The 94,370-nt window shown below is 34.5% G+C and carries 91 protein-coding genes and 1 tRNA gene; 54 read left to right on the top strand and 38 right to left on the bottom strand.

All coding sequences use genetic code 11. The features are described 5' to 3' along the window. The first annotated feature begins 3 nt into the window (after positions 1 to 3). Entirely contained in the window at positions 4 to 597 is a 594-nt protein-coding gene (gene ruvA / locus NZ853_10935; protein MCS7206201.1) for a Holliday junction branch migration protein RuvA, read from the top strand. On the opposite strand, the gene NZ853_10930 is transcribed toward ruvA, so the two are convergent. After that, positions 546 to 2,408: a DUF115 domain-containing protein gene (locus NZ853_10930; GenBank protein MCS7206200.1), complete on the bottom strand. Its 1,863-nt coding sequence runs from the start codon at positions 2,406 to 2,408 to the stop codon at positions 546 to 548. The two genes, ruvA and NZ853_10930, sit on opposite strands and share 52 nt — an antisense overlap. A 96-nt stretch (positions 2,409 to 2,504) precedes the next feature. Here NZ853_10930 and NZ853_10925 point away from each other — a divergent pair, with 96 nt between their 5' ends. From NZ853_10925 to NZ853_10850, 16 genes are all read left to right on the top strand, one after another. Then, positions 2,505 to 2,894 (top strand): hypothetical protein, encoded by a 390-nt coding sequence (locus NZ853_10925; GenBank protein ID MCS7206199.1) that lies wholly within the window; start codon positions 2,505 to 2,507, stop codon positions 2,892 to 2,894. Next, a complete protein-coding gene (locus tag NZ853_10920; protein MCS7206198.1) occupies positions 2,894 to 3,271 on the top strand; it encodes a hypothetical protein in 378 nt (125 codons plus the stop codon). The genes NZ853_10925 and NZ853_10920 overlap by 1 nt, the downstream gene beginning before the upstream one ends. Continuing rightward, positions 3,268 to 4,332 carry a F0F1 ATP synthase subunit A gene (atpB, locus tag NZ853_10915; GenBank protein ID MCS7206197.1) on the top strand — a complete coding sequence of 355 codons (1,065 nt, stop codon included), beginning with the start codon at positions 3,268 to 3,270 and terminating at the stop codon, positions 4,330 to 4,332. The genes NZ853_10920 and atpB overlap by 4 nt, the downstream gene beginning before the upstream one ends. Before the next feature lie 23 nt (positions 4,333 to 4,355). Beyond that, on the top strand, positions 4,356 to 4,643 hold the full coding sequence (gene atpE / locus NZ853_10910; protein MCS7206196.1) for an ATP synthase F0 subunit C: 288 nt from the start codon (positions 4,356 to 4,358) through the stop codon (positions 4,641 to 4,643). A gap of 40 nt (positions 4,644 to 4,683) precedes the next feature. Continuing rightward, entirely contained in the window at positions 4,684 to 5,205 is a 522-nt protein-coding gene (gene atpF / locus NZ853_10905; GenBank protein MCS7206195.1) for a F0F1 ATP synthase subunit B, read from the top strand. 12 nt (positions 5,206 to 5,217) lie between these two features. Further along, complete coding sequence (atpH, locus tag NZ853_10900; protein ID MCS7206194.1) at positions 5,218 to 5,778, top strand: ATP synthase F1 subunit delta; 561 nt, start codon at positions 5,218 to 5,220, stop codon at positions 5,776 to 5,778. Beyond that, a complete protein-coding gene (gene atpA / locus NZ853_10895; GenBank protein ID MCS7206193.1) occupies positions 5,768 to 7,309 on the top strand; it encodes a F0F1 ATP synthase subunit alpha in 1,542 nt (513 codons plus the stop codon). The genes atpH and atpA overlap by 11 nt, the downstream gene beginning before the upstream one ends. An 11-nt stretch (positions 7,310 to 7,320) precedes the next feature. Continuing rightward, complete coding sequence (gene atpG / locus NZ853_10890) at positions 7,321 to 8,184, top strand: ATP synthase F1 subunit gamma (protein MCS7206192.1); 864 nt, start codon at positions 7,321 to 7,323, stop codon at positions 8,182 to 8,184. Between the two features lie 15 nt (positions 8,185 to 8,199). Then, positions 8,200 to 9,627 carry a F0F1 ATP synthase subunit beta gene (gene atpD / locus NZ853_10885; GenBank protein ID MCS7206191.1) on the top strand — a complete coding sequence of 476 codons (1,428 nt, stop codon included), beginning with the start codon at positions 8,200 to 8,202 and terminating at the stop codon, positions 9,625 to 9,627. Between the two features lie 43 nt (positions 9,628 to 9,670). Then, positions 9,671 to 10,072 (top strand): ATP synthase F1 subunit epsilon, encoded by a 402-nt coding sequence (gene atpC / locus NZ853_10880; protein MCS7206190.1) that lies wholly within the window; start codon positions 9,671 to 9,673, stop codon positions 10,070 to 10,072. Between the two features lie 88 nt (positions 10,073 to 10,160). Beyond that, entirely contained in the window at positions 10,161 to 11,435 is a 1,275-nt protein-coding gene (locus NZ853_10875) for a hypothetical protein (GenBank protein ID MCS7206189.1), read from the top strand. A 7-nt stretch (positions 11,436 to 11,442) separates the two neighbouring features. Then, positions 11,443 to 13,296 (top strand): GAF domain-containing protein, encoded by a 1,854-nt coding sequence (locus NZ853_10870; GenBank protein MCS7206188.1) that lies wholly within the window; start codon positions 11,443 to 11,445, stop codon positions 13,294 to 13,296. A 14-nt stretch (positions 13,297 to 13,310) separates the two neighbouring features. Next, complete coding sequence (locus tag NZ853_10865; GenBank protein ID MCS7206187.1) at positions 13,311 to 13,916, top strand: hypothetical protein; 606 nt, start codon at positions 13,311 to 13,313, stop codon at positions 13,914 to 13,916. Beyond that, positions 13,913 to 14,554, top strand: a complete 642-nt coding sequence (locus NZ853_10860; protein ID MCS7206186.1) for a hypothetical protein — start codon at positions 13,913 to 13,915, stop codon at positions 14,552 to 14,554. Before NZ853_10865 ends, NZ853_10860 begins: the two co-directional genes overlap by 4 nt. A 13-nt stretch (positions 14,555 to 14,567) precedes the next feature. Continuing rightward, a complete protein-coding gene (gene thrC, locus NZ853_10855) occupies positions 14,568 to 15,914 on the top strand; it encodes a threonine synthase (protein MCS7206185.1) in 1,347 nt (448 codons plus the stop codon). Beyond that, positions 15,911 to 16,672 (top strand): hypothetical protein, encoded by a 762-nt coding sequence (locus NZ853_10850; GenBank protein ID MCS7206184.1) that lies wholly within the window; start codon positions 15,911 to 15,913, stop codon positions 16,670 to 16,672. Before thrC ends, NZ853_10850 begins: the two co-directional genes overlap by 4 nt. A gap of 8 nt (positions 16,673 to 16,680) precedes the next feature. On the opposite strand, the gene trxB is transcribed toward NZ853_10850, so the two are convergent. Next, positions 16,681 to 17,652, bottom strand: a complete 972-nt coding sequence (gene trxB / locus NZ853_10845) for a thioredoxin-disulfide reductase (protein MCS7206183.1) — start codon at positions 17,650 to 17,652, stop codon at positions 16,681 to 16,683. A gap of 77 nt (positions 17,653 to 17,729) precedes the next feature. Here trxB and NZ853_10840 point away from each other — a divergent pair, with 77 nt between their 5' ends. From NZ853_10840 to NZ853_10830, 3 genes are read left to right on the top strand one after another with little or no spacing between them, the layout of a single operon-like run. Further along, entirely contained in the window at positions 17,730 to 18,080 is a 351-nt protein-coding gene (locus NZ853_10840) for a DUF2203 domain-containing protein (GenBank protein MCS7206182.1), read from the top strand. A 5-nt stretch (positions 18,081 to 18,085) separates the two neighbouring features. Then, positions 18,086 to 18,562 (top strand): thioredoxin-dependent thiol peroxidase, encoded by a 477-nt coding sequence (bcp, locus tag NZ853_10835; protein ID MCS7206181.1) that lies wholly within the window; start codon positions 18,086 to 18,088, stop codon positions 18,560 to 18,562. A gap of 9 nt (positions 18,563 to 18,571) precedes the next feature. Beyond that, entirely contained in the window at positions 18,572 to 20,197 is a 1,626-nt protein-coding gene (locus NZ853_10830; GenBank protein MCS7206180.1) for a leucyl aminopeptidase family protein, read from the top strand. On the opposite strand, the gene NZ853_10825 is transcribed toward NZ853_10830, so the two are convergent. The 3 genes from NZ853_10825 to pyrB all read right to left on the bottom strand — a co-directional run bounded on the left by NZ853_10825 (position 20,194) and on the right by pyrB (position 22,543). Beyond that, positions 20,194 to 20,667: a hypothetical protein gene (locus tag NZ853_10825; protein MCS7206179.1), complete on the bottom strand. Its 474-nt coding sequence runs from the start codon at positions 20,665 to 20,667 to the stop codon at positions 20,194 to 20,196. The two genes, NZ853_10830 and NZ853_10825, sit on opposite strands and share 4 nt — an antisense overlap. Before the next feature lie 62 nt (positions 20,668 to 20,729). Then, a complete protein-coding gene (locus NZ853_10820) occupies positions 20,730 to 21,599 on the bottom strand; it encodes a lysophospholipase (protein MCS7206178.1) in 870 nt (289 codons plus the stop codon). After that, complete coding sequence (gene pyrB / locus NZ853_10815; protein MCS7206177.1) at positions 21,599 to 22,543, bottom strand: aspartate carbamoyltransferase; 945 nt, start codon at positions 22,541 to 22,543, stop codon at positions 21,599 to 21,601. The genes NZ853_10820 and pyrB overlap by 1 nt, the downstream gene beginning before the upstream one ends. On the opposite strand from pyrB, the gene NZ853_10810 reads away from it, so the two are divergent. Then, the gene (locus NZ853_10810) at positions 22,523 to 22,843 is read left to right on the top strand and encodes a hypothetical protein (GenBank protein ID MCS7206176.1); all 321 of its coding nucleotides are present in this window, start codon (positions 22,523 to 22,525) and stop codon (positions 22,841 to 22,843) included. The genes pyrB and NZ853_10810 overlap by 21 nt on opposite strands. Here NZ853_10810 and NZ853_10805 read toward each other — a convergent pair. The 4 genes from NZ853_10805 to cysS all read right to left on the bottom strand — a co-directional run bounded on the left by NZ853_10805 (position 22,840) and on the right by cysS (position 27,648). Continuing rightward, the gene (locus tag NZ853_10805; protein ID MCS7206175.1) at positions 22,840 to 23,820 is read right to left on the bottom strand and encodes a hypothetical protein; all 981 of its coding nucleotides are present in this window, start codon (positions 23,818 to 23,820) and stop codon (positions 22,840 to 22,842) included. The genes NZ853_10810 and NZ853_10805 overlap by 4 nt on opposite strands. Beyond that, positions 23,789 to 25,201 carry an NAD(P)-binding domain-containing protein gene (locus tag NZ853_10800; protein MCS7206174.1) on the bottom strand — a complete coding sequence of 471 codons (1,413 nt, stop codon included), beginning with the start codon at positions 25,199 to 25,201 and terminating at the stop codon, positions 23,789 to 23,791. Before NZ853_10800 ends, NZ853_10805 begins: the two co-directional genes overlap by 32 nt. Before the next feature lie 63 nt (positions 25,202 to 25,264). Continuing rightward, entirely contained in the window at positions 25,265 to 26,068 is an 804-nt protein-coding gene (locus tag NZ853_10795) for an RNA methyltransferase (GenBank protein MCS7206173.1), read from the bottom strand. Next, positions 26,041 to 27,648 (bottom strand): cysteine--tRNA ligase, encoded by a 1,608-nt coding sequence (gene cysS, locus NZ853_10790; GenBank protein ID MCS7206172.1) that lies wholly within the window; start codon positions 27,646 to 27,648, stop codon positions 26,041 to 26,043. The genes NZ853_10795 and cysS overlap by 28 nt, the downstream gene beginning before the upstream one ends. A 194-nt stretch (positions 27,649 to 27,842) precedes the next feature. Between cysS and NZ853_10785 the strand changes: the two genes are divergently transcribed. Genes NZ853_10785 through NZ853_10770 form a run of 4 tightly spaced genes read left to right on the top strand, consistent with a single transcriptional unit; the run spans position 27,843 to position 30,758 of the window. Beyond that, complete coding sequence (locus NZ853_10785; protein MCS7206171.1) at positions 27,843 to 28,637, top strand: hypothetical protein; 795 nt, start codon at positions 27,843 to 27,845, stop codon at positions 28,635 to 28,637. Between the two features lie 10 nt (positions 28,638 to 28,647). After that, positions 28,648 to 30,108 (top strand): aldo/keto reductase, encoded by a 1,461-nt coding sequence (locus NZ853_10780; protein MCS7206170.1) that lies wholly within the window; start codon positions 28,648 to 28,650, stop codon positions 30,106 to 30,108. 13 nt (positions 30,109 to 30,121) lie between these two features. Continuing rightward, positions 30,122 to 30,340 (top strand): tetratricopeptide repeat protein, encoded by a 219-nt coding sequence (locus NZ853_10775; GenBank protein ID MCS7206169.1) that lies wholly within the window; start codon positions 30,122 to 30,124, stop codon positions 30,338 to 30,340. 37 nt (positions 30,341 to 30,377) lie between these two features. After that, positions 30,378 to 30,758: a polymer-forming cytoskeletal protein gene (locus NZ853_10770; GenBank protein ID MCS7206168.1), complete on the top strand. Its 381-nt coding sequence runs from the start codon at positions 30,378 to 30,380 to the stop codon at positions 30,756 to 30,758. Here the strand turns inward: NZ853_10770 and NZ853_10765 are convergent. The 6 genes from NZ853_10765 to NZ853_10740 are packed head-to-tail and all read right to left on the bottom strand — an operon-like array spanning position 30,728 to position 36,363. Continuing rightward, positions 30,728 to 31,831, bottom strand: coding sequence for a glycosyltransferase family 4 protein (locus tag NZ853_10765; GenBank protein MCS7206167.1), 1,104 nt, complete (start codon positions 31,829 to 31,831; stop codon positions 30,728 to 30,730). The two genes, NZ853_10770 and NZ853_10765, sit on opposite strands and share 31 nt — an antisense overlap. Before the next feature lie 2 nt (positions 31,832 to 31,833). Beyond that, complete coding sequence (locus NZ853_10760; GenBank protein MCS7206166.1) at positions 31,834 to 32,196, bottom strand: RNA chaperone Hfq; 363 nt, start codon at positions 32,194 to 32,196, stop codon at positions 31,834 to 31,836. Between the two features lie 45 nt (positions 32,197 to 32,241). Then, positions 32,242 to 33,996, bottom strand: coding sequence for a hypothetical protein (locus tag NZ853_10755; protein ID MCS7206165.1), 1,755 nt, complete (start codon positions 33,994 to 33,996; stop codon positions 32,242 to 32,244). A 42-nt stretch (positions 33,997 to 34,038) separates the two neighbouring features. Next, on the bottom strand, positions 34,039 to 34,635 hold the full coding sequence (locus tag NZ853_10750) for a hypothetical protein (protein ID MCS7206164.1): 597 nt from the start codon (positions 34,633 to 34,635) through the stop codon (positions 34,039 to 34,041). Further along, positions 34,622 to 35,569: an electron transfer flavoprotein subunit alpha/FixB family protein gene (locus NZ853_10745; protein MCS7206163.1), complete on the bottom strand. Its 948-nt coding sequence runs from the start codon at positions 35,567 to 35,569 to the stop codon at positions 34,622 to 34,624. The genes NZ853_10750 and NZ853_10745 overlap by 14 nt, the downstream gene beginning before the upstream one ends. Positions 35,570 to 35,595: 26 nt before the next feature. After that, a complete protein-coding gene (locus tag NZ853_10740) occupies positions 35,596 to 36,363 on the bottom strand; it encodes an electron transfer flavoprotein subunit beta/FixA family protein (GenBank protein ID MCS7206162.1) in 768 nt (255 codons plus the stop codon). Between the two features lie 259 nt (positions 36,364 to 36,622). Here NZ853_10740 and NZ853_10735 point away from each other — a divergent pair, with 259 nt between their 5' ends. Together NZ853_10735 and dtd are read left to right on the top strand one after the other, a co-directional pair. After that, entirely contained in the window at positions 36,623 to 37,807 is a 1,185-nt protein-coding gene (locus tag NZ853_10735; GenBank protein MCS7206161.1) for a hypothetical protein, read from the top strand. Between the two features lie 15 nt (positions 37,808 to 37,822). After that, positions 37,823 to 38,329: a D-aminoacyl-tRNA deacylase gene (gene dtd / locus NZ853_10730; GenBank protein ID MCS7206160.1), complete on the top strand. Its 507-nt coding sequence runs from the start codon at positions 37,823 to 37,825 to the stop codon at positions 38,327 to 38,329. On the opposite strand, the gene lpdA is transcribed toward dtd, so the two are convergent. Genes lpdA through rpsR form a run of 4 tightly spaced genes read right to left on the bottom strand, consistent with a single transcriptional unit; the run spans position 38,330 to position 44,112 of the window. Further along, complete coding sequence (lpdA, locus tag NZ853_10725; GenBank protein MCS7206159.1) at positions 38,330 to 39,754, bottom strand: dihydrolipoyl dehydrogenase; 1,425 nt, start codon at positions 39,752 to 39,754, stop codon at positions 38,330 to 38,332. A gap of 46 nt (positions 39,755 to 39,800) precedes the next feature. After that, positions 39,801 to 41,033 carry a 2-oxoglutarate dehydrogenase complex dihydrolipoyllysine-residue succinyltransferase gene (gene odhB, locus NZ853_10720; protein MCS7206158.1) on the bottom strand — a complete coding sequence of 411 codons (1,233 nt, stop codon included), beginning with the start codon at positions 41,031 to 41,033 and terminating at the stop codon, positions 39,801 to 39,803. A gap of 8 nt (positions 41,034 to 41,041) precedes the next feature. Continuing rightward, entirely contained in the window at positions 41,042 to 43,816 is a 2,775-nt protein-coding gene (locus NZ853_10715) for a 2-oxoglutarate dehydrogenase E1 component (GenBank protein ID MCS7206157.1), read from the bottom strand. 20 nt (positions 43,817 to 43,836) lie between these two features. Next, a complete protein-coding gene (gene rpsR / locus NZ853_10710; protein ID MCS7206156.1) occupies positions 43,837 to 44,112 on the bottom strand; it encodes a 30S ribosomal protein S18 in 276 nt (91 codons plus the stop codon). Between the two features lie 241 nt (positions 44,113 to 44,353). Here rpsR and ilvC point away from each other — a divergent pair, with 241 nt between their 5' ends. The 3 genes from ilvC to NZ853_10695 are packed head-to-tail and all read left to right on the top strand — an operon-like array spanning position 44,354 to position 46,081. Continuing rightward, entirely contained in the window at positions 44,354 to 45,355 is a 1,002-nt protein-coding gene (gene ilvC / locus NZ853_10705) for a ketol-acid reductoisomerase (GenBank protein ID MCS7206155.1), read from the top strand. 46 nt (positions 45,356 to 45,401) lie between these two features. After that, the gene (gene nikR, locus NZ853_10700) at positions 45,402 to 45,827 is read left to right on the top strand and encodes a nickel-responsive transcriptional regulator NikR (protein MCS7206154.1); all 426 of its coding nucleotides are present in this window, start codon (positions 45,402 to 45,404) and stop codon (positions 45,825 to 45,827) included. Further along, on the top strand, positions 45,827 to 46,081 hold the full coding sequence (locus NZ853_10695) for a hypothetical protein (protein MCS7206153.1): 255 nt from the start codon (positions 45,827 to 45,829) through the stop codon (positions 46,079 to 46,081). Before nikR ends, NZ853_10695 begins: the two co-directional genes overlap by 1 nt. 38 nt (positions 46,082 to 46,119) lie before the next feature. Here the strand turns inward: NZ853_10695 and NZ853_10690 are convergent, their stop codons facing one another. After that, positions 46,120 to 47,286, bottom strand: a complete 1,167-nt coding sequence (locus NZ853_10690) for a hypothetical protein (protein ID MCS7206152.1) — start codon at positions 47,284 to 47,286, stop codon at positions 46,120 to 46,122. A 309-nt stretch (positions 47,287 to 47,595) separates the two neighbouring features. Between NZ853_10690 and NZ853_10685 the strand changes: the two genes are divergently transcribed. From NZ853_10685 to NZ853_10670, 4 genes are read left to right on the top strand one after another with little or no spacing between them, the layout of a single operon-like run. Next, on the top strand, positions 47,596 to 48,279 hold the full coding sequence (locus tag NZ853_10685) for a Maf family protein (GenBank protein ID MCS7206151.1): 684 nt from the start codon (positions 47,596 to 47,598) through the stop codon (positions 48,277 to 48,279). Positions 48,280 to 48,295: 16 nt separating this feature from the next. Further along, a complete protein-coding gene (locus NZ853_10680; GenBank protein ID MCS7206150.1) occupies positions 48,296 to 48,754 on the top strand; it encodes a gamma-glutamylcyclotransferase in 459 nt (152 codons plus the stop codon). Positions 48,755 to 48,767: 13 nt separating this feature from the next. Continuing rightward, complete coding sequence (mazG, locus tag NZ853_10675) at positions 48,768 to 49,625, top strand: nucleoside triphosphate pyrophosphohydrolase (protein MCS7206149.1); 858 nt, start codon at positions 48,768 to 48,770, stop codon at positions 49,623 to 49,625. After that, the gene (locus tag NZ853_10670; GenBank protein ID MCS7206148.1) at positions 49,609 to 50,856 is read left to right on the top strand and encodes a hypothetical protein; all 1,248 of its coding nucleotides are present in this window, start codon (positions 49,609 to 49,611) and stop codon (positions 50,854 to 50,856) included. The genes mazG and NZ853_10670 overlap by 17 nt, the downstream gene beginning before the upstream one ends. Here the strand turns inward: NZ853_10670 and NZ853_10665 are convergent. From NZ853_10665 to nhaA, 3 genes are read right to left on the bottom strand one after another with little or no spacing between them, the layout of a single operon-like run. Then, positions 50,829 to 51,608: a DUF3108 domain-containing protein gene (locus tag NZ853_10665; GenBank protein ID MCS7206147.1), complete on the bottom strand. Its 780-nt coding sequence runs from the start codon at positions 51,606 to 51,608 to the stop codon at positions 50,829 to 50,831. The genes NZ853_10670 and NZ853_10665 overlap by 28 nt on opposite strands. 37 nt (positions 51,609 to 51,645) lie before the next feature. Then, positions 51,646 to 52,821: a hypothetical protein gene (locus tag NZ853_10660; protein MCS7206146.1), complete on the bottom strand. Its 1,176-nt coding sequence runs from the start codon at positions 52,819 to 52,821 to the stop codon at positions 51,646 to 51,648. Between the two features lie 33 nt (positions 52,822 to 52,854). Beyond that, complete coding sequence (nhaA, locus tag NZ853_10655) at positions 52,855 to 54,165, bottom strand: Na+/H+ antiporter NhaA (GenBank protein MCS7206145.1); 1,311 nt, start codon at positions 54,163 to 54,165, stop codon at positions 52,855 to 52,857. A gap of 234 nt (positions 54,166 to 54,399) precedes the next feature. Here nhaA and recA point away from each other — a divergent pair, with 234 nt between their 5' ends. The 8 genes from recA to NZ853_10615 all read left to right on the top strand — a co-directional run bounded on the left by recA (position 54,400) and on the right by NZ853_10615 (position 63,728). Then, complete coding sequence (gene recA / locus NZ853_10650) at positions 54,400 to 55,557, top strand: recombinase RecA (GenBank protein ID MCS7206144.1); 1,158 nt, start codon at positions 54,400 to 54,402, stop codon at positions 55,555 to 55,557. Positions 55,558 to 55,642: 85 nt separating this feature from the next. After that, positions 55,643 to 56,701 (top strand): hypothetical protein, encoded by a 1,059-nt coding sequence (locus tag NZ853_10645; GenBank protein ID MCS7206143.1) that lies wholly within the window; start codon positions 55,643 to 55,645, stop codon positions 56,699 to 56,701. Between the two features lie 114 nt (positions 56,702 to 56,815). Continuing rightward, complete coding sequence (locus tag NZ853_10640) at positions 56,816 to 57,853, top strand: rod shape-determining protein (GenBank protein ID MCS7206142.1); 1,038 nt, start codon at positions 56,816 to 56,818, stop codon at positions 57,851 to 57,853. A gap of 3 nt (positions 57,854 to 57,856) precedes the next feature. Further along, the gene (gene mreC / locus NZ853_10635; protein MCS7206141.1) at positions 57,857 to 58,963 is read left to right on the top strand and encodes a rod shape-determining protein MreC; all 1,107 of its coding nucleotides are present in this window, start codon (positions 57,857 to 57,859) and stop codon (positions 58,961 to 58,963) included. Position 58,964: 1 nt separating this feature from the next. After that, complete coding sequence (gene mreD, locus NZ853_10630; protein MCS7206140.1) at positions 58,965 to 59,474, top strand: rod shape-determining protein MreD; 510 nt, start codon at positions 58,965 to 58,967, stop codon at positions 59,472 to 59,474. Positions 59,475 to 59,488: 14 nt separating this feature from the next. Then, a complete protein-coding gene (gene mrdA / locus NZ853_10625) occupies positions 59,489 to 61,393 on the top strand; it encodes a penicillin-binding protein 2 (GenBank protein ID MCS7206139.1) in 1,905 nt (634 codons plus the stop codon). Between the two features lie 3 nt (positions 61,394 to 61,396). After that, positions 61,397 to 62,926 (top strand): FtsW/RodA/SpoVE family cell cycle protein, encoded by a 1,530-nt coding sequence (locus NZ853_10620; protein MCS7206138.1) that lies wholly within the window; start codon positions 61,397 to 61,399, stop codon positions 62,924 to 62,926. Between the two features lie 40 nt (positions 62,927 to 62,966). Further along, entirely contained in the window at positions 62,967 to 63,728 is a 762-nt protein-coding gene (locus tag NZ853_10615; GenBank protein ID MCS7206137.1) for a hypothetical protein, read from the top strand. On the opposite strand, the gene NZ853_10610 is transcribed toward NZ853_10615, so the two are convergent. The 6 genes from NZ853_10610 to NZ853_10585 all read right to left on the bottom strand — a co-directional run bounded on the left by NZ853_10610 (position 63,729) and on the right by NZ853_10585 (position 68,768). Further along, a complete protein-coding gene (locus tag NZ853_10610) occupies positions 63,729 to 64,169 on the bottom strand; it encodes a MarR family transcriptional regulator (protein ID MCS7206136.1) in 441 nt (146 codons plus the stop codon). It lies immediately after the preceding gene. A gap of 169 nt (positions 64,170 to 64,338) precedes the next feature. After that, on the bottom strand, positions 64,339 to 65,352 hold the full coding sequence (locus tag NZ853_10605; GenBank protein MCS7206135.1) for an aminopeptidase: 1,014 nt from the start codon (positions 65,350 to 65,352) through the stop codon (positions 64,339 to 64,341). Beyond that, the gene (locus NZ853_10600; GenBank protein ID MCS7206134.1) at positions 65,349 to 66,842 is read right to left on the bottom strand and encodes an NNMT/PNMT/TEMT family class I SAM-dependent methyltransferase; all 1,494 of its coding nucleotides are present in this window, start codon (positions 66,840 to 66,842) and stop codon (positions 65,349 to 65,351) included. Before NZ853_10600 ends, NZ853_10605 begins: the two co-directional genes overlap by 4 nt. Beyond that, positions 66,842 to 67,600, bottom strand: a complete 759-nt coding sequence (locus NZ853_10595) for a M48 family metallopeptidase (GenBank protein ID MCS7206133.1) — start codon at positions 67,598 to 67,600, stop codon at positions 66,842 to 66,844. Before NZ853_10595 ends, NZ853_10600 begins: the two co-directional genes overlap by 1 nt. Before the next feature lie 71 nt (positions 67,601 to 67,671). Beyond that, complete coding sequence (locus tag NZ853_10590) at positions 67,672 to 68,604, bottom strand: hypothetical protein (GenBank protein MCS7206132.1); 933 nt, start codon at positions 68,602 to 68,604, stop codon at positions 67,672 to 67,674. After that, on the bottom strand, positions 68,604 to 68,768 hold the full coding sequence (locus NZ853_10585; protein ID MCS7206131.1) for a hypothetical protein: 165 nt from the start codon (positions 68,766 to 68,768) through the stop codon (positions 68,604 to 68,606). The genes NZ853_10590 and NZ853_10585 overlap by 1 nt, the downstream gene beginning before the upstream one ends. An 87-nt stretch (positions 68,769 to 68,855) precedes the next feature. On the opposite strand from NZ853_10585, the gene argC reads away from it, so the two are divergent. Next, positions 68,856 to 69,875, top strand: a complete 1,020-nt coding sequence (argC, locus tag NZ853_10580; protein MCS7206130.1) for an N-acetyl-gamma-glutamyl-phosphate reductase — start codon at positions 68,856 to 68,858, stop codon at positions 69,873 to 69,875. On the opposite strand, the gene NZ853_10575 is transcribed toward argC, so the two are convergent. Both NZ853_10575 and NZ853_10570 read right to left on the bottom strand, forming a co-directional pair. Further along, entirely contained in the window at positions 69,876 to 70,553 is a 678-nt protein-coding gene (locus NZ853_10575) for a TrkA family potassium uptake protein (protein ID MCS7206129.1), read from the bottom strand. Positions 70,554 to 70,565: 12 nt separating this feature from the next. Further along, positions 70,566 to 72,371, bottom strand: coding sequence for a portal protein (locus NZ853_10570; protein ID MCS7206128.1), 1,806 nt, complete (start codon positions 72,369 to 72,371; stop codon positions 70,566 to 70,568). A 36-nt stretch (positions 72,372 to 72,407) separates the two neighbouring features. Here NZ853_10570 and NZ853_10565 point away from each other — a divergent pair, with 36 nt between their 5' ends. Further along, entirely contained in the window at positions 72,408 to 74,462 is a 2,055-nt protein-coding gene (locus NZ853_10565) for a bifunctional (p)ppGpp synthetase/guanosine-3',5'-bis(diphosphate) 3'-pyrophosphohydrolase (protein MCS7206127.1), read from the top strand. Positions 74,463 to 74,511: 49 nt separating this feature from the next. On the opposite strand, the gene NZ853_10560 is transcribed toward NZ853_10565, so the two are convergent. Together NZ853_10560 and NZ853_10555 are read right to left on the bottom strand one after the other, a co-directional pair. Next, positions 74,512 to 75,768 (bottom strand): hypothetical protein, encoded by a 1,257-nt coding sequence (locus tag NZ853_10560; protein MCS7206126.1) that lies wholly within the window; start codon positions 75,766 to 75,768, stop codon positions 74,512 to 74,514. 6 nt (positions 75,769 to 75,774) lie between these two features. Then, a complete protein-coding gene (locus NZ853_10555; protein MCS7206125.1) occupies positions 75,775 to 76,233 on the bottom strand; it encodes a hypothetical protein in 459 nt (152 codons plus the stop codon). Positions 76,234 to 76,384: 151 nt separating this feature from the next. Between NZ853_10555 and NZ853_10550 the strand changes: the two genes are divergently transcribed. Then, a complete protein-coding gene (locus NZ853_10550) occupies positions 76,385 to 78,487 on the top strand; it encodes a transglycosylase domain-containing protein (protein MCS7206124.1) in 2,103 nt (700 codons plus the stop codon). Here the strand turns inward: NZ853_10550 and NZ853_10545 are convergent. Next, positions 78,484 to 79,221, bottom strand: a complete 738-nt coding sequence (locus NZ853_10545; protein ID MCS7206123.1) for a hypothetical protein — start codon at positions 79,219 to 79,221, stop codon at positions 78,484 to 78,486. The two genes, NZ853_10550 and NZ853_10545, sit on opposite strands and share 4 nt — an antisense overlap. Before the next feature lie 55 nt (positions 79,222 to 79,276). Between NZ853_10545 and NZ853_10540 the strand changes: the two genes are divergently transcribed. Both NZ853_10540 and NZ853_10535 read left to right on the top strand, forming a co-directional pair. Next, positions 79,277 to 80,443, top strand: coding sequence for a hypothetical protein (locus NZ853_10540; protein MCS7206122.1), 1,167 nt, complete (start codon positions 79,277 to 79,279; stop codon positions 80,441 to 80,443). 14 nt (positions 80,444 to 80,457) lie between these two features. Continuing rightward, positions 80,458 to 80,922, top strand: coding sequence for a chemotaxis protein CheX (locus NZ853_10535; GenBank protein MCS7206121.1), 465 nt, complete (start codon positions 80,458 to 80,460; stop codon positions 80,920 to 80,922). Between the two features lie 76 nt (positions 80,923 to 80,998). On the opposite strand, the gene NZ853_10530 is transcribed toward NZ853_10535, so the two are convergent. Together NZ853_10530 and NZ853_10525 are read right to left on the bottom strand one after the other, a co-directional pair. Continuing rightward, positions 80,999 to 82,312 carry a DUF1577 domain-containing protein gene (locus NZ853_10530; GenBank protein ID MCS7206120.1) on the bottom strand — a complete coding sequence of 438 codons (1,314 nt, stop codon included), beginning with the start codon at positions 82,310 to 82,312 and terminating at the stop codon, positions 80,999 to 81,001. 21 nt (positions 82,313 to 82,333) lie between these two features. Next, positions 82,334 to 82,690: an STAS domain-containing protein gene (locus tag NZ853_10525; protein ID MCS7206119.1), complete on the bottom strand. Its 357-nt coding sequence runs from the start codon at positions 82,688 to 82,690 to the stop codon at positions 82,334 to 82,336. Positions 82,691 to 82,903: 213 nt separating this feature from the next. On the opposite strand from NZ853_10525, the gene ppdK reads away from it, so the two are divergent. Further along, positions 82,904 to 85,594 (top strand): pyruvate, phosphate dikinase, encoded by a 2,691-nt coding sequence (gene ppdK / locus NZ853_10520; GenBank protein MCS7206118.1) that lies wholly within the window; start codon positions 82,904 to 82,906, stop codon positions 85,592 to 85,594. A gap of 61 nt (positions 85,595 to 85,655) precedes the next feature. Here the strand turns inward: ppdK and NZ853_10515 are convergent, their stop codons facing one another. Continuing rightward, entirely contained in the window at positions 85,656 to 86,042 is a 387-nt protein-coding gene (locus tag NZ853_10515) for a hypothetical protein (protein ID MCS7206117.1), read from the bottom strand. A gap of 181 nt (positions 86,043 to 86,223) precedes the next feature. Continuing rightward, positions 86,224 to 86,297: transfer RNA gene (locus NZ853_10510), tRNA-Asp, on the bottom strand. 123 nt (positions 86,298 to 86,420) lie between these two features. On the opposite strand from NZ853_10510, the gene NZ853_10505 reads away from it, so the two are divergent. The 6 genes from NZ853_10505 to NZ853_10480 all read left to right on the top strand — a co-directional run. After that, complete coding sequence (locus tag NZ853_10505; GenBank protein ID MCS7206116.1) at positions 86,421 to 88,397, top strand: methyl-accepting chemotaxis protein; 1,977 nt, start codon at positions 86,421 to 86,423, stop codon at positions 88,395 to 88,397. Between the two features lie 40 nt (positions 88,398 to 88,437). Further along, positions 88,438 to 89,883, top strand: coding sequence for an MBOAT family protein (locus tag NZ853_10500; GenBank protein MCS7206115.1), 1,446 nt, complete (start codon positions 88,438 to 88,440; stop codon positions 89,881 to 89,883). 8 nt (positions 89,884 to 89,891) lie between these two features. Then, a complete protein-coding gene (locus NZ853_10495) occupies positions 89,892 to 91,097 on the top strand; it encodes a hypothetical protein (GenBank protein ID MCS7206114.1) in 1,206 nt (401 codons plus the stop codon). 157 nt (positions 91,098 to 91,254) lie between these two features. Further along, on the top strand, positions 91,255 to 93,795 hold the full coding sequence (locus tag NZ853_10490) for an N-6 DNA methylase (protein ID MCS7206113.1): 2,541 nt from the start codon (positions 91,255 to 91,257) through the stop codon (positions 93,793 to 93,795). Beyond that, positions 93,786 to 94,007 (top strand): hypothetical protein, encoded by a 222-nt coding sequence (locus NZ853_10485; GenBank protein ID MCS7206112.1) that lies wholly within the window; start codon positions 93,786 to 93,788, stop codon positions 94,005 to 94,007. Before NZ853_10490 ends, NZ853_10485 begins: the two co-directional genes overlap by 10 nt. Positions 94,008 to 94,078: 71 nt before the next feature. After that, positions 94,079 to 94,370: hypothetical protein (locus tag NZ853_10480; protein ID MCS7206111.1), on the top strand; the 292-nt coding region annotated here is incomplete at its 3' end.

Genomic DNA, 94,370 nt, shown 5'->3' with positions numbered 1-94,370 from the left:
TAAATGATCTCCAAGCTCAAAGGAAAAGTTACTCGAGTTGATGTTCAAACCATTTACATCGATACTGGCACAGTTGAGTATGAGGTTCATGTCCCATTGAACGTCATCGAAGAAATCCAAAAAAACAAAAAAAAAGTCTGGGAGATTTATATTTACCACTACAACCAGGGGGAGCTCGAAAGGCTTTATGGGTTTTTGGAATTTACGCAGAGGGAGCTCTTCAAAATCATGATTTCATTAAAAGGCATTGGACCTTCTTTGGGCTTGAGTTTACTTTCTCATCTAAATGTAGATCAACTTTTGGATGCATGCGAAAAACACGATATCGAAACCTTAACCAGAATCCCACGAATTGGAATTTCGATTGCTGAGTCTCTGATTTTCGAGGTCAACCGAAAAAAAGCCGTCTTTCAAAAACTTCGTGATGGCTCAAAACCCATCTCTGTTCCTTTGGAAGATGTGATTTCGGGATTAAAAAACTTGGGCTACAAAGAAAAACAAATCCAAGAGGCAATCCGAAAAATCCAAGCAAGAAAGGAGCTTCCTCAAACCGCCTCAGACTGGATTCGAGAAACACTAAAAATCATCAAAGATTGAAGGAATTTACGAAGATTTTTGTGTAGGTTTTCATATCGCAGCTTGGTGATCTTTTCGTCTGTGAGTTTTTTTTGATTTCGTTGGATGTAGGTTTCCACTTTGTGGGTAAACACTTCTAAATCTTGATAGTTTTTTGCTAATTCTTGAAACCTCTGATAGAATTCTTTTTGTTGATCAAGACTCATTGAAGGTTTGTAGGGTTTTAATAGGTCATGGATTTCTTTTGCTAAAATTTCTATCTCTGGATGAAGTTTGGGCTTTATGGGATTTTTTTTAAAAAATTTATAAATCTCTTTTACTTTTGATTTGTCAATTTCGGGGAAGTTTTTCAATTCTTTTTCTGTTAACATGGGAATGTTTTGAATCTTTGATCCTCTTTTCGTGAGGTTGAAAATTTGAACTTGGTTTTGTAATTCTACGGCAGTTTCTTCGAACCAAAGTCGGTATAAATCCATCACCACATCTCCGTAGGTTTGTGGGGTACTAATTCCGGGGACCTTTGTTTTGATTCGTTTTTGAAAGAGAATTTCGTTTTGGTGTTCTAATGTGTGAGTGCGATGGATGAGGATTTGCCATTTTTCGTAGTGATGGGTTCCTACGCAGTGAAGTTGTCTATTGGTCCATGCTAAATCCTGTCCAATCAAAAAGATGGTTTTTGAACCAAAAAATCGAGCAATTTCAAAAGCATTCGTAGAAACCGAACCTCCTGATTGGATGCTTCCCACCTCCTCGGATAAAAGAGATTCAACGAATTGAATTCCTTTGGTTTTGAAAGAAATCGGTTTTCCATCAGGCTGAAACGCATATTGAATCGTAGAAGAAAAAATCCATCCCAGAGGACGAAGTTTTCTTAAAAGAAAAGGATGAACCACGAGGTCAGCAATAATCAAAGTATCATCGAGCTTCAGACCCCGAAAGTGAAAATAAGTGTGGATTTGCCCATCCAAAAGAACCACAAAATCAGGTTGGATGCCCATCTGATGAAGTGGCTTCAAAGAAGCATCTGTTGCCAGTAGTATGGCTTTATTTTGGAGGGATTCTAAGACGGATTTACTTTCTTTGAGGGAAGGACCCGCTCCAATGATCACAAAAGGAAATGGCAGAGCATTTTTGTAAAAAATTAAGCGATTGTGTTTTTGTTCTCGGGAAAGATACATGGCATTGTTGAGGATATTTTGAAACCAAAGGTTTTCGAACTCGAAAGTCGTAAGTAAACTCGATAACTGGCTTTTAAGTAAAACTGAAGTTTTCTGCATGATGTTTTGATAAAACAAACGATTGAGATTTACTGACGGAAGGTGCTGAAAAAACCGAAATCCCCGTATTTTCTCCGGTGATAATTGATATAAATACTCCCAAAGAAGTTGGAGGTTCTTTTCGGTGATGACATGACAATTCGGACTCAGCAAATACTCATGAAACCCCAAACTATAATTCCAATAAAAACCTAAAATTTCTTCGTTTTGTTCAATGATGATGGTGATTTGGTTGGGATTTCGATGTTTTAACAAGTAGTCAAAAAAATATAAGTTTCCCAGTCCCAGAAAAAACCAAATCCGATTTTCTTGGAACTTTAAAAGTTGTTTTGATAGTCTTTCCATTTCTTGAATGGGATTCTTGGTAGAGGAAAGGGGAACATTTTTATATAAAAGATAATAACCTTTTAGCTCAGCTTTGTGGAAAGAAAGATTGTTTTTTTGTTTTTCCCATTGGGGTAAGAGAACTCTAAGATAAGGTTTTCGTGCAAAAAGGACTTCTTTTTGATCTTCCAAGAAATCTTTTGGAAGTGGGCTTAAAATAAAATCATTCATATAAAACTCTCATAGTTTTTTGTAATTTTCATAAAGAAAATTAACTTGCAAAACTGATCCTACAAAAAATATCGATGGTTTAAGTTAACATCCAACATGCAAAACGAGAATCTTAAAGAAAAAGAAAATAAAGTTCATCTTCATCCCGTGCAGTTTATCGGAATCCTTTTTTCGATTGTGTTTGAGTTTCTTGGTTTTTTGATTTTGTTTTTTTTCTTTGGGTTTTTGCTTCAAAAGTATGTGTTTGATGGGAGTCCTTTTGTTTTGATTTTGTCGGTTCTTGTGGGGTTTTCTTTGGGGATGTATTTTTTATATCAACGTTCGAAAAGACTGAGCTCTGCATCCCTCAAGGATTTAAAAAAACAAGAAATCAGAGGATTTCTCTTCCGCAGAGAAAAAGACTACCAACAAAAAATGGAAGAACTCCAGAAGAAAATCCAAGAAACAGAAAATCATTTGGAAAAATTTATAAAAAAAAATAAATAATGAAACTTTGTCGGGTTCATACTATTTGGTTGAGTTTACCTGTTTTTTGGGTTTTGGTTTTTTTGATTTTTGGAAATGAAACAACTACTTTGGGGGTTTATCGGTTTTTGGTTTTGAATTTCGTTTATGTGATAGCAACAATTCCTTTTTTTTATTGGTTTTTTATTCGTCATTATCGAAAAAACGATCCCAAGAGTCTGATTCCCATTCAGGTAGAAATCTTTGTTCATTTTTTGTTCGCATTTTTGTTCATGATATATTCTCAAATCCTCAATACCTATTTGCCAATTTACTATTTTTTGATTTTTTTGATTGTCTACTTCCTTTTTAAGCTTGCAATTTTACTATGTAGTAAAAAAACATACTTAAATTTATGAAAATTAAAAAAATTATACTATTCTTTTTATTATTTTTTTTTAGTGTTTCTCTTTTCGGTGGCGAAGAGAAAGAAAGTCATTCCCATTGGCACCAACCTACGCTGGATGAAGTGATTACCCACCACTTGATGGATGAACCCCTGTTTGAATTTCAAATCGGTGGAAGAAAGGTTTATCAAGGTGAACCGGGTTTCGATAAGGACCCATATCGTAGATACATATTTCGTGATGAAAAAGGATTATACAAATACGAAGGTGGAATCCCCCTCCACATCACAAAGCGTGTGGTGATGATGTGGATTGTTGCCATTTTGCTTTTAGTGATTTTTATCACAGCAGCAAATAAAATTGCCAAAAATCCCTACAAAATTCAAGGACGTTTTGCAAATTTGGTTGAAGTTCTTTTTCAGTTTGTACGTCATGATATCGCTGAAGCTAATATGCATCATCCCAGCAATTTCTTTTTAGGATACATTCTCACAGCTTTTTTCTTTATTCTGTTTAGCAACTTGTTGGGGCTCTTCCCACCTTTTGGTGAGATTGCCGAAAAAATCTACTCTGCCATTACGGGGCATCATCATCCCCACGAGGTAGGTGTTTTGCCGTCTCCTATCCTTGCGATTTGGCCCGGAATTACTGTTACTGGTGATATTGCTGTCACTTTTACTTTAGCTGCCATGACCACAATTCTCACTTGGGTTGCCGGGTTTAAATATCAAGGAATACAATTCATTTGGCATGCAGTTCCTTCGGGAGTTCCCTTGTGGTTATATCCTTTGTTGTGGCCTATTGAGTTTTTGGTAGCACCTCTTGCTAGAGGTTTTGCTTTGATGATCCGGCTTTTAGCCAATATGACCGCTGGACACGTGGTGATTTTAGTGATTGCAAGTTTTATCTTTCAATTTTCAAAATGGACCCTTTTGGCGGTGTTTGTGGCTTTTCTTTCTGTTTTTGGTATGTCATTTATGTATGTTTTGGAATTCGTTGTAGCATTCCTACAAGCATTTATTTTTACTTTATTGTCTTCTATTTTCATCGGGTTAAGCATGCATAGGCATTAATGCACTTTTTTAAGGAGGAAACGATGATAAGTTTGGCATTCATTGGAGTGGGCCTAGGAATAGGCTTGGTGATAATTGGAGCTGGCTATGGAATCGGTAAAATTGGTTCCTCAGCAGCAGAAAGCATCAGTAGACAACCAGAAGCAGCGGGAGCAATCCAACTTGCTATGATTATCTCTGCTGCCTTAATTGAAGGTGCGACTCTCTTTGCTCTTGTGATTGCTTTTCAATTGGGTGGAAAGATCACCGACGAAATCATGCTAAAATACGCAGAAAAACCTGCAGTTGTTGAACAACAAACCGGAAAATAATCCGGTTTGTATATTTCTTTATTGAAAAAGGAGGATAATCATGAAGATTCTTTTAGCAGGTGGAATAGCTCTTTTGGAAATGAATCCCGGTTTAGTGATTTGGACAACCTTTACGTTTATTTTGGTAGCCGTTCTTTTATACATATTTGCTTGGAAAAAAATCATTGTTGCCTTAGATCAGCGAGCTGAATACATTGAAAATAACATCAAACAAGCAGAAAAGCTTCGGATTGAGGCTGAACAGAAATTCCAAGAATACGAAACTAAATTACTAGACCTCAAGCAAGAAGCTCAAGAAATCATCCAAGAAGCCAAAAAAGATGCAGAAAATCTCAAAAACGAAATCGTCCAAAAGGCAAAAGTGGAAGCCGAAGAATTACGAAGAAGAGCTCAAAAAGAAATCAACTTGGCTAAAGAATCAGCCATCCAAGAAATTCACAACTATGCCATAGAGTTATCTATGGAAATAGCAAGAAAAGCCATCCACAAAACGTTAACACCCGAAGAACATCGAAGGTTGCTGGAGGAAACTTTAAGAGAGTTAAAGTCATCGCAAAACTGATTGGGGTAGATTATGATATTCGAACAAATCCCAGATTCCTACGCAAAGGCTTTATTAGAACTCACTCAAGGGAAAGAACAAGAAACCATTGACTATTTATCCCAGGTTGTAGAAGTCATCAGAAAAGACCGAGAAATAGAAAATTTTTTTTACAATCCTGCCATTAGTAGAAATTGGAAAATTGATGTAATTAAAAAAACTTTTCAGGAACTCTTACCTGAGGTATTACTGAATTTTCTTTGTGTTTTGGCAAAAAACGATAGAATGATATTTCTTGAAGAAGTCCTAGATATCTATCGTCAATACTACGATCAAATGATGAACATCATTCCAGTGAAGGTAATCACAGCTATTCCATTGGATGAGTCGTTAAAAAAGAATATCATAGAAACACTCAGTCACTATTACAAAAAAAATGTGGATGTAGAATTTATTACCAAACCAGAAATCATTGGTGGTATAATTATACAGTCTCAAGGTTATGAAATTGATGACAGCATTAATACGAAATTGAAGGTCATTTATAAAAACTTAAAAAACACAAAACTTACTGGAGTTGTATATGAAGATTAAAGTCGATGAAGTAGTTAATTTATTGAAAAAAGAAATTCAAAGCTTCGAAAAACAATTGGATTTAACAGAATACGGAGAAGTAATTTCAGTAGGTGATGGGATCGCAAGAATCTATGGTTTAGAAAATATAATGGCAAGCGAAATGGTGGAATTCGAAGACGGAACTATAGGTTTGGCTTTTAACTTAGAAGAATCCTCTGTTGGTGTAGTAGTATTAGGAGAGTATGAGCAACTTCGTGAAGGAATGAAGGTAAAACGAACTGGAAAAATTCTCCAAGTTCCTGTTGGAAATGCCCTTCTTGGTAGAGTGGTTGATCCTCTGGGACGACCCTTAGATGGTGGACCCGAAATCAAAGCAGACATGACCTATCCAGTAGAACGTATAGCTCCTGGGGTTGTAACGAGAGAACCCGTGAAAATTCCCTTACAAACCGGGATCAAAGCGATTGATTCCATGATACCCATTGGAAGAGGTCAAAGGGAATTGATCATTGGAGACCGAAATACAGGAAAAACCGCCATTGCTGTAGATACCATCATCAATCAAAAAGGACAAGATGTGATTTGTGTATATGTGGCTATCGGGCAAAAAGCCTCCAAAGTAGCAGCTGTTGTGGAAAAATTAAAACAATATGGTGCTATGGATTATACAATCGTTGTAAATGCTTCCGCTTCAGATCCTGCGCCACTGCAATACTTAGCACCTTATGCAGGTTGCGCAATGGCGGAGTACTTTATGTATGAACATGGAAGACATACGCTTGTAGTCTATGACGACTTATCGAAACAAGCGAATGCGTATCGACAAATGTCCTTGCTTTTACGTAGACCTCCAGGACGAGAAGCTTACCCAGGGGATATTTTTTATCTCCATAGCCGGTTGTTGGAGCGAGCAGCAAAAATGAACGATAAATACGGAGGAGGTTCGTTAACAGCTCTTCCTATCGTGGAAACTCAAGAAGGGGAAGTTTCAGCTTATATTCCAACGAATGTGATTTCGATTACAGATGGACAAATTTATCTACAACCAGGTTTATTTGCGGCAGGGCAACGACCAGCGGTTGATGTGGGGATTTCCGTGAGTCGTGTAGGTGGAAATGCTCAAATCAAAGCCATGAAGGCGGTGGCAGGTCGCCTTCGTCTGGATCAAGCCCAATTCAAAGCCTTGGAAGCCTTCGCTCAATTAGGAACAGAATTGGATCCAGCAACCCAAGCTCAGTTGGATCGAGGTTATCGAGTGATGGAAATCCTCAAGCAAGATGAGTCTGATCCCTACCCAGTTGAAGATCAAGTCGTTGTGATTTTTGCTGTGACACGTGGATTGTTCGATAAAGTACCTGTCCCAAAAATTCGTGAGTTAGAGAAACTCCTTCTTAAACACTTAAAAGAAGCCCATCCAGAAATCCTCAAGTCCATTGCAGAAAAGAAAATTATTGAAGATGAAAAACTGTTAGAAAACACCATCATGGATTTTGTGAATTCTTATTTGAGTGGAACAGCTGCTGATATTCGAACCAAAAAAGCTTCTTAAAGGGATAAACTATGGCAGGATTAAAAGAAATCAAAAAGCGAATCAACTCCGTAAAGAACATACGAAAAATCACCAAAACGATGGAGATGGTTTCAGCTGCTAAATCACGAAAGATGATGTTGCGCGTTCATGAGTCTCAACCCTATGGAAAGAAAATCTTCGAAATCATGGAAAACTTATCCCAGATGGTGGGGAATGTGGATAGTCCTTTTCTACAACCCAAAGAAGATCCCAAAACGTATTTACTCTTTATCATCACTGCTAATCGAGGATTATGTGGAGCTTACAATTCCAATGTTTTGAGATTAGCAAGACAAAGAATCAGAGAACTTCAAGAAAAAGAAAAAAATCTTCGGATTTACGTAATGGGCAAAAAAGGAGCTACCTACTTTAAATTTGTTCGTATCCCAGTGGATAAAGTATATCCAAACTATGAGGACAAAATACGTTTTGAGGATGCGAAAAATATCATGAATGAGTTGATGATGTCATTTCTTCAGGGTGAGTTTGATGTTTTGGAGGTGATTTCTACCCATTATTATTCTTCAACTTCCCAAAAACCTGATGTCAAGCAATTACTCCCCATGATTACAGCCGAGAAAAAAGAAAGGGTCGAACCGAACACTCTATTTCTTCCTTCGAAAGAACAAATCCTCAAAAAGATCATTCCTTATATGCTTGAGTATTCCTTATATAAGCTGATGTTAGAGGCAACAACATCCGAGCAAATTTATCGAAGGATTGCCATGAAATCCGCATCCGATGCAGCAGGAGATATGACTAAAATTTTAACAAGGATGTATAACCGAAAACGACAAGGAAAAATTACTCAAGAAATAGCAGAAATCGTAACCAGTGCTGATGCTATACAATAAAAGAAGAGGTGTAATATGAATGTGAAACATAAACCATCCTATGGAAAAATCACACAAGTTATTGGAACTGTTATTGACGTGGCTTTCGAGAATGATCGGATCCCAGAAATTTACGAAGCTTTGGAAATGGTTGTGGATCGTTTTGGTAAAAAGGAGCGATTAGTAGCAGAGGTTCAACAACAATTGGGAGGAAGACGTGTTCGGGCTGTAGCACTTTCATCAACTGATGGATTAGTTCGTGGACAAGAAGTAATTGCCACGGGTGCCCCTATTAGTGTTCCTGTGGGGGATGTGACGTTAGGAAGGATTTTTAATGTTTTAGGCGAAGTCGTAGATGACGGACCACCAGTTCAAGCAGATGAATATTGGCCAATCCATAGAGAAGCTCCAAAAATGATGGATCTTGAACCGAAGGTTGAAATTTTTGAAACTGGCATCAAGGTGATTGATTTACTTGCACCTTATACAAGAGGTGGTAAGACTGGACTTTTTGGTGGAGCTGGTGTAGGAAAAACCGTTATCATCATGGAGTTAATCCACAACCTTGCAAAAGAACATGGAGGATATTCTGTTTTCGCAGGTGTGGGAGAAAGAACCCGTGAGGGAAATGATCTTTGGTTGGAGATGAAAGAATCAGGCGTTATCAGTAAAACTGTTTTGTGCTATGGACAGATGAATGAACCGCCTGGTGCGAGATTACGTGTTGGTCTGAGTGCCCTGACAATGGCGGAATACTTACGTGATGTAAAAGGGGTAGATTGTTTACTCTTTATTGACAATATCTTCCGTTTTAGCCAAGCGGGTTCTGAAGTTTCTGCCTTGTTGGGTCGTATGCCCTCAGCTGTGGGTTATCAGCCAACCTTGGCAACGGAAATGGGGGAACTCCAAGAACGTATCACATCCACAAAAAGAGGTTCCATTACGTCAGTACAAGCGATTTACGTTCCAGCAGACGACTTAACGGATCCAGCGCCTGCAACAGCTTTTATCCATTTGGATGCTACAACTGTATTGAGTAGAGCCATTGCCGAAAAAGGAATTTACCCGGCTGTAGATCCTCTTGATTCTTCCTCCCGAGCTTTACAACCTCATATTGTAGGACAGGAACATTACCAAGTCGCAAGAGAGGTTCAAAGAATCTTACAAAGATATAAAGACCTACAAGATATTATTGCTATTTTAGGTATGGATGAACTTTCAGAAGATGATAAAATTTTAGTGGCAAGAGCAAGAAAGATTGAGAGGTTCTTATCACAACCATTCCATGTTGCTGAACAATTCACTGGTAGAAAAGGGATTTATGTGAAGTTGGAGGATACCATTCGATCCTTCAAAGAAGTTATCTCTGGTAAATACGACCACATCCCAGAACAAGCATTCTACATGACAGGAACAATTGATGATGTGATTGAAAATGCGAAAAAAATGGGAGTTCAAGTTTAATTAGCCGATGATCCGGCTTTTCTTTTTCTGAAAGGAACAGGATATGACACAAGAAGGATTATTTTTAAGTTTGGTTACACCATATCGACCCATATTCGAAGGAAGTGTTAAGAGTGTGATTATCCCTTTGTTTGATGGATTAGCTGGGATTTTAAAAAATCATGTTGATGTCATAGCTGAGTTAGGACCTGGTAAAGTTGTTATTACCACTGATGAAGAAAAGGTAGTATATTTTATTGATGGTGGTTTTCTCGAGGTAAGAAAAAATAAAGTCACTTTATTAGCCAACGAAGCATACAAAAAAGAAGAACTCAAAAAAGAACAGATTCAAAAAGAATTCCAAGAAGTTCAAAAACTCAAAGCTCACGGAAGCGAACTAATAGAATTAAAATTACAAAAGCTTGACGCTCTAAGAAAAAAATTATCTTTTATACAAGAAAATTAATCTTGACTATTTCTTCTCTTTTTTATTTTTTTCTATCAGGTAGAAAAGTCATTTTTCTTTCTAAGAAAACCGAAAATGTAAAAAATATATGAGTCAAAAAGAAAGTTCATCGCAATTTGAAGACATAGATTTTGATTTAGAAGCCCTTGATCTACCTGATTTTACTTTGGATGATGAACTAAATATAGATTTAGATGAATCTGTAAATAAGCTTCATGACTATGATTATGAAGTGAAATCTGACTCTGATGATGTTAATGCTAATCATGAACTTTTATTAGAACAAGAGAATCAAGAGGAATATGAAGATTTTGGTTCTGTAGCACTTACGAGTAACGAATTAGATGAGATTTTGGAACTTGAGTCGATAGATCAAGTTTCTGAGAAAGAAATAGGGTCTGAATTAGATAAAGACTCCCATGGAGATTACTCATCCGAATTAGAAATAAGTGATACATTAGAAAAAAAGGAGTCTGTGGAACTCCCAGAGCCTATTGAAATCGATTTAGAAGAAATGGATGAATCTAATTTAAAACCTCTAAAAACATCAAATGAAACAACAGAAATTGATGAAGTAGAGCAGCCTATTAGTCTAAGTGAAAATGAGTTGGATGATATTCTATCAGAAGTTCCAGAGGATTTTGAGATTGATGATATACAAGAAACGAATGAGGACCTCCCCTTGCTTGAAGTCCCTGAACCTGAAATTCCAGAAGAAGAATTAGTAAACAAAATAGTATTAGAGGATGAAGAAAAGCCCATCTATGAAAATCAGGGAGCCAATAATTTGGATGAGAAAGATTTTGAAATGCCTAAACTTTCAGACGTTTCTATTGATGATGATGAGTCTATTTCACTTACACCTGAAGAACTTGATCAAATTGTGTCAGGTGAAGAATTCCAGGATTTAGCTTTAGAACTTCATGAAGAAGTAGAACAACAAGAAAACGTTCAAGTTGATGAAATATATAAAGATGATTTAGAAACCATCGAAGTTCCGGAACCGATTGTAGAAGATGAAGAAAAAATAGCCCTTACAGACAATGAACTAACAGACATTATAGAAGAAATTAAAGGAGACTTGGATCAAGTAGTAGTACCAGAGCCAGAAATTTATGAAGTAAAATCAACACTTGATCAAGGAATTCAAGAAAAAGAAATAAAAGATAGAAGTTCCCTAGTAGACGAGATAGAAAGTGAAACTGGCATACGAAAAGAAGAACTAAAAAAGATCATTGCATACTTGGATACTCTATTTGATAAGCTGCCTGACGATGTAATCAAAGAGTTTAGCCGTTCCGAATATTTTAACTTATATAAAAAAGTGATTGAGACTTTAGGAATTTATCCACCCGAAAACTAAAACTAAAATGGGACTTTTCGAAAAAGCTTTAGCTTTTCAAAAAGAAAAGCGGGGCTTATACCACAAACTTATAGAATTTCGAAAAAAATTAGAAGAAGAACCTAAAAGCCTTTATTTAAAGGCAAAGAAATTTCGGGAACTATTCAATGAAAAAATTGATTTACCGAGATATAAAATCGACGATCAAAAAACCAAACAGGATCCAGAGCTATTAGAATTACAACCTCCCAAAGTTGATATATTTGAAGAATGGGAAAAAGAAATCCATCAAGAGCTATCTCAAAAATCCAAGGACGAAACATTACCCAGTCGAATTCTTGAAGAAGAGGAAGAAGTATTAACTCTTCCTGAAGAAATTCACATTGCTGGTCAGAAAAGAATCGATTACTACTTATCTCTTTTTGACTTTGCAGAAGAACTTCAAGAATTAGAAAATTATGAAGAAGTTTTGGAAATCATCTCTTTTAGTATTCAAGAACAGTTAGGAACTCGATCTATTTTAGTTTTTGGAAATCAAAATGTATTTAAAGAAAATCAACCATCTTTTTCTTCAATAATCCAAGTAGGTTATGAAGAAATCTCATTGGAGCTGAATTATGACGATGATTTTATCAAAGAATGTAAAAGTGTTCCACAAGCACAAGGTGAAATTTTCTATTTGAATTCGTTAAAAAAGAAACTTAATACCCTTCAAACGAAACTAAAGGACTTTCAAAATATCTTTAATGATTTTGTTATTTATTTTCCTTTGATGGATGTGATGGATGCAGAGAGACGTATCTTTGCTATTTTCTTTATATCAAATCCTTTAGATCGAAATGATTATATATTAGATGATCTGGAATTTCTGAGGATATTGATAAAGCTGAGTGTTTCCAAGTTAAAGCAACTTCAAAAGAACTTTGAATTCTATGAATATGTCCAAGAAACAAAAGCATTCAATGAATACACGAAAAACTTATTAGAATTTACAACAGAAATAACTTCATTTAAGAATTTAGATCAAGTTTTTGATGCAATTCAGTCATTTTTAGAAACGAATTTCTCTGTTTCCATGTTTTCATTCATTTTATTGGATACTGATCAAAACTCATATAAATTATTTTCTGGTAAGAACATTTCTCTAACTAGTTTGCAAAAATTTGATTTATCATTTCAAAGTGATTTAGTGAATTTGGTATCTAATTTGAATCAAGTATATGATTTGAAAGACTTTAAAAATCATCAAGATGTGATTGATAATTATTCTGAAGAAGATATTGCTCTAATGGAAAGTTTTCTTATTGTTCCTATAATTCATCAAAATTGGCTGATAGGAATGTTGATAATTCACAAGTTTTCCCGAACACAAAATCAGAATCAATTTTCATGGTTATTGTATTTTGCTACGTTTATCGCACCTGTTATTTCAAATCTTCTGTTTTTCAAAGAAAGGGATTTAGTTCTTAAAGATACATTTAGTCCTATAAAAAGTCTCTTGGAGAAAGAAATCCAAAAATCAGATGAACTACAAATTCCTATAACGATAGTGGATTTCAAAATCAAAAATATCAAACGATTAATGGCAGTAAATGAAGTCAAAAAATTGGAAGAAATCTTGAATAAATTCATAAACACTATCAGAAAAAGTTTAAATAAACAAAGTTTTTTTTCTAGATTATCTTCAAGTAGATTGATAATTCTATTAGAAAATCATACCCAAAAAGATGCACAAATGTTCCTAAGAAAATTGATTACAACAATCAAAGAAGAGAATGTTTTTTTAGAATCTCCCATTGAACCCATCTTTACTTATGAAATCTACACGTATCCAACGGATGTAGATAATATTAAAAAGATACTTGCTTTATTGGATATATAATTAATTCACGTAGTATGAAATGGAAAATAATAGGAATCATTATCTTTTTCAATGTGAGTATTTATTGTAAAACTACACAAAAAGATGAAACGTCTTTAGAAATTGCCTCCAAAATTGAAACAGAAACTTCGAAAAGTGAAATTTTCGAACACCCTTACTTTCTTGATTTAAGTAATAAACTTAAAGAGGAAGCGATAAGAGTTTTGATCATGAATGATAAATATACATATAAACAAATAGGATACATAGAAGAATTCGAAGTCATACCTGATCCTGTCGGAGATCAAGAACAATTAAAAAAATATCGTGAATATGATCAATTATTGAATTTCAAAGATTGGAATTTCGAAGGGGTTTTGAAGGTCAAGCTAAATCCTCATTCAGGAAGTATTGAAAAATTACATTATCACCCTAACTTCATTCCAAAGATGAAGCAAGCACTCCAGCTATTCATGGATGATGCCTCAAGATATCGATTTCGTTATCTCAATGATGAAAAAAAACAGATTGATGAATTTTACATTCGAATGCAGTGGATTATCCAAAAGGATCCCAACTTAACAGAAGAACAATCAAAACAGAAAGCTATTGAATACATCAAACGTTCTTTAAAGCAGTGATTATCCCTTTTTATATTGAATTGGTTTTTTATTCTATTCTTTTTGTGGCATTGGTTATTGTTGGTTATGGTTTTTATGTTTTTATTTATTCACCATCAAGAAAGCTATATTTGGATTTACAATCACCTCCGCCATTAGTTGGAGACGTCAAAGAGATTGTGATTGATAACAATACTCGAAGGAAAAGTGTTTTTATCGGTTTACTCCAATCGGATATATCTTTACGATTGAAGGGGATTGAAGAACCTCACTTAGAAATACATTTCCAAAAAGAAAAAGGACTGGAAGAATACCTACTAACTTTTAAACCTCATGCAAAAAATAAAGTGTTTTGGAAAGCTCCACACACAACAAACTACTCATTTTTAAATGAAGCTGTTACTGTTGAAAGTCGAGAATTCATTGGTCATCCCGCGTATATTCGGATAATTGCTTTTATTCAAAATAATCGACCTATACATTATGTGGAATTCGAACTATCGGTAAAATATTTCTATGATAGTTTTGGAGACGAGAAAATGAAATTCATTTTTAAAGTTATAAAAATCTATCCTGGCATAGACCTAAAGTCTCGCGATAAAAAAGGGATTTATTCCTTTGGAAAACCAAAAGCCGAAGAAGTAGAAGCACTTACTTGATTATGGGATACTTATGAAAACTTTAGAACTAAAAGCTTATTTGCAATGCATGGATTGTCATCAAGTTTACCCTATTGATGAAGTCATATTTCGCTGTCCTTCCTGTAATGGATTATTAGATGTTAAGCATGATATTGAAGCAATCAAACAACGATCTTCTATAGAATGGAAAAGCATATTTGATGAGCGTTTTCGCAAAGGAAATTATCCTTACAACTCGGGGGTTTGGGGGAAGAAAGAATGGGTTCTACCCTTCGTGAAAGAAGAAAATATTGTTTCTTTAGGAGAAGGTGCTACTCCCCTTATTCCATTAACTAAATATGCTCAGGAACTAGGCTTACAAGAACTTTGGATAAAACAAAGTGGAGTGTCTCATACAGGTTCTTTTAAAGATTTAGGAATGACGGTATTGGTGAGTCATGTAAAGCAATTGATTTTTGCGGGAAAACCAATTCGTGCAATTTCTTGTGCTTCAACTGGTGATACCAGTGCCGCACTCGCTTCTTATGGAGCTTATGCTGGAATCCCTGTGATTATCTTCCTTCCAAAAGATAAGGTTTCTTTGGCTCAACTAATACAGCCTATCTCTAATGGAGCTCTTGTGTTGAGCTTAGAAACAGATTTCGATGGTTGTATGAAATTAGTTCAGGAAATTACTATGGATAAGGACCTAGGGATTTATTTAGCAAATTCCCTGAATCCCTTACGAATTGAAGGACAAAAAACAGTGGGGATAGAAGTCATCCAACAATTACAGTGGGAAGCTCCTGATTGGTTTATAATACCAGGAGGAAATCTGGGGAATGTCTCTGCTTTAGTGGAAGGACTCCTTCTTTTAAAAGAAACCCAAATCATAAACCGATTGCCTCGTGTAGCCGTTGCGCAAAGTGCTAATGCAAATCCATTGTATAGGAGTTTTCTCAATCAATTCCAAACCTTTGAACCCATTAAGGCGAAAAATACCTTAGCATCCGCAATCCAAATTGGAAATCCCGTAAGCTTCAAACGAGCAAAAAGAGCTCTACTTCTTACGGATGGTGTGGTCGAGGAAGCTACGGAGGACGAATTGGCAAATATGGCAGGTTATATAGATCGATTTGGGATGTATTTAGACCCACACACTGCCGTAGCCTTTGTTGCATTAGATAAGCTTCGAAGAAAAAACATTATCTTACCAAAAGAACGAGTAGTGGTCATATCCACTGCTCATGGCTTGAAGTTTACTGAATTTAAGTTAAATTACCACAAAAAACAAATCCCCGATGTAAAATCAAGGTTTACTAATGAACCTTTAGTTTTAGAACCAAATTTAGACAAAATCAAACTTGTGATTGAAAAGAAACTCAATCAAATTTCATGAATTTTCTGGATTTATACCCTGATTTGAAGTTTTTTTTCAAAAATATTCATATCCAAGGTAAGGTTTTAACGCCTCAAATCGATCAGCAACTAAAAGAAATCTATGAAAATGAACTAAGTAAAAGAATCTCTGCAGCACAACTAATTTCGATTGATATGATGCTCAAAGAACTCATTCAGAATTCCATAAAAGCGAATATCAAAAAGTGGATAATCCAAAGATATAAACTAAATCCCAATGATAAAAATGACTACAAAAAGGCATTAAGAATTCTAAAACACATACTCTACTTTGTAAAAATAGAAGATTTTGAAACAAAAATTGATGATTTTGATAATTATTTTGAAGTTTTTCTTTCATTTGATGATAAAGTTCTGATTATCCATGTTTTAAATGAAGGTATCCTTCTACAAGAAGAAGAAAAAAGGATTAGAAGGAAGTTTCGAGAAAGCAAGCAAGATCTGAATATATATGACTATTATTTACAAAAGAGTGATACGGAAGAAGGCGCAGGTATGGGGATTTTGATTGTGATCATGATCCTAAAGCAATTAGGTTTTAGTGAGAGGCATTTTGCCATTTTTTGTGTCAAAGAGGGTGTTCATTTTGTAAAAACTGTCTCTCGATTGTATATCCCGTTTAAAAACAACTACTCCCTTCCACGTCAGCGATTTTCTGAATATTGTGAAAGGTTTTCCATCAAACCACATGTACTGAGAAAAAAGATACATTCAAAAAAAATATATCTAAGGTTTTAATAAAATTCTTAGTCGTTGATAGACTCTAAGTATTTTTCACACTCCAAAGCTGCCATACAACCTGATCCAGCAGCCGTAATGGCTTGACGATATTTTTTATCCTGAACATCACCAGCAGCGAAAACCCCAGGAATATTTGTTTGGGTAGTTCCCGGCTTAGTTATGATATAGCCGTCCTCATCAAGATCAAGAAAACCTCGAAATGGATCTGTGTTTGGTTTATGTCCAATGGCATAAAAAAGCCCATTTGCTTCTAAGTCATGAATTTCATTTGTAATGACGTTTTTGATTTTGACTTTTTCTAATACCTCATTACCCAAAGCCTCAATCACTACGGAATTCCAAATGATTTTGATTTTGGGGTTCTTGAAGACTCTTTCTTGCATGATTTTAGAAGCTCGCAGTTTATCCCTTCGATGAACCATATATACAATCGAACCGAACTTTGTTAAGAAAGTAGCTTCCTCACAAGCGGAGTCCCCACCACCAACCACTACTAAAGGTCGGTTTCGAAAAATCGGCAATGCGCCATCACAAACAGCACAGGCAGAAATCCCTTTCTGCCAATAGGTTTCCTCACCCTGGATACCTAATCTTTTTGCCGTAGCTCCCGTTGCAATAATCACAGACTGAGCTAAAACAGGTTCATCATCTTCTAAGCCTTCTCGCCATAGCTTGAAGGGACGTTCAGAGAAATCCACTTTTGTAATGGTTTCCGTGATTATGGTTGTTCCGAACTTGAGGGATTGCTTCCTCATTCTTTCCATGAGTTCTGGTCCAGAAATTCCTTCTGGAAACCCGGGAAAGTTTTCTACTTCGGTTGTTGTTGTGAGCTGTCCTCCAGCGGCAATACCGCCAGCCATGAAACCTTCAAACATAATAGGGGATAAGTTTGCTCTTGCCGTATAAATTGCAGCTGTATGAGCAGCAGGTCCACTTCCAATAATAACAACTTTATGAACCTTATTTGTAAGTTCCATAATATCCTGTGAAAATCTATGTTGCTTTTGTGTCATTCTTTTCTTGTTTTTTTTTCTTTTTTTTTTTAAGTGGTATTGTGGAACAAAAAAAGAAAATTTGGACCTTAGAAGAAGCAAGAGAAGTATTCCCTATCATTTATAAAATCACAGATGAATACTACCGTAAAGTCGAGAGTTTGCAACGAAAGATGGAAAATATCTTACCTGAGTTTGAGCAAGAACAAATAGAAGAGGAAATTCAAAATCTTATTCGAATTTGGATCATGAAGATGATCGATATGAAGGTAGAAGTAAAAGGCTTATGGCTGATTGACTTTGATCACGGGAAAGGGTATTATTGTTGGAAGTATAACGAACCAGATATTTTGTATGAACACGATTATGAATCTGGTTTTCGTGGAAGAAGACCCATAAAAGATGGAATTTAATGTCTATGAAGGAAATACTAAAAGAAAATACCATAATCAATGACTTTTCTGTAATCCTTGATGATGGAAAAAACGTCAAGTTATCCTCACTCATAGGGAAGAAAGGAATAATTCTTTATTTTTATCCTAAGGATTTAACCCCAGGTTGCACAAAAGAAGCTTGCGGTTTCCGTGATGCCATAAGCGAACTTCAAAACTTAGGTTACAACGTTGTTGGGGTTTCTGCTGATTCCGTGAGTTCCCATCAAAAGTTCAAAGAAAAATACCAATTGAATTTTCCTCTTATATCCGATGAACAAAAAGAATTAGCTGAGTACTTTGGAGTTTGGAAGGAGAAAAAAATGTATGGAAAGACAACTATGGGAATTCAAAGAACGACATTTATTATCGACAAGAATTTAAAAATCATCAAGGTTTATCCGAAAGTAAAGGTAGAAACCCACGCTTTAGATATCCTTGCAGACTTAAAGGGAAATACATGAGGTAATCATATGATTAAAAAAATACAAAACAAAAAGCAAGAAATTTTTGAAGTACCAAAATCTATCTTTCACTTCCATCCGAATGTTTTATCTAATGCTCCAACATTGATTCCAGTTTTTGTAGAAACTTCTGATGAGGTGTTGAAAAAAGCACTTCAAACAGAAGAAGAATTTTTACCTAAAGGAATCTTTTTCAATAAAAAAGTTGGAGAAGTTTATTCTCATAAAAATTGGATTTTCTTGGGTTTAGGAGAAAAGAAAAAATTTCATCCAGAGGTAATCCTTTCTTCCTTTCGAATTCTCGGATATCATCTGGCAAATTCAGGACCAGAAGAAATCAATATCTTTATCCCTTTTTATCTTGAAGAGGTTTTATTAGAATTCTCCTCTCTTGATAAAGACTCCCAAAATGATCCTTGGATATATGGAATTTCAAAAGAGCACGAAGCAAAAGATCGAATTTTTTTTGACTACGTTGTGAATTATTCAATTGAAGAATTAGTCAAAACCATCATTTATGCAATTGAATTGGGAGGATTTTCTTTAGGAATTTATAAAAAAAATCAAAAAAACCAAAAGAAAACCAAAGTAGATATTGGATTTCAGGTTTTGTATAATTCCAAGCAATTTGCAGATATCATAAAAGAAGCAAAAAATCTAAGTGATTTGACCAATACCTATCGATTTTTAACATCTCTTCCTGGGAATAAACTGAATCCGGAGACTTACGAACAATTTGTAAAAAACTATGTAGCCAAACTAAAAAATCAAAATCTCTCAGTTAAAGTAATTAAAGATAAACAATTAGAAAAAATGGGTTTTCAAGGGGTTTTAGCTGTTGGGAAAGGATCTTCTGTTTCACCAAGAATTGTGATAGTAGAGTATCAGGGAAAAAACAAAAAAAAGAGACCCTTACTTCTTGTCGGAAAGGGAATAACGTTTGATACAGGGGGAATTTCTTTAAAACCCCCTCAAGAAATGCATGAGATGAAATACGATATGGCAGGTAGTGCCCTCGTGTTATTTTCCGTCATCTTAGCAAGTTTTTTGAAAATTGAATACCCTGTGATCGGAATGTTAGGACTTGCTGAAAACATACCCGATGCAAATGCGTCTCGTCCCGGAGATGTCTATCGAGCTTGGAATGGCGTAACAGTAGAAATCCAAAATACAGATGCAGAAGGTCGTCTGGTGATGGGGGATATTCTATCTTATGGCATCAAAGTTTACCAACCTAGCGTTGTTTTAGATTTTGCTACATTGACAGGTGCTTGTATTATAGCCTTAGGGCATTTCGCAGCTGGTGTGATGACAGCTTCAGATACTTTATACCAAAAAATCGAATTGGCAAGTCGTCTTTCTTTGGAAAGAGTCTGGAGGTTGCCGCACTGGTCTATCTATGACGAACAATTAAAATCCGATATAGCAGATATACGAAACATTGGTGGAAAACCAGCAGGAACCATTACAGCTATGCGATTTTTATCTAAATTTGTTCCTAACTATGTACCATGGGCTCATTTTGACATCGCAGGAACCGCATGGCAAAATTTCGGTCCTGAAAATCAAAAGGGCGCAACTGGATGGGGATTAAAGTTCATGAATACTTTTATGAAAATTTTAGAGAAAGATTAAAGTTCTATTCCCTTGTTAAAGAGTTCTTTTGATAATTCTTCAACAAATTTACTTGATAATTTATCCATTTCTTTGGAAGTCTCTTTTAAAACATTTCCTAAAAATTCATAAACTCTCGTAGGATCATCATCAGAACCAATGATTTTCCCCGAAATTTCTTGAATTAGATGAAATTCTGTTTCGTTCAAAGCTTGTTTTAGTGTGATTTCAGGATGTTGGCTTTTGTATTCAATGATTCTTTGTGCCAACTCAGAAGGGGAAAGTAATTCCATGATCTTTTGTATATATACTTTTTTGCTTATTTTGTATTCCGGTAGAACTACCTGTAAGTTATACTGAAACATCAAATAATCATTTTTCTTACTCTGAGAATTCTTAACAGAAATTAAAAGTCTCTTTTCTGCATCATAAATGAACGTTGCTTTTTTAGAAATTTTGATGGTAGCTCTTTTGTAGTTTTTTTCTTTCATTATGTTTTAGCAAATATTACTTTTGTAAAATTTGTCAATTCAATTTTATTGAAATCTAAAACTTAAATTAGACTTTTGTTTTTTTCTAATTCTTGTATCCAATGTTTTAAATCTTCTAAGGGAACTGTTGAAACTTCATTGAAGAGTTCGTGGCGAAATCCTTTGTATAGCTTGATGGTTTTTTTCTCAGAAGAAATGAGGTTAAAGAGTTCTTTACTTCCAAGGTAATTCGTAATTTTATCCTCTGTGCTATGAGCAATCCAAACAGGGATTTTGATTTTCTTCAAACGATGTTTGATTTTTGAGAAAGTATGAATCATTTCAACTCCTAACCGAACACTCAAAAAAGAATGAACGAAAGCATCTTTTCGATATTCTTCGACGACCTTTCGATTGTGGGATAAATCCTCTGGTTTGAGGCTCGTTCTGAGGACAAGATCAGGCTTAATGAAATACAATACCTCTCCCGCAGCTACTTTGAGGGCTTGAATGATGTTAGTGTGGATTCTAAAAGCTGGAGAACTGAGGATCAATCCTTGTAGTTCCTCTTGATTGGAATGTTGTATGGTAAAAAGAGTAGCAATTAAGCCTCCGAAAGAATGTCCCAAAAGAAAAGGTTTAGAAATATTATATTTTCTTTTTATAAAATAAATATAATTTTCTAAATCAAACACAAAATCCATTATACTTTGAGAGTCTCCTCTCCTTCCAGTGGATCTGCCATGACCTCTTGCATCATAACTGAAAAATGAGTAATTCTGGTCCCGAAAAAAGTTTATGAGATTCTGATAACGATCACAGTGTTCTCCTAAACCGTGATGAAAAACTATGACTTTTTCAGGATCAAAATCAGGAGATTCCCAGCCCTTACAAAATAGTTTGATTCCATCTAAACCTTCTAAAGAAAATTCAACAATCTTATAAGTTTCCATCAATCAATTTCAGGTAAATCCGCATGAAGACACAAAACCAATAATGCCATCCGAATATCAACACCATACCTTGCTTGTTTGAAGTAAACTGCATTAGGTAGATCATCCACATCTGTGGATAATTCATTCACTCTTGGTAGAGGATGCATGATCATGGTATTTCTTTTCGATGCCAGTACCATGGATTTATTGACAACGTAAGTATTTTTCAGACGTTCATATTCGTCTTTGTCTACGAATCTTTCTTCTTGTATTCTCGTTACATATGCTACATCACAATCCCAGAAGGCTTTTAGGTCTTCGGTTTCTTCGAATTCAATCCCCTTTTTTCTCAAATCTTTTCGATAGGAATCAGGAATTGCTAAATCCACGGGAGAAATAAAAACCATTTCTACTGAATAATGAGTGAGGAGTTTAACGAGACTATGGATAGTTCTTCCAAATTTCAAATCACCAATAAAGGCAATCTTCAAACCATCAATCGTGTTTTTTTCTTTATAGATTGTGTAGAGATCCAGTAGGGCTTGAGTGGGATGATGCCCTGCCCCATCACCGGCATTAATGATTGGGATGGATACTGCACTTGCGGCGATTCGACTTGATCCCTCAACAGGATGACGGATGACAGCTATATCAGCATAAGCTTCAATCATCTTCATAGTGTCATAAAGCGTTTCTCCTTTGCTTATACTGGAGAATTGAAATCCCACTGTGCTTATGACTTTGCCACCTAATCTCAGCATGGCAGTTTCGAAGCTCAATCTTGTGCGTGTTGAAGACTCAAAAAATAACGATGCCATGATGTAATCGTTTAACACATTCAAGTTTTTTTTGAGCTTTCTTAACTTTACGATATAGTCTGTGACTTGAATGATGAGCTCTAAGTCTTTTTTGGAAAATTGATCAGGATCGATAATATCTTTATGTGGAAAATCCCATCTCATTTAGCCATGATCATAAATCTAAAAGCAAAATTTTTGAAAATCCTTTTTCTCTCTGCGATGATTTTGAATTTTGATGGGAATCAAAAAGCACCAAATGTATCAAAATCACAAAGAAAAGAAATTCTTTTCGTATATGAAATTTATGATTTGCGTTTATGCGAATTAATACCCGATGTGTTTAAATGCAGAGAATGTTTACTTAAAAATATGCAAGTGGCAAGAAAAATTGTGTTTCTTGAAGATGGTGGGATTCAAAGAGAAGTCGTTTGTCTACCATATAAGAAAAAGTATTTGTATTAAAAACGTATTTGTGTATAATGCAAATCAGGAAGTTTGTGTATTTTTGATTTTTTTTCACATTCAATCACTGTGTCGGCTAAAGAATACACAATCTCTGGATTGATACCAATAAGTTTCAGAAAATACCTCAAGATTAAAGAAACGTTTTGGAGAACTTCAAAAGAACCAATAGAAGTCAAGGATTGAAATTTCCATTCACAATCTTGGTTTTTAATAAAAAATCCATGGTGTTTCAAGATTTCTTGAGTTTTTGTTATCTCAAAATCATTTACTATACCACCAAAGAAAGTTTTTCCCTGAATTAAAGAATTATTCTTTTCAATCAAAAATAGAAAAGCTTGATTCTCTGGTTCCGGCAATAGGCTTCTTAAAAAGTGAATGGAATCAGCAATTTTTAAAGGATTGGATTTTGATAAAAGGCATTCGATACCCTGTTTCCCATAGAGACTAATTTTTTTTTCGTAATAATCAAAGCTGATCTTTTGAGGATTTAAAAACAAAATTTCGAAATCCACACTTTGATCGTTTATAGTTAGAGAATGTTTTTGATTGTGGATTCTGGCTAAAGGGATAGCAATATCAAATTGAAGTATGGGGTTATCTTCTCCTGAGTTAGCTTTGATATAAATTTCATGGTTTTTGAGAAAGAAGGCATTGTCCTTTTCTAAAGTGATTTCCCATTTTTTGGGTGTAGCTCTGAGGTTTTGATTTGTGAACTCCAGCGCTTTTAGGTATTTTTGATGGTTTCTTTTATCCACAAGAAAAAGAGTCACGCCATTGTTAAAATCACCATCCCCCAAATTACTAACCATAAAGGTTATGTAAATGTGAAACAAATCTGAATGATGATGGTAATTCCAAATCTGAACATAGCCTTCGTCGGAGTTTGGTTCGAAATTGCATTCAGCATATAAAGGAGGTGTCAAAATCAGGATAATTAAGAGTTCATACTTTCGAAACTGCTTGATCAAATTCATAAGATAAAGCTTTCACATTGATTTTTGGGTTTATTTTTGCTCTTTTTTCTCCTTTTTTAATTTCTTTTTTCATGTGCCATAGGAAAACATCAAAATCCACTTGCATGGTATGTCTTGGAGAAGCAACGTATCTTTTTTTAACATAATTTCTATAGTCTTCAATCCATTTCCACATTTTCTCTTTTTGAGGAAGTTGATATTGATTCATAAGATATTTACCAATCCATTTCCCTTGAAGTTCTGCGATTGGCATGATAGCTCCTAAAGGCTGAATGAGCCCAACGAAAAACAAGTTCTCAAAAATCGGAGTAAATAAACGATAGTATAAGGGTACATCATTCCCTTGGATTTGTAAAAGTTGTATCAACGAGTCGTCGAAAAATGGAAATTTCACATCATATCCAGTGCAATATATGACGGCATCTACGTCTTCTTCATATGTTCCATCAGCGAAGAAAACAGTTTTGCCTTCGTATTTAGTGATCATGGGTTTGTATAGGATATCCCCTCGTCCCATGCGAACAAGAAGATCCTGTGAAATCGTAGGATGAGCTTCTCCAATTTTGTGGTCTGGTTTTGGTAGGTTGTATTTTCTTAAATCTCCAATAGCGATCCTATACAACAAACTAAAAATGCTTCTTTGTATTTTATAGGGAACAAAAGGCGGCATCAATCCAGGAAATTTATCTGTAGGAAATCCAAACATGTAGTTGGGTATGATCCATGCACCTCTACGAGAAGATAAGATTACTTTTTTACTGATGGCTTTATTGGAAAGTTCACAAGCTATATCCATAGCGCTATTGCCCATCCCTAAGATCACTACTTTTTTGTTAATTAAGTTCACTGGGTTTTGTGGGTCCACGTATTTATGGCTATGAAAGATCACCCCTTTGAAGTTTTCTGTTCCAGGAATAGGAGGATTTGGCCAACGCTCAAACCAGTGATGTCCATTTGCCACCACAACTGCGTCGTAAAATCGGGTTTCGTTTTTATCAGTAGTAACTTTCCAAACAACAAAGTCTTCTTTCACAATTGGTTCAACCTTTTCGACTCCAGTTCGAAATATAATATGCTTTCTCAAATCAAAATGATCAACGTAGTCTTGAAAGTATTTTAGTATTAATTCGTGTCCTGGGAAGTCAGGATAACTTTTGGGCATGGGAAAATCTGCATACTGCATTCTGTCTCGATGTGTATTGATATGTAAAGATTTATAAATATTACTCATTCCGTTATCATTTCCAAATCTCCAATTTCCTCCAATATCACTCCCTTTTTCAAAGCAATCGAAAGGAATGTCTAGATCCTTCATGGCTTTTGCTACAGTAATTCCTGAAGCTCCGGCACCAATAATACACACTTTTATTTTGCCTTCCATAACTTTAAGATTATATAGATTTTGACTTTAGAGTCAATTTTTTTTCGATATTTTGATATGTTTTTAGGATAAATAGTATAAGTATTCTATTAATTTATATAGTGTGATGGATAAAGCTTGGTGGACGTTCAATGATTCGGTGTGACCAAGTTGAGGGATTTTTAACCAAAAGTCCGCTTCTTTTAATAAGATGTCTTTGATGCCATCGCCTTCAGAACCAACCATCAAAATGTATTTTTGATCTTTGGGTAGTTTATGCATCTCATAAAGAAAAATGGTTTTTTCTGATTCTTTGGGAGAGGTAGCTAATATCCAATAGGATTGCTTTTTTGCCTCAAGGATGAGGTTAAGAGCATTTGCATATTCAAATGCTGGAATGTAGATGAGAGAAGAGGTGGCCACTTTTTGGACTGTGTCATTTATGCGAGCTCCTTTCCCTGTGATAAAAATTCCCATCGCACCAAGAGCTTCTGAACTTCGAATAATACTTCCTAAGTTGTGGGGATCTTGAACATTGTCAGTAAGAACGTAAATTCCCGGATAATCTCGTAGAAGTTTTTTGATTGCTATGGTTTTTGGTGGTCTGGATTTTCCGTTTTTTAAAGAGATCAAAACTTCTTTTTTCTCATGAAAGTAAAGAATAATACCTTGATGATTTTCTTTTGTAATTTGATCCAGCTCATCAATGGATTTGTATTCGATTTTATTTTCTAATTTAAATTTACAAATTTCTTTTAAGATTTCTTTGGAAAAGTTGGGTTTTACAAAAATCTTTTCTACTTCGAAGTGTTCAGGATGTTTTGAATAAAGTTTGAGGAACTCCAAACATCCTTTTTTACCTAAGATTTGTTTTGGAGAATTTCCCATTTCGTTCCAGTGGGGGTATCGAGTAAGATGATCCCTTCTTTTTTGAGTTCTTCTCGGATTTGATCAGCTTTAGAAAAATCTTTTTGTTTTCTTGCCAAGTTTCGCTCTTGGATTTTGGACTCAATCCATTGGATTTTTTCTACACTCAGCTGTGAGGATAAAGAAATATCAAAATCAAATAATCCAAGAACCGTATTGATGGCGTAGAGAACTAAAAGATAATCCTTCAAGTGTTGTTGAAACTCAGGTTGTTGGATGTTTTGAAGTTCAATCTTATCAAGAAGTAAATTGACTTCATGAATCAAATCAAACAAAGCAGCTAAACCCTTCGAGATGTTCAAATCGTCATCCATTGCTTCGATAAAGTTCTTTAATGGATTATATGCTGGTGAATCAGAAGAAACTAATTGTTCGTTTTTTCTACCCGGAGGATGGGGATCTTGTTGTTTCTTGTTTTCGTAAACTTGAATCAACTTTTCGGTGTTCCATTCTTCTGAGTAAAGGTCCTTCAATACTTTGAGAATTCGATTAATGGTATTTTGTATTTTGGTGATATTCGTGTGGGCTTGTTCAACTTGATCAAAAGTGAAATTGAGTTTTTGTCGATAGTGGGTAGCTAAAAGGACATATCGTATTGCTTTTGCGATTGAACCGTTGTTGACTAAATCTAATAACCACTCAGGAGCTCGATTTTCTTCTAAAAGCTTTTGGACTCCTTCTTTTGTCACTAAATCCCGTAAAGTGTAAAAATTCCCCAGTGATTTGGACATCTTTTTCCCGTTTACAAGTAAGTGTTCGTTGTGCATCCAATACTTGACGAAGTTTTCATTTGGGTATGCACCTTCACTTTGGGCAATTTCGTTTTCGTGGTGAGGAAAGATCAAATCCACACCGCCAATATGAATATCAATCCCACCTTTGCCGTAGATACCCCGTATCATGGCTGAACATTCAATATGCCAACCTGGTCTTCCTTCTCCATAAGGCGAGTTCCACCTTGGCTCATTTTCCATCGTGGGTTTTTTCCACAGAGCAAAGTCTCGAACATCTTCTTTTGTGTATTCATCAACATCGAATCTTTGAGAAGCTCCTGCCATCAGACTTGCCTTATCAATTTTGGATAGCTTTCCGTAGTCAGGAAAAGAAGAGATCCGATAATAAACACTCCCATCGACTGTATATATGTGTCCATGACGTTCGAGTTCTTTTATGATTTCAATCATTTGAGGAATGTAGTCAGTAGCTCTGGGACGATGTTCCACTGGTTCAATATTCAATGTTTGTAAATCTTCTAAGAATGCTTGGGTATAAACACTCGTGAATTCATAAATACTTTTATTTTCTTTTATAGCATTTTGGATGATTTTATCATCGATGTCTGTTATATTGGAAGTATGATTCAACACATAACCTCGAAATTTTAGGTATCTTCTCAAAATGTCGACAAAAACATATGAACGAAAATTTCCGATATGGTTGTAGTTATAAACTGTCGGACCGCAGTTATAGATTTTGACATTATAAGGATCATGGGGTTCAAATTCTTCCTTTTGTTGAGTAAGAGTGTTGAATATCTTCATTAAAAGAAAAAAAAAGAACGTAAGATTATTCGTCAAGAAAAAATATAATTTTTATCTAAAAGATAATGGAGTGAATTATTTAGTCGTTTTTTTCAAAAATTTAAACCTAAAAAATCAAAACCTATAGATTTAAAATTTTCGCTTTTATGAAAAGTCTTGACTATTCATTTCCGTAATATAAATTAGTAGAACGTATGAAATTAATCAAAGGGAATTTAGATTCTCCATCGGGGAATTTGATAGCCTTTAGTGAAGTCAAAGGTTATAATCCAATTGACCCAAAAGCAAAGATCTTAGCCGTTCACATTGTTGTAAGTCCACTCTCAGCTCATTCTTACAACTATCCTGTTGTGGTTTTTCCTGTTTCAACCTTTCCTGATAAGGAGTTGTTTTTTCAAACCATAGAATTTATCGAAAATTGTGATGTCATTCAATTAGAAGATTTTAGAATGCCTGAGGATGAAGATGAAGATGAATATTTAAAAAAAAGAATGAAAATGCTTAATTCAGTAGTTCAAGAGTATGTGGATGCTTATCAAAAAAAATATGCAAAGCAATTTCAAGAACAAGATATTGCCATTTTTGATTTCTTGTTTGATTTAGAGCAAATTTCACTAAACAAAAAAAGGGTTCACCAAAAAGTGAATCAAAAAAGGAAAAAATCAAATCCCGAAAGAAACCTAAACTTAGAAATAAGTCTCAAAACATTAGAAGAACTCATCAATCAAAAAGAAAAAAACAAAAGAGGAAGACCCTCAAAAAAACAAAAAGTAATTTCTAAAGAAGAAATAGAAAAATACCAACCTTATATAACGTTCATCAAAAACTATCATCCTGAGATTGATATTATCAACTTCGAAAAAGCCATAGAGGATCAAAATCTTCAGCTCGCAAATTTGTATCTTCAGAAATATTACGCTATTTTAGAAGAACGTTATGAAACAGCGCAGTATTTTCAAAATCGTATCAAGGAATTAGAGAAAAAGTAAAAGTATTTCAATGACTGACTATGCTACTGAGGAGGGCACTAAACGTTATTTTGAAAAAATCTTAAAAAGATACCCACAATATCAAAACACAACTCTATTTCGAAAGATACCTCATCTTGATTTTTTTCCTTCATTGATAGGTTTTGGCACTTACCGAGTTCATTATCAAAAAAGAGAACATTTTGAGTCCATAAGGGAAGCAATTCTTGGTGGAGTGAATGTGATTGATACCGCAAGCAATTTTTCTGATGGTGGAGCTGAAGTTCTGATTGGCAACGTCTTAAATGAGTTACTTCAAGCTAAGCGCATCCAAAGAGATGAGGTGGTTATCATATCAAAAGCCGGTTATCATCAAGGGAAGCAAATCAAATTGTTTTCAGAAAAGAAGTTTCGAGACATGTTTCTTCTGGGGGACAGGCTTTATTATTGCATTCATCCTGATTTTTTGGAACTTCAAATCCAACTTTCTTTGAAACGTTTAAAACTCCGAACATTGGATGTTTTTTTATTAAATAATCCCGAATTGCTTTTGAAAGTCCACGAAGACGAAAAAGTCGTTTTGAAAAAAATAGAGTCTGCTTTTGATTTTTTAGAAAAATTACGATCCCAAAAACTCATACGCTATTATGGAATCTCATCAAATGGTTTAGTTTATCCACGAAATCATCCAGAATTCCTCGATTTTACTAAAATCATGAAAATTGCCAAAGAAGGTTTTAAAGTTTTACAATTTCCTGCCAATTTATTAGAAACTGGATTTCAGTCTTCTTATCTTCCCTATCAAGGGAAATCTCTTATTGATTTAGCAAATGAAAAAAACCTTTGGGTCATATCCCAAAGACCGTTTAATGCTATTTTTAAAGAAAAGGTTTTTCGTTTTGCAACACTACCCCAAAGGAATTTTGAACAAGATAAAGAACCCGAGACTTATCTTTCTTTTTTAGAAGAACAAATCCTTTATCTTGAGGATTTAATTAGAAAAGAACTTTCTTCTAAATATTTTGAATATCGAGATGAGCTTTCCCCCTATGAGGTGTTAAAATTTTATCGAGATCGTATTGAGGACCCTGAAGTTGTCTTTGAATTCATAAAAGAAATTTCTCATTATATTCGTAAAAGTGTATCTCAGCTTCGGTTTTTCTTAGAAATCCATAAACTTCAAAACTCCGAGATAAAAATTATATTTGATATGTATATAAAGTATTTGAATGCATATTTAGGGTATTTGCCGAAGTATGTTCTCTATAAAAATCACCTCAAGATGGAAAAGATTGAAAGGACGTTAGCAAAACTTCATCCAGTTTTGAGTCAGATGCCTTTGTCTCTTCAAGTTGTTTATTTGTTATTGAATTTTGGGATTTCAACGGTTTTGATAGGAATGAGAAAAGTGTCCTACGTTCAACAAATGCTGGAAGTATTTACTTTCCCTTTGACAGACAAAAAAATCCTTGATGCAAAATCAAAAAAATAGAAAACTTAAATTTATGACGGAAACTCAAAAACGTTTACTTGAACAATACAACAAAGCCTTGTCTTTATACAAAAAACGAAGATGGGAAGAAGCCCTAAAAGAATTCGAAGAAGCTTTAAAAATTGTCCCTAATGATGGACCATCCCTCCTTTACATCGAAAGATGCAAAGAATACATAAAAAATCCTCCACCAGAAGATTGGGATGGAGTCTTCGTTATGAAGACAAAATAGTATTTGCTATTCTCATTCCTTTTAAAAATTTGAATCAATGGCAAAGAAAACCCTTTTGACGGAAAATACCAATATACAAACAATTTTTGAAGAGGGAACGCATTTTAGCGGTATATTAGAGTTCGAAAAGCCTTTGTTGATAAACGGTTATTTTGAAGGAGAAATCCGTTCTAAAGGAACATTGATTGTTGGAGAAAAAGGGAAATTAAAAGCAAACATCAAAGCAGGCACAGTAATAATAGGAGGCGAAGTGATTGGAAACATTGAGGCTTTTGAAAAAATCGAAATGCTTAACACAGGAAAAATCATTGGAAACATTCGCACATCAAGGTTGTATATTGCCGAAGGTGTGATTTTCGATGGTAATTGTGAAATGCTAACTGAAGATCAAATCAATGAATTAAAAACTTCTTTATAGTTTTGAGCAACCTTTTTCCAACTCCACAGTTCAGTAGGGAAGTTAACAGGTGGAAGCTTTTGATTCCTATGAAGTTGAACAAAGTCTTTTATCGTTTCTGCCCAAGCTTTTGTATCATAAGGTGATAGAAATATACCGTAGTCTTTTGCGATTTCTTTGAAGCAAGGTATGTCCGAAAGGATAACATGTTTTTGAAAACTCAGAGCTTCTAATACCGGCAAACCAAAACCTTCGTAAAGAGAAGGCATACAGAAAAACGCCGCATGATAATACAAAGAATATAGTTGCTGATCATTAATGTTATCAAGAACATAGATGGATTGGGTTTTTTTTGTGAACTCATCTAGTTTTTTATAAAAAGACGAAGTTTCCCAACCTCTTTTCCCAACTATCACTAAACTATAGGCTTGTTCTTTTTCTTGTTGATAATATTGATAATACGCTTCTAATAGGGTAGTATAATTTTTTCGTGGTTCAATAGTGGATACAGAAAGAATATAGGGTTGTTTGATAGAAATGGGAATTTCTTTAGAAAACTCTTTTGGAGGATCAAACCCCAAATGGATTACTTTTAGATGTTTCTTATGGTTTTTTAGATATAACTTTACTAAGTCATCTTGAGTTTGATGAGAAATACTAATAAAAAAATCTGCTTTTTGGAAGCTCTGCCTCATGAGGAGTCGTTGTTGAAAAAGGGCAATCTTTCTCATGGAGTCCGGATAATAATAAGAAACAAAATCTAAAATTGTAAGGACCTTTTTTATGTTTTTTGACAAAAAAGGAGGAATTGTCTGTTGAGTTCCCCAATAAATTTTGGGTTTCAGTTTTCGAATTTCCCTAGGGAAATGAAAGATATACCAAGAACCACCTTTTTTAAAAAGAGATTGATTTTCATGCCACACTACATTGGGTTTTTTTAATAAAAACTTAAAATCATCATGAATTGGTAGATGAGAAAACAAATGAAATTCAAAATCCATATCAAAATTTTCAATAATTTTACTTATTAATCTAGATATACCACTAACAGGAGAACTTAAAGGTCTTCCGTCAACCGCAACCAAGTGAGGCATCTTTATTTTTGAGGACCTAAGGGAGGTTTTTTATTGATTTTTTGTTCTTTCTTATATCGATGTATGGAGTTTTTATTAGTGATGATTTTTTTGGTGGGCATGGTTTTTTTGGTTTGTTTTTGCTGTTTTTCTTTCTTTTTTTTGGATTTCTTTTTTTTCTTATGAGGTATAATTGTGGATATGGCATGTTTATAAATGATCATATTTGCTTTTGATGTTTTTACTAAAAGACAAAAGACATCATAGCGAATGATTTTCCCAAAGATGATGTTTCCATTTTTGAGAAAGATTTGAACAGGAAGTCTTCTTTTTCTCGCTTTGCTTATGACTTGGTTTTGTTCTACAGCTCCAAATTTCTTTGGCATTTCTTGATCCTCAAAGACTAAGATGCTTTCAATAAGGTATGTTTTTTACTCAATTCCATATTGCAATAACTTTTTCTTATATAATTGGATTTCGGACTCCAATCTCGTAACAGAAGATAAATTATGTAATAAGTTTTGGTCTCGGAATAAATAAAGATAATTGTAAAGATTTTTCACCAGTTCTTCTAATCCATTTTTGACGGTCATATTATTGATTCTTCCAATAGCAATGATTTTTGAGTCTGCATAAGGTAGAAATCTCGGTTCTATTACTATTTCCTCAATAGGAATGAATTTGCTTCTCACAACTGATTCTTTTAGCTTACCTTTTGATTCTAATTCTACTGCTTCTTCGTGATTTGCTATAACGACTTTTAGAAAATTTACCATTCGATTAGAAAATGTGCTGAATTTAAGTACAATCTTAATAAGGTTTTGATATATAATATCACTACCTTTGTTTTTCATTGCTGCATAAAAATTATGGAAATTGATTTGGGCATTTTTGTATTGCTTTAGAAATTCATTCAATTCTGAAAGAATTTCCGAAAATAATTCCATTTCTTTCTTAAAAACATTTGGTTTAAAAATGTTTACATCCAAACTTTGACCTTTTACATCTTGAATTGTTACGGTGGAAGAAAAGAAATTAGCAAAATTTATGTCAAAATCTTGTGTGATAATTCCTAATAATCTATGTGGCTCTGAAATATAGTTTTTAATTAATTCTTTTGTAATTCTTTGCTCACCATATTGTCTTCGCAAAACATAAAATACAATATTATTAAGAAATTCAGTGTTTATTCTTCCATTTTCATTGATAAGAAAGTATTTATTTTTTATGTATTGTATGTCTTTGATTTTCTCCTCTCTTTTTTGAATTTCAAGTTTTAATTTTTCAACTCTTTGATGGATGATCTTCAATATTTTTTCAGGTGCTCTATATCTATCAACTACAGGTTTTCTTATGTTTAATTCTTTTAGGAGATCCTGCCATGTTAAAATTTTTCTTCTTTCCAAAACATAAAATGACAAGATAATATCAGTAAACTTTGGTCTTCGATTCTCTAACGTTGATAGAATTCTCAATACAGAAATGGTATTTGCTAAGTAAGGAGTTACCTCTTTTTGTTTTTTTAGCCAATCTATAAATTCTTCCTCAAGCATCTTTTTCAAATCCGGGAATAGAAGTAAATTAGCATATAGAACTTGCATTTTTAATGTTTGTTGTATTATCACAGAAACAGGGTCTTGCTTTCGGAATAGAACAGGCACTTTCAAATATTCTTGAAGAAACTGATAAAGAGTGATGATGATATTGTATTTTGATGGGGGAAAGTCTTCCCATCCCTTGTGAATAAAAAAAGAAACGGATTTTAAAAAATCAATAATTTGTTTTTCCTCAAACAAATTAAAACTGCGTTCTACGTTGGGAGATAATTTTAAATTTAGACCAAATATACCATGAATTAACGTTCCTGTCCTCTCTCCCCATCTTGGTATTTCACCACCTTTGAATAAGCTATTAAGAAAATTTGTTTTTGATTTGGTTTTTTGTAATTTTCCATTGATTTTAGGCACATCAATAGTTGGTGGATTATCTTGTTCAATGTAGCTTTTTCTTTCTTTTTCTTTTTGATATTGAAGGTCCAATTCTTGGATTTTTTGAATGCGAACAAAGATATCTGAATATTTTTGAACAATTTCATCGACTTTACTTTTCAATTCTGGTGGACGAGGTTTTTTGTAGAGCTCGCCAAAAATTTTATAGGCTTGTGTTTTCGTTAGAGGTTCATTCATAATTTACTATAAATTAGACTAAAGGAATGTTTCTTTTGTTAATCAATTTCTCAGATTAAGAGGATTGTCAACAGTTCTTGAACCAGCCGGTGGTTTGTAAGAAAACATACTTGATGATATATTATTTAAAAGAACAATTTGAGAAAAACGGTAAGTCAATGTTTTATCTTTGTTTATGAATTGTATGTTAGTAGGGAATAGATTATGATTCCAAGTAATAATGATTTTTTCGTAAGGTTTTTTTGAAGGTGGTTCTATGATGGCTTTGTTGCCCTGGATGTTATATGGATATTTTAGGATCCAACTTAATCCACCTCCCTCTTCTCTGTCTTGTCTTCCTGCTACCTTTGTTGATGGATCAAACACAAGGATTGATTTCACATTTCCGGCAATCACTCGACCATCATTCAATCGAAAGTGGATATTCCCCTTTTGGTAATAGATTTCTCCTTTGATAGTTTGTTGATTAAGTTCAATTGCTAAATGAGCCTTAAATGTAGAGGATTGAAATTGATGAACCAATTCCTCTAATACATCTGCCTTTACATAAACAGGAAAAAACAGAATAAGAAAAAATGTGAGAAACTTTCGCCTCATGTTCAATTTCAAGAAGGGAACATCCCTTCTATGATATTCCATATAATTTTTTGATTTCTTCAGTCATAGCTGGGACAACTTTAAATAAGTCATCCACAACACCATAAGTTGCAACTTTAAAGATATTAGCATCAGGGTCCTTGTTGATGGCTACTATGATCTTGGAAGATCCCATCCCTGCTAAATGTTGGATAGCTCCCGAAATACCACAAGCAATATAAAGATTAGGGGATACAGTTTTTCCTGTTTGTCCAACTTGATGACTGTGATCGATCCATCCTGCATCAACGGCAGCTCGACTTGCTCCTAAGGCAGCACCCAATACATCAGCTAATGCTTGAAGTACTGGCCAATTTTCTGGTCCTTTTATTCCACGTCCACCCGAAACTATAATAGAAGCTTCTGTTAATTGAATCTTTCCTGCTTCAACTTGTTGAATATTTGTAAGTTTTGCTTTAACATTACCTTCATCAATCACTTTGACTTCTAAGTTTTTCGGACCTTGATAATTTTCTATTAATTCTTGGGTATTGGGTCGGATTGTAACAACGATCGGAGTAGGAACTTGGATATTCGCAAAGGCTTTTCCTGAATAAATGGGCTTTTTTACTTGGATTGATTCAATATTGCCTTTGATTTCAACAACATCAGCAATAATGTTTGCTCCTAATTGTATAGCGACTCTACCAGCATAATCTTTCCCAAGGATTGAATGAGGAATTAAAATCACCTTGGCACTTTTTTCTTTGGCAACAGCTGTAATTATATTTGCCCATGCTTCCGCTGAGTATTCTTTCCCATCGATTTTGACTACGTTATCGGCACCAGCTTGAAAGAGTTCTTGGGAATGTTGTTCTGTTCCATTTATAAGTATAGCAGTAACTTGATCTTGTAGTTTTCTTCCAGCTGAAACTAATTCCTTTGATATTTTTTTGAGGCTTCCATTTTTTAATTCAGCGATTGTGATTACTGACATTTCTTTCCTCCTGATGAATTCTTTAGTTATATCACTTTTGCTTCCTCTCGTAAAAGCCGAACTAGTTCTTTGGCTTTAGCTTCTGGTGTTTCACCGTCAATGATCCTTCCAGGTGGTCTTGGCGGTGGTGGTTCTATGGAAATGATCTGGATTCTGGGAATATTTAAGCCCAAAGTATCGACTTCAATCACTTCAATGTTTTTTTTCTTTGCGGCTAGAATTCCTTTTAATGTAGGGTATTTAGGTTCGTTAAGTTTTTTTGTTGCTGTTATGACAACAGGCAATTCTGTTTCTACATCAGCAATACCACCTTCAATTTCTCTTGTTACTTTGACTTTTGAATTTTGGATTTCAACTTTGATCGCATTATTAATGTTGGGAATACCTAAAATTTGAGCAATCATTGCTGGAACCATAGAAGATTGGGAGTCAATAGCAATGTGTCCGGTTAAGATTACATCAGGATTTTCTTTTTTCAAAACTGCAGCTAAAACATTTGCTGTGTAGAAAATATCAAGTGTATTGTAGGAAGTATCACGAATATGTAAACCTTTATCAACTCCGAAAGCATAAGCGGTTCGGATTGCTTCTTGCACTCGGTCTGGTCCCAATGAAATGGCAACAACTTCGGCTTTATGCTTTTCTCGAATACGTAGGGCTTCTTCCAATGCGTGTTCGTCAAAAGGGGAGACAATCCATTTAATACCACTTTCATTGATTTTATTGCCAGAAATCTTAGCACTAATTTGGGTTTCAGTGTCAGGAACTTGCTTAATCAGAACAGCAATCTTCATAATCCACTCCTACAAGTTATTATCAATACCTAAATGAATAAGATTCATTTAGATATTTTGATTGTAATTCTTGGACTAATTCTTTAAACAAAAATAACTTGTCAAGAAGATAAAGAAGATAAAAAGAGAATGAATTTTTGCGTGTAAGAAGCAATATTGACATTGCGTGTTGTTTGAATAGACATATTATCAGGATTTGACAAAGAAAAAAAATATGATAAATTAAGAAAGAAATCAAAACCGATAATAATTAAAAATTATGAAACAATTGAAAAAAAAAGAAAAAGATATTGAATGGGATAAAATATATTACAATCATGAGTTAAAAAAAGAATTTCATGAATTCATTTTGAATCTTTCAACAAAAGATTTACTTTGGCCAGAGGAATCAATTGATAAATTTCCCAAAAAATTCATACTAAGAAGAGATAACACTGTTTATGTCCCCTTTTGTTACTCTATTTTTGATAGGTTGCAATGTGTGGAATATAAATTAAGAAATTGGTTAGAAAACCAACTAGGCAGATATGAGCATCCTTATGTGACGTATTATTATCTTCAAAAATTTTGGGAAGAGTTGTATACCGAAACATTTGATAAATCTTTATCCCTTGCAACAATTGAAACTATTAAAGAAATCAAGCTGAAAAATAAATCAAAACGAGTACCGAAAGAAGAAAAAGAAGATTCTCATGAAAAAGAAATTTGGCTCCAACAAATCCAAAAACTCAAGCGAAAATTACAAGTTCCCAAGTCATGGAAAAACTATGATTCACAAAAAATTTTTCAGGAGATATTTGAAAATTTTGGTGAGTTATCATGGCAATACCACAAACTAGAAAAAGAGAAAATTAATTTAGAAATCGAACTAGAGAGATATAAAGAAATCCAAAATATCCCCATGGAATACAAAAAAGAAATTGAAAATTATAAAAATCAATCGAGTCAACTTCAAAAGGAACTTCTCCAAGAGCGCTCAAGAAATCAAATCTTAGAAAAAGAAATCCAACGCTTAACAGAAATGATTATTGAAAATCCCACAATCATGAATCAGCAAGAAGAGCTGGAAAGTTTGAAAAAAGAATATCAACTTTTAATGGAAAAATACGATCTTTTGGTTTCGAAAAATATAGAATTACGAAATCATATTGAACAGCTAAATCAAGTTAGATCTTTACATGAAATCTTAAACCGCATACGGGATAGAGTCAATAAAATCATTCGAACGGGTGGGCTTTCAGAAGAGGTGATGATCATTAAAATCAAAAATGAAATCGATGAGTTACAAAGAGCAAGGCTCTATTTGGGAAAGGCTTTATACGACATCGGTTTACTGTATTTACGACTAGGACGAAAAGAAGAAGCTTTTCGTGAATTGCGAGCTGCACGGGAATTGGGGGTTGAGGATCCAGAAGTCAATCGTTTCATCAATCAAAATCTATAGTATTTCTTTTCAACCATGAAAATCTTGATCCAACGGGTAAAAGAAGCTTCTGTATTTTTGCCCGAAGAAAAAGTCATCAAAGCCAAAATCCACAAGGGGCTTTTGGTATTCATTGGTTTTTGCAAAGAGGATACAACGAAGACCGAAATTGATTACGGAAAAATTGCCAAGAAAACTTTAAATTTGCGAATTTTCGAAGATGAAAACAAAAAGATGAATTTGAGTGTGATCGACATTCAAGGGCAGATTCTTTTAGTTTCCCAATTCACTCTTTGTGGGGATCCCTATCAAGGAAATCGACCTTCTTTCACAAATGCGATGCCAATCGAAGAAGCAAAAACTCATTATGAAAAATTTTGTAGTATTTTCAAAATGTCTTATCTTGAATTATACAAAGAAAAATTTCAACAAACGATAAGTGATAAAACTTTAGATTTCTTCGTTCAAACAGGGAAGTTTCAAGCAATGATGGATATCCCCCTTATCAACGATGGACCTGTGACTTTTTACTTGGAATTTTGATTACTTGTGGATGGCTTCTTTTTGCACATCTAAAGCGGCTTCTTTGATTACTTCAATCAAATTAGGATGAGAATGAAAAGATCTGCCTAGATCTTCAGAAGAAGCTCCGAATTCCATAGCAATCACAGCCTCCCCCAAGAGCTCTGAAGCATAAGGTCCTATAATCGAAACCCCTAAGATTTTATCGGTTTTTTTATCGGCAACGATTTTGACCTGTCCTTCGGTTTCTCCCATACCTTTAGCTCTTCCATTTGCTCGAAATAAAAACGTTCCTACTAGAAATTCTTTTCCTTCTTGTGTTAGTTGATCCTCATTTTTTCCGACCCACGCAATCTCTGGCCAAGTATAGATGACATAAGGGCAAAGATCATAGTTCACATGAGAATATTTATTGGCAATATAATTCGCTACTGCGATTCCTTCTTCTTCGGCTTTATGAGCAAGCATAGGTCCTTCAATCACATCACCTATTGCGAAGATACCTTTTCGGTTGGTTTCGTAATGTTGGTTGACTTTGATTCTTCCACGTTCGTTTTTTTCAATACCAAACGCTTCTAAGTTCAAACCTTCCGTATAGGGTTTTCGACCAATCGCGAAAAGAACCTTCTCGGTTTCGATTTCGATTATTTCGTTTGTCGGTGTTTCTATTTTCGAAATGACTCTGTTATTTTTGATGATGATTTCTTTTAGTTTGTGATTTAGCAAAAATCTCATTCCTTGTTTCGTGAAGGCATTTTTGGCTACCTGCCTCATCTTTGAGTCTAAACCCAAGAGAATGTCTGGTAAAATCTCAACGATTGTCACTTTAGTGCCCAATCGATTCCAAACAGAACCTAACTCTAATCCAATCACACCACCACCAATGACTAACATTGATTCTGGGATTTCTTTTAAAGATAAGGCATGATCAGAAATCAAAATATGCTCTCCATCAACATCCACAGGGATACCAATATCTTTGGGAAGGATTGAGGTTGAGCCAGTAGCTATGATACAATTTTTTGTTGTGAGAACTTGAGGTTGTTCATTTTGAACTAGGATTTGTATCTGTTCTTCCGAATGTGAGTGAATACTACCCACACCATGAAGTACCTCGATTTTATTTTTGTTCATCAAAAAACGAACACCATCCGTGAGTTCTTTGACTACTTGCTCTTTTCGTTTCATCATTTGAGATAAATCAACTTTTACGTCCGAAACAATGATCCCGTGTTCTTTGAAGGAATGTCGGATTTGATAAAACTTCTCCGTGCTATCAAGCAAAGCCTTTGACGGGATACAGCCAATATTCAAACACGTTCCGCCAAGGGTGGGGTTTTTCTCTATGATGGCTGTCTTAAATCCTAATTGGGCACAACGTATGGCACAAACATAACCTCCAGGACCACTACCAATAATAACGACATCAAATTTTTCTTGGTTCATAAGCTTCCCCTGTCTAGAGGTCTTTTAGAAGCAACGAAGAAAAAGGTTAGATTTCGAATAGCATTCTTTCAGGGTTTTCAACGCATTCTTTTACTCTGACTAAAAAGCTAACGGCTTCTTTTCCATCGATGATACGATGATCATAGGATAAGGCTAAATACATCATGGGTCGTATAACGATTTGATCATCAACAACAACAGGACGCTTTATGATGTTGTGCATTCCTAAAATTCCCACTTGAGGTGGATTAAGGATGGGAGTCGACATCATCGAACCATAAATCCCACCATTGGAAATAGTAAATGTTCCTCCTGCGAGTTCTTCGAGGGTGATGATTCCTTCCCGAACACGATTAGCCAATCGAGCAATTTCCATCTCAATCTCGGCAAAACTGAGTTGATCAGCGTTTCGAACTACAGGAACTACCAAACCCCTCGGACCACCGACCGCAACACCAATATCGTAATAATATTTATAGACAATGTTGTTATCACGTATCTCGGCATTGACAGCAGGAAATTCCTTTAGAGCAGTAACACAAGCCTTAACAAAAAACGACATGATTCCAAGCTTGATTCCGTATTTTTTTTGGAAGAGTTCATTATATTTTTGTCGATATTCCATGATTTTTGACATGTCGGCTTCATTGAAAGTGGTTAAGATAGCTGCGGTATGTTGGGCTTGCACCAAACGCTCGGCAATCTTCTGGCGAAGCCTACTCATGGGAACGACTTCTTCTCGTAATTCTCTTTTTTGTTTTAGAGTTGGTACTTCTTTCATTACGTTGGAGACGTTGGAGACACTAACGGGGATGGGTTCTTCTTTGGGTTGCATTTTTTGATTATTTTGCTTCTCTAAGTGTTTGATTACATCTTCTTTTGTGATTTGACCTCTTTTCCCCGTGCCTTCAATTTCTTCGATGTTGAGCTTTTGTTCAGCAACTAAACGTTGGACTGAAGGTGGTAGAGTGTCATTTTTTGTAGGCTCTACTTGAGATGGTGTTGGTGATTCTTTTTTTGGTTGTTCGATTGTAGATGATTGTTTTTCTTCCAAGATGGCAATTGTCTCATCGATTTTGACGTTTTCTCCTGCTTTCTTGAGAATTTGCATGAGAATTCCATTTGATGGACTTGGAACTTCCATCGTAACTTTGTCGCTTTCTAATGATACTAATATTTCACCTTGCTTTACAAAATCACCTTGGTTTTTGTACCATGAAGCAATGGTTGCTTCTGTGATGGACTCGCCTAATGGAGGGACTTTGATTGCGATACTCATACTCACTCCTAAATTTCTATTGCTTCTTTAATTATGTTTTCTTGTTCTTTTACGTGAACCTTATAAAAACCTGTAGCAGGGCTTGGAGAGGCTACCCTTCCAATGTAGGTTAGTTTCTTGGGACATAGATTTCCTAAGTGATTTTCCACGTAAATCCAAGCTCCTTGATTTCTTGGTTCTTCTTGAACCCAATGATAAGTTTGTACATTCGAATATTTTTGTAAGATTTGTTTGATCTGATCAAAAGGGAAGGGATATAGTTGCTCTATACGAACGATGGCAATATGGTTTTTTTGGTGTTTTCTTCGTGCTTCTCTTAGTTCGTAATAGATTTTTCCAGTGCAGAAAAGAAGTTTTGTTACTTTTTCGGGTTGGATTTCAGGATCAGTTTCGTCAATGACTTCGATGAATTTCCCATTTGTGAAATCAGAAATTTCACTCACAGCTTCTGGATGGCGTAGCAAGGATTTCGGTGTCATCACAATCAATGGTTTTCGATAATTTCTTTTCATTTGTCTTCTCAAAAGATGGAAAATTTGAGATGGCAAAGTAGGATAGATCACCTGGATATTGTGTTGACTACAGAGTTGAAGGTATCGTTCCAATCGAGCACTGGAGTGTTCTGGTCCTTGTCCTTCATAGCCATGAGGTAAAAACATAGTAATTCCAGACATCCTTTCCCACTTGGCTTCAGAACTACTAATGAATTGATCGATAATCACCTGAGCTCCATTGGCAAAATCACCAAATTGAGCTTCCCAGATTACTAAAGTATTAGGATCAGCTAAGGAATATCCAAATTCAAATCCTAACACTGCTTCTTCAGATAAAAGGCTATTAACAATTTCAAAAGAAGCTTGGTTTGAAGAAAGATGTTGTAAAGGGATATATTCATTCCCTGTTTCTATGTCATAGATTGCCGCATGTCGATGGCTAAATGTCCCACGCTTTACATCTTGTCCTGAGATACGAACTGGGTATCCTTCTAATAGTAAACTTCCGTAAGCTAAGGTTTCTCCCATGCCCCAGTCGATTTTTCGTTTTTGTGGCTGAAAGATCATTTCTCTTCTTTCTTGTAGAAGCCGTGCAATCTTGGGATTGGGATGGAAATCTTTAGGTATTTCAGTTATTCTTTCAGTGATGGTTTTGAGAGTATCTTCGCTTACTGAAGTGTTGGGTTCATTCTCGAAATCAATTTTCTTTAGACCTTTCCATTGGTCGGTGAGGGTTTGGATGTAAATTTTGATATTTTCTGATTGTAGTTTTTGATAGGCAGCTTCAAATTTTTTTTGAATTTTCGTTTTGATCTGATTTTTTACTTCTTCTGGGATCTGTTTTCCATAAGAAGAGTTTTCAAAAATACTAAAAGTTCCGGAATGATTTTTGATGACTTTATACATGATTGGTTGAGTAAAAGTTGGTTCATCAGTTTCATTATGTCCCCATCGACGGTAGCAAATTAAGTCAATAAAAACATCAGTTTGGAAGGTTTGCCGATATTCAATTGCCAACTTGACAGCTTTGTATAAAGCCACGGGATCATCACCATTGACGTGAAAGATGGGATTCATCAAAAGCTTGCCTATATCGGTTGCGTAGGGTGTCGACCTTGCATCTATAGGATCAGTAGTAAATCCAATTTGATTGTTGACGACAAAATGTATCATTCCTCCTACTGTGTATCCTCTGAGGTTCGACATGTTAATCATTTCATAATTGATGCCTTGCCCACAAATAGCCGCATCTCCATGAATGAGTAATCCTAAATGTTTTTTTCTTTCTTTGTCATGATTTTTTGTTTGTCTTGCACGAACGGAACCCATCACAACAGGATTGATGACTTCTAAGTGACTTGGGTTAAATGCTAAACTCAAATGAAGCTTGTGTCCATTCGAAAAAATCAGATCTTTAGAATAACCAAAATGATATTTCACGTCTCCCATGAATTCAATATTATCAACATTTTCTAAGAACTCTGCGAATATGTAGGCTAAGTCTTTTTCGAGGATATTTGCAAGAACGTTCAATCTTCCCCGATGTGCCATACCAATCACTATTTGTTCTATGTTGTATTTTGCCGCCTCATTGATAAGTGTTGCTAAGGCGGGAATCAAACTTTCTCCCCCTTCTAACGAGAATCGTTTTTTCCCCGGAAACTTGATGGTTAAAAATTTTTCGAAATACTCAGCACTGTATAATTTTTCGTAAATATTGAGAATCTCTTGCTGTGGTAAAGGATCAAAAAAACCTTCTGATTCGACTTTTTCTATTAACCAATTTCTTTTTGTATTATTATGAATGTAAAAAAACTCAAAACCAATAGTAGAACAATAAATTTGATCTAATTTCTTAATAATGTTTTCTACGGTATCAATCGTTGGTTTATTTGCTATTGAAACTTTGACTTTCTTTTTTAGATCATGTTCTGAAATCCCATACTTACTTATATGAAAGAATTCCTCTTTGGGGGTTTTTCTAAACCCTAAAGGATCAATATTTGCCATCAAATGTCCATGGCGTCGATAATCTTGGATTAATTCATGAACTTTTAGATTTAAATCTTCATGATATTCAAGAGAGGAAATCTCTTTAGTTTCAATGAGACTAATTTCATCAGTTGTCTTTTTGATTTTTGTAAGGGATTTTGCTTCTTCTAGTTCTTCAAATAAAATCTTCCAGTCTTGTGGTATGCTCTCTGGACTTTTTAAGTATTTTTCATATAGTTGCTCTAAATATTCTTTTTGATCACCTTGTAATACGGATATATATTGTAAGTTTTTCATAGGAACCTCGTAATTTTAATTTATCTTTTTGTAAAGGGAAGTAAATTTGCCATGCGAGCTCGTTTGATTTCTTTGGCTATCTTTCTTTGGACCTTTGCTGTAGCTCCTGTGAGTCTTCTTGGTAAGATCTTTCCTGTTTTGGTGATGAATCGCTTAAGCACTTCTGGATTACGATAATCGATCACCAATCCACGAGTATCGAGGACCCGCTTTTTAAAACGGTATTTGACAGTTTTGTCTTCTTTACTTTCGCTTGGTTCGTTTTTTATCTCTGGATTTTTAGTTTCTTCGCTCATAAATCACCTTCGATAAGAGTTTTTCTAATCCCTTTTCTTTCTTTTTTTCTTTCTTTGTAAAGCAGATTTTGAATTTGCGTATCAATTCTTTAAATTTTTATGAACATAATTTTTATAAAAATATTATAAATCATAATTTTGTTGACTTTAAAAAAATTTAAACATTTTAATTTCTATTTTTTCGTTCTTTTGTCGTTCAAAAAGTTCTTGTTTATGTGGTTTTGTATTGGATGTTGACTTTATGGCAAAAATTTACTATGACGATTCTTGTGATATACGAGAAATCCAGAACTATACCATTGCGGTTTTAGGTTATGGAAGCCAAGGTCATGCTCAAGCCCAGAACATGCGAGATTCAGGGTTAAACGTGATCATTGGTTTGCCGCTACGTTCCAAATCACGTTCCAAAGCCGAAGAAGATGGTTTCGAGGTTTTTGAACCTTATGAGGCATGTGAGCAAGCTCAAATTATCCAAGTTTTGACCCCAGATCAGACGCAACTCCAACTTTACCAAGAGAGCATAGCTCCAAATCTAAAAGAAGGTAAGGCTTTAGTATTTTCTCACGGCTTTAATATTCATTTTGAAGTCATTCAACCTCCACCTTTTGTTGATGTTTACATGGTGGCTCCCAAAGGTCCGGGACATTTGGTTCGTCGAGTTTTTGTTGAAGGGGGAGGTGTACCCGCATTGATGGCAATCCATCAGGATGCCACAGGAAGGGCAAAACAACGAGCATTGGCACACGCAGCGGCAATTGGAGCAGGACGTGCTGGGATTTTGGAGACCACGTTTCGTGATGAAACCGAAACAGATTTATTTGGTGAACAAGCTGTTCTTTGTGGAGGGCTTACATCATTGATCATTAAAGGCTTTGAGACCTTAGTGGAAGCTGGCTATGATCCTGATATTGCTTATTTTGAGTGTCTTCATGAAGTAAAACTGATTGTGGATTTGATTTACGAAGGCGGTATTGCTAACATGAGGCATTCTATTTCAGATACCGCTGAGTATGGGGATTTGACACGTGGACCAAGAATAGTGGATGACCATGTAAAGCAAAACATGAAGTCAATTTTAGAAGAAATCCAAAAAGACAAAGGAGCAAAATTCGCAAAAGAATGGTTAAACGAAGCCAAAAATGGTTATCCAAATTTTTATCGATTACGAGAAGAGGGACAAAAACACTTAATCGAAGAAACCGGAAAAAAACTACGAGCCATGATGAAGTTCTTAAAAAAATAGAATTGCCAAAAGAAATAAATAATATTATCAACCAATAAACCCAGTTATGGAAACTAAAAGTGATAAATATGTGCGTTTTAGTATATCTTTGCCGGAGGAATTACTTCAAATCATGGATCAGCAGTTCATTGACCAGGGATATGCTTCTCGGTCAGAATTCATTCGGGATTTGATTCGTGAAAAGATTGTTGCAGACAAATGGAAAAACCCAGAAGAAAACGTGATTGGCGTTTTATCAATCATTTATAATCACCATACTTCTGATCTTTCAGAAAAAATGATCCACATACAACATACAAACTTAATCAATATCTTGTGTAATTTACACATTCATGTAAATGAAGATGATTGTTTAGAAATCATCGTGATGAAAGGATTAGCAAAGGAAATCCAAAAAATTAATATTGAGTTATCTGGTGTTCGTGGGGTCAAGTTTGCCGAACTCACGAGAATTGCACCCCCTGAAATTTAATGTCCATCGAGCTCTTATTTGGACTGGCATTTGCTTTTTTCTTGATTGTTGGTTTCGTTATTTTGTATTTTTCCCTTTCGAGTGAAGCTCCCTCAAAAAAGAAGCCTACTTCTTATAAAAAAGAAAAAATAAAAGTCAACCTTACCTCCGAAGAAAAACAAGAAATGATCAACAATACGAAAGAAGTTGTAAAAGAAAATCCCAAGCAGGCAAGTATGATTATACGAAAATGGCTTAATGATGAAAAAAAATAAAAAAATGCCACCTTGTTTAGGTGGCTAAAGGAGAGAGTTTAGAAGCTGAAACTATAACCGATTGCAAAGTAAAAAATGATTCTTGGTATATCTTGTAATGGGGTGTAAGTGTATGTAAGAGGTATACCTGCTTGAGTATAAATATCATTATAAATATCAGAAATGATAGTTCCTTCGATATTAAACCCATTTCCTAACTTTGAAGGATCTTGTATTTTTCCGTCTGTATTGGATGAAAGTCCTATCAAAGAGACCAAGTCATTTTTGTAGGGGTCTGGATCAAAGAATTCGATAGTGAAGCGATAATAACCTACAAGACTTACAAAAAAATTCCCTACACTAAGATTAAAAGGAAAGCTAATATATTTGATACCTTGTAATCCGTTTTGGGTTTGATAAGCAATTGCAGGTTCAAAAGTGAATGTAGCAGCATCTCCTTCAACAATAGGGATTTTGTAACTAATTGTTGTGAAAGTAGAACCACCGTATCCATCACCGTTGAATTCTCCGTATAAATAAATCGACAAATTTGGTAGTCCAGAGGGAGAATATCCAACAAAAATTTCCGTAAATTGATCACCACCTACCACACCCTCCGCAGTGTTAGGTAGTAAGTATGTTACAATCCCTCCTGACATAGTTCCTAACTTTGTGGAAAAAGAGTATCCTAACGTTAGGTCAACCTCGTCAACGCGATGGAGTCCAACGGGTTCTTTATAAAAATTTGGAAAATTAGCTGAACCAGTAAGATAAGCTTCTAAGCCGTTTTGATCAACAGTATTTTGAATTGTCGATGTTATGATACCAATTGGCAATGGATTATCAGTTAAAAGACTTGCAATAAAACTTCCATAGGCTTGTGCAATCGTACCAGTGTCACCAGGACCTTCTTGTAACAATTCGTCCACATCGGCATCGCTTCGATTCACTAAGGCAAACGAGGACCAAATATTAAAATACCACCCTTCTGAAAAATTAAAGGTAATACTTGGTTGTATCGCAGGCGCCAAATTAAAACTACTATAAGATGTCTTATCAATCAAATGTTTATTTTGAAAAACATCAACTCCACGAAAGATGTAGGTTGATACAACTGGAATGCTCACATTGATAGATGGTTCAAAAGCTCCGATTGGATGTAAGCTAAACACAGCTAAAGTAGTGAAAAAAAAAGTTTTTAATCTCATTTTCAGTTGATTTTTCATAACAACCTCCAAATGTTGTTTGAAGTGAAATCAATTTTTTGAAAATAAAAAGGTTTAAAAAACATTATGCAAAAGAAATACCTTTTTATTTATTAACCTTTAAGTCAAAATCTAAGATAAAAATTATTCAGATTGTTTATTTATTAAGCAATTAGACGGATTTCTTAATTTTAAGAATTTTTATCTGAACTCAATACAGTAATTATTTCTTTGAATTTTATTGAATTAAAAAATTAATCCTTATTTCAAAGAAAAAAATTCACTTGTCGTTTGTTTGTCTTGAAAATAACTAGATTTTGCTTTATGCCAATGGAATTACGTGAAATCCAACATTGGAATGATTTTCTCTCCCAACAGCAGATCAAAGTTTACTTAGCATCAAACTCACCTCGAAGAAAGTGGATTTTGCAAAAATGGGGTTTGGATTTCGAAGTTATCCCACCCAGATTCGACGAAGAACTGTTTTTACAGCACCTATCAACCATAAAAAAACAAGGTGGAATATGGGAAGTCCAATCAGCGCATCACAAAGGGTTGATACATGAAATTTGTTCTAACTTAGCAATCCAAAAAGCTTTGATCACCTGGGAAGAATTACAACAGACCCAACAAAAGTTTTTGGTTCTTTCCGCTGATACTTTGGTTTATTACAATCAGTACTTTTTGACAAAACCACAAAGCTTTGAAGAAGCCTATTTGATGTTAAAGTTCCTATCAGGAAAAACTCATACGGTTGTGACCTCTCATTGCATTATCAATCATAATAAAATGATCATCACAAAAGACATTATGACCTTAGTGACTTTTCGTAAACTCTCGGATACGGACATTAAAGAATACATCGAAACAGCAGAACCCTATGACAAGGCGGGTGGATACGCCATTCAAGGTGAAGGTGCCATTTTGGTGGAATCGATTGTGGGGGATTACTTGAATGCTGTGGGATTGTCGCTAAATGCCGTACGGTTTCTTTTGAGTGAAATCAAGCTTTGAACTGATGTTGGAATAAATGGAATTTTTATTTGTATATGGAACATTGCTTTCTAAATTCCATCATCCTTTATCCATCAAACTCAAAAAAGAAGGAATTTACCTAGGAAAAGGATTTGTTTTCGGGAAGCTCTATGATTTGGGGGAATATCCCGCGGCAAAACCTGCAAAGGACAGCATTGTGATTGGAGAAATCTATCGGGTTCCAGCGATTTTGTTTTTCGATTTAGACTTTTATGAAGATTACAATCAATACAACTTAAAAAAGTCCTTATTTGTTCGAAAGCGGACAAAGTCATTTTTGATTCCTGAAGATCACCATTATGCAAATTCTCAAGAACTGATACAAAAACTTCATGAATTTCAGAAGATCTTTTCGTTTATCTATTGGTACAATCAGCCTTTGAATTTAGCAGTTTGGATTGAAAGTGGAGATTATTTAAAATATCTCGAAGAGAAAAAACAGTTTTCGTTCTGATAAAACAATTGCTTTGAAGAGTTCTCAACGAGAATTATCACTGATGGGGCAAGAACTCATCCAAATCTTAGAAAGCATTCCTCAAAAGGACAAGAAGCTCTATCAATTGGTTTCAATCTTGAGGGCTTATTGTGAGTGGGATAAAAAACAAACGTTTCAAAGTTTAGCACCTTCTTTGTTGGAGGAAGCTTACGAAATCATCCAAGGCATCCAAACAAAGGAAAAAACCAAAAAAGCCTCTATCCTCAAAGAAGAATTAGGAGACATGTTGTTTTTGATTTTTTTCTATATTTACTTGGGGGAAGAAGAAAACCTTTTTACTTTAAATGATGTGTATGATTTTCTTTTTGAAAAATACATTTCTCGTCATCCTCATGTATTTGGGGATAAATCTACAAAAGACACAGACATTATCTTAAAAAACTGGGAAAGCTTTAAAAAAAAAGAAATAGGAGAAAATACAGAATTCTTACCTGCTTTGATGAGAGCACAAAAGATTCAAAAGCAAGCTTCATTAGAGGGATTTGATTGGATACCCAATGAAAACAAATCCCACCTAAAAGAAATCCTACAAAAAATCAAAGAAGAAATCCAAGAAATCGAAACAGTTCTCTCGAACGAAAAAGACAAAGAAAAACTCGAAACAGAAATTGGGGATTTGTTGTTTTCTGTTGTCAATTTAGCAAGACACGTGAAGATCTCAGCAGAATTGGCTCTGCATAAAAGTATCGAAAAATTTTTGTATCGCTTTCAAAAAGTGATGAGTCTTTATCAAGAAAAGTATCCTTCAGATTTACCCAAAGAAGAAAAACTCTCAATCTTAGAAGAAATCTATCAACAAGTGAAAAAAAACAATGAAGATTCTACGTGATGTGGAAATAAAATCCAAAACCTCAATGGGTTTAGGAAACAAAGTTCCTTTTTGGGTGGAGATTTCTGATGAAGAAGAATTGAAGCAAGCTCTGGATTTTCTGAAAGAAAAAAAACTGGGTTTTTTCGTTTTGGGGGAGGGCACAAATACGATTGGTTCAGATGAAGTATTGCCAATCGGAATACTACATTTAAAAAATCATCAAGCAAAATTTCAAGTAGAGGATAAAGTTTTGGAAATCCCTTTTGATGAAGAAAAACCCTACCAAGAATTTTATCCCATCAAGTTTTATCCTGAGTTGTTAAAGTTGGTTCAATTGGCGAAAGAAAAACATAAGTCTGTTCAAATATGGGTAGATTCTGGGATTCGTTGGGATAACTTCGTCTTTTTTTGTTTGATGCATTCAATACCTTCGTTTGTTTTGTTATCGGGTATTCCGGGAAAAGTTGGTGCCCTTCCAATTCAGAACGTCGGAGCTTACGGCGATGAAATCCAAAATTATGTTAAATCTGTAATTACTTACGAAATCGAAAATTATGAACCAAAGAAAAAGAAGTTTGTACGTGAGGATTGTGATTTTCGGTATCGAAGTAGTATTTTTAAAAAATTTCCTCTGCGCTTTGTTGTGTTCCAGTTAGAACTTGAGGTGGACGTTTTAAAACCAATTCCCTTGCATTATCAGGAACTTCGAAATTCTTTATTATTTAAAACAGAAATTTCTGCCAAAGAAAAAGAAAAAGAATTCTTTGATTCTTTTTTTGATTCTAATCTCAAAAACGAAATCCTTTTCCCCTATCAAATACGAAAGACTATCTATGAGATACGGCGAAAAAAAGGGATGATTTTGGATGAACAAGGTCCTGATCGCCATACCGCAGGATCCTTTTTTCTTAACCCTCTTTTGAGCAAAAAGGAATTCCAAGATTTACAATCAAAAATCCCCTATGAAATCCCACATTATATCGAGGATTCTTATTACAAAGTTCCAGCTGCGTGGTTGATTGAGTATAGTGGATTTTTTAAAGGATACAAAAGTCAAAATCAAACCTTAGGTATCTCTCCTCATCATGCTTTGGCAATCATAAATTATCATGCCAATGTAAAAGAGCTCAAAGCATTTGTGAAAGGAATCCAAAATCAGGTTTATCAAAAAACCGGGATTCGCCTTCAAACCGAACCTGTCTTCATGGATGAGGTAATTCTTCAAAATTCGAGTTTCCTGATTTCATAAAGTTCTGTAGTCACATGTCCCACATACGGAATTTGAACCCGCATTTTTAGGATCTCTCTTGGAGGGTTTGCATGTATCCATAGTGTGATTTTCCCGGAACTTTGGAACAAGCCTGAGGTTTCAAAGGAAGGTATCACAATCCAAGCACGTTTTTTTTCTTTGACGTTGTTGATGTGGGTTTCTATTTCTACTTGATCCACAATATGGATTTTTAATTCCACTAATTTTGTGTCATCAAACAAAGGGATGCTGAAAGTGATTTCTTTTTTAGGTTGATGGGGTGAAAGTTGCAAAAAGAATATAGCTGATAAAATGTCTTGAGTGTTTGGAAGTAAAGTTGTCACACCCTCTTTGTGTTTCCATACGTTTTGTCGGTTTTTGACGTTTCCCGAAAATTCTCTTTGATACCACGTGATTTCTTGAGTTTTAAAAGAAAAATATGTTTTTTGATCCCGATGGTATCTTCCTTCGTTTAAGGACTTTTCGCTATAAATGGGGATTCTTCGTTTAGGATTCCAATAAGATATGGCGTAATTATTTACTGGGTAGATATATTGCAAAACCTTTGTGTTGTGGGCTTTAGCTTTTAGAACATAACATTGTTCTTTTTCGCAATCAATCATGCCGTAAATCCCCAAGGAAGAATAACCTACCAGAATTCCCTTCCAGTAGATTTTGTATTTGTATTCATAAAAAGAATGGGCTTTCAAAGTGGTGATGGTTATAAAAGTAAAAATGAATAATTTCTTCATTTAAATAAATTAGATGTTTCTATAGTTGAAAAAGTTCTCATAAAATTTCTTTTAAGACATTTTTGATTTCGAAAGACGATAGAATTTGCAAGTGAGAAATTCCAGTGATCGTATAAATTTTGTCTTCAGGTAAACAGTCATCGAAAAAACTCAAGCTGCTTTCTTCGATGATACCATCACCAAGCCAATTTGCCCAAAGGGTATTTTCTTCGAGGATGATAGAATAAATTTTCGTGATGGGAAATTGAGGCAAAATTTCTTTGAGTTGTTTTTTATGGGTATTTACTATGTTTTCGTGGAAATCTTTTAAAATGCTGAGTTCTTTGGAGGTGAGGAGTCTTAAAATTTTCAAAGAGATGGTAGATTCATAATCGAATCCCAAACCTGCCCAAAGAAGGATTCGTTCTAACTTAAAACCCAAATCGGGGGAACTTATTACAAAGCAGTTTTCTATTTTGGGTTTGAAAAACTCTTTATACTTCAAGAGTAAGTAATACAAAATCCAACTTCCTGTGCTAAAGGTCAAAAACGAGATTTTGGGGGATTCTCTCTCAGAAGAAAAAAAAGAAAAAGTCAGTTTTATCATTTCATATAATTGTTCTGCGTTTTCAGAAAGGGAAAGTTTCGGTTGGAATTGAACTTTCACAAAATGGACTTGATTTTCCCTCAGAAAGGTCCCAATGGATTTTTGGGAGACAATGCTTTGTTCGAAAATTTCTGCATCACTCAAAAGAGGTGGCAGAAGAAAATAAATTTTATTCTTGTTTTTCGAGTTCACAGAATGATAGATGTCTTGAGGAGAGATCACGTTTTGATCTTCAAGCAAAAGGATTCGATCCTTCGTGGTATCAGAAAAAAATCGCTCAGAAAATAAAACCTGAGGTTGGATGTTTTCATACAAAGATAAAGTAATCTTTTTTTCTATGGGTTTAATCAAATTCAAAACATAACGTAAGAGTTCTGCATACAAATATAAAAATCGAAATAGACTTTCTTGCGAGATATATTCTAATTCTTTGAGTTGATTTAGGATTTGGGGTTTGGAATGATGAATGATGGTGTTTTGTAACGTTGGATGGTCGGTCAATTCTTTGATTTGCTGATAAGTAAATTCAATTGCGTTAATAATGATTTCTCGGAGCTGAAAAAAGAATTGTTCGCTGATTTCTCCAAAAATCAAGGTCAAGTCTTGAGAAAGTTTTTGTATGTTCATTGCGTTTAAAGTTATAATGAGTAATTTAAAAAATCAAGAATGTTTTGATGGTTGGGATGAAAAATACAATATAGTATATCCTATCATTCCACTAACAGCTGAGCCCATCAGGATTCCTATACGAGCTTGATTCAACAAGATAGCTTCTGTGTAAGACAAATTTGTGATGAACAAAGCCATCGTAAAACCTACACCCCCTAAAAACCCAAGTCCAAGGAAATGAATTTTTTTTGTCCCTTCAGGAAGACTGGCTTTGAACAACTTCATGAAAAGAAAAGTTCCCAAAGAAAGTCCTATGGCTTTTCCGAAAACAAGAGAAAACCCCAGAGTGAAGGAAAGAGCTCCTATTGTGCTTGCTTCTATCGGAACACCTGCATTGGCAAAAGCAAAAACGGGCATGACAAAAAAAGCAACAAAACCATGAAGCATATGCTCAAGTCGTTGCAAGGGTGATTGGATATTTTCTATTGATGTTTCGAGGTTTTCTAAGGTTTCTTGTTGCTTTGGGTTTAGCAATATGCGTTTGTAGTGGTGTGGAAATTCAGAAAATACGTTGTTTGTCTCTTTGAGAGTTTCTTGGAAATTTGATAATTCCACACGAGGCTTTGCAGGAATAAAAAAAGCTAAAATAACAGCGGCAATGGTAGGATGTATCCCACTCTTCAAGAATCCATACCAAAGAAAAATACCCAATAAGATGTAAAATGAGATTTTACGAACTTCAAAAACATTCATCAATCCCAAAACAATCATGATTACAAAAGCAAGAACCAGATAAGAAGTTTTCAGATGGGTAGTATAGAAGACAGCAATGATGAGAACTGCCCCAAGGTCGTCTATGATAGCAAATGCTGTTAGAAAAACCTTCAAAGCATGAGGAACCCGACTCCCCAAAAGCTTGATGATTCCCAAAGAAAAAGCTATATCCGTTGCCATGGGGATAGCCCAGCCAGTAGTGGCTTCTCTTTCGAAGGTCAAAAACAAAATGGCGGGGAGAATCATTCCACCCAAAGCAGCTCCCAAAGGAAGGATGGCTTGCTGAAAAGAGGAAAGCTCACCCACCAAGAGCTCCCTTTTGATTTCTAACCCTACAAGGAAAAAAAAGATTGCCATCAAACCATCATTGATCCACAGAATCAGAGGTTTTGTGAGTTCAAAATCATCGATTTGAAGAGAAATTTTCTTTTCCCAAAAAGAAAAATAATTTTCACCAAAAGGAGAGTTGGATAAAATCAAAGCAACAATCGTAATGACCAAAAGAATCAAACCACTACTTGCTTCGTATTGGATGAACTTTTCTAAAACAGATTTTGTTTTTTGAAAGGGAGAGAGAAAAAACTTCATAAAAAAAGAAAGCCTGTAGTTTTTTAACTGTAAAGTGAAAATCAAAAGCTATTGTAGAATTGCTTTTTTTCGTGTGAGCAATACTTTTTTTCTTGGTATTTCCCTATATTTGTCGATTTTTTAAAAAACACTTTTCATATGTTTAGTATTTGATTTTTTTCTCTATGATAAAAAAACAGCAAAAAATTCAAAAATTGTCCCATAGTTGGATATATTGATACTAAGGAGTGGTGTATGGCAAAGAAAAAAGTCAAATTAGAAAAGATTGAAAATGATACTCTACAATCCCAAGAGGGAGAATACACTATCAGTGCTGAAAAGAAAAAAGCTGTTGAAGGAGCTATCCAGCAGATCGAAAGACAGTTTGGAAAAGGAGCAATCATGAAATTGGGTAGTTCGGCTACCCAACAAATTGATGTGATTCCCACGGGTGCGTTGACTTTGGATATTGCTTTGGGGGTTGGTGGATATCCACGAGGTAGGATCATCGAAATCTTTGGACCCGAATCCTCAGGGAAGACAACTTTGTGTTTGAGTGCGGTTGCAGAAACTCAAAAAATGGGTGGGGTGGCTGCTTTTGTCGATGCAGAACATGCTCTTGATCCTAACTATGCGAAAAAAATTGGTGTCAATATTGATGAACTCTTAGTCGCACAGCCGGATTACGGAGAAGAAGCATTAGAAATCACAGAAGCATTGGTTCGTTCAAATGCTATTGATTTGATCATTGTCGATAGTGTGGCAGCATTGGTTCCTAAGGCAGAATTAGAAGGTAACATGGGAGATACTCAAATAGGACTACAAGCTCGGCTCATGAGCCAAGCAATGCGAAAACTCACTGGAACCATCTCTAAATCAAAAGCTGTTGTGATTTTTGTTAACCAAATCCGTAATCGTATCGGAGTGATGTTTGGTTCGCCTGAGACCACAACGGGTGGAAATGCTTTGAAGTTTTATGCGTCTGTGAGGTTAGATATTCGGAAACTAGAAACCCTCAAAAAAGGAGAGGAAGCTTACGGAAGTAGAGTCAGAGTAAAAGTAGTAAAAAACAAAGTAGCTCCCCCCTTCAAGCAAGCTGAGTTCGATATTTTATTCCAAAAGGGGATTCATCAAGTGGGTTGTATCTTCGACGCAGCGCTTTCTTATGAAATCATTGAACGTTCAGGAACGTGGTTTTCTTATGGTGATCTACGCTTAGGACAAGGAAAAGAAAATTGCTACCAATTCTTAGAAGAACATCCAGAAATCCGAAAAGAAATTGAACAAAAGATCAAAGAAAAACTAATAAGCGAAAATCAAGTTTCACCAACGCCAGAAGTCGAGAATAACCAAAACAAAGACATTACTTACGATCCAGAAACAGGGGAAATCCAAGATGAATTTGGAACATAAACACAAGGAAAAACCTTGTGTTTATGTTTTTGAAAAGGAGTTAAATTTTTCTTTTAAAGTTAACTTCGAAAAAAAATTCTGAATTGTGTATAGAAGAGTAGAAGTATACGTTCAGAAAAGAAACAATAGAAATAAAATCTTCTACTTTGTTCTTTTCGGGTTGATTTTGATGTTGGTTGTTCTTCTTTTTTTTTATAGAGACAAAGTATCCAACACTATAAGGGTAATCCTACTTCCCGAAAATGTCGTATTTTTAAAAAACAGGAATGAAAAAATCATACTAAAGTTCAACGAATTAGTAACTCAAAAAAAGATCCATCTAATCCATAAAGACAATGTCCTTAAAGAAGAACTCGAAAAACAAGTTAATGAAATGATACATATAGCAAATTACGTTGAACAAAATACAGATAGTTTATATGAGGTGTATAAAATTTTGTCCTTCGGTTATTTTTATAAAACCATTTTGCTTTTTGATTTACAAAAAGATATAATGCTAAAACAATTAATAACAGGCTTTTTTCCTGAAGCAAATGACCAACATCAAATTGAAGAAACCGTCTTTCTTTTAAAAAAATACACCAAAAAAACCTTAGCAATTTCTAACGAAGAAGATCACAATCTGCTTTTTTTAGATGTTTATAGTGACATTCTCTATTACAAAATACTAAACATAAGTTCACAAAAAAAACTTAATTATATAGATAAGCAGAAAATCTTACTTTTTTTATATCCATATTATGAATGGTTATATTTGTTAATTTTTTCTAATTTTGGTTTGAATGAGAAAATCCAATTAATCTTTCAACAAAACAGTTACTGGGAATTTTCTGAGGAAGAGAAATTACTTCTAGTTGCTAATGCTTTTTTCTACAGAAAAGATTACTATAAATTGTTTCAGACGTTTTTGCAATTTCAAAATCTCCAGAAACAAATTCCCACTCTGCCAAACGAACAAAATCAGAACTTCATACATGCAAGTTTTTATCTATTATTAGCTGAGTCTTTTTTATTGCAAAAAAATTATATTTTTTCAAAATATTATTTAGAACAAATTGAGAGATTGTATCCCGATCAAAATCAAAAAGAACTAAAAGAAAGAATTCAACGTGTCAGACAAAGGTTAAAAAATACTTTTAAGTAAAGTTGTTTTTGTTAATTTTTCGTTTAAAACTCAAATTCGATTGTCTTCAAAATAGTGTTGTTTTTTTTATTCACTCAGACATTGTATACGATAATAAGAATAGGTGTCTAAGTCATGATTTTTGATAAAATTTATAACTTATTTTCCAACGACATGGGGATTGATTTAGGAACGGCTAATACATTGGTGTATGTGAAAGGTCAAGGGATTGTTTTAAATGAACCATCTGTTGTAGCCGTTCAGCAGTCGACGGGAAAAGTTTTGGCTGTTGGGCACGAGGCAAAGCGAATGTTAGGAAGGACTCCAGGCGATATTGTTGCCATTCGACCTATGAGGGATGGGGTTATTGCTGATTTCGATACAGTAGAAAAAATGATTCGCTATTTCATTCAAAAAGTCCACAAACGAACTACTTTAGTAAAACCCAGGTTGGTGATTGGAATCCCATCCGGGATTACAGAAGTAGAAAAAAGAGCTGTGAGGGAGTCCGCTGAACAAGCAGGTGCCCGTGAAATCTACCTTATAGAAGAAGCTCTTGCTGCGGCGATTGGAGCTAATATTCCCATCGATGAACCAGCGGGAACCATGGTTGTCGATATTGGTGGTGGAACCACAGAAATTGCCGTGATCTCTCTGGGAGGTATGGTAATTTCTGATTCGATACGTGTTGCTGGTGATGAGTTCGATGAAGCAATCATACGGTATATACGAACTCAGTATAATCTCATCATAGGGGAAAGAACCGCCGAAGAACTAAAATTCAAGCTAGGGAATGCATATCCAGAAAAAACCGTAGAAACAATGGAAATCAAAGGTCGAGATGCGGTAACAGGACTTCCAAGAACACTCGAGGTAGACTCCAACGAAATCCGCGAAGCATTAAAAGAAACATTAGAACAAATCTTAGAAGCCATCAAAAATACCTTAGAAAAAACCCCACCTGAACTAGCGGCTGATATAGTTGAAAGAGGAATTGTTCTTACTGGCGGTGGATGTTTGCTTAAAGGTTTAGATAAATATTTGAGTAAAGAAACAGGAGTACCTGTGATTCGAGCCGAGAATCCCTTGATCTGCGTAGCTCTAGGAACGGGAAAATATTTAGAAGAATTGCCAAAACTAAAGCAAAGAGGCATGCTCAATAACAGAAGATAAACTATGCTATGGGAATATATATATCGACACCGAGTTGCTTTAAGCCTAAGTTTTTTTGTTTTGTTTTCATTGGTAAATATCATTTGGCAAAAGAATTTGTTCACGAATACATCTGTGTATGTAAATAAGATTGTAGAGCAAACAAATTATATATTTAAAAGCTTTATAAGTTTTCCCTTTACTTTTATTCAGAGAATTTCTGAATATTCGGAATTAAAACAAAAATATGAAAAAGCACTCGAAGAAATCGAAAAATACAAATCCCAAAAAGAACAACTTGAACAACTCTTGATTGAGAATGAAAAATTAAGAAGGATGATGAACTTCGAGCCACTTCAAACTTATCCCGAAGAAAAAGCCCAGGTCCTGGGGATACGATTAAGTTCTGTGACACCAAGAATTATTATCAATAAAGGAAGAAGACATAATATAGAACCCTTCATGCCTGTGATTGGAATTACTACAGACGAGAACCAAAATCCAATTCGTGCTGTGGTAGGTATTATAGCAAAGGTGCAAGAAAATAGTAGTATCGTCCAACCAATACAACATCCCCAATCAAAAATTGGTGTTCGAATTGATACAACAAACCAGTGGGGAATCTTAGAGGGAAGCACTTTTTCTTTTGATAGATTAAGGTTAAAATACATATCAAGCTACGTGGATAAGAAAAGTGTTTATTTTTTTGATACATATCAAGAGATTCAAAAATCAAGGATAGTCACAAGTGGAAATGAAGGAATCTTTCCTCCAAATATCCCAATTGGTAGAGTGATTAGTGATATAGAGCAAGACGAACATAATTTTAGCATTGCTTATGTAGAACCATATATCAAAATCGATAGCTTAGATTATGTGATTGTTCTAATCAAGAAACCAGAAGATTGGTCAAATTATATTCATGAGGAAAATGAACCTTTAAAAACAATTTTAGACAGTAATTACATTCCACAAGATTTGATGAAGAACTATCAAGAACTAATCTCAAAAGACAATAATAAAGAAGTAAAACCAAGTGAAAATCAAGAAACTAAAAAAGAAGCTACCTTGATAGAGAAGCAACAAGAACCAAAAAGAAAGTTGATCAATCCACTGGATCCACTGCAATAAAATGTTAGAATTCTTTATTATCCTATTGGGTTTGATATTTTCTTATTTTTTAAAAGATATAAATTTTCTAGGTTTGGAGTTTGAGTTTTTTAAGATAGGGAGTATTTATCCAGATTTTCTCTTAATATTTATTATCTATTTTGCGATGAAAACAGATGAATTCAAAGCTATTTGGATTGCTTTTTTTGGAGGTCTTTTAGAAGACTCAACTATTTTGAGTTTCTCCCCAGAGGAGTCTGAATTTGTGAATGTCTTAGGTATTCATTCTTTGATTTATCCCTTGGTAGCTCTTGTAATAGCGAAATTACAAAAGCATCTAGATACCGAAAATTTTAAAACCATAATGTTTGTCGTGTTTGTTTCTTCATTGGTTTCGAGGATTTATGTTTGGTTTGTCATGGGGATTTTGGATGATTTTTATTCTTCGTATTCATTCATCGGACCTTCAATTTATACTAGTGTCTTAGCACCCGTTTGGTTTTTGTTTTTAAAATGGATTTATAGATTGTAATCAAAGGGTGTTCTATGGCAAAAACCCTGAGTGAATATAAATTAGAATCAAGGTTTCGTAATCGTATATTTTTCTCCTTTGGACTTTTTGTTTTTGTGCTTACCATCTTTTTTTTTCAGTTATTTCATTTGCAGATCCTCAATGGCAAAGAAAACAAACTCCTTTCGAAAAGATTTGTCAGTAGAGAAGAATATAAAGTAGCTCCCAGAGGAAATATTTACGATAAAGACTTCAATCTAAAAGAACCATTAGTCTATAACGTAAATTACTTGGATTTTGTTTTGTATCCATCAAGGTTTCCTAATTATGAGACAGGTATCAAATACATTCTTCGTTTTTGCGAGGTGATGGGAATTGATTGTCAAAATTATTCAAAATACTTCCAGAATGAAACATGGAAGACTCTTGCAAAGAAAAATGAAAAAATCATTCTTTTACATAAAGTTTCGCGTGAACAACAAGAACGTTTGGTGGCTTTTCAGTTTGATTCTGAGTATTCAACTTTTGAAGGGAATCACATCCGTTATTATCCTTTAGGTCCGTATTTTGCCCATGTTTCGGGTTATGTGGGATTACCTTCAAGAAAAGAAGTTTCAGAAAGACAAGTTCAACTTTATCAAATCACAGGTAAAGATGGTTTAGAGCTGTTTTACAATGATCAACTACAAGGAAAAGATGGGATTTTCATTCATAATAAAATATTCGAACAAACAGAATATTTAAAGTTTACCCAACAAGGAAATCATTTGGTTTTGAATATTGACAAAAAACTTCAAATAGCTGCTTATAGAGCTTTAGTGGAATCTCAAAAACGAGGAACAGTCATTGTTCTAAAAGCTGCAACTGGAGAAATCCTGGCTTTGGCATCGTATCCTTCATATGATCCCAATATCCTTTCTGACTCAAAACATCCGCTAAGAAATGAGCATTTAAAAATTGTTAAACACTTCAATAGTTTTTTGAACTTAGCAATACAATCCAAGTTTCCACCAGCATCTACTTTCAAGCTTATCACAAGTATTGCTGCATTAGAACAAGGAAATCCCTTAGAAATTAATGAAAATACCACTTATTTTTGTCCCGGACATTATAGATTAAAATCCACTCTTAAAGGAGTTCCTGATGCTATCTATCTTTGCCACAAAAGAGAAGGCCATGGAACATTAAATCTGGTTCAAGCAATAGCCCAAAGTTGTAATGTATATTTCTATCAATTGGGATTAGAAATTGGTCCAACCCCCATCATAAAAACTGCCCAAGAGTTTCATTTGAATCAACAAACTGGGATTGACCTTCCGGGTGAGGTTTCTGGCTTTGTTCCTGATCAAATGTGGAAGCAAATACGTTGGTCCAATCGATGGTATGATGGAGACACTGTGAATCTATCCATTGGTCAGGGATTTATTGAAGTAACTCCGATTGCTATGGCAATGGTCTATGCCGCAATTGCCAATAAGGGAAAATTAATGAAACCTTTTATCGTTCGAGAAATTCGAGACTCTTCGAACGGAAAGGTTTTAAGAAAATATGAACCTCAAGTAATCAAAAATCTCAAAATCTCAGAAAAAACTTTACAGATTGTTCAAAAAGGATTAAGAGAAGTAGTCTTATCAGGAACTGGGAAGTTGCTCAATCAACCGGGTCTTGTGCCAATTGCAGGGAAAACAGGAACCGTTCAAACCAGATCAAAAGCTCAAAGTATCGATCATGCTTGGTTTATCGGATATGCACCATATAGTGATGATGATCAATTTTTACATGACCGAATTGTTGTAGCTGTGTTTGTAGAACATGGATTAGCAGGATCTGCCAGTGGTGTTCCTATTGCGTTGAAGATCTTCAAAGAAGCGTTTCCAAAATGGGAAAATCCCAACTCTATACCCACAAATCCCGTTGTTTCTAAATTTTCTTTGAATTAAAGCATGAGATATAAATTCGATTGGGTTCTTTTTTTGTCTGCTTTTTTGGCTACTATCATCGGTATCATTACACTCTATACTCAAGAAAACTTTGTTGAAGATCCGCCTAATCGTTGGTTAAAGCAAACATTTTTCTTGGCATTTGTGCTGATTGTCTTCTTTGTTTTTTTTCGAGTTCATTACCAAACTCTCGGGAATTACAGCATTGGTATTTACTTAGTTGCAATTTTTTTGCTTTTGATTACGTTGGTTCCTTTCATTGGGGCAGAAATCAAAGGTGCCCGTTCTTGGATAAGATTGGGGTTTATTAACTTTCAAACTTCTGAGTTTGCAAAATTGGCTTCAATTCTCTTGCTTGCAAAATTTTTAGAAATCAAAGAAAAAGAGATGGGACAACTTTCTTCGTTACTATTGGCATCCTTGATTTTTCTTCTTCCCATTTTGTTGATATTGGTTCAGCCTGATTTAGGAGGAGCTATGATATTAGCTCCCATTTTACTTTCTATGCTCTTTGTTGGTGGAGCTGATATATTGCATATTACTTCTATAATTCTTTTTTTTGGTATTTCTCTTTTGATCCCACTTTTCATTGAATATCATAATATCATTCTTGTGGATAGCTTGATTGAAAGACTTTATGCCATCGATAAAGTTCAATTCATTCCAGCCGTAAATATATTAAAATTTCAGATTTGGAAGTTTTTAGAAACCTCGAAAATTCCCAAAGAAGTTCAATCCATAGATTTGGAATATTTGAATAATTTAACGAATAATGTAGTTCTTTTTACAGAACTGAAAGAAATTGCTTATAGTGTTCGCTACGAAAAAGGAGGTTTTTTAATTAAGATTTTCGATAACGATACACTGCTACTGATTGTAAGTATCTTACTTTTAGTGATTGCCGGGATTTTGTTTTTCATTCGATTAACTCAGGGGATTGTTTATCATTATCTAAGAAAATATTACATACCTTTAGGGGTCATTGGGATTTCTTTACTTTCTGCCTATTTGATTCATAATTCCTTTTCCTTCAAGTATCATCAAGTGGTAAGGGTAACGGCTTTTTTGAATCCCGATAAATTTCCTCGTGATTTGGCATATCAGATTCGTGCCTCAAAAGTAGCCATAGGTTCTGGACAACTCTTTGGGAAAGGACTCCAATCAGCCGAAATGACTACAGGAAAAAACCCTATTGTACCTGAATCGTTTACTGACTTTATCTTTGCTTCGTGGGCGGAAAGGACAGGTTTTTTGGGTTCAATCATCCTTTTGATTTTACTTTCTTTGGTGGTCATTCGAGGGTTTTACATTGCTATTTCAGCTCGTGATCGTTTTGGTTCCTTACTGGCTTCGGGGATCACATTTCTTTATTTGTATCATATTGTTTTTAATATCGGGATTGAAATCGGACTCATGCCTGTGACGGGTCTGCCTTTGAGTTTTGTTAGCTATGGAGGTTCACATCTTTTGATTTGCTACATTGGCCTGGGAATTTTACAAAGTATTTATAGTAGAAAATATATCAACATCTAATAAAAGAAATTTTTCTTGTAAGAGAACCGATAGAAAATTCATGAAAAAACGAATCGTAGAATTAGAATTCTTCAAAGGGAAGCTAAAGTTATTTTACAATCAACTCTTAGAATCAGAAAAGCACTTGTTGGATTATATGAATTCTCTTGCAGAAACAAAAAATTATCTTCGAGAGTTTCAAAGACTTCCAGTTCGAACTTACACAAAAATCCAAATCCAAAATTTGACTTCCTACATCCAAAAGATGGAAATCCTTTATCAAAGACTCCATCGAATTCATGAAATAGCCTATCGAAAAATCGAACAACTACAAAAAACAGAAATCCTTGATTTTTTCTCACCATCGGTTGAAACCCACGTGGTTGAAAAACTAAAAAAAAATTATCTTTTAAAAAATAAAAACATCAAAATAAAAGAGTCTTATTTTATCTTCAAAATAGCTTCAGTATTATATTGTGTGCACGGAAGATGGGATCAAGCTTTGAAGTTTGAACAAGAAAAAGAACTTTTGGATTTTTTAAAAAACAAAAAAGAAATCAAGTTTTTATTTCCCGATCCTTCTTCGTGGAAATATTATTTTTCAAAAGGACATCCTCATTATATGATTTTATTAGAAGTCAATGTTGATGGAGAAAAACGCAAAATGGCTATTTTTACGAATGAGAAGGTAGTATATAAAGAAAAAATTCTTGATTTGAAATTGAAAGAGATCCCTCGAGAGAATAAAGAGATACATTCTTTTTTTTCAAAGTATTTTTTTTATAAAGGAAAAAAAATTTATTTCTTTTCTCCTTCGGATTAATCATTTGTATTCCCTCAAGAATTCATTGAATTCCCAAATGGCTTTTGCTAAATCCAAAACTTTTTGTTTCCCCCATTTTTTGATCAATGCATCGATTAGTTTTTTTTCGCTATTTCTTAGGTTGTCTGCTACTTGTTTTCCTTTTTTGGTGATTTTTAGTCGTTTGATTCGTTTGTCTTCTTTGTCTTGTTCGCTAACAACTAAGCCATTGAGTTGAAGGGCTCTAACTGCTTGGCTCATGGTCATGGGATCTCTTTTTAGGAGTTTTCCCAACTCTCCTTGTGAGATTTCTGGATTTTCGTCAATTTGTATCAAAATGGATAAAGCCAAAGTAGAAATTTTTTCGGATAATTGCATTTCGGATTTAATGATATCAATGGAGCTACGAAAAACAGTCCCCATGTTCAATATTAAATTTTGTTCTGAAATTTTTGTTGCCATACTTTACATAATAACGAAATCTTTTTTTAAGTCAATCAATTAGAAGTAAGAATTTATAATTTCTATTTGTTTTTTAAATTTATAATTTTTTTTATTAAATTCATATAATATTTTTTCTAAAACATCAGAATTGTAATCATCAAATCTAAATTTAATTAATAAAATTTGATTAATGATTTTCTTTAATTTTCTTCCAAAAGCATTCCCAGTTTTTATCGCAGTCCTGATAAATCTTTTTGATTTTTTCTTCTTTTTCTTTGTGGGAATAAATTTGCAATAAAACAAAATCAGCATTATTGAAATTTCTTTTTTGTAGGTTTTCTATCAAATTGTCTTTCTTGAATTTTTTATATAGGCTGACCAAATCATGTTTTATGTGATTTAAGACTTCTTGTTTTTTTGTCAGTTTTTGTTCTGTTGTTAGAGTTTGATCGTCATACAAATTTTGTAGTTTTATCTTGTAATCATAAAAAAGCTTCTGGTGTTCTGCCTCGAATTGGAGTTGTTGATGGAATTCTTTTAATTTTTCATTTTGTTGGGTTTTGATTAAGTATAGAGATGTTCCTTCTCGCTCAACGAAGTCCGCAAGGGTTTCGTTAAACTGAGAATCATTTTGATTCCAATAGGTATTATGGGTCAGTTCATGAAACACCAATCTCGCTAACTCCACTTCTGAATATTCTAAATGATAAGTAAAAATAGGATCTTTAAACCACCCCAAACTTGAATACGCTGATATTCCCGAAATTCTCACATCCCAGTTTTGGTTTTTTAAATATTCTGCATATGCTTTGGCATCGTTCAAATCAAAAAAACCAATATAATAAACAGTTCCAACAAAAGGAAACCAATACTTCTTGGGTCGTAGCTGTAATTTCTCCGAAGCAACCACCATAAAGCTGATGGCTTTTCCTGAGACTTCGTAGTAATACTCAAATTGATCTTTCGTATTGAGTTTTAGTTCTCTTTGAGCAAAATCTAATAGATTCTTTAAAGTTTTAAATTTTTGTTTTTTTTCTTCTGAAATGGTTTGATTGTTGAGTAGGTAATCTATTTTTCTTTTTTTTAGGTTGATTTCGATTTGTTTTTTCCCCTGCTTGAGCAAATAAAAAGGTTCATTTGGAACACAAGAGAAAAGTCCCAAAACCAAACCCAAAAAAAACTGCCATCTTGCGATTCTCATAAAGCCAGTTCAATAGACAATAGTTCTTTTTGTTCACCTGAGGTTCGATGGTATCCCACATCAATGATAAAATCATGAAATAAAGTGATGACTGGTTTTAAATGATTCGTATTCTCCAAATCCTCAAAAAAAGAAAGTTTTTCTATTTTTTCGAACGAAATTTCTTCTAAACATTGTTTTTCTTTTAATTGGGTTAAAATCTTGATGAGGTTCTTGATATCTTGTAGGTTTTGTAGCATAGAAATGGGAAAGAAAACCCAAACTTCATTAAGAATGAAAAATTTTTTTACTATAGATTCACTCGAAAGATATTGTAAGCATTTTTCCGAAACCAATTTGAATAAAATAAAACTTTTGTAGAGTTCTACATGATTAGATATGAGGCTTTTTTTTATGAATTCATTTATATATTGAGATTTCTTTTCGAGAGAGCTCAAAAACATGTTTTCAGTTGGGATTTGAAACTTCTCTAAGATTGTCAAAACTTTTTCATTAGGTAATTCAAGGTATAAATAGTCTTTGTCATAGAGTAGTTTTAAAGAATTTGTTTCAATTTTGCTAAAATAATGTTCCCAAAAACTCAAACGTAGATATTTAGTATTCCAAAGAAATAGGAACTGATAATCCCACAGTCCATAATGATGAATGCTACTATGAGAAACGAAAAAATTCAAAAGAAATAAAGATTTCTTGATGGGTATTTTGAGAGCTGTAGGAGGGATTTCACTCTGAGCAAAAACACAAAGAATTTCTCGATAGCCATTATGAAAAATCGTTCCTAACGAACGAATATCAATCATGCGTAAATGATTCTCTTTGAATAGTTCTATCACTTCGTCTTTTGATAATTCATACGAAAGATAATAGCTATTGCCAGCTTTAATGGATCGTGCTTCCAAAAAAAAGGAACCAACTAAATAAGCATTTGGTTTTAAAAACGAAATCAGATTCTGAAAAACAAACAAAAACTCTTCTCTGGATTGGGTGATACATTCTGGAACAAAATGAAACGAAACAACATCATAAGGATGGGTTTCTAAATGAAGGGATGTAAGATCAATCAATTTTAATTCCTTCCAGCGTCTTCGAATCACTTCTTTGCGGTGTTCTATTAGCCTTGAGGGGATGAAGTTTTCAGCTTGCTGATGGACCTTGTGATATTCCAGAAAAAGAGTTTTTTCAATCACATGATCCCAAGGGAAATATTCTTTCTTTTTTAACCATTGTTCAATCAAATCAAGATTGATTTGCAAAGCATCGGAGAAATAGATATTTTGTGCTATAAGCGACAAGGGAATGATAGAAAATAACGAAGGACCACCTCCCAGCTCTATCACATCTTTTTTATTTCCATTCCAGATTTTCCAAAGATGAAGACTTGTATCGACCAAAAAATCCAAAAGAAAGTGGTTTTCTTTGTTTTCGTTTAGGTAGTAGTGATATAAATACTCAATGGGGCGAAATTCCTGATAACTCCGATAACTTGGCATTACACTTTACAATCAACATTTTTGGTTTTTGATACTGTTTCATAAATGAGTAATGCTTGTGGTAGTTTTTCTTGTAGTTCTTTGATACGTGTTTCAGGTGCTGGGTGAGTGGATAAAAATTCAGGAACTTTTGGTCCTGAGAGTTCTTTCATGTTTTGCCAGAGTTCGATTGCTCCTCTGGGATGAAAACCTGCTTTTGCCATGAGTTCTAATCCGACAGTATCAGCTTCACTTTCTTGGGTTCTTGAGAAAGGAAGAATGATACCATATTGCACACCAACTCCTAAAGCACCTAAGATAGCTGGATTGTTGACGACAGTTCCTTCTAAGATTTTTAAACTACCTGCAGCAATCATGTGAGATTCAATACGTTGTTTTCCATGTCTTTTGATGACGTGCCCAACTTCGTGTCCAATTACTGCTGCAAGTTGATCTTGGGTCTTGGCAACTTTTAGGATTCCTGTGTAAACTCCAATCTTTCCGCCTGGCAAAGCAAAAGCATTTACCATATCGCTACGAAAAACCACAACTTCCCATTCTTTAACACCCGTTGGATCAACAGCTACAGATAAAATGTGATTTGCTACACATTGAACGTATTGATTGATTTTCGGGTCCTTCTCAATGGGGGTTTCAGCTTTGATTTTTTGAAAGGTATCTACTCCCATTTGATTGACTTGTTTATCATCAAGTAGTGGAAGACTCTGACAATAAGTAATAAACATTACCGTAGCTAATAACAAAATAAATCTTCTCATGTCCAAACTCCTAAATCACAGAAATATATCTTTGCTGGATTTTGCAATATTTTCTTTGAGAAAAAACCAAATCAAAACTTTCCCACAAAGGAGATTTGGGAAATGTCCTTCAAATTTCGAAAAGCCAAGTAAAGTCGTTCTAAGCCAATTGAAATGCCCGCACAACGTGGTAGGGGTAGAGCTCGAAGGAAAGTCTCACTAATGGGAGGGATGGGCTTATGGAGTCTTTTTCTTTTCTGAATTTCTTGTTGAAAAACTTCCCATTGTTCTTGGGGATTGGAAATCTCGTAATATCCATTGGCAATCTCCCATGTTTTCCAATAAAGCTCAAATCGACAGGAGATTTCTGGGTCATCAGGATCTAATCGGCTATATGCTCGTAGTTCTTTGGGGTATCCATACAAAAACAATGGCTCTTCTGTCTCTAATTTGGGTTCAATCAACGAAAGAAAAACTAAGAAAAACAAATCATCATATTCTTCTTGTTCTAATGTAGCAAGCTTCTTTGATTCTGTCAGTTGGTGTTCTTGTATGATTTCTATTAAATCCTCTTTATGGAAACCTCGCTGGAATTTTTGATAAAAAAGCTCTTTGATGCTTATCTTACGAAAAGTAGTGATTTTATGAAATTGGGGTATGGTTTCTGACAAATAGAGCAAAAGTTCTTTTACTTCCTCCATCAAATCAAAATGATCATAATCAATGTGATACCATTCCAACATTAAGAATTCTTTTCGGTGGTGCTTGCTTTCATCTCCCTTCCGAAAAACATGAGCAATCTGAAATAGATTTTTCTTATACCACGAAACCAAGGTCTTTAGATTAAACTCAGGGCTCGTAATTAAATATTCTTTCCCTATTTGGAATGCTTGGATGTGGGGTTCTGGGGTAGAAAAAGGGTTGAGTAAAGGAGTTTCTACTTCAATGAAGTTTTTCTTTCGAAAAAAGGTTCGAATCTCATACAAGAAATCAGAAAATACCTGAACTTCCAAAAGCTTAGGCATTAGGATTTTTTCTTATGGAGTTCTAAAAGTTCTTTCAAAATCTTTTGTCGTTCGAGAAATCGCTGTTCTTTGTTCAAAGAAAGCCAAAATCGTTTGAGGTTCTTTGGATTTAAGCCTTTTGCCATTGCATATTTATTCAAGAGTTTTGCTGTTTTCTCATTCATGAGGTCAAATGTTTTTCTTGATTTTCTTCGTCAAATCGAATTGAGAATAATCCTTGTCAGTAGCTTGATGTCGTTTTTTCTCTCATTATGACAGAGATTGCCATTTTAGGTGCGGGTGGTTTTACGGGAAAAGAACTACTGCGACTTCTTCGGGATCATTCATTTATCAAGCCCGTTCATATCACTAGTAATGCATACAAAGGAAAAAAAGTAAAAGATATCTTCCCAGAACTGGCATATAGTAAAATTGGGGATTTGGTTTTTCAATCCCATCAAGAAAAAATCCCATCGGGTATTCCAGTGATTTTGGCAACACCCAATCAAGAATCGATGGAATTGGTCCATCAGCTCTTTCATGAAAACCGAATCATAGTAGATTTGAGTGGTGCTTATCGTTTGGATTCTCTTTTGGATTTTCAAAAATTCTATGGGTTTGAACATAAATATCCTGAACTTTTAAAGCACAAGGTCTATGGAATGACAGAAATCTATCGTGAGCAAATTCAAAAAACTCGACTCGTATCTAATCCCGGTTGTTATCCCACATCGATTTTGATTCCATTGTATTACTTTCGAAAGTATTTAGCAGGAGTTCGAGCAATTTCAATCGACTCAAAATCTGGAGTATCTGGCGCAGGGGGAAGAGTCGAAGATGGGGGTTTTTCATTCTCAAATGTATATGAAAATTTTCGTGCTTATAAAGTTTTACAACACCAACATGAACCAGAGATACTCCAGTATCTAAAAGACTTTTCTGGTTTTTCTGGTGATTTGACGTTTGTTCCTCATTTACTTCCTATTTTTCGTGGGATTCTTTCTACGATTTTTATTCATTGGAATGATGTTCTTCCAAACGATAAAGAACTCATAACAGAAATAAAGCAACAGATACAAAATGAACCTTTTGTTCGATTCTACGACACTCCTGAAAGTATTGATTTAAGAAAAGTTCAGCAGACGAATTATTGTGATTTTTCTTTTCGCACAAAAGGAAAAACGACTGTGATTGTTTGTGCTATTGATAATTTAGTAAAGGGAGCTGCCGGTCAAGCCCTGCAAAACCTAAATCTAATGTTGGGTTATGAAGAAACCGAGGGATTATTATAATTATTTTTTATAAAATCTTTCAACAAATCGTTGTATGTTTTCTTGGGAACCAAATATGATGAAAGTATCTCCTTCTTGTAGGACCATGTCGGCTTTGGTTTCTTTGATTTGATCTTCTTTTTTGGATTTTACAAGTAAAATGTTGATTTGAAAATCATTTCGAACATTCAGTTCTTGGATGGTTTTTTGGTGGAATTCTTTAGGAACTTCGATTTCTAATATTTCGTAGTTTTCTAAAATCGAATAGCTTTTTCCAACAAATTTGTGTCTTGCATAAAGGGACATGTTATCTGCTGCTTCTTCGTCAGGATTGAAAATGTTTTGGATGTTATACATTTTTTCTAAGATTTCTTTTTGGATTTCGTTTCGATAGCGAACGATGATTTTGTCACGAGAGCAGTTTTGTAGCAAAATTTTTGTCGTGGTGATTAAGGTTTCAAAATTAGCTGATGAAGTTAAATACACTAAATCCATGTCTCGTATTCCTTGAGCAACTAAGGCGGATTCATCTGTGGAGTCCAAACATACTGCGTGAGTGCAGTAATCTTTGATTTGTTCAATTGTTTTCAAATCAATGTCGATAGCTGTAACTTCATGTCCTTGGTCGTTAAGTTTTTTTACTAAGGCTTTCCCAAAGTCGCCTAAGCCAATAACTGCGATTTTTTTGGGTCGTATCATAAGGTTTTGCTCCTAACTTACAATCACATATTCAGTTGGATATTGATAATTACTTTTTTTGATTTTTGGCATGATGGCTAAAAGAAAAGTTAAAATCCCAATTCTACCAATAAACATTATGATAGATAAGATGATCTTAGAGAAACTTGTCAAATCAGAAGTAATCCCCATTGATAAACCTACGGTTCCATAAGCAGAAACCACTTCAAAAGTAATCTTCAAAAAGTCTATTTTCTCAAAAATACTGATTAAAAAAATTCCAATAAAAATTGTCATCAATGACAATAAAACATTTGTATAAGCCCGTATGATGGTTTCTTCGCTTATCCTTTTTCGAAAGATTTCAACCATCTTTTTTCCACGTATCAACGCTGATATGTGTAGAATAGCAATGATCAAAGTAGTGGTTTTAATACCCCCACCAGTGGAAATGGGGTTAGCTCCCACCCACATCAAGAGAAAAGTAAAGAATATCAAAGGCAGAGGAAAATCACTATAAGATAAAATATTGAAACCTGCTGTTCGTGGTGTAATGGAAAAAAACAAACTATGAAGAATTCTTTCAGAAAGAGTGAAATTCAATTTGTAAAAATAACTAAATAAAAAGAAAACCAAAAAGGCACTCAGCCACAAAATTCCATTCGATAAGAAAATGATTTTTGTTGTCAAAGAAAAGCGATATTTATGATTTCTGGCTTTATTGAAAATGTCTTTGATGGTAGGAAATCCCAATCCCCCTAAAACAATCAACGTCATAATGGTATAGATTGAAAAAAAAGAATACTGATGAACACTAAATAAACTATCAGGAAATAAACTAAAACCAGCATTACAAAAAGCAGAAACACTATGAAAAATAGCATAAAAAATCTTGCTTTTCCCTTTGGGAATGAGTTGATCTGGCAGGCTAAAATACAGAAAAATGGCACCAATGGATTCTATAATAAACGTAAAAATTACCACATCTCTTAGGGTTCTTTTGGCTTTCTCTAAGGAGATGTCGCTAAAGAGTTCTTTTACGACAATTTGGTTTGTTAAGCTTACTTGTCCAGCTAAGTAATACGAGAAAAAAGAAGTCAAGGTCATGAGTCCTAAACCTCCAATCTGGATGAGGACTAAAATGATGATCTGTCCTACTAAGTTAAAGTCTTTACTGATGTCTAACGGAGAAAGTCCAGTCACGCAGGTGGCACTCACTACAATAAAGAAAATATCCACCCAAGACAAATCCCTATTGTGGGTTTTTGGAGAAGACAAAAGAATAAAACCAATTACGATCACAAAAAGAAAGCTAATCACAAATACCAGTGAGGGATTCAAAGCTTTATATTGAATGTTCGAAACAAATCGACTGAAATGAAAAAAATTATTAATCAAAATCAAAAACTGGGGTATCGACAAAAAGGTCAATACGATGTATTCAGAAACGATTTGGGTTTTAAAAAAGTAAGAAATAAAAAAACCTTCAAATAAAATCAAAATAAAAACAATGAGAGCTAATATGAGTTCTAATTTTCTGATTTTCAGGTATTCTTTTAGAGACGTTTGATAGAATTTATAAAAGAATAAGTTGGCAAACTCATATAAAAGAAAGATTGCTACTATGATTCTAATAATGCTTAAAGCATAAGGCTCAATGGCTTTTGGGATTTCATATCCGTATTCCCAGAGCAAAATAACAAAAGATGCAATCGAGTTAAAAAGAAAGATAAACTTGAAGGTGGGATAAATGATCCTTCCATAGAAATTACTTAGTTTTGTATGGAATTCATTGAAGTCATGTATCATATTTGATTTTGAATTCTTTTTGAAAATCATCTTGTCAATAGAAAATGTTTCTTTTTTTTGTCAAAGATGATCCTCGATAGTCTACAAAATTTTAAGATTACAAACCTTTACAAACAGCTCATTCAAACCATTAAGAAAAGACATCCAGATGTAAATGAAAAAGATTTGCAAATCATTGAGAAGGCTTACCAACTTGCTTATGAAGCTCATAAAGATCAAAAACGACTTTCAGGTGAACCCTTCGTTATTCACCCTCTTCATGTAGCACTGTATTTGGCAGATATTTCGATGGATCCAGCCACAATTGCTGCTGGGTTACTTCATGATGTGATTGAAGATACTTACTATAACGAAGATTTCATACGAAAGGAATTTGGCGATGAGATTACTCGTTTGGTCAAAGCTGTAACAAAAATTTCTTTAGTAAAGAAAGACTCCTATAAAGAAAACCTTTCAGAAATTAAGGCGCAGGAAGCAGCAGAAAACCTAAGATTGATGTTGCTTGCAACAGTGGAAGATATTCGCGTCATCATCATTAAGCTGGCGGATAAACTCCACAATATGCAAACCATACAACATCAGCTTCCCCATAAAATCGAAAGGATCTCCCGAGAAGTTTTGGATATCTACGCGCCTATAGCTGGAAGATTAGGAATGTATAAACTTAAGTCAGAATTAGAGGATTTAGCCTTTGAAGCTCTCTATCCAGAAGTAGCAAAAAAAATCAAAAACGAGATTCAACAATCCAAATCAGAGTTAGAAGGTTTTCTAAAAAAAATCAAGAAGGTTCTTCAAAATCGATTACAAGAAATCAATATCACAGCTGAAATCGAAGGGAGGGTTAAACATCTGTATTCAATCTATCAAAAGATGCAAAAAGGCAACAAAACCATACGTGAAATTTACGATTTGCGTGGGATTCGTATCATCGTTAAAGAATTGAATGATTGCTATACTGTTTTAGGGATTGTTCATACGATGTGGAAACCTCTTCCAGGTAGGTTTAAGGATTACATAGCTCTGCCAAAACCCAATGGTTATCAAAGTTTGCATACTACAGTTTTAGCGCCTGATGGAAGACCTTTAGAAATTCAAATTCGAACTTTTGAGATGAATGAACGAGCTGAGAACGGAATTGCCGCTCACTGGCTCTATAAACATAACTTAGATTTTCAAAATGCCAAAGGCAAATTGGAATGGCTGCAAACATTGAAACAACTTACACAAGAATTTCAATCTTCTGCTAAACAGGGATTAGAGCATTCCAAAGAATTTTTGGACAACCTAAAAGAAGAATTACAACCTGATGAAATCTATGTCTTTACTCCCAAAGCTGATATTATCACTTTGCCTCGTGGTGCCACTGTGTTGGACTTTGCCTTTAAGATTCATACGGATTTGGGTTTGCGTTGTAAATCAGCTTTGGTGAATGATCGAATTGTACCCTTGAGCACAGAGCTCAAAAGTGGTGATAAAGTCGAAATTATCACACATAGTGAACCTAAACCATCGCCAATCTGGATCAAGTATTTAAAGTCCAATCGAGCAAGACAAAAGGTTCGAGCTTTCTTCCGCAAGAAAGAAGAACTGGAAAAACAAAAAGAAAAGACAGAAACCCACGAGAAGAAAAAAGAAATCATCATCAAACGAAAGCCATCAAAAAATCCAAAGGAAGTGCCCATTGAAATTGCAGGGGGAGAAGTTGATGTTCCCGTTCGATATGCAGGTTGTTGTAGTCCAGTGCCTGGGGATAAAATCATCGGTTACATAACAAGAGGGAAAGGTATTACTATCCATCGTGTGGATTGTCAACAACTACCGAAAAATAATAATGAAGTAGAACGTTTTATTTCCGTGAAGTGGGCTGGGTTAACGGAAGTATATCCCGTCGCTATCGAAATCATAGCGAAAGATCGTCAAGGTTTATATTTGGATCTTGTCAAAGCCATTACCCAAACAAAGACCAATATTCTAAAGGCATTGGCAGATTTACCCAAAGAAAAAAACGGTTTGATGAAAGCGACTTTTTTGTTAGAAGTAGAACACATAGATCAATTGAACGAAGTCATCCAAAGTATCCTATTGATTAAAGATGTAGTAGAAGCAAAAAGAAAAAATTAACTTTTTTGTAGTCATCTTTAGATTTTGGCATTCGACAACGTTTTTGTCATTAGTCTTCAAGTAAGTAATAGAAGGTTTTCAAAAAAGGATAATTGGAAAGCAATGCTGATTTTTTTTGATGTAGATAGGCTATGATTTGTTGGGAGCTCAAAGTTTTTCTTGGAAATTTTTTTTGTGGTTGATCTGAGGAAATAGCTTTTTTATCGAAATTTATTCTCTTATAAGATTGGTTTTGATAAAGTTCATAGTGATAATGAAGATTTGTTTGAATCCGATTTTCTTTTAATAGACCAAAGTAATCATATCCTGTGTTTGGGGTATAATACATCTTTTGATTTGAAGGAAGTCCACAACCAATAGGAAGGATAGTTTTTCCTAATTCAAACGATAACTCCTTGATATATCCTAACGCATCCCGTTCTGGGTTGGATAGTGCTACGATATCAGCTTCATAGTCTTTGATTACTTGATCAAACGGAAAGGTAGTTAGAAAATAAAACGTTTCTTGAAAAAAGTTTCTGATTTCTGGTCTGCCGCCTAACCAAGTAAGTAAAAATATTTTTTTAAACTTCTCTTTGTAGTGATAAAAGTGATACAAAGTTCCAACTTGGGGGTCTAATGAAATCACCATATCAACAGGAATTTTTCTATAAAGAGCTGGTACCAACGCAGAGTCAGAAGCAACAATAAAAAATTCATCAAAATCAATATTCTTTAAGTCCTCATCTAAAGTGAAACCGCTACCAATAAAGAGTATCTTTTCTTTTTTTATGAGAGTAGTATCAAGAAAAAGGATTTCTTTTTGTTGGAGGTTTTTTGCATAATGAACCTGCCAGTAGTATTGAAATTTAGAGATAGTTTTGGAATGGGTATCGTTTCGAAGAAAAGCAAAAATACTTTCTGTTAAGAAAGGAAAGAAACGCTTGTAAGAAGGATGAAGGAAAACAATGGCTTTTGGAAATTTTTGTAAATGATATTTAAGTTCTTCATAATGTTTGATGGTTTTTATTAAACTATTGTTTGTAATTAAAGAAAAACGTTTTTGAAAAACTTCAAAATTCCATAAAGACTCAAAATAAAGAATGAGCTTTAGGTTCAAAAAATCAACAAGATAATCAACAATAGGCAATAACCCGGCTCCAATCAAGACAAGAATTTCGATGTCTTTAGGGAAAGTAGAAACAATCCTTTTTACTTCTTTTTCTAAAAAAGACGAGTAAAACTGCTTATTCTCGATTTCGGGTATATAAAAAGAATCAATTTTTTTTACCCTAACTCTTCGAGAGACAAAGTTTGGAATTAGCAAAAGGATTTAATCGTCGTCGGAGTCATCGTAAGAATCAGAATCTTCGTCATTGTCTTCATCGTCGTATTTTGATTCGTCATAATCGTCATTGATGGTTGCTTTTTCTGTGATGATTTCACCAATATCTTCATCTGAAAGATCTTCTTCTGAGTCTTTGAGCATTTTTTTCTTTTGAAAAAGAGCCTCAGCTTTTCTTAGATGGATGTTGTCTAAATTTTTAAGTTCTTCTTCTAATTGTTTTCTTTGCTCATCAGTGATGAAGTCATATTTGATTAGATTTCGAGCAAGGCACATCATCGCAATCACAGAAATTTTGTTGCTCTTCCAACCAAGTTTTTCTAATTCTAAATTGAGTTTGTCGAAGTTTTCAACGATTTCGAAAGCTGCTACAGTTACTGCGTATTTTTTGTCTTTTGTGATTTCGAGCAAATCTCGGATTTGGAATTCTTTGAATCTTTTATCCATTCGTGTTGTCCTTCGTTGTGTGTTGTGGAAACACTTGATACTTGTTTACATTGAAAAGGCCAAAGTAAAAACTCTAAGATTTCTGGCAAGCTAAAAATAAAAAGACTTGATCAAAACAAAGACAAAAAAGAAAAAATCGAAATAAAAGATTATGAGTTCTATCATAATTTTTTTGATCAAGTTGCTTTTCGGTATTATTAGAAATTTGTTCACTATTTTACTTTTGATACTTGTTGGAATTGGAGTTTTGACTATTTGGGATTTTTCCCTCAAGAAAAAAGATTATGAGCAAAAGATAGAAGATTGGAAACTCTGGCTTCATGGAAAGGGAACTAATATTCCTGTGCCAATTTATCATTATATCTATGATAGAAATGGACTTTTGATTGGTGAGTATACCCCCATTTTAGGTTCATATATTCCGATAAATCGATGTGAAAAACTCCACTGGCTAAATAAAGCCACAGTGGTAGCTGAAGATCAAGAGTTTTACCAGCATAAGGGAATTTCCATCAAAGGGATTCTTCGTGCCATGTGGTATAATCTAAAAACCTTTTCTTTAAGTCAAGGTGGCGGAACCATCACACAACAATTGGCAAGGAACTTATTTACAGGTCATGAAAAAACCTTTCAAAGAAAACTTTTGGAAACTTTACTTGCATTCATGCTTGAAAAAGAATTCAAAAAAAAAGAAATCTTGTGCTTGTATTTGAATAAAATCTATATGGGTAATAACCGATTTGGTGCAGAAGAAGCTTCTTGGTTTTATTTTAATAAACCTCCTGAAGCTCTAACCGCTGCAGAAGCTAGCTTATTGGTTGGCATGTTTCCCTCCCCAGAAAGATACAACCCTTTAAAGAACTTAGATAATGCTCTACAAAAACAAAGAATCATTATGCAAAAGTTAGTAGAAGCCAGACACTTAACCCCAGAAGCAGCGGAAAAAGAATTAGCCAATTTTCTTTCTCGCTATCGTGTTGATCCCCAAAAAGAAGATCCTGGTGCCATAGCTCAGTTTGGTTCAAATCGATATTTTCGGCTTAACAAGGCTCCAGAAGTCAATGAATACGTAAAACAATTCTTGGAAGAAAATCTTCCTATTGAGATCTTGAATCGCCAAAGTTTTCATATCCATACCACAATCGATCTCAAAAGTCAAGAATACGCACTACAAGTACTTCGTGAATACATCAGAAAAATTCGGCAGGAAAATTTTGAACTTTATCTAAGATACAATCTCGATCCTAATTTGGCAAATCACATTCAAGGGGTGTTAATATCGATGGATATTCCCTCTGGACACATAAGAGCTCTTGTTGGTGGATATGAAATTTATGAAACAGGAATTCTTAGTTATAGGATTTTTCGGATGAGGCGTCAAGTAGGTTCAACGATTAAAGGCTTTTTATATGCTTTAGCTTTACATAGAAAAGTTTATGATCTAAATTCTTCAGTGGTAGATGAACCCGTCAATTTTGGAGGATACAAACCCGTTAACTGGTATAATTCGTATTTAGGTGAAGTTCCTTTAAAAACCGCCATTGCTCGTTCCATCAACACTACGGCGGTAAAAACCCTCGATACAATTGGTATTGATTTTTTCATTGAAGAATTGACTCAAGCTTTGGGGATAAGCTATTTTGATGCGAAAAAACGCTTCCCACGAAACTTAACGGTTGCTTTGGGTAGTTTTGAGTTAAGTCCCATGGAACTTACGATTTTGTATTCGGCTTTACTCAATGAAGGTTATAAAGTATCTCCGATTTTGATTCAAAAAATAGAAACTCGTGATGATGGCATTGTCGTTTATGAAGATGAAACTTCCCAGAAAAACATATCTATTGTAAGTTATGAAGCCTCAGCCGCGATTTTGGAACTTCTGAAAGGTGTTGTTGAGGAAGAAGAAGATGGAACAGCTGGCTGGATTGGAAAAAAGAAAAAAGAAACCCCCAACTTTCTTCCTTATGAAATCGCAGGAAAAACAGGAACTACACAAATTCCCCCTGAGATTAGAAAAAAATACAATAACATCAAAGGAATACGAGACTCTTGGTTCGTCGGTATGATACCCACAAACGTAACAACGGTTTGGGTTGGAAACGATAAAGGTGTTCCACTGAATGCTTACGCACCTCAGGTTTGGGTGGATTATATGTCAAAAGCTATGCCTGAACCAATTGAACAAAAATTTCCTGAACCCAAAAAAATGGAATGGTTTGATTTTTTCCAAAAACCTAAGCAAGATTTTCATTAATGGGTGAGAGCAATTTTTTTCAAAAAGTCCTTTAGCTCGTAGATTTGTTTCGATAGAAAAAAGTAATAGGGGATGTCTTTCTTTTTTGTTAAAAATATAGCTCCTAATTCACCAAAACGGATTTCTTTAATAAGATCAATTGGTAGAATGATTTTGTCTTCGTCATAATTGAAAATGAACTCATACTCTTTCCATTCTAAGGTGCAGTTACCAAGTCGAATTAAGTGGGTCAAATAGTCCGTGGGAGTTTTGTCAAATTTTTCTAGAATGATTTCAGATGATTGGGATGGATCATAATATAAATAACCTGTGAGAAAAATATCGAGATCCTTGAGGTTAATTTTGGATGAGCTTAATGGGTTTTGTGGTGTTTCTTCTTTGGGTTTTTCTATGGGTTTTTCTGGTTCTTTTGGGATTTCTGATAATGCCTCTTTATTTGTTGGGTTTAGTTGTATTGGGGCTTGTTGTTCCGATATTGGTAGTAGGTTTGATTCTTCTGATGTTGGTGTGATTTTTGATTTGTGATTTTCTATGGTATTTTCTGTGGTTTGAGTTTTAACTGGTGATTCGTTGGGTTGAGGTTTTGGTTCTTCCTTTTCTGATTTTTCGAAAGCTTTTGATTTAAATCCAAAACTTTCGTTGGCTTGTTGTGTTTTGCTTAAAAAAAGGGATATCAACGTATATGCTAACAAAACAAGCCCAATAAAGATAAAAAGAAATCCTAAAAAATACATATCATTATTAGAATTTCGGCTGGAAAATCTGAAAACAATAAAAAAAAAGGAATGGATGGCTAACTTCTGGGATGTGTTTAAAAAAATAGGAGCTAGCTTGATTGTCATCCTTTTGATTTTGATGCTGGCTATTACCTTCTCGAGTCAACCTATGGAAGAAATCATAGCTTTGATCAGTGGTGCATCAAAAGTAGGCTCCTATCGGGGAGAACCCATTTTAGTAAAAGACTATTCTTTCGTCTACAACGAATGCGAGAGCCAATTCCGAGAAGCTGGATTAACAGAAATCCCACCACAATTTTTGCAGAGTTGTATTTATCAAAACATCTTGGCTTTGTATGTAAAACCTACCATAGCAAAAGACTTAGGATTTGAAGTTTCAAAGGAGTTTGTGGAAAAACAACTCGAGGATTATGTTAAGCAAATCTATCGAGCTCAACAAAAACGCCATCTTAAAGACGATCTGGTTCCAATAGAAGAATTATACCAACGAGAGCTTCAATATCTCCCCATATATCGAAGAATAGCAATTTTGGAGGCGGATTTTGTGGATCGATTTTTTCTACAACCCTTCCCTGTATCAGAAGAAGAAAAAAGATTATTCCAAAGTTCCATTAAAATCGAAATGGAAGTCTTAGCTTTTACCAATCAAGACTTAATGAAAAATTTCGTTGTGACGGTTTCCGAAAAAGAAATCCAAGAAAAATACGAAAAAGACAAAGTTGAATTCTACCAAAAAGAAGAGAACAAAGATCAACGATATCCTACCTTCGAAGAAAGATACAAATACATCAAAGAACTCTTAGAAAATGAAAAAAAACAACAAGAACTCACCAAAATCAAAGAAGCGTTAAGCACTTTAAAAGACCCACAGAACTTCGCGGAGATTGAAAGTATTGTAAAAATCAAACCTATCAAAATAATGGCTAATTTTCAGGAACTTTCTTCTGTGGTTGTAGGAGATAAAAAAATCAATTTGCAAAAGCCTGAATTTTTGAGTTCTTTAAGTTTTTTAGAAGAAAAAGTCATCGGACCAATTACAGATAGAGAAATCACTATTTATGCGAAGATTCTTGATATCCGAAAAGAAAACATCCCACTGGAAAAAGCACTCATCCCACAAACCCAACGAGAAATGTCGTATCGATTCTATGAATATGTTTTAGAACAATACAAAAAACGAGGTGAATTTCAGATTAGAATGATTTCTAACGAAGAATAATAAGAGAGGTAATTTTGAAGGCCGAGTATATAAACCCTTTTTTAGAAGCAGCAAACCTGGTCTATGTAGAACTTCTAAAAGAAAGGCTCATTCGAGGAAAAATCCAAATCAATCCCTATTTTGAGCCCAACAAAGGAGTTGATATCGTAATTTTAATTCATTTTGGTGGTTCTATTCAAGGAAAAGTAATTTATGCCTTCCCAGAATATTCAGCTAAGAAAGTATTCGAAAAATTAACAGGCTCAAAAGATGAAAATTTATTTAGATCAGAATACAAAGACGTATTAGGAGAAGTGGGGAATATCATTACAGGAAATGCTATGAATATCTTTCTTAGTAAAAATCAATTTATAGAAGTTTCTGTTCCAGAAATTATAGATTTAAGGGAAAAAAAGTTTATTTCAGATAAAATAGTCACTGTAAGAATCAACATGTTTTCCAGAATTGGTATGCTTGAGATTGCTGTATCTATTAAATAATTCCTCCCCGAAGAAAAAAAATGATGAAATTCTTGAGCTCGTCGATAATATAAGTATCATTCGCGTAACTCCGACGCTATGGGGCTGACGCCCCTTTTTTTAGCTCTTGTTTTTGTAAATGAAATATAAAATTTTCTAAGATTTTAAAAGAATCATCAAAAAATTCAGTAAACTCAAGAGCAATGTTGTAATTCTTCTCACCTAAAGTAAACATTCTTGTTATCATACCTAAAAACTTAGCTTTTTGATTGAAAAGTTCTAATTCAATCTTCAATAAATCATTCCCAATCAGGTAGTTATAGATATATTGGGATGTGATGTTTAATAAAATTCCTGACAAGCTTATATTTTTTACTAAAGCAGATGAGGTTTCATAAAAACCTTTGTAAAAAATAATTCGATTTATCGTATAACTTAAAACTTTGCTTAGTATGTGAATCTTTATAGCATCATCTAAGAAAATTTTTTTTCTTTCTATATAGCTGGTTTCAGTGTAAATGTAACCAATAATTTCATCAAATAAAAAAATGGGGGCATAGACATAACTATTTTTTTGATTTCTTTTGTCTTCTCTCATAAGATTTTCAAAGAAACGTAAAACGTCTTCTTCACTGTTAGTCTTGAGCATATTACGATAGAATCTTTCGAAATTAGTGATAGACGGATTGTTAATCGGAGCATAGTAGCTTCTTATCGAGTCTGTATTTTCGATATAAATGGTTTTTTGTATTGATTTCATCTGTTTTATTCTCCAATCCAGAGACTTTAAGGTTTCTATAGAAAAAAAGTGGATTTCGTAGGTATCAGAGATTTTCTCTAACTCTTGAAGCATGACTCTTAAAATCATGCTGAGATCTGGTAGGTCTTTTTGTAGTTCTTCGATAATTTTGGGGAAATGATGCTTTAAGATGTTTTCGTATTCATGGTGAGAGAAAAGTTGGTAGTAAACAATATTGATGTTTGCATAGAGATTATGCGTGGTATATCTTGGGAATTTTCTTTTAGTTGTGTATTGAATGTATAATGGGGTATAAATTGTGATTATGTCTTTATCAACTCTGTAGATTGAAACCTCAAATTGATAAAAAACATTCATGAAGTTGAAAGCAATTCTACACCTACGAAAGCTTGTTTCCTCAAAACCAAGGACTTGAACCTTTACAAAAATATCTTCTACATCAAGAATAAAACCTGTAAAAGTATCAACTAAATAGTAAATATAAATTGGAACCTTTTTGCTTTTTAGATAATAAAGAATGTGTCTAATTTCGTTGAGATTATTTCCTAAGATTGTGTGTTTTTCTGGGGGGTCGTGTTCTTTCTTTAGGATTTTTATTATTTCTTTTTGAAGTTGTTTTTCTATTTCTTGGAAACTTTGCTTTTTTGTCACTTTCTCATTTTTGTAATAATATCATTTCTTTTTGGGATGAAGATCATTATAATGTTGGATTGCCTCTTGTTCGCTATCTTTAATTTCAAACAAAATATCTAATTTTGATAACTTCAAAAGTGCCATCAAGGAACGAGAAAGGTTACAAAGAACTAAATGCCCATTGTAAGTTTTTACGTCCTTCAAGAAGGATACCAAAGCTCCCAAAGCAGAACTATCGAAGTAATTTGTTTTTGCTAAATTCAAGATGATCTTTTTGGGTTTATCTTGTATAGCTTCTGATAGTTTATCTTTGAATTTCCTCGCAACCACCATGTCGAGTCTTTGTTCTTCTGTTTCAATTACAAGAATGTCATTTTCGTATCTTGTTTTTATCATAGTTGCTTCCTTTTATTCTTTTTTTTTAATCATGTCAAATCTAAAACAAAAAAACATTTTCATTTGTAATTTATAGTATTGAAAATTTTAATTTTTATCAAATATCGTATTCACGTAAATAAAATATTTAATGAACATAATAAAAATTGATTTTATTTTGATCTCATATTTTCATGTGCTTAACTATAAAGACTTTGGAACATGGAGAGTGATATGAAATATGATATTTACTTTTTTGAAAAAGGCAATGTTGAGATAGAAAAAATAGATAAAATGGAATTAGGTGGAAAAGGAGCTAATTTGTGCATCATTGCAAAGATTGGTATCCCTGTTCCACCAGGTATCGTTATACCTACAAAGTATTGCCATGAATATCTAAAACAGGGGGGATTGCCAGATGATTTTATGGATTTTGTATTGGAAAAATTAAAATTAGTGGAAACATCTACGGGAAGAACTTTTGGCGGAAGTGTCAAACCTCTATTGGTTTCGGTTCGTTCTGGTGCTCCTGTGAGTATGCCGGGAATGATGGATACCATTCTAAATTTAGGGATGAATGAAGAAACCATCAAAGCTTTGATCTTAGAAACCAAAGATGAACGGTTTGTATATGATTCTTATCGAAGGTTTGTCCAGATGTTTGGAGATATCGTTTTGGGGGTTCCCCATGATGAATTCGAAAAGATTTTAGATGGCTTCAAAAAGTTATCGAATGCAGCAAGTGATACAGATTTAACTCCGGAAGTTCTCAAAGAAATAGTGAAATCCTACAAAGATGTCATCAAAAAATACACAAAGCAAGATTTCCCTGATAATGTTGTAGATCAACTTCGGATGTCGATTGAAGCGGTTTTTCGTTCGTGGAATAATGAACGAGCCATCATTTATCGAAAAATCCACAGCATCCCGGAATCTTATGGAACTGCTGTCAATATCCAAGCTATGGTATTTGGAAATATGGGGTTTGATTCAGCAACTGGGGTGTGCTTTACTCGAAATCCCTCAACGGGGGAAAAACGCTTTTACGGGGAATATCTACTCAATGCTCAAGGTGAAGACGTAGTAGCAGGGATACGAACACCTGAGAATATCGAAAATCTTCAGTTTGTCATGCCCGAAGTATACCAAGAACTCTATCAAACTACACAAAGACTAGAAGAATATTTTAAAGACATGCAAGATATTGAATTCACCGTAGAAAAAAGAAAATTATATATCCTACAAACTCGAAGTGGAAAAAGAACAGCGCGAGCTGCCTTAAAAATTGCTTACGATATGGTCAAAGAAGGATTGATCACACCAAAAGAAGCCATCACTCGAGTGGATCCTGAATCGTTGCCTTCTGTGATGACTCCTATTTTTGATCCTGTGGAACTCCAAGCGGCTAAAAACAATGGTCATTATTTAACGAAAGGCTTGAATGCGGGTCCTGGAGCTGCGAGCGGAAAGATTGTTCTTACCAGTGAAAAAGCAGTAGAACTGGCCGCAAAAGGCGAAAAGGTCCTTTTGGTGAGAACGGAAACCAGCCCTGATGACATCAAAGGAATGCAGTATTCGGAGGGAATTTTGACCTCTCGTGGTGGTATGACTTCTCATGCAGCTGTGGTTGCTCGAGCAATGAATAAACCCTGTGTCGTGGGTTGTTCCGACATTGCTGTTTTTGAAAACCATATTGAAGTCGTTACTTTTGATGGAAGACGTCTTTGCATTCGAGAAGGTAATGAATTATCAATTGATGGAACAACGGGAGAAGTATTGCTTGGAAAGATTAAAACCATACCATCAGAAATCATCCGAGTTTTGACAGGAGAAATCCCTAAAGAAGAATCCGAAATCGCAACCCACTTCTTGCAGATCATGGAATGGGCGGATATGTATAGAAAAATTGGAGTTCGAGCAAACGCAGACACCCCGTTAGATGCGAAAATGGCAAGAATCTTGGGAGCAAAGGGGATTGGGCTATGTAGAACAGAACACATGTTCTTTGGAGAAGAACGATTACCCCTCATGCAAAAGATGATTTTATCGAAAACTTCAATTGAACGAAAAGAAGTCTTAAAAGAACTAAAAAAATTCCAGAAAGAAGATTTTGTGCAAATCTTCAAAGAAATGGAAGGGTATCCTGTTACAATTCGATTGTTGGATCCACCTCTCCATGAGTTTTTACCCATGTCCGATGAAGATGCTCAGCATTTATCGATGAAGATTGGTATACCCGTGGAAGAAATCATCGAACGTAGAGAGTCCCTAAGAGAAATGAATCCCATGTTGGGGCATCGAGGATGTCGGTTAGGAATTACCTATCCTGAAATAACGGAAATGCAAGTGGAAGCCATCATTGAAGCTGCGATTGAATGTAAAAGAACTGGCATGGATATTTATCCAGAAATCATGGTGCCCCTTGTGGGAAACAAAAAAGAATTAGAACTCCAAAGAGAAATCATAGAGAAAACCGCAAAGCGAGTGATGAAAGAACAAAACATGGTAATCCATTATGAAATAGGAACCATGATTGAGGTTCCAAGAGCTGCTATTACCGCCGATGAGATTGCAGAAGTGGCAGATTTCTTCAGCTATGGAACAAATGACTTAACCCAAATGACTTTAGGATTTTCACGTGATGATGCAGAGGTCTTTTTAAGAGAATATATTCGTTTGGGGATTTATGAAAAAAACCCTTTTGAAACCATAGACGTAAATGGAGTAGGAGAACTTGTAAAAATGGCAACCCAAAAGGGAAAAGCAAGAAAAGCCAGCTTGAAGTGTGGAGTTTGTGGTGAACATGGGGGTGATACCCAGAGTGTTTACTTTTTTGCTAAAATTCCTTTGGATTATGTGAGTGCATCTCCGTATCGGGTTCCCATTGCTCGATTGGCAGGTGCCATCATTGCAGTCAAAGAGTAAGATTTCAGAAACTTCCTGTCTTCCAGAACAAGAAATCAATCTTGTTCTGGAAGTATCCCGTTTATGCTACTTCAGAGTGATAAAAAGGATAGCTGATGGGTTCTGCTATTTGATAAAGGTCAGTCAAACAAGGGACTTGATGGCTTAAGTGATTCTTATCATAAGAAAAAATGAGACGTTCCTTGAAAACTTCATCTTCGTGTATCCATGAGGTTGAAATTTCTCCATTCGCTGTTTCATAACGAATAACAACGTAATAAATAGCTTCTTCTAATTTCAAAAAAGAGATTTTCAATTTATTTGGTGGCATTTCACTAATGAGTTTACGTATCTTGTAGTCATCTTTTGTTAATTCCGTATTGATTTCTTTTTCTTCCCAGCGGAGGATTTCTTTTAAAATTTTTAGGAATGCTTCTTTGTGAGTTTTTAATTCACGAATATCATCCATTTTGGCCTCCCTTATAGGTTTTTTATAATTATATCTCATAAAAAAAAATACCTTTTATCAAAATAAAAGAACCTTATTGCACTATGGAATCAGAGTTTTTTTTGTTTGCAGGATTTGAAAGAATTGATTTCTGAACTTGGTTTTTTTATCTCTTGTGAAGCTAAGGTATTGCTAAGAAGAGCGGGATAGACGGGACTTGAACCCGCGACCTCTGGTGTGACAGACCAGCGCTCTAACCAGCTGAGCTACTACCCCGTTAAGTCCATAACTTACAATTCTATAGAATTGTCAATCAAAATTGCCTTTTTTGAAGTTTATAATTTTTTAGTTATCGGTAAAAAGAATTTGAATTCTGATCGATAATTTAAAAATAAGTCTATGATAGCGAAAATAGTAGAAAAATTCCGTTCGATTTTAGGTTTACTCATTATCACTGTCATTTTCACAAGCTTAATACCTGCGATCATAAATTATGGATTTGATTTTTATTTGATTTACAATAATGCCATAAAGTTGGCAAGAGAGGAATTAGAACTACAACTAGAAAGCCTTTCAAAAGTAGTTGATAACCACCTTTCCAGTTCGATAAAAGTTCTCACTTTTAGTTCTCGTTTTCTGGATTTAAAAGACAAGACGGAAATCGAGAAAATCATCAAAGAACTACAAAGTTTGTATTGGAATCATTACTTTCATAATGTATTTATCACAGATGATGAAGGAAATGTAATCCTAAGTCCAAAGCATGAAGGGGAAACCCACACCTACGAAGGTCAAAAAGTTCCTAAGGAGTTTTTAAATAAACAGATTCAAATTACCTTTTTTGATTCAATTTTTGGGCATGAGCATATCCATCCTTTGGCTATCGTTCCTGTGGGTGATTTTTATCTCATTGGAGAGGTTGAATTTGCCATATTGAGTTCTCTATTGGAACAAGATTTACTTACCACCTACATTGTAGACGAAAGAAACAAAGGATTTCGTTATTCCAAAGGAAAACTACTACAAGTTCAAGATTTTCAAAACCATGAAATTTTTTCAAAAGTAACCAATAGAAACATCAAAAATCAACTTTATTGTGAATTTGCCAAAAACCATGAGTCGATAAAAGTCTATTCATGCATTACACAATCTCCTAATTTTCGCTACAGTTTGGTAGCTGAAATCACAGAAGAAAAGATTTTAAGTTTCGTTAAATTCCAATTAATCCGAACGTTAATCGTATTCGCAGGTTTAGGTATCATCATAATTTATATCATTTACAAAATCTCAAGCCGCTTTATCAAACCATTGAAACAAATTACCAGTAGTCTTGAAGAAATGGAAAAAGAAAAGGGTTTGAGTCTAACCCTCAATACAAAAACTGGAATCAAAGAAACCGATAACTTAGTGAAGCAATTCAACAACCTCTTAGAAAAAATCCATTTACTTATCAATGATATTCGAGCAACTTCGGATGGTATTGATCATTTATTCGTGACTGTGAAGAATACGTCCACCACCATTGAAAAAACCTCCGTTGATTTTTCTTCCATATTAGAAGAAAACAGTGCCTCTTTGGAAGAGATCAACTCCACCATGGAGGACATTGAAAAACTCGGGAAAAAGAACTACGAACAAGCAAAAGAAATCCAAGAATTAATCCAAACCAATTTGGCAAAACTAAACATATTAGGAAAAACCTTAAATGAATTAGCAGAGATTTCGAATAATACGGCAAATTTCACCAAGCAAAGCAAAGAGCAGTCTGAAAAACTCAAAAGCATGATCTACGGCATCCAAGAAACATCAGAAAGAATCACAGAGATTTTGAGCATCATCAAAGAAATTTCTGATAGAACCAATCTTTTGTCTTTGAATGCATCAATTGAAGCCGCAAGGGCAGGAGAAGCCGGGAAGGGTTTTGCCGTGGTAGCTCAGTCCATTTCCAACTTAGCAGAAACCACAGAAAAAAGTGTCAAGGACATCGAAGAACTCATAGAACAAACTACCTTTCAAATGAATCAAGCCATACAATATATTGATCAATCCACAGAAATGATGAGTAAAAGTAATGACATGGTATCCTTGCTGGATAAAGAAATTCAAAATTCCAAAGACATCATCCAAGATCAGATACAAAGTTCACAAAAGATTTTTGATAATACAAATCGTATGAGTTCTCTTGCCACAGATACCTTCAACTCCATCAAGTTTGTGAAAGGAATCATTAGCGAAATCCATCAATCCATTGATCAAGCGAGCCAACTATCGGTTCATTTCACAGAAATATCACGAAAACTCACCGAGGCTATAGCAAAATTAGACATAAACGCCCAAAAATTACGACAACAAATGAAGCTCTTTTCCAGAAATTAATTGTCATAACACATTGCCTTAAAAAAAGCAACTTAAATCAATGTTATTTAACTCATTTGAATTTATTTTTCTTTTTGTGCCCTTGGTTTTTGTGGGGTATTTTTGGTTGGCATCTCATACCCATCGTGCCATTTCGAAGCTCTGGCTGGTTTTAGGGAGTTTGTTTTTTTATAGCTACTGGGAAATCAAATACCTGCCTTTGATTTTAACATCCATCATAGTGAATTATTTTTTGGGCTACCTCATCGGAAAGTTTCAACACCAAAAAAAGCTATTTTTGATCCTTGGGATTGTTTTTAATTTACTACTTTTGGGGTATTACAAATACTTTGATTTTTTTATAAAAAATATTAACTGGCTTTTGGGAACCCAGTTTCCTCTTTTTTACTTGGTTCTGCCTCTGGGGATTAGTTTTTTTACTTTCCAACAGATTGCCTACTTGGTGGATACTTATAAAAGAGAAACAAAAGAATATCGTTTTGTAGATTATGCCTTGTTTGTGAGTTTTTTCCCTCAGTTGATTGCGGGTCCTATCGTTCATCACAAAGAAATGATGCCCCAGTTCGAAAATGAAAATAACCTCAAAATCCAATATCAAAATCTGGCTCTGGGATTGTTTATTTTCAGCATAGGGCTTTTTAAGAAAGTCGTCTTTGCGGATACCTTAGGTCAGCTTGCAGATGCGGGTTATAGTCAACCCCACGGTATCCGGTTCATTGATGCATGGTTGGTGAGCACTTCTTTCGTTTTGCAAATTTACTTTGATTTTTCTGGTTATAGCGACATGGCAGTTGGATTGGGTCGAATGTTTAACATTCACATTTTGTGGAATTTTGATTCTCCCTTCAAAGCCAAAAACATTCAGGATACTTGGAGAAGGTGGCATGTGAGTTTATCTCGATTTTTGCGGGATTACGTTTATATTCCTTTGGGTGGTAGTAAGGTTTCTGAGTTTCGAACCAATCTAAATTTGTTTTTGACATTCGTGATTGGCGGAGTTTGGCATGGGGCAGGGTGGACCTTTGTGATTTGGGGAGCTCTCGTTGGATTAGGAATTGTTTTTCATAAAATTTGGCAGAAAAATGGAGGAAACCTTCCGAGCCCATTGGATGTGATTGTGAATTTTGTTTTTTTTGTTTTAAGTTCTGTGTTCTTTCGAGCTCCTGACTTAGAAGTTGCTTTCGAAATCTTAAAAGGCATGTTGGGATTGAATGGCATTATCCTTCCCGAAGAAATCAAAGGAATTTATTATAATCCTTCGTTGACCTACCATCCCTTGGGAAGCATCTTTTTGCATAGGACCCATACGGATATTGGACTGTATTTCGTTGTGGCGTTGTTTGTGGTTTTTTTTACTCCAAACTCGAGGGAATGGGCTGAGCGTTTTCGACCAAACTGGTTTTTTCTTTTGTTCACGTTGATTTTGTTTTTTTATTCTGTTGTAAATCTACTTAACGTCACAAAGTTTATCTATTTTAATTTCTGAGGAACTTGATGAAGTTTTTTGGTTTTGCAAAAAACGAATTTACTTATCGAGGTTATGTCTTGGGGTTTCTTTTTTTGTTTTTTGTTTTGGGGACTTTGTTTTCCGGCTTCAATCTGATAGTGGATCCTTATGATGTCTATGATGTGGTGGAGCTTGATGCTTTCAAAAACAAACCTCAGGTGAATGGTTTCACAAGGTATCATAAAACCCAGAAGCTGCTTTCGAATACCTATGCTTGCGTGTTTTTGGGATCCAGTCGGGTAGAAGGTGCTTTTGACGAAATCCAAGAACCGACTTTTCGTGAACTCTGTCCGACGTATTATAATGCAGGGATAAATGGAGTAAATATCTTAGAGGTTTATCATCTTTTGAGGATTTCAGCCAAATATGCTAAGGCAAAAGTGATTTTTTATGGCATGGATTTATTACAATTCAACGCAAAGGGAATCCAACCGGATGCCTTCGAAATGAAGGTTTATCGAAATCCGTGGGTTTATCGCTACTTACTTTTGATTTCCAAAAACACTTTTCTTGATAGTCTGAAAACTATCCATGCAAAACAAATTTCTTTTTATAAGGACAATGGGGCATGGCTGATTTTGGAAAACTACAAAGACAAGTTTCTTCCCAACGTTCGGATTCATGATTTGTTTTTGTTGAACGAAAAAGCGTTTTATGATAACTTCTATTCGGATTTTTCTTTCGAGACGAAAACCCTTTCTTCTTTTGCCATTTATAGAGACATTTTGACTTTTCTTCACGAAAACCAGCTTAAGGCTTTTATCTTCATCAATCCCTTTCATGTGAGGCTTTTGGAGATAGAGGACCTTCGGATTGGTTATGAGCAATCCGAGTTTTGGAAAAAAGAGCTCGTCAAAATCCATCAGGAACTATCAGAAGAATTCCAACAAGAACCCATCCCCCTTTGGGATTTTAGCGGCTATAACGAAATCACCACCGAAGAAATCACCCACGAAAAAAACACCGTAAAGTATTACTTTATCGAGGGTTCCCATATCAATCATCAAGTAGGAGAACTCATCATAAAAAAAATGCTCACCCACAACCCCAAAGAACCACATCCTGACTTTGGCTACCCACTCACAATAGAAAACATTGACTCCTACCTTCGAGAACAGAGAAAAAAACAAGAATACTGGCGCAAACACCACCAAAACACCATCCAAGAAATCAAAGCCTTTGTAGGGAAATGATTTAAGAAAAAATCCCCATTTTGTATTTCTTTCATCAAAAGTAGAATCCCAAAATATGTCTTTGTAGAATCATTGAAATTCGCATATTTTCTTTGATAAAAGGATTTTGGAAAGCTCTGATGACCGAATTCTCTAAAAGCGGTGGATAATCTGTTAGATGTTCTATAGAGAAACTTATGATAGTGCTGTGGGTTGCTTAAGTTTTTGCAGGTTTTTTCCGAAAATTTTAAAAAATTTTCTTGAGTTTTCTGTAAAAAAATTATTCTTTAGTATGCCAAACAATAATTCAAAAATATCAAGTATTTTTTCTTCGCAAGATGTAAAATATGGGATCACTTTATTTACTGATCCAGAGAAAGAAAACATTGAAAAATTGATAGAAGAAAGGGAAGGGAAATTCTTTATAAAATGTCAGGTTAAAGAGAAATTAAAACCCGCAAAACCAGAAGAAATCGTTAGGCAACTTTGGATATATAGATTATTAAACGAATATAACTATCCAAAAGATAGAATTGATGTTGAGAGGGTAATATATTTTGGTTCAAGAGATTCTGGACTTGCTGATATTGTCGTTTTGCACGAAGACTTAACTCATCCATATATAATTTTTGAAATTAAAAGACCTCAAAGAAAGGAGGGATTAGAACAGTTAAAAAGTTATTGCAACGCAGAAGGTGCGCCAATAGGTGTTTGGTCAAATGGAAATGAACTTATAAGGCTACATAGAGAAGAACCAAACATTTTTGTTGAAATTCCACGTATTCCAAAAGCAGGTGAAACATTAAGGGACGTTTTAACGGAAAGATGGACAATAAAGTGGCTTGAAGAACACGACGAACTAAAGCAAGGCAAGACAACGCTTAAAAAGATCTTACTTGACTTAGAAGAGCTTGTTTTAGGCAATGCAGGAGTTGAACCATTTGAGGAAATATTTAAACTTATATATGCCAAACTTTATGATGAATGGATGGGAATTAATAGTTCAAGCTATCTATTAAAATTCTTTGTAGGAGATAGAAGCCCAAAAGATGTTAAAGAAGCTATTACAAGTTTATTAGAGGGAGCAAAAAGAGAGTGGCCAGGTGTATTTGAACCAACAGATAAAATTGAATTAAGAGATGAACATTTGAAAGTTTGTGTTTCGTTTTTAGAAAAGATTAAACTTTTCAATTCCAATCTTCGCATTATAGATGAGGCTTTTGAATATTTAATCCCGCAAGTATCAAAAAAGAAAGAGGGACAATTTTTTACACCTCGACCCGTAGAAGACATGATAGTTTTGATGCTTAATCCTAAAGCTAATGAGTTTGTTATTGACCCTGCTTGTGGTTCGGCTGGTTTTCTTCTACATTCAGTGATGCATGTTGCTGGTGGTATGATCTCAGGTAGACCATTGCCTGACAATGCTAAAAATTTTGCTCAGTATAAAATTTATGGAATTGACTTTGCCAAAAAGGCAGTAAAGATAGCAAAAGCAGTAAACTTGATTGTTGGTGATGGTAAGTCTCACATTTTTAAGGCTAATTCATTAGCACCTCACACTTGGGATGATCAAACAAAAGCTGGCTTAAGAGAAAGACTTTTAAGATTTCCAAACGATCCTCAAAAAGACAGAGAAAACCAAGATAAATTTTTATATTTTGACTTTGATGTTTTAATGACCAATCCACCATTTGCAGGGACAGTAAAAGAAAGAGATATATTAAGACTTTATCAATTAGCGGAAAAAGACGGACGTTGGGTAAAAAAAATAGGTCGCCACATTTTATTTTTAGAACGTTGCTTGCACTTCTTAAAACCCGGTGGCAGAATGGCAATTGTTTTGCCACAGGGACTTTTAAACAACACAAACGCAGAATACATAAGACGCTTTATTATTGAAGAAGCAAGAATTTTGGCTGTTGTAGGATTACACGGGAATACATTTAAGCCTCATACTGGTACAAAGACAAGCGTTTTGTTTTTAAGAAAATATACTGATGATGACAAAGCAAAAAACCAAGAGATAAAACTTAAATATGAAAGCAAATGGGAAGATTTCTTAGCCAAACTAAAAGAAGAATACAAAGATATTAAATGGAATGACAACATAGATGAAGAGAAACTCCCCGAAGAGCTCTTAGGGTTTTTAGAAACCTATTTTGGAAGGAGGGAAGATTTAGAAGATGTTGAAAATATCGAAACAACTGAAGAAGGCAGCGAAGGAAAAACTGAGAATAAAAAATCATTTTCTCAATTAATGGAAACATTAGATAACTACAATTTAGCTTTAAGAGAAATACAGGAAGAATTAGAAAGAGCAGCAAAACAAAGAAAACAAGAATTAAAAAAGGAGATTAAAACATTACAAAACGAGATAAATAAACTTATAAAAGAAATTTCGCAAAGAACATTGGCAGGACAAGTAAGTTTAGTTTTAAACGATAAAAGAATATTAGAAAGCTTTAAAAAATACTGGCTGGATGGAAAAATAATGAAAGAGTTAGACTATCCTATATTTTTTGCGGTAAACGAAAAACCAGTAAAAGACGAAAGCGGAGAGTATAGATACAAGAAAAATCCAGATGGAACTTTCATAATGGACCAACACGGCCACCCAGTCATTGATCATGATTTGGACGAAATCGCAGAGGCTTTTATAAAATTTGCCAAAGAACAGTTAAAAAATGGCGATAACCATTTTGACTTTTGGAGATAAAATCTTTGGCGGTATATAGCATAGTAAAATTATCAGAACTTGAAGGTGCAAAAAGAATTGATGCAGAGTATTATAAGCCGGAATATTTGTATTTAAAAAATTTACTTTTTGAAAAAGGAGCTTTGGCAGCCAAAAATTTTATTCAGCCATTAAAAAGAAAATTTAAACCAAAGGATGATGGATACTTTGATTATATAGAAAATCTGAAATAGATTTAGGTACGGGAGAGTTTAAAATATCAAGAATTTTAGGGAAAGAGGCTCCAGATAGGGCACAATGGATTGTGAAGAAAGGGGATGTTTTAGTTTCTACTGTTAGGCCTAATAGAAATGCTGTAACTTTAATTGAAAAAAATGATAATGTTCTTGTATGTTCATCAGGTTTTGCTGTTATAGGTCCTAAAGAAAGCACATTAAATCATTACTATATTTTTGCATATTACAAGACGCGATTTGTCAAAAAATTATTAGAAAGATGTACAACTGCAACTGAGTATCCAGCTGTAACATGGCAAGATGTTTTAAATTTGCCTTTTTATTCCGGAAGTAAAGGTTTCATTTCTTTAGTTTCAAAAT

It is taken from the genome of Leptospiraceae bacterium, assembly GCA_025059995.1.
GTDB lineage: Bacteria > Spirochaetota > Leptospiria > Leptospirales > Leptonemataceae > SKYB61.
Note: the sequence above shows the minus strand (reverse complement) of the source record. Positions and strands in the feature narration are given on the sequence as shown.

Bases quoted from the DNA above. Each gene is read 5' to 3' on its own strand.
- ruvA (MCS7206201.1), top strand. From the start codon at position 4: ATGATCTCCAAGCTCAAAGGAAAAGTTACTCGAGTTGATGTTCAAACC.
- NZ853_10930 (MCS7206200.1), bottom strand. From the start codon at position 2,408: ATGAATGATTTTATTTTAAGCCCACTTCCAAAAGATTTCTTGGAAGAT.
- NZ853_10925 (MCS7206199.1), top strand. From the start codon at position 2,505: ATGCAAAACGAGAATCTTAAAGAAAAAGAAAATAAAGTTCATCTTCAT.
- NZ853_10920 (MCS7206198.1), top strand. From the start codon at position 2,894: ATGAAACTTTGTCGGGTTCATACTATTTGGTTGAGTTTACCTGTTTTT.
- atpB (MCS7206197.1), top strand. From the start codon at position 3,268: ATGAAAATTAAAAAAATTATACTATTCTTTTTATTATTTTTTTTTAGT.
- atpE (MCS7206196.1), top strand. From the start codon at position 4,356: ATGATAAGTTTGGCATTCATTGGAGTGGGCCTAGGAATAGGCTTGGTG.
- atpF (MCS7206195.1), top strand. From the start codon at position 4,684: ATGAAGATTCTTTTAGCAGGTGGAATAGCTCTTTTGGAAATGAATCCC.
- atpH (MCS7206194.1), top strand. From the start codon at position 5,218: ATGATATTCGAACAAATCCCAGATTCCTACGCAAAGGCTTTATTAGAA.
- atpA (MCS7206193.1), top strand. From the start codon at position 5,768: ATGAAGATTAAAGTCGATGAAGTAGTTAATTTATTGAAAAAAGAAATT.
- atpG (MCS7206192.1), top strand. From the start codon at position 7,321: ATGGCAGGATTAAAAGAAATCAAAAAGCGAATCAACTCCGTAAAGAAC.
- atpD (MCS7206191.1), top strand. From the start codon at position 8,200: ATGAATGTGAAACATAAACCATCCTATGGAAAAATCACACAAGTTATT.
- atpC (MCS7206190.1), top strand. From the start codon at position 9,671: ATGACACAAGAAGGATTATTTTTAAGTTTGGTTACACCATATCGACCC.
- NZ853_10875 (MCS7206189.1), top strand. From the start codon at position 10,161: ATGAGTCAAAAAGAAAGTTCATCGCAATTTGAAGACATAGATTTTGAT.
- NZ853_10870 (MCS7206188.1), top strand. From the start codon at position 11,443: ATGGGACTTTTCGAAAAAGCTTTAGCTTTTCAAAAAGAAAAGCGGGGC.
- NZ853_10865 (MCS7206187.1), top strand. From the start codon at position 13,311: ATGAAATGGAAAATAATAGGAATCATTATCTTTTTCAATGTGAGTATT.
- thrC (MCS7206185.1), top strand. From the start codon at position 14,568: ATGAAAACTTTAGAACTAAAAGCTTATTTGCAATGCATGGATTGTCAT.
- NZ853_10850 (MCS7206184.1), top strand. From the start codon at position 15,911: ATGAATTTTCTGGATTTATACCCTGATTTGAAGTTTTTTTTCAAAAAT.
- trxB (MCS7206183.1), bottom strand. From the start codon at position 17,652: ATGGAACTTACAAATAAGGTTCATAAAGTTGTTATTATTGGAAGTGGA.
- bcp (MCS7206181.1), top strand. From the start codon at position 18,086: ATGAAGGAAATACTAAAAGAAAATACCATAATCAATGACTTTTCTGTA.
- NZ853_10830 (MCS7206180.1), top strand. From the start codon at position 18,572: ATGATTAAAAAAATACAAAACAAAAAGCAAGAAATTTTTGAAGTACCA.
- NZ853_10825 (MCS7206179.1), bottom strand. From the start codon at position 20,667: ATGAAAGAAAAAAACTACAAAAGAGCTACCATCAAAATTTCTAAAAAA.
- NZ853_10820 (MCS7206178.1), bottom strand. From the start codon at position 21,599: ATGGAAACTTATAAGATTGTTGAATTTTCTTTAGAAGGTTTAGATGGA.
- NZ853_10810 (MCS7206176.1), top strand. From the start codon at position 22,523: ATGTGGAAAATCCCATCTCATTTAGCCATGATCATAAATCTAAAAGCA.
- pyrB (MCS7206177.1), bottom strand. From the start codon at position 22,543: ATGAGATGGGATTTTCCACATAAAGATATTATCGATCCTGATCAATTT.
- NZ853_10805 (MCS7206175.1), bottom strand. From the start codon at position 23,820: ATGAATTTGATCAAGCAGTTTCGAAAGTATGAACTCTTAATTATCCTG.
- NZ853_10800 (MCS7206174.1), bottom strand. From the start codon at position 25,201: ATGGAAGGCAAAATAAAAGTGTGTATTATTGGTGCCGGAGCTTCAGGA.
- NZ853_10795 (MCS7206173.1), bottom strand. From the start codon at position 26,068: ATGGGAAATTCTCCAAAACAAATCTTAGGTAAAAAAGGATGTTTGGAG.
- cysS (MCS7206172.1), bottom strand. From the start codon at position 27,648: ATGAAGATATTCAACACTCTTACTCAACAAAAGGAAGAATTTGAACCC.
- NZ853_10785 (MCS7206171.1), top strand. From the start codon at position 27,843: ATGAAATTAATCAAAGGGAATTTAGATTCTCCATCGGGGAATTTGATA.
- NZ853_10780 (MCS7206170.1), top strand. From the start codon at position 28,648: ATGACTGACTATGCTACTGAGGAGGGCACTAAACGTTATTTTGAAAAA.
- NZ853_10775 (MCS7206169.1), top strand. From the start codon at position 30,122: ATGACGGAAACTCAAAAACGTTTACTTGAACAATACAACAAAGCCTTG.
- NZ853_10770 (MCS7206168.1), top strand. From the start codon at position 30,378: ATGGCAAAGAAAACCCTTTTGACGGAAAATACCAATATACAAACAATT.
- NZ853_10765 (MCS7206167.1), bottom strand. From the start codon at position 31,831: ATGCCTCACTTGGTTGCGGTTGACGGAAGACCTTTAAGTTCTCCTGTT.
- NZ853_10760 (MCS7206166.1), bottom strand. From the start codon at position 32,196: ATGCCAAAGAAATTTGGAGCTGTAGAACAAAACCAAGTCATAAGCAAA.
- NZ853_10755 (MCS7206165.1), bottom strand. From the start codon at position 33,996: ATGAATGAACCTCTAACGAAAACACAAGCCTATAAAATTTTTGGCGAG.
- NZ853_10750 (MCS7206164.1), bottom strand. From the start codon at position 34,635: ATGGAATATCATAGAAGGGATGTTCCCTTCTTGAAATTGAACATGAGG.
- NZ853_10745 (MCS7206163.1), bottom strand. From the start codon at position 35,569: ATGTCAGTAATCACAATCGCTGAATTAAAAAATGGAAGCCTCAAAAAA.
- NZ853_10740 (MCS7206162.1), bottom strand. From the start codon at position 36,363: ATGAAGATTGCTGTTCTGATTAAGCAAGTTCCTGACACTGAAACCCAA.
- NZ853_10735 (MCS7206161.1), top strand. From the start codon at position 36,623: ATGAAACAATTGAAAAAAAAAGAAAAAGATATTGAATGGGATAAAATA.
- dtd (MCS7206160.1), top strand. From the start codon at position 37,823: ATGAAAATCTTGATCCAACGGGTAAAAGAAGCTTCTGTATTTTTGCCC.
- lpdA (MCS7206159.1), bottom strand. From the start codon at position 39,754: ATGAACCAAGAAAAATTTGATGTCGTTATTATTGGTAGTGGTCCTGGA.
- odhB (MCS7206158.1), bottom strand. From the start codon at position 41,033: ATGAGTATCGCAATCAAAGTCCCTCCATTAGGCGAGTCCATCACAGAA.
- NZ853_10715 (MCS7206157.1), bottom strand. From the start codon at position 43,816: ATGAAAAACTTACAATATATATCCGTATTACAAGGTGATCAAAAAGAA.
- rpsR (MCS7206156.1), bottom strand. From the start codon at position 44,112: ATGAGCGAAGAAACTAAAAATCCAGAGATAAAAAACGAACCAAGCGAA.
- ilvC (MCS7206155.1), top strand. From the start codon at position 44,354: ATGGCAAAAATTTACTATGACGATTCTTGTGATATACGAGAAATCCAG.
- nikR (MCS7206154.1), top strand. From the start codon at position 45,402: ATGGAAACTAAAAGTGATAAATATGTGCGTTTTAGTATATCTTTGCCG.
- NZ853_10695 (MCS7206153.1), top strand. From the start codon at position 45,827: ATGTCCATCGAGCTCTTATTTGGACTGGCATTTGCTTTTTTCTTGATT.
- NZ853_10690 (MCS7206152.1), bottom strand. From the start codon at position 47,286: ATGAAAAATCAACTGAAAATGAGATTAAAAACTTTTTTTTTCACTACT.
- NZ853_10685 (MCS7206151.1), top strand. From the start codon at position 47,596: ATGGAATTACGTGAAATCCAACATTGGAATGATTTTCTCTCCCAACAG.
- NZ853_10680 (MCS7206150.1), top strand. From the start codon at position 48,296: ATGGAATTTTTATTTGTATATGGAACATTGCTTTCTAAATTCCATCAT.
- NZ853_10670 (MCS7206148.1), top strand. From the start codon at position 49,609: ATGAAGATTCTACGTGATGTGGAAATAAAATCCAAAACCTCAATGGGT.
- NZ853_10665 (MCS7206147.1), bottom strand. From the start codon at position 51,608: ATGAAGAAATTATTCATTTTTACTTTTATAACCATCACCACTTTGAAA.
- NZ853_10660 (MCS7206146.1), bottom strand. From the start codon at position 52,821: ATGAACATACAAAAACTTTCTCAAGACTTGACCTTGATTTTTGGAGAA.
- nhaA (MCS7206145.1), bottom strand. From the start codon at position 54,165: ATGAAGTTTTTTCTCTCTCCCTTTCAAAAAACAAAATCTGTTTTAGAA.
- recA (MCS7206144.1), top strand. From the start codon at position 54,400: ATGGCAAAGAAAAAAGTCAAATTAGAAAAGATTGAAAATGATACTCTA.
- NZ853_10640 (MCS7206142.1), top strand. From the start codon at position 56,816: ATGATTTTTGATAAAATTTATAACTTATTTTCCAACGACATGGGGATT.
- mreC (MCS7206141.1), top strand. From the start codon at position 57,857: ATGCTATGGGAATATATATATCGACACCGAGTTGCTTTAAGCCTAAGT.
- mreD (MCS7206140.1), top strand. From the start codon at position 58,965: ATGTTAGAATTCTTTATTATCCTATTGGGTTTGATATTTTCTTATTTT.
- mrdA (MCS7206139.1), top strand. From the start codon at position 59,489: ATGGCAAAAACCCTGAGTGAATATAAATTAGAATCAAGGTTTCGTAAT.
- NZ853_10620 (MCS7206138.1), top strand. From the start codon at position 61,397: ATGAGATATAAATTCGATTGGGTTCTTTTTTTGTCTGCTTTTTTGGCT.
- NZ853_10615 (MCS7206137.1), top strand. From the start codon at position 62,967: ATGAAAAAACGAATCGTAGAATTAGAATTCTTCAAAGGGAAGCTAAAG.
- NZ853_10610 (MCS7206136.1), bottom strand. From the start codon at position 64,169: ATGGCAACAAAAATTTCAGAACAAAATTTAATATTGAACATGGGGACT.
- NZ853_10605 (MCS7206135.1), bottom strand. From the start codon at position 65,352: ATGAGAATCGCAAGATGGCAGTTTTTTTTGGGTTTGGTTTTGGGACTT.
- NZ853_10600 (MCS7206134.1), bottom strand. From the start codon at position 66,842: ATGCCAAGTTATCGGAGTTATCAGGAATTTCGCCCCATTGAGTATTTA.
- NZ853_10595 (MCS7206133.1), bottom strand. From the start codon at position 67,600: ATGAGAAGATTTATTTTGTTATTAGCTACGGTAATGTTTATTACTTAT.
- NZ853_10590 (MCS7206132.1), bottom strand. From the start codon at position 68,604: ATGCCTAAGCTTTTGGAAGTTCAGGTATTTTCTGATTTCTTGTATGAG.
- NZ853_10585 (MCS7206131.1), bottom strand. From the start codon at position 68,768: ATGAATGAGAAAACAGCAAAACTCTTGAATAAATATGCAATGGCAAAA.
- argC (MCS7206130.1), top strand. From the start codon at position 68,856: ATGACAGAGATTGCCATTTTAGGTGCGGGTGGTTTTACGGGAAAAGAA.
- NZ853_10575 (MCS7206129.1), bottom strand. From the start codon at position 70,553: ATGATACGACCCAAAAAAATCGCAGTTATTGGCTTAGGCGACTTTGGG.
- NZ853_10570 (MCS7206128.1), bottom strand. From the start codon at position 72,371: ATGATTTTCAAAAAGAATTCAAAATCAAATATGATACATGACTTCAAT.
- NZ853_10565 (MCS7206127.1), top strand. From the start codon at position 72,408: ATGATCCTCGATAGTCTACAAAATTTTAAGATTACAAACCTTTACAAA.
- NZ853_10555 (MCS7206125.1), bottom strand. From the start codon at position 76,233: ATGGATAAAAGATTCAAAGAATTCCAAATCCGAGATTTGCTCGAAATC.
- NZ853_10550 (MCS7206124.1), top strand. From the start codon at position 76,385: ATGAGTTCTATCATAATTTTTTTGATCAAGTTGCTTTTCGGTATTATT.
- NZ853_10545 (MCS7206123.1), bottom strand. From the start codon at position 79,221: ATGTATTTTTTAGGATTTCTTTTTATCTTTATTGGGCTTGTTTTGTTA.
- NZ853_10540 (MCS7206122.1), top strand. From the start codon at position 79,277: ATGGCTAACTTCTGGGATGTGTTTAAAAAAATAGGAGCTAGCTTGATT.
- NZ853_10525 (MCS7206119.1), bottom strand. From the start codon at position 82,690: ATGATAAAAACAAGATACGAAAATGACATTCTTGTAATTGAAACAGAA.
- ppdK (MCS7206118.1), top strand. From the start codon at position 82,904: ATGAAATATGATATTTACTTTTTTGAAAAAGGCAATGTTGAGATAGAA.
- NZ853_10515 (MCS7206117.1), bottom strand. From the start codon at position 86,042: ATGGATGATATTCGTGAATTAAAAACTCACAAAGAAGCATTCCTAAAA.
- NZ853_10505 (MCS7206116.1), top strand. From the start codon at position 86,421: ATGATAGCGAAAATAGTAGAAAAATTCCGTTCGATTTTAGGTTTACTC.
- NZ853_10500 (MCS7206115.1), top strand. From the start codon at position 88,438: ATGTTATTTAACTCATTTGAATTTATTTTTCTTTTTGTGCCCTTGGTT.
- NZ853_10495 (MCS7206114.1), top strand. From the start codon at position 89,892: ATGAAGTTTTTTGGTTTTGCAAAAAACGAATTTACTTATCGAGGTTAT.
- NZ853_10490 (MCS7206113.1), top strand. From the start codon at position 91,255: ATGTTCTATAGAGAAACTTATGATAGTGCTGTGGGTTGCTTAAGTTTT.